This window comes from Paenibacillus wuxiensis, from assembly GCF_040195695.1.
Taxonomy (GTDB): Bacteria; Bacillota; Bacilli; order Paenibacillales; family Paenibacillaceae; genus Paenibacillus_B; species Paenibacillus_B suaedae.
In genome coordinates this window covers 334,281-449,623 of record NZ_JBEFZI010000001.1, presented here as the reverse complement: position 1 = coordinate 449,623, position 115,343 = coordinate 334,281, and the positions used below count along the sequence as shown (strand labels likewise).

121 protein-coding genes, 1 riboswitch and 1 other annotated feature (1 of these 123 only partly in view) are annotated in these 115,343 nt (G+C 47.3%); of the genes, 13 read left to right on the top strand and 108 right to left on the bottom strand.

Annotated elements, in window-relative coordinates:
* The 6 genes from ABN764_RS02090 to leuC form a co-directional block, all read right to left on the bottom strand.
* On the bottom strand, positions 1–424 hold the beginning of the coding sequence (locus tag ABN764_RS02090) for an S-layer homology domain-containing protein (RefSeq protein ID WP_446670764.1). 2,351 nt of this gene lie to the left of the window's left edge; the window shows 424 of its 2,775 coding nt (coding positions 1–424); it begins with the start codon at positions 422–424; its stop codon lies off the left edge, out of view.
* Between the two features lie 129 nt (positions 425–553).
* A complete protein-coding gene (locus ABN764_RS02085; RefSeq protein ID WP_028533077.1) occupies positions 554–1,180 on the bottom strand; it encodes a GerMN domain-containing protein in 627 nt (208 codons plus the stop codon).
* 66 nt (positions 1,181–1,246) lie between these two features.
* Complete coding sequence (locus ABN764_RS02080; protein WP_446670763.1) at positions 1,247–2,746, bottom strand: N-acetylmuramoyl-L-alanine amidase family protein; 1,500 nt, start codon at positions 2,744–2,746, stop codon at positions 1,247–1,249.
* Between the two features lie 305 nt (positions 2,747–3,051).
* Complete coding sequence (locus ABN764_RS02075) at positions 3,052–3,786, bottom strand: class I SAM-dependent methyltransferase (protein ID WP_446670762.1); 735 nt, start codon at positions 3,784–3,786, stop codon at positions 3,052–3,054.
* A 221-nt stretch (positions 3,787–4,007) separates the two neighbouring features.
* Positions 4,008–4,619 (bottom strand): 3-isopropylmalate dehydratase small subunit, encoded by a 612-nt coding sequence (leuD, locus tag ABN764_RS02070; RefSeq protein ID WP_065291634.1) that lies wholly within the window; start codon positions 4,617–4,619, stop codon positions 4,008–4,010.
* A 14-nt stretch (positions 4,620–4,633) separates the two neighbouring features.
* Positions 4,634–6,058, bottom strand: a complete 1,425-nt coding sequence (gene leuC / locus ABN764_RS02065) for a 3-isopropylmalate dehydratase large subunit (protein ID WP_446670761.1) — start codon at positions 6,056–6,058, stop codon at positions 4,634–4,636.
* Positions 6,059–6,205: 147 nt separating this feature from the next.
* Between leuC and ABN764_RS02060 the strand changes: the two genes are divergently transcribed.
* Complete coding sequence (locus tag ABN764_RS02060) at positions 6,206–7,171, top strand: LysR family transcriptional regulator (protein ID WP_021254629.1); 966 nt, start codon at positions 6,206–6,208, stop codon at positions 7,169–7,171.
* Between the two features lie 39 nt (positions 7,172–7,210).
* Here the strand turns inward: ABN764_RS02060 and ABN764_RS02055 are convergent, their stop codons facing one another.
* Both ABN764_RS02055 and ABN764_RS02050 read right to left on the bottom strand, forming a co-directional pair.
* A complete protein-coding gene (locus tag ABN764_RS02055) occupies positions 7,211–9,175 on the bottom strand; it encodes a glycoside hydrolase family 3 protein (RefSeq protein WP_446670760.1) in 1,965 nt (654 codons plus the stop codon).
* Positions 9,172–10,029, bottom strand: coding sequence for a carbon-nitrogen family hydrolase (locus tag ABN764_RS02050; protein WP_065291637.1), 858 nt, complete (start codon positions 10,027–10,029; stop codon positions 9,172–9,174). The genes ABN764_RS02055 and ABN764_RS02050 overlap by 4 nt, the downstream gene beginning before the upstream one ends.
* A gap of 176 nt (positions 10,030–10,205) precedes the next feature.
* Here ABN764_RS02050 and ABN764_RS02045 point away from each other — a divergent pair, with 176 nt between their 5' ends.
* From ABN764_RS02045 to mtnB, 8 genes are all read left to right on the top strand, one after another.
* Positions 10,206–10,709, top strand: coding sequence for a hypothetical protein (locus ABN764_RS02045; protein ID WP_021254632.1), 504 nt, complete (start codon positions 10,206–10,208; stop codon positions 10,707–10,709).
* Between the two features lie 139 nt (positions 10,710–10,848).
* Positions 10,849–12,042, top strand: coding sequence for a pyridoxal phosphate-dependent aminotransferase (locus tag ABN764_RS02040; protein ID WP_174807715.1), 1,194 nt, complete (start codon positions 10,849–10,851; stop codon positions 12,040–12,042).
* A gap of 635 nt (positions 12,043–12,677) precedes the next feature.
* Complete coding sequence (proB, locus tag ABN764_RS02035) at positions 12,678–13,787, top strand: glutamate 5-kinase (protein WP_446670897.1); 1,110 nt, start codon at positions 12,678–12,680, stop codon at positions 13,785–13,787.
* 15 nt (positions 13,788–13,802) lie between these two features.
* Positions 13,803–15,050, top strand: coding sequence for a glutamate-5-semialdehyde dehydrogenase (locus tag ABN764_RS02030; RefSeq protein WP_446670759.1), 1,248 nt, complete (start codon positions 13,803–13,805; stop codon positions 15,048–15,050).
* Between the two features lie 61 nt (positions 15,051–15,111).
* Positions 15,112–15,984: a pyrroline-5-carboxylate reductase gene (gene proC / locus ABN764_RS02025; protein WP_446670758.1), complete on the top strand. Its 873-nt coding sequence runs from the start codon at positions 15,112–15,114 to the stop codon at positions 15,982–15,984.
* Positions 15,981–17,210 carry a 2,3-diketo-5-methylthiopentyl-1-phosphate enolase gene (locus ABN764_RS02020; RefSeq protein ID WP_446670757.1) on the top strand — a complete coding sequence of 410 codons (1,230 nt, stop codon included), beginning with the start codon at positions 15,981–15,983 and terminating at the stop codon, positions 17,208–17,210. Before proC ends, ABN764_RS02020 begins: the two co-directional genes overlap by 4 nt.
* A complete protein-coding gene (locus ABN764_RS02015; protein WP_174807711.1) occupies positions 17,207–17,890 on the top strand; it encodes a 2-hydroxy-3-keto-5-methylthiopentenyl-1-phosphate phosphatase in 684 nt (227 codons plus the stop codon). Before ABN764_RS02020 ends, ABN764_RS02015 begins: the two co-directional genes overlap by 4 nt.
* A 44-nt stretch (positions 17,891–17,934) precedes the next feature.
* On the top strand, positions 17,935–18,579 hold the full coding sequence (gene mtnB / locus ABN764_RS02010) for a methylthioribulose 1-phosphate dehydratase (protein ID WP_174807710.1): 645 nt from the start codon (positions 17,935–17,937) through the stop codon (positions 18,577–18,579).
* Between the two features lie 87 nt (positions 18,580–18,666).
* Here the strand turns inward: mtnB and ABN764_RS02005 are convergent, their stop codons facing one another.
* The 22 genes from ABN764_RS02005 to ABN764_RS01900 form a co-directional block, all read right to left on the bottom strand.
* A complete protein-coding gene (locus ABN764_RS02005) occupies positions 18,667–19,578 on the bottom strand; it encodes an O-fucosyltransferase family protein (RefSeq protein WP_268623350.1) in 912 nt (303 codons plus the stop codon).
* Between the two features lie 353 nt (positions 19,579–19,931).
* Entirely contained in the window at positions 19,932–20,612 is a 681-nt protein-coding gene (locus tag ABN764_RS02000) for a DnaD domain-containing protein (RefSeq protein ID WP_072727994.1), read from the bottom strand.
* Positions 20,613–20,797: 185 nt separating this feature from the next.
* Positions 20,798–22,093, bottom strand: coding sequence for an asparagine--tRNA ligase (asnS, locus tag ABN764_RS01995; protein ID WP_174807708.1), 1,296 nt, complete (start codon positions 22,091–22,093; stop codon positions 20,798–20,800).
* 26 nt (positions 22,094–22,119) lie between these two features.
* Positions 22,120–23,325 (bottom strand): acetate kinase, encoded by a 1,206-nt coding sequence (locus tag ABN764_RS01990; protein WP_072727991.1) that lies wholly within the window; start codon positions 23,323–23,325, stop codon positions 22,120–22,122.
* Complete coding sequence (locus tag ABN764_RS01985; RefSeq protein ID WP_021254644.1) at positions 23,322–24,194, bottom strand: 3-hydroxyacyl-CoA dehydrogenase family protein; 873 nt, start codon at positions 24,192–24,194, stop codon at positions 23,322–23,324. The genes ABN764_RS01990 and ABN764_RS01985 overlap by 4 nt, the downstream gene beginning before the upstream one ends.
* 131 nt (positions 24,195–24,325) lie before the next feature.
* A complete protein-coding gene (locus tag ABN764_RS01980) occupies positions 24,326–25,846 on the bottom strand; it encodes an AAA family ATPase (RefSeq protein ID WP_021254645.1) in 1,521 nt (506 codons plus the stop codon).
* Entirely contained in the window at positions 25,818–26,381 is a 564-nt protein-coding gene (locus ABN764_RS01975) for a quinolinate synthase (RefSeq protein ID WP_446670756.1), read from the bottom strand. Before ABN764_RS01975 ends, ABN764_RS01980 begins: the two co-directional genes overlap by 29 nt.
* Before the next feature lie 243 nt (positions 26,382–26,624).
* Positions 26,625–27,143 carry a hypothetical protein gene (locus ABN764_RS01970; protein WP_446670755.1) on the bottom strand — a complete coding sequence of 173 codons (519 nt, stop codon included), beginning with the start codon at positions 27,141–27,143 and terminating at the stop codon, positions 26,625–26,627.
* Between the two features lie 15 nt (positions 27,144–27,158).
* Positions 27,159–28,469, bottom strand: coding sequence for an amidohydrolase (locus ABN764_RS01965; protein WP_446670754.1), 1,311 nt, complete (start codon positions 28,467–28,469; stop codon positions 27,159–27,161).
* On the bottom strand, positions 28,466–29,113 hold the full coding sequence (locus tag ABN764_RS01960) for a redox-sensing transcriptional repressor Rex (protein WP_021254649.1): 648 nt from the start codon (positions 29,111–29,113) through the stop codon (positions 28,466–28,468). The genes ABN764_RS01965 and ABN764_RS01960 overlap by 4 nt, the downstream gene beginning before the upstream one ends.
* A gap of 16 nt (positions 29,114–29,129) precedes the next feature.
* The gene (locus tag ABN764_RS01955; protein ID WP_174807706.1) at positions 29,130–32,000 is read right to left on the bottom strand and encodes an ATP-dependent DNA helicase DinG, 3'-5' exoribonuclease type; all 2,871 of its coding nucleotides are present in this window, start codon (positions 31,998–32,000) and stop codon (positions 29,130–29,132) included.
* Between the two features lie 145 nt (positions 32,001–32,145).
* Entirely contained in the window at positions 32,146–32,802 is a 657-nt protein-coding gene (locus ABN764_RS01950) for a tetratricopeptide repeat protein (RefSeq protein ID WP_021254651.1), read from the bottom strand.
* Between the two features lie 204 nt (positions 32,803–33,006).
* On the bottom strand, positions 33,007–33,393 hold the full coding sequence (panD, locus tag ABN764_RS01945; RefSeq protein WP_021254652.1) for an aspartate 1-decarboxylase: 387 nt from the start codon (positions 33,391–33,393) through the stop codon (positions 33,007–33,009).
* 10 nt (positions 33,394–33,403) lie between these two features.
* Positions 33,404–34,294: a pantoate--beta-alanine ligase gene (gene panC / locus ABN764_RS01940; RefSeq protein WP_446670753.1), complete on the bottom strand. Its 891-nt coding sequence runs from the start codon at positions 34,292–34,294 to the stop codon at positions 33,404–33,406.
* Positions 34,291–35,160, bottom strand: coding sequence for a 3-methyl-2-oxobutanoate hydroxymethyltransferase (gene panB / locus ABN764_RS01935; protein ID WP_268623346.1), 870 nt, complete (start codon positions 35,158–35,160; stop codon positions 34,291–34,293). Before panB ends, panC begins: the two co-directional genes overlap by 4 nt.
* 335 nt (positions 35,161–35,495) lie before the next feature.
* Entirely contained in the window at positions 35,496–36,464 is a 969-nt protein-coding gene (locus tag ABN764_RS01930) for a biotin--[acetyl-CoA-carboxylase] ligase (RefSeq protein ID WP_174807704.1), read from the bottom strand.
* A complete protein-coding gene (locus ABN764_RS01925; protein WP_446670752.1) occupies positions 36,461–37,798 on the bottom strand; it encodes a CCA tRNA nucleotidyltransferase in 1,338 nt (445 codons plus the stop codon). The genes ABN764_RS01930 and ABN764_RS01925 overlap by 4 nt, the downstream gene beginning before the upstream one ends.
* A gap of 102 nt (positions 37,799–37,900) precedes the next feature.
* Positions 37,901–39,061 carry an N-acetyl-alpha-D-glucosaminyl L-malate synthase BshA gene (gene bshA, locus ABN764_RS01920; RefSeq protein WP_044355307.1) on the bottom strand — a complete coding sequence of 387 codons (1,161 nt, stop codon included), beginning with the start codon at positions 39,059–39,061 and terminating at the stop codon, positions 37,901–37,903.
* A 38-nt stretch (positions 39,062–39,099) separates the two neighbouring features.
* Complete coding sequence (gene bshB1, locus ABN764_RS01915; protein WP_419149734.1) at positions 39,100–39,801, bottom strand: bacillithiol biosynthesis deacetylase BshB1; 702 nt, start codon at positions 39,799–39,801, stop codon at positions 39,100–39,102.
* Positions 39,798–40,220, bottom strand: coding sequence for a methylglyoxal synthase (locus tag ABN764_RS01910; RefSeq protein ID WP_021254659.1), 423 nt, complete (start codon positions 40,218–40,220; stop codon positions 39,798–39,800). Before ABN764_RS01910 ends, bshB1 begins: the two co-directional genes overlap by 4 nt.
* A gap of 97 nt (positions 40,221–40,317) precedes the next feature.
* Positions 40,318–41,121 carry a 4-hydroxy-tetrahydrodipicolinate reductase gene (gene dapB, locus ABN764_RS01905; protein ID WP_174810851.1) on the bottom strand — a complete coding sequence of 268 codons (804 nt, stop codon included), beginning with the start codon at positions 41,119–41,121 and terminating at the stop codon, positions 40,318–40,320.
* 44 nt (positions 41,122–41,165) lie between these two features.
* Positions 41,166–41,549: a MazG nucleotide pyrophosphohydrolase domain-containing protein gene (locus tag ABN764_RS01900; RefSeq protein ID WP_021254661.1), complete on the bottom strand. Its 384-nt coding sequence runs from the start codon at positions 41,547–41,549 to the stop codon at positions 41,166–41,168.
* 200 nt (positions 41,550–41,749) lie between these two features.
* On the opposite strand from ABN764_RS01900, the gene ABN764_RS01895 reads away from it, so the two are divergent.
* Positions 41,750–42,619, top strand: a complete 870-nt coding sequence (locus tag ABN764_RS01895) for a YitT family protein (RefSeq protein ID WP_268623343.1) — start codon at positions 41,750–41,752, stop codon at positions 42,617–42,619.
* Between the two features lie 243 nt (positions 42,620–42,862).
* On the opposite strand, the gene ABN764_RS01890 is transcribed toward ABN764_RS01895, so the two are convergent.
* The 33 genes from ABN764_RS01890 to mtrB all read right to left on the bottom strand — a co-directional run bounded on the left by ABN764_RS01890 (position 42,863) and on the right by mtrB (position 71,798).
* Positions 42,863–43,699: a sporulation protein YpjB gene (locus ABN764_RS01890; RefSeq protein WP_446670751.1), complete on the bottom strand. Its 837-nt coding sequence runs from the start codon at positions 43,697–43,699 to the stop codon at positions 42,863–42,865.
* A 53-nt stretch (positions 43,700–43,752) separates the two neighbouring features.
* Positions 43,753–44,400, bottom strand: a complete 648-nt coding sequence (locus ABN764_RS01885) for a DUF1405 domain-containing protein (RefSeq protein WP_446670750.1) — start codon at positions 44,398–44,400, stop codon at positions 43,753–43,755.
* 133 nt (positions 44,401–44,533) lie between these two features.
* Positions 44,534–45,412 (bottom strand): menaquinol-cytochrome c reductase cytochrome b/c subunit, encoded by an 879-nt coding sequence (locus ABN764_RS01880; RefSeq protein ID WP_021254665.1) that lies wholly within the window; start codon positions 45,410–45,412, stop codon positions 44,534–44,536.
* Between the two features lie 16 nt (positions 45,413–45,428).
* A complete protein-coding gene (qcrB, locus tag ABN764_RS01875; RefSeq protein ID WP_005546984.1) occupies positions 45,429–46,100 on the bottom strand; it encodes a menaquinol-cytochrome c reductase cytochrome b subunit in 672 nt (223 codons plus the stop codon).
* 20 nt (positions 46,101–46,120) lie between these two features.
* Positions 46,121–46,657 carry a Rieske (2Fe-2S) protein gene (locus ABN764_RS01870; protein WP_021254666.1) on the bottom strand — a complete coding sequence of 179 codons (537 nt, stop codon included), beginning with the start codon at positions 46,655–46,657 and terminating at the stop codon, positions 46,121–46,123.
* Between the two features lie 173 nt (positions 46,658–46,830).
* Complete coding sequence (locus ABN764_RS01865; protein ID WP_446670749.1) at positions 46,831–47,277, bottom strand: DUF2487 family protein; 447 nt, start codon at positions 47,275–47,277, stop codon at positions 46,831–46,833.
* Between the two features lie 133 nt (positions 47,278–47,410).
* Positions 47,411–47,590: an IDEAL domain-containing protein gene (locus tag ABN764_RS01860; RefSeq protein WP_021254668.1), complete on the bottom strand. Its 180-nt coding sequence runs from the start codon at positions 47,588–47,590 to the stop codon at positions 47,411–47,413.
* Positions 47,591–47,614: 24 nt separating this feature from the next.
* Positions 47,615–48,121 (bottom strand): gamma carbonic anhydrase family protein, encoded by a 507-nt coding sequence (locus tag ABN764_RS01855; protein WP_021254669.1) that lies wholly within the window; start codon positions 48,119–48,121, stop codon positions 47,615–47,617.
* Between the two features lie 84 nt (positions 48,122–48,205).
* Entirely contained in the window at positions 48,206–49,363 is a 1,158-nt protein-coding gene (locus ABN764_RS01850; protein ID WP_268623339.1) for a hypothetical protein, read from the bottom strand.
* 222 nt (positions 49,364–49,585) lie between these two features.
* The gene (locus ABN764_RS01845) at positions 49,586–50,194 is read right to left on the bottom strand and encodes a histidine phosphatase family protein (RefSeq protein WP_446670748.1); all 609 of its coding nucleotides are present in this window, start codon (positions 50,192–50,194) and stop codon (positions 49,586–49,588) included.
* 23 nt (positions 50,195–50,217) lie between these two features.
* Positions 50,218–50,814, bottom strand: a complete 597-nt coding sequence (locus ABN764_RS01840) for an anti-sigma factor family protein (protein WP_021254672.1) — start codon at positions 50,812–50,814, stop codon at positions 50,218–50,220.
* A 1-nt stretch (position 50,815) separates the two neighbouring features.
* On the bottom strand, positions 50,816–51,397 hold the full coding sequence (locus ABN764_RS01835; RefSeq protein WP_021254673.1) for an RNA polymerase sigma factor: 582 nt from the start codon (positions 51,395–51,397) through the stop codon (positions 50,816–50,818).
* A 284-nt stretch (positions 51,398–51,681) separates the two neighbouring features.
* Entirely contained in the window at positions 51,682–52,455 is a 774-nt protein-coding gene (locus tag ABN764_RS01830) for a prolipoprotein diacylglyceryl transferase (RefSeq protein ID WP_446670747.1), read from the bottom strand.
* A 382-nt stretch (positions 52,456–52,837) separates the two neighbouring features.
* On the bottom strand, positions 52,838–53,932 hold the full coding sequence (locus ABN764_RS01825; RefSeq protein WP_028533095.1) for a prephenate dehydrogenase: 1,095 nt from the start codon (positions 53,930–53,932) through the stop codon (positions 52,838–52,840).
* The gene (gene hisC / locus ABN764_RS01820; RefSeq protein ID WP_446670746.1) at positions 53,929–55,026 is read right to left on the bottom strand and encodes a histidinol-phosphate transaminase; all 1,098 of its coding nucleotides are present in this window, start codon (positions 55,024–55,026) and stop codon (positions 53,929–53,931) included. Before hisC ends, ABN764_RS01825 begins: the two co-directional genes overlap by 4 nt.
* 43 nt (positions 55,027–55,069) lie before the next feature.
* Entirely contained in the window at positions 55,070–55,897 is an 828-nt protein-coding gene (trpA, locus tag ABN764_RS01815) for a tryptophan synthase subunit alpha (protein ID WP_174809746.1), read from the bottom strand.
* Entirely contained in the window at positions 55,894–57,126 is a 1,233-nt protein-coding gene (trpB, locus tag ABN764_RS01810; protein ID WP_174809745.1) for a tryptophan synthase subunit beta, read from the bottom strand. Before trpB ends, trpA begins: the two co-directional genes overlap by 4 nt.
* A complete protein-coding gene (locus ABN764_RS01805; RefSeq protein WP_446670745.1) occupies positions 57,113–57,874 on the bottom strand; it encodes a phosphoribosylanthranilate isomerase in 762 nt (253 codons plus the stop codon). Before ABN764_RS01805 ends, trpB begins: the two co-directional genes overlap by 14 nt.
* Positions 57,875–57,899: 25 nt before the next feature.
* Complete coding sequence (gene trpC / locus ABN764_RS01800; protein ID WP_446670744.1) at positions 57,900–58,709, bottom strand: indole-3-glycerol phosphate synthase TrpC; 810 nt, start codon at positions 58,707–58,709, stop codon at positions 57,900–57,902.
* Positions 58,699–59,721, bottom strand: a complete 1,023-nt coding sequence (gene trpD, locus ABN764_RS01795) for an anthranilate phosphoribosyltransferase (RefSeq protein ID WP_446670896.1) — start codon at positions 59,719–59,721, stop codon at positions 58,699–58,701. Before trpD ends, trpC begins: the two co-directional genes overlap by 11 nt.
* A 29-nt stretch (positions 59,722–59,750) precedes the next feature.
* Positions 59,751–61,442 (bottom strand): anthranilate synthase component I, encoded by a 1,692-nt coding sequence (gene trpE, locus ABN764_RS01790; RefSeq protein ID WP_446670743.1) that lies wholly within the window; start codon positions 61,440–61,442, stop codon positions 59,751–59,753.
* Positions 61,443–61,942: 500 nt separating this feature from the next.
* Entirely contained in the window at positions 61,943–62,311 is a 369-nt protein-coding gene (gene aroH / locus ABN764_RS01785; RefSeq protein ID WP_021254683.1) for a chorismate mutase, read from the bottom strand.
* Positions 62,312–62,313: 2 nt separating this feature from the next.
* Positions 62,314–63,435 carry a 3-dehydroquinate synthase gene (gene aroB, locus ABN764_RS01780; RefSeq protein WP_315744371.1) on the bottom strand — a complete coding sequence of 374 codons (1,122 nt, stop codon included), beginning with the start codon at positions 63,433–63,435 and terminating at the stop codon, positions 62,314–62,316.
* 14 nt (positions 63,436–63,449) lie between these two features.
* Positions 63,450–64,619 (bottom strand): chorismate synthase, encoded by a 1,170-nt coding sequence (aroC, locus tag ABN764_RS01775; protein ID WP_142543005.1) that lies wholly within the window; start codon positions 64,617–64,619, stop codon positions 63,450–63,452.
* Between the two features lie 241 nt (positions 64,620–64,860).
* Complete coding sequence (locus ABN764_RS01770; protein WP_446670895.1) at positions 64,861–65,685, bottom strand: CheR family methyltransferase; 825 nt, start codon at positions 65,683–65,685, stop codon at positions 64,861–64,863.
* Between the two features lie 265 nt (positions 65,686–65,950).
* Positions 65,951–66,394: a nucleoside-diphosphate kinase gene (ndk, locus tag ABN764_RS01765; RefSeq protein ID WP_021254687.1), complete on the bottom strand. Its 444-nt coding sequence runs from the start codon at positions 66,392–66,394 to the stop codon at positions 65,951–65,953.
* Positions 66,395–66,488: 94 nt separating this feature from the next.
* On the bottom strand, positions 66,489–67,463 hold the full coding sequence (hepT, locus tag ABN764_RS01760; RefSeq protein WP_021254688.1) for a heptaprenyl diphosphate synthase component II: 975 nt from the start codon (positions 67,461–67,463) through the stop codon (positions 66,489–66,491).
* 127 nt (positions 67,464–67,590) lie between these two features.
* The gene (locus ABN764_RS01755) at positions 67,591–68,235 is read right to left on the bottom strand and encodes a UbiX family flavin prenyltransferase (RefSeq protein WP_446670742.1); all 645 of its coding nucleotides are present in this window, start codon (positions 68,233–68,235) and stop codon (positions 67,591–67,593) included.
* Complete coding sequence (locus tag ABN764_RS01750) at positions 68,235–69,104, bottom strand: UbiA-like polyprenyltransferase (RefSeq protein ID WP_021254690.1); 870 nt, start codon at positions 69,102–69,104, stop codon at positions 68,235–68,237. The genes ABN764_RS01755 and ABN764_RS01750 overlap by 1 nt, the downstream gene beginning before the upstream one ends.
* Positions 69,097–69,834, bottom strand: a complete 738-nt coding sequence (locus tag ABN764_RS01745) for a demethylmenaquinone methyltransferase (RefSeq protein ID WP_446670741.1) — start codon at positions 69,832–69,834, stop codon at positions 69,097–69,099. The genes ABN764_RS01750 and ABN764_RS01745 overlap by 8 nt, the downstream gene beginning before the upstream one ends.
* Before the next feature lie 70 nt (positions 69,835–69,904).
* Complete coding sequence (locus tag ABN764_RS01740) at positions 69,905–70,738, bottom strand: heptaprenyl diphosphate synthase component 1 (RefSeq protein ID WP_446670740.1); 834 nt, start codon at positions 70,736–70,738, stop codon at positions 69,905–69,907.
* A gap of 129 nt (positions 70,739–70,867) precedes the next feature.
* Entirely contained in the window at positions 70,868–71,422 is a 555-nt protein-coding gene (locus ABN764_RS01735) for a hypothetical protein (RefSeq protein WP_446670739.1), read from the bottom strand.
* 151 nt (positions 71,423–71,573) lie between these two features.
* Positions 71,574–71,798: a trp RNA-binding attenuation protein MtrB gene (gene mtrB / locus ABN764_RS01730; protein ID WP_446670738.1), complete on the bottom strand. Its 225-nt coding sequence runs from the start codon at positions 71,796–71,798 to the stop codon at positions 71,574–71,576.
* A 113-nt stretch (positions 71,799–71,911) separates the two neighbouring features.
* Between mtrB and ABN764_RS01725 the strand changes: the two genes are divergently transcribed.
* A complete protein-coding gene (locus tag ABN764_RS01725) occupies positions 71,912–72,085 on the top strand; it encodes a hypothetical protein (RefSeq protein ID WP_446670737.1) in 174 nt (57 codons plus the stop codon).
* Positions 72,086–72,167: 82 nt separating this feature from the next.
* On the opposite strand, the gene hbs is transcribed toward ABN764_RS01725, so the two are convergent.
* From hbs to ABN764_RS01600, 25 genes are all read right to left on the bottom strand, one after another.
* Positions 72,168–72,440: a non-specific DNA-binding protein Hbs gene (gene hbs / locus ABN764_RS01720; RefSeq protein ID WP_021254695.1), complete on the bottom strand. Its 273-nt coding sequence runs from the start codon at positions 72,438–72,440 to the stop codon at positions 72,168–72,170.
* Positions 72,441–72,644: 204 nt separating this feature from the next.
* Entirely contained in the window at positions 72,645–74,279 is a 1,635-nt protein-coding gene (locus ABN764_RS01715) for a sugar ABC transporter ATP-binding protein (protein WP_446670736.1), read from the bottom strand.
* A gap of 220 nt (positions 74,280–74,499) precedes the next feature.
* Positions 74,500–75,978: a stage IV sporulation protein A gene (gene spoIVA, locus ABN764_RS01710; RefSeq protein WP_021252893.1), complete on the bottom strand. Its 1,479-nt coding sequence runs from the start codon at positions 75,976–75,978 to the stop codon at positions 74,500–74,502.
* A 485-nt stretch (positions 75,979–76,463) separates the two neighbouring features.
* The gene (locus ABN764_RS01705) at positions 76,464–77,198 is read right to left on the bottom strand and encodes a YphF family lipoprotein (protein ID WP_315744353.1); all 735 of its coding nucleotides are present in this window, start codon (positions 77,196–77,198) and stop codon (positions 76,464–76,466) included.
* Positions 77,199–77,267: 69 nt separating this feature from the next.
* Positions 77,268–77,624, bottom strand: coding sequence for a 2Fe-2S iron-sulfur cluster-binding protein (locus tag ABN764_RS01700; RefSeq protein ID WP_446670735.1), 357 nt, complete (start codon positions 77,622–77,624; stop codon positions 77,268–77,270).
* 71 nt (positions 77,625–77,695) lie between these two features.
* Positions 77,696–78,298, bottom strand: a complete 603-nt coding sequence (locus tag ABN764_RS01695; protein ID WP_446670734.1) for a nucleotidyltransferase family protein — start codon at positions 78,296–78,298, stop codon at positions 77,696–77,698.
* Positions 78,299–78,369: 71 nt separating this feature from the next.
* Entirely contained in the window at positions 78,370–78,669 is a 300-nt protein-coding gene (locus ABN764_RS01690; RefSeq protein WP_446670733.1) for a 2Fe-2S iron-sulfur cluster-binding protein, read from the bottom strand.
* A 69-nt stretch (positions 78,670–78,738) separates the two neighbouring features.
* Positions 78,739–78,918: a DUF2768 family protein gene (locus ABN764_RS01685; protein ID WP_065290844.1), complete on the bottom strand. Its 180-nt coding sequence runs from the start codon at positions 78,916–78,918 to the stop codon at positions 78,739–78,741.
* 152 nt (positions 78,919–79,070) lie between these two features.
* Entirely contained in the window at positions 79,071–79,343 is a 273-nt protein-coding gene (locus ABN764_RS01680) for a stage VI sporulation protein F (protein WP_021252899.1), read from the bottom strand.
* 104 nt (positions 79,344–79,447) lie between these two features.
* The gene (locus tag ABN764_RS01675; protein WP_446670732.1) at positions 79,448–80,482 is read right to left on the bottom strand and encodes an NAD(P)H-dependent glycerol-3-phosphate dehydrogenase; all 1,035 of its coding nucleotides are present in this window, start codon (positions 80,480–80,482) and stop codon (positions 79,448–79,450) included.
* Positions 80,472–81,086 carry a glycerol-3-phosphate 1-O-acyltransferase PlsY gene (gene plsY / locus ABN764_RS01670; RefSeq protein ID WP_072727937.1) on the bottom strand — a complete coding sequence of 205 codons (615 nt, stop codon included), beginning with the start codon at positions 81,084–81,086 and terminating at the stop codon, positions 80,472–80,474. The genes ABN764_RS01675 and plsY overlap by 11 nt, the downstream gene beginning before the upstream one ends.
* Before the next feature lie 12 nt (positions 81,087–81,098).
* Positions 81,099–82,421, bottom strand: a complete 1,323-nt coding sequence (gene der, locus ABN764_RS01665) for a ribosome biogenesis GTPase Der (protein ID WP_021252902.1) — start codon at positions 82,419–82,421, stop codon at positions 81,099–81,101.
* A 110-nt stretch (positions 82,422–82,531) separates the two neighbouring features.
* The gene (locus ABN764_RS01660; RefSeq protein WP_174808430.1) at positions 82,532–83,137 is read right to left on the bottom strand and encodes a hypothetical protein; all 606 of its coding nucleotides are present in this window, start codon (positions 83,135–83,137) and stop codon (positions 82,532–82,534) included.
* A gap of 104 nt (positions 83,138–83,241) precedes the next feature.
* The gene (gene rpsA, locus ABN764_RS01655; protein WP_065290841.1) at positions 83,242–84,459 is read right to left on the bottom strand and encodes a 30S ribosomal protein S1; all 1,218 of its coding nucleotides are present in this window, start codon (positions 84,457–84,459) and stop codon (positions 83,242–83,244) included.
* A gap of 142 nt (positions 84,460–84,601) precedes the next feature.
* Positions 84,602–85,189, bottom strand: a complete 588-nt coding sequence (locus ABN764_RS01650; RefSeq protein WP_021252905.1) for a lysophospholipid acyltransferase family protein — start codon at positions 85,187–85,189, stop codon at positions 84,602–84,604.
* 12 nt (positions 85,190–85,201) lie between these two features.
* Positions 85,202–85,894, bottom strand: a complete 693-nt coding sequence (gene cmk, locus ABN764_RS01645; RefSeq protein ID WP_268623318.1) for a (d)CMP kinase — start codon at positions 85,892–85,894, stop codon at positions 85,202–85,204.
* Positions 85,895–86,013: 119 nt separating this feature from the next.
* Positions 86,014–86,289 (bottom strand): hypothetical protein, encoded by a 276-nt coding sequence (locus ABN764_RS01640; RefSeq protein ID WP_174808432.1) that lies wholly within the window; start codon positions 86,287–86,289, stop codon positions 86,014–86,016.
* A 78-nt stretch (positions 86,290–86,367) separates the two neighbouring features.
* The gene (locus ABN764_RS01635) at positions 86,368–87,012 is read right to left on the bottom strand and encodes a flagellar brake protein (protein WP_446670731.1); all 645 of its coding nucleotides are present in this window, start codon (positions 87,010–87,012) and stop codon (positions 86,368–86,370) included.
* Between the two features lie 100 nt (positions 87,013–87,112).
* Positions 87,113–88,453: a germination protein YpeB gene (gene ypeB, locus ABN764_RS01630; protein WP_174808433.1), complete on the bottom strand. Its 1,341-nt coding sequence runs from the start codon at positions 88,451–88,453 to the stop codon at positions 87,113–87,115.
* 521 nt (positions 88,454–88,974) lie between these two features.
* The gene (prsW, locus tag ABN764_RS01625; RefSeq protein ID WP_051249867.1) at positions 88,975–89,700 is read right to left on the bottom strand and encodes a glutamic-type intramembrane protease PrsW; all 726 of its coding nucleotides are present in this window, start codon (positions 89,698–89,700) and stop codon (positions 88,975–88,977) included.
* 328 nt (positions 89,701–90,028) lie between these two features.
* Positions 90,029–90,649, bottom strand: a complete 621-nt coding sequence (locus tag ABN764_RS01620; protein ID WP_021252911.1) for a genetic competence negative regulator — start codon at positions 90,647–90,649, stop codon at positions 90,029–90,031.
* Between the two features lie 205 nt (positions 90,650–90,854).
* Positions 90,855–91,307: a DNA-directed RNA polymerase gene (locus tag ABN764_RS01615; protein ID WP_072727932.1), complete on the bottom strand. Its 453-nt coding sequence runs from the start codon at positions 91,305–91,307 to the stop codon at positions 90,855–90,857.
* A gap of 74 nt (positions 91,308–91,381) precedes the next feature.
* The gene (locus ABN764_RS01610) at positions 91,382–92,212 is read right to left on the bottom strand and encodes a metallophosphoesterase (RefSeq protein ID WP_227774401.1); all 831 of its coding nucleotides are present in this window, start codon (positions 92,210–92,212) and stop codon (positions 91,382–91,384) included.
* A 3-nt stretch (positions 92,213–92,215) separates the two neighbouring features.
* The gene (locus tag ABN764_RS01605) at positions 92,216–92,581 is read right to left on the bottom strand and encodes a hypothetical protein (RefSeq protein WP_021252914.1); all 366 of its coding nucleotides are present in this window, start codon (positions 92,579–92,581) and stop codon (positions 92,216–92,218) included.
* Entirely contained in the window at positions 92,578–93,171 is a 594-nt protein-coding gene (locus ABN764_RS01600; RefSeq protein ID WP_065290875.1) for a type II CAAX endopeptidase family protein, read from the bottom strand. The genes ABN764_RS01605 and ABN764_RS01600 overlap by 4 nt, the downstream gene beginning before the upstream one ends.
* Positions 93,172–93,344: 173 nt before the next feature.
* Between ABN764_RS01600 and ABN764_RS01595 the strand changes: the two genes are divergently transcribed.
* Together ABN764_RS01595 and serA are read left to right on the top strand one after the other, a co-directional pair.
* On the top strand, positions 93,345–93,920 hold the full coding sequence (locus ABN764_RS01595) for a tetratricopeptide repeat protein (RefSeq protein ID WP_446670730.1): 576 nt from the start codon (positions 93,345–93,347) through the stop codon (positions 93,918–93,920).
* Positions 93,921–94,012: 92 nt separating this feature from the next.
* Positions 94,013–94,254: a binding site (T-box leader), on the top strand.
* Positions 94,255–94,386: 132 nt separating this feature from the next.
* Positions 94,387–95,973 (top strand): phosphoglycerate dehydrogenase, encoded by a 1,587-nt coding sequence (gene serA / locus ABN764_RS01590; RefSeq protein ID WP_268623315.1) that lies wholly within the window; start codon positions 94,387–94,389, stop codon positions 95,971–95,973.
* A gap of 159 nt (positions 95,974–96,132) precedes the next feature.
* Here serA and ABN764_RS01585 read toward each other — a convergent pair whose 3' ends face one another.
* The 20 genes from ABN764_RS01585 to lysA all read right to left on the bottom strand — a co-directional run.
* Positions 96,133–97,557, bottom strand: a complete 1,425-nt coding sequence (locus ABN764_RS01585; RefSeq protein ID WP_446670729.1) for a sensor histidine kinase — start codon at positions 97,555–97,557, stop codon at positions 96,133–96,135.
* A gap of 1 nt (position 97,558) precedes the next feature.
* Positions 97,559–98,275, bottom strand: coding sequence for a response regulator transcription factor (locus ABN764_RS01580; RefSeq protein WP_021259234.1), 717 nt, complete (start codon positions 98,273–98,275; stop codon positions 97,559–97,561).
* Positions 98,276–98,504: 229 nt separating this feature from the next.
* Positions 98,505–99,764, bottom strand: coding sequence for a cytochrome c biogenesis protein CcsA (ccsA, locus tag ABN764_RS01575; RefSeq protein ID WP_021252919.1), 1,260 nt, complete (start codon positions 99,762–99,764; stop codon positions 98,505–98,507).
* On the bottom strand, positions 99,761–101,443 hold the full coding sequence (resB, locus tag ABN764_RS01570; RefSeq protein WP_174810681.1) for a cytochrome c biogenesis protein ResB: 1,683 nt from the start codon (positions 101,441–101,443) through the stop codon (positions 99,761–99,763). The genes ccsA and resB overlap by 4 nt, the downstream gene beginning before the upstream one ends.
* A gap of 26 nt (positions 101,444–101,469) precedes the next feature.
* Positions 101,470–101,997, bottom strand: coding sequence for a redoxin domain-containing protein (locus ABN764_RS01565; protein ID WP_227774399.1), 528 nt, complete (start codon positions 101,995–101,997; stop codon positions 101,470–101,472).
* A 214-nt stretch (positions 101,998–102,211) separates the two neighbouring features.
* Positions 102,212–102,958: a pseudouridine synthase gene (locus ABN764_RS01560; protein ID WP_174810683.1), complete on the bottom strand. Its 747-nt coding sequence runs from the start codon at positions 102,956–102,958 to the stop codon at positions 102,212–102,214.
* A gap of 106 nt (positions 102,959–103,064) precedes the next feature.
* Positions 103,065–103,610: a spore maturation protein gene (locus ABN764_RS01555; RefSeq protein ID WP_021252923.1), complete on the bottom strand. Its 546-nt coding sequence runs from the start codon at positions 103,608–103,610 to the stop codon at positions 103,065–103,067.
* Between the two features lie 73 nt (positions 103,611–103,683).
* Complete coding sequence (locus tag ABN764_RS01550) at positions 103,684–104,346, bottom strand: nucleoside recognition domain-containing protein (protein WP_072728493.1); 663 nt, start codon at positions 104,344–104,346, stop codon at positions 103,684–103,686.
* A gap of 27 nt (positions 104,347–104,373) precedes the next feature.
* On the bottom strand, positions 104,374–105,675 hold the full coding sequence (locus tag ABN764_RS01545; protein WP_446670728.1) for a D-alanyl-D-alanine carboxypeptidase family protein: 1,302 nt from the start codon (positions 105,673–105,675) through the stop codon (positions 104,374–104,376).
* Between the two features lie 194 nt (positions 105,676–105,869).
* On the bottom strand, positions 105,870–106,355 hold the full coding sequence (ytfJ, locus tag ABN764_RS01540; RefSeq protein ID WP_446670727.1) for a GerW family sporulation protein: 486 nt from the start codon (positions 106,353–106,355) through the stop codon (positions 105,870–105,872).
* Positions 106,328–107,005: a DUF2953 domain-containing protein gene (locus ABN764_RS01535; protein WP_446670726.1), complete on the bottom strand. Its 678-nt coding sequence runs from the start codon at positions 107,003–107,005 to the stop codon at positions 106,328–106,330. The genes ytfJ and ABN764_RS01535 overlap by 28 nt, the downstream gene beginning before the upstream one ends.
* Before the next feature lie 206 nt (positions 107,006–107,211).
* A complete protein-coding gene (locus tag ABN764_RS01530) occupies positions 107,212–107,910 on the bottom strand; it encodes a metal-dependent hydrolase (protein ID WP_174809615.1) in 699 nt (232 codons plus the stop codon).
* Positions 107,911–107,961: 51 nt separating this feature from the next.
* Positions 107,962–108,618: an SMC-Scp complex subunit ScpB gene (gene scpB, locus ABN764_RS01525; protein ID WP_028533110.1), complete on the bottom strand. Its 657-nt coding sequence runs from the start codon at positions 108,616–108,618 to the stop codon at positions 107,962–107,964.
* Positions 108,587–109,381, bottom strand: a complete 795-nt coding sequence (locus ABN764_RS01520) for a segregation and condensation protein A (protein ID WP_028533111.1) — start codon at positions 109,379–109,381, stop codon at positions 108,587–108,589. The genes scpB and ABN764_RS01520 overlap by 32 nt, the downstream gene beginning before the upstream one ends.
* Before the next feature lie 71 nt (positions 109,382–109,452).
* Positions 109,453–109,920: a 6,7-dimethyl-8-ribityllumazine synthase gene (gene ribH / locus ABN764_RS01515; RefSeq protein ID WP_021252931.1), complete on the bottom strand. Its 468-nt coding sequence runs from the start codon at positions 109,918–109,920 to the stop codon at positions 109,453–109,455.
* Between the two features lie 84 nt (positions 109,921–110,004).
* Positions 110,005–111,246: a bifunctional 3,4-dihydroxy-2-butanone-4-phosphate synthase/GTP cyclohydrolase II gene (locus tag ABN764_RS01510; protein WP_072727923.1), complete on the bottom strand. Its 1,242-nt coding sequence runs from the start codon at positions 111,244–111,246 to the stop codon at positions 110,005–110,007.
* Between the two features lie 21 nt (positions 111,247–111,267).
* Positions 111,268–111,951: a riboflavin synthase gene (ribE, locus tag ABN764_RS01505; protein ID WP_072727922.1), complete on the bottom strand. Its 684-nt coding sequence runs from the start codon at positions 111,949–111,951 to the stop codon at positions 111,268–111,270.
* A 2-nt stretch (positions 111,952–111,953) separates the two neighbouring features.
* A complete protein-coding gene (gene ribD / locus ABN764_RS01500) occupies positions 111,954–113,102 on the bottom strand; it encodes a bifunctional diaminohydroxyphosphoribosylaminopyrimidine deaminase/5-amino-6-(5-phosphoribosylamino)uracil reductase RibD (RefSeq protein ID WP_446670725.1) in 1,149 nt (382 codons plus the stop codon).
* Positions 113,103–113,432: 330 nt separating this feature from the next.
* Positions 113,433–113,592: riboswitch (FMN riboswitch) on the bottom strand.
* Between the two features lie 169 nt (positions 113,593–113,761).
* Entirely contained in the window at positions 113,762–114,199 is a 438-nt protein-coding gene (locus ABN764_RS01495; RefSeq protein WP_021252935.1) for a peptidylprolyl isomerase, read from the bottom strand.
* Between the two features lie 211 nt (positions 114,200–114,410).
* The coding region (gene lysA / locus ABN764_RS01490; RefSeq protein WP_446670724.1) for a diaminopimelate decarboxylase at positions 114,411–115,343 on the bottom strand (933 nt) is incomplete at its 5' end.

Below are 115,343 nucleotides of genomic sequence, written 5' to 3'. Positions count from 1 at the left end.
CCAACAGCCCTTTTTGGAATGCCAGAACAATATACGGCTTGAAGAAATTTCCGACCTTAAAATCAGCAGGTAGTGCTACGGAATCTGCAGCATTCAATTCACCCTCTAGTCCCATATACCGAATTGCCATTGTAATGGCTTCCTGCTGCGTTACATCGTCACCAGGACGGAACTTGCCGTTATTCCCCTTTAAAATATCCAATGCTGCAAGCTTATGTATATGTTTCTCTGCCCAATAACCAAGCTTAACATCGCTGAATATCGGACTTGTACTCGAAGTTGATGTAACTTGATTTGTCTTTGTAGCGGTATTTGATTCAGCTGCCATCGCAAATTGCATAGATGTCAGCATCATGGATACGGCCAAGAGCGCACTTGTCAATGCACGCGCTTTGCGTGCACGCGGTTTAGAATTTATTTGCATGATGCATCCCCTTCCACATATATTTCTTCGTAAGATGTTCTTTTTCGACAAGAACAGGGGCAATTCCTGCCCCTGTTCTTGAATAATTGTTGGTATTATTTTGTTCAATTACATGATTCGTGCAGATCTCTATGGACGCTTGATTGGATGTTTCAACGTAACATGGCCCATCAAGCTTTCATCTGACTTTCCATCTACCAGAATATCAATTGCCTTTACTTCATCGAATTGGAACAGCGTTTTAGTAAGAGCATCCAATGCAAAAGCCTCTCCGCCCGCTCCAAGATGACCCTCTTCCGGAATATGAATGTCAATGACTAGCGTTCCCTTATCCATTTTCACAGATTTGAAGTCGATCTTTTCCCACAACGGAATATCTTTATCATTGTCAGATGTCTTCAACGCTGAAAGTGCAGCTTCATATTTCTCGTCATCATTAGAGAACTGGATCGTCTTCTTATACGACTTCAATTCCATCAGCTGATCATCAGAGACAAATACGTCAAGCGACTTTTCTTGCTTGTCAGACTTCGTTTCTTGACCTTTGTCAGTTGTTGGCTGCTCAGGCTTCGTTGTCTCGTCTGACGGCTTTTCCTCGTTCGGCTGCTCTGTTGTCGGCTGCTCCGTCGTAGGTTGTTCAGCTGTTGGCTGCTCAGGTTGAGCAGCTCCATTTGTTGTCGGCTTAGCACCGCATGCACTTATAATTGTAATGGATAGAACTGCGGCAGCAAGTGCCCACCATTTTCGTGTCTTCATGAAGCACGACCTCCTTTACATCGTTCATAACGCAACAGATCGTCAAAGGTTGCATTTTTTATGGAATCAGGATACGCCCAAATATTCTTTAATCCCTTTGACAATGTTCTCCGCAACGCGCCATTGGAACTGGTCGTCATACATTTTTGGTTCGTCATTCGTGCTCGTCAAGAAGCCTATTTCGAGCAGAGCCGACGGCATCTTCGTTTCTCGAACGACATGGAGATCTCCAAATTTGATACCCCGATCCTTCAGTTGCGTTCCATTCAATAAATTTTTGTGCAACGTCTTGGCAAATGCTTCGCTGCTCTTGTGATAATAGAACGTCTCCGTACCTGTTACGGAAGGGCTATTTTTCGCGCTGTTTCCATGTATCGATACGAATATATCCGCACCAATTTTGTTCGCAAGCGATGAACGATCCGATAATTCAGGGAATGAGTCGTCTTCGCGCGTCATAACAAGATTGATCTTATCTTCTTTACGAAGCAGTTCTCCGACTTTCAAGGAAAGTGACAAAGTAAAGTCCTTTTCCGTCTTCTTCGTTAAACTAAGCGCACCGGAGTCCTTGCCTCCATGGCCTGCATCAATCACAACGGTATAAGTACCATTTGGTTTGTTTGGCGTTACAGGTGGTTTCGTTGTTCCGCCATTGCCGTTCCCATCGTCATTTCCACTCTTTTGATTCAGCGAAATGGTCGTCAAACCTTGATCATTCAGTGTGACTTCACCATTCAACGGGTAGTTCAAATCAATAACGAAGCGCGCTGTATTCGGCTTATCGCTGAACATTGCAAAGCGAATGCGCTGAACATCTGGGTAATCTGATACTACATATTCCCCTTGCCCATCATTATTGAAACTATATTTTTCATAGAACTCGTCCGAGAACACTGCATTCGGCAAATCAATAACTACCCGGTTAGGGCTGTCCATCGTCATAATGCTCGGTCTTACATTACGATCTAAAGCAATATGTAATTGATTATTGTCAAAAGAAAAGTTCGTAACGACTGAAGTATTGTTATCTGGCTTTGCTTGGTCTCCACCATTACTGCCATTATCTCCATTGCCGTTGTCCGGCTTTGTCGGCTTGTCCTCATTGCCTTTATCAGGTGTTGGGGGCGTTACTTCGTCAGAAGTGAACATGTACACGGATTTGGTTGAGTTGTCCCAATCCACTTTCAACCCCATATTCTCCCCGATAAAACGAAGTGGGACTAGTGTAGTCTCGCCTTTAATAACCGGTGGTGCAACAAGTGTAACACTCTTGTTGTCAACTGTCGCCGTCTTCTGATTGACGGTGAGATTCATGCTTCTGCTATTATCATTTATAGCTACCGTCTTCGCCTTCTGATTCCAATCAACCTTATAACCCAACTCTTCAGAAACGACGCGAATCGGGACCATGACCGAATTGTTCAGCATCAAAATGTTCTCTGGCATCGCCAAAGAATTTCCATTCAAGTACAAGCTCGTATTAGGTGCAGCTTGTCCCAGCGTAGGAAACACTAAACACAACAGCATTAATAGCAATCCAACCGCAAATTTTTGTTTTTTCTGCATCTTCACCTCTACATCCTTTCGTCATGTTCCGCACTATTCTATTTGTCTATTAAGAACGGACGTATTATTAGACGTATAAAAAGTACAAAAGTTGCGTAGTTTCTACATTTTTTGGCTAAAATAAACCTGCTAAAATATCCCTTGTTTTCACTGTAAATCACCTACTCCCACATGGCAAGACAAAAATTGCACATTTGAACATAAATATTGACAGGATACGTAACAACAACAAAAAGACCGTTCTCTATTTCGTACCTGATCATACAAAAAGTGCAAATAGAAAATGGTTTACCCTCGTTAAAATATCAACTTCTAGTAGCAGAAATAATCAAGAACATGGGTCTGCGCAGTTCATCAGTCATCCCGGGTATTTCTCGCAGCATTTTCTTAGATGGAGTCGGCTCCTTCACTGCACGTATCGTAAATCCCGCATCAATCAAGTTACTCATATACGTAGCAAACGTTCGATGATACTTAACGACATCCTCCGTTAAGAAGGCCGTTTCACGCTTCCCTTCATCCTGATAGCCATCCACTGCCCAATGGAGGATATTCCCTTGCTCATCGTACACCCAGTCTTGTTCATTGCGCGAAGTGAAGATCGGATGCTCGACCGAGAACAGAAACACGCCCCCTGGTTTTAAGCTGTGATAGACTTTGTCACAAATCGTATCGAACGACTCAATATAATGAAAGGCTAACGAACTAATCACCACATCAAATTGCTCATCTGCAAACTGAATGTCTTCAATTGGTATTTGTAAATAGGAGATTGACGAATCATTTGTCAATTCACGTGCTTTCTCCAGCATTTTCTCTGAAATATCAACCCCTATTACAGAGTCGGCATGCTGTTCTCGGGCATATCTACAATGCCAGCCGAAGCCGCAGCCCAGATCTAGCACACTCTTGTAGCGCAAATCTGGAATTAGTGACTGTAATACATGCCATTCTCCCGCTCCTTCTAGCCCATGGATAGAACGGGGCATATTCTCATATGCGGCAAAGAAATTCGCATCATCGTATTTGTTTTGCTTCATTTATTATTCATCTCCCATATCCATGCGTTGTCATAGACGAAATCCGGAATCCATTTTCTTTTCTATTTTACAATATATATTTTTTCTCAAATAGGAAAAAGTCCGTTATGTGCCGCATGCTACTTACTAATCTTAATCTGCTACTCGACGCTTATACAACAAAATCCCTGGAACGCCGAAGCGAATCCAGGGATTGTAATACCTTCTATTGTCAACGGTGCTTATACGACTGGGTAAGCGACACGCCCCGCATTCGCAGCTTCGTATGCAGTAATTGCATCTTCATGCTTCAGCGTCAATCCGATATCATCGAGACCTTGCAGCAAAAATTGGCGACGGTGCTCATCCAGATCGAAAGTGTAGTTCAATCCGTACTCATCCGTAATTGTCTTCTCTTCCAAATTCACGTCCAGACGATAGCCGTCCTTCTCCGCTGCACGACGGAATAGTTCATCAACTTGCTCTTCTGACAGCTTAATAGGAAGAATACCATTCTTGAAGCAGTTATTGTAGAAAATATCTGCGAATGATGGAGCGATAACACAGCGGAAGCCATAATCAAGAATCGCCCATGGTGCATGCTCACGTGAAGAACCGCAACCGAAATTCGCACGGGACAGTAATACGGAAGCTCCTTCATATTGAGGCTGATTCAAGGTGAAGGAAGGAATAACGTTGCCCGCCTCGTCGAATCTCCACTCGTAGAACAAGAACTGGCCGAATCCACTCCGTTCAATACGCTTCAAAAATTGCTTGGGAATGATTGCATCTGTATCCACGTTGACCCGATCAACTGGGGCAACAAGACCGTTCAATGATGTAAATGGTTGCATGATTCGTTCCTCCCTTAGTTCAATACTTCCGCTTTGATTTCCCAGTTGCGCACATCAACGAAATGCCCCTTGATTGCCGCTGCTGCTGCCATTGCTGGCGATACCAAATGCGTACGTCCACCGCGGCCTTGACGTCCTTCGAAGTTACGGTTGGAAGTCGAAGCACATCGTTGTCCTGGCTGGAGCACATCCGGGTTCATGGCAAGGCACATACTGCATCCAGCATCACGCCATTCGAAGCCCGCTTCCACGAATACTTGATCCAATCCTTCTTTCTCCGCCTGAAGCTTAACCCGACCAGATCCTGGAACAACGATAGCCGTTACCTTATCGCTCACCTTGTAGCCTCTAGCTATCTCTGACGCTGCACGCAAATCCTCGATACGGCCATTTGTACATGAGCCGATAAATACATAGTCGACAGCAATTTCAGTCATCGGCGTACCAGGTGTCAGATCCATATATTCAAGTGCTTTCTCAGCAGCTTTACGTTCATTTTCGGTTGTAAAATCAGCAGGGTTCGGTACGTTCGACGTAATATCGGTACCCATACCTGGGCTCGTTCCCCAAGTCACCTGTGGAATAAGCTGATCCATATCCACTTCAACAACAACATCATAAGCAGCGCCCTCATCGGTTACATAGCTCTTCCACTCTGCAACAGCAGCATCGAAAGCTTCGCCTTGAGGCACATAATGACGATCACGCAAGTATTGGAATGTTGTCTCGTCTGGTGCGATTAGACCAGCACGTGCACCCGCTTCTATGGACATATTGCATACAGTCATTCTCTCTTCCATCGTCAATTCGCGGATGGATTCGCCTGTGTATTCAATGACATACCCAGTTGCAAAATCAGTACCGTTCTGCGCAATGAAGCCCAAGATCATATCCTTCGCAGTAACGCCTGGCTTGCGCTTGCCAACGAAGCGCACTTCCATCGTCTTCGACTTCGCTTGCTGCAAGCATTGTGTAGCCATGACATGCTCAACTTCGCTTGTGCCAATTCCGAACGCAAGGGCGCCGAATGCACCATGCGTCGACGTATGGCTGTCCCCACAGACAATCGTCTTCCCTGGATGAGTAAGACCAAGCTCAGGCCCCATAACGTGCACCACGCCTTGATCAATGCTGTCCAGGTCGAACAGCGTAACACCAAAGTCTGCACAGTTCTGTGACAATGTATCGATCTGCTGCTTCGAGATTGGATCTGTTATGTTGAACCGATCCTTCGTCGGTACATTATGATCCATTGTTGCAAATGTAAGATCCGGACGTCTTACCTTGCGGCCGCTCAAGCGCAATCCTTCAAAAGCTTGCGGGGATGTTACCTCGTGCACCAAATGCAAATCAATGTATAAAATGCTTGGTTTGCCTTCTTCTTGCACGATGACGTGCCGATCCCAAATCTTCTCGTACATGGTCTTCTTTATCGTCATTTCCTTCACCTCTCCGCGATTTTACGCTTCTCTCTCTATTTCTCTTGCCACCAAATATAGCATTTCTTTCTTCATTGATCCAAGATATAATATCTATAATTACAATAGGTTTAACCTATAAGCTATCCAGAGGAAGGATGAACGGACATGGAATTTAGACAACTGCTCTATGCCGTCCAAATTGCACAGGAGAGGAACTTCTCCCGGGCTGCTGAGAAGCTGCACATCGCACAGCCTTCATTAAGCCAGCAGTTGTCGAAGCTAGAGAAGGAAATTGGCGTCCTCTTATTTCAACGGACGACCAATTCAGTGGAACTCACACATGCAGGAGAGATATTCGTCGACCGCGCGCAGAAGATGCTCGATGCGATGGAACAGTTGAAGAACGAAATGGCCGATATCAGCCAAACGAAGAGGGGAAAGGTGGTTATCGGGACAATGCCGATTACGGGATCCCATATCCTCCCCCATGTCCTTCCTCAATTCCATGAACGCTATCCAGCCATCGATCTGGTACTCGTAGAGGATACTTCGACGTCCAACCTGGAGCGAATGACGGCCCAAGGCAAGAATGATCTATGCCTGCTATCTCTGCCCTTAACGGATGATTCTCTTACCTATCGACCTGTCGTGGAAGAGGAGATTCTGCTGGCAATCCCCCCTCAGCATTCTCTTGCCAAGCAGCATTGCGAATGTTCTGAGCCAAGTCCGGTGTCCTTATCAGACCTCCGAGACGAGCCCTTCATTCTCTTGAAGCGTGGTCAAGGATTCCGGCAAATTACCGTACAATTGTGCCAGGAAGCCGGTTTTACCCCGAATGTCGTATTCGAGAGCACGAACATTGAGACCGTCCAGTCTCTCGTTGCAGCTGGTATGGGGGTTGCCTTAGTTCCTTCATTTATTGCGACTGCTCCTCGAAGCGAATTTGTTCCGTTATATCTTCCGTTGACAGGAAGACCTTCCCGTACGCTTGTTATCGCGTATCGTGAAGGCCGCTATATGTCCCATGCGGCAGAAGCCTTCATGCAGACACTGCAAGATACGATCACAGCCCGCTTCGGCTCGCGAGTTCGCGCCGGAGGAATGATGAATCAACCTAAGAAGTCTGAATGAGTTCGTATCTCTATGTACGAATCAGCTCATCGATTCGCATTATGGCAATCCCGCAACCGAAACAGGGAATTGACCTAATGCCGCTGCGCGTCCAAGCAATACTCGTGCTGCAGCCCGCACATTGCTATCCGTCAGCCCATAAATCGCATAGCCGATTGGTATGTTAGCCAAAGCCTGAGCATCATAGGGAAGTCCTGCTGCAACGACTGCAACAGGCTTCTTTATTTGTTCAAGCTGAGCTACCAGCTTTTCAAGCAGTTTGATTCTACGAGGCTGTCGGTATACATCGTTCGTCACGATAACGACGGCATCTGCGGCTCTGATTGCATCGGTCAATCCTGTATCTTCAAGCTTACTCACTCGAACGTCTGTCTCAGTCGAACGCACCTTGTTGCGATTAGCTGCTGCATGAGCTTCCTTCTCCTCCGCCCCAACATCTCGTCTTCCCTTCACCTCAGCTACTAATGCACGCTGCATCGCTTCCAAGCTGGCGCTATCATGACCGACCAGAAGTACTTGGTTCATACTGGATGTAATTAGCTCACTGGGCTGATTAGCAATAGAATATGTCCCCCAACGTGTAACAGCCTGTTCCGCTATGCGCTTCATTAATCCCTGCGCCTGATTGGAAGCAATAAATGATTGGGCTTTCCCAATCGCTTGTTCCACATTTAATTGAGAAGCCTGCTTTGCATTCGTCACCTTATACTTCAACTTTAAGTGCAAGATGCGACGCACACTCTCATCAATGCGCTGCTCGGTCAATGTCCCCTCTTCTATCGCTTTATGAATCGCAGCTATTGCCTGATGCGGCTTAGGGGGCATCAAGAGCACATCTGCACCTGCTTGGATGGACATTACAGCAGCTTCATCCGAACCAAAATGATCCGCAATCGCCTTCATATTCAATGCATCCGTAATAATGGCCCCCTGAAAATGCAATTGTTCACGCAAAATATCTGTAAGGACACGGGAAGATAGTGTAGCTGGAATCGTGATGAGTGAGCCATCTTTTTGAGAGGAGGTTGTCTTCGGCTCAAGTTGAGGAACCTGAATGTGAGCGGACATAACCATATCCACTCCTTCTTCAATGGCTGCCTTGAAAGGCAACCATTCTACTTGCTCGAACCGCTTCAAGTCATGAGTCAACTGAGGTAGTCCCACATGCGAATCAGTACGTGTCGAGCCGTGCCCAGGGAAGTGTTTCACAATGGCGGGCATACCGCTATAATGTGCTCCCTGTACATAGGCGCGTACGTACGCAGACACCTGTTTAGGCTCAGAGCCAAATGAGCGAAGTCCGATGACGGGATTGTACGGATCATCATTTACATCAGCAACAGGGGCAAAATTTAGGTTGAAGGAGAGCAACTGCATGAGGCTGCCCGTTTCAATAGCCGTTTCCTTCGCAAGCTGGGGTTGTCCAGTCGCAGCAATCGCCATATTTCCATTCCAATCGCCAGTGAACAGGATACGATTTACTACTCCCCCCTCCTGATCTACGCCAATCCAGAGTGGGATACGGGATGAGCGGACCATTTGGACGTTGTCTTCAACCGTTTGCCCCACAGTCTTGATGTCATCTTTGAATAAAATAATGCCTCCAGGAGCCAGTTCATGAAGGATATTCGACAGCGCTTGGTTAGGCTTCTCAGCAGTAAGCGCAGATAAGTGAACCAAAAACATTTGGCCAATTTTCTCGTCTAAGGTGAGTGCTTGCAGCCATTTTTCCACTTGAATGTTGTCTTCTGCAGAGCCGTTTACAATTTTCTGGTCAAATGAAGAATCCGAACCCTTCGATTGGATCGCATCCGAACCGTTTTGATGAAGGACTCTACCATCACCATCTATACCCAGTACCCAATCTACCACATGAGCGCCATATCTAGACCAGACTAGAAGGAGCACACCTATTGTACATCCAATAATGAGAAAAAGAAGACGTGCTTGACGACGTTTACGAGATGTGCCTGCCCGCTTATGCCGCTCTTTTCTCGACATCATACACGATCAAGCAATGGAGCAGAAGCATAGGAAGCCGTGGCAGATTGATAAAGCGATTCTCTACGATCAGCGAACACAGGAATTCGCCCCCGCACCTCCTGTACGAGCGACAGAGAGATCGGTGCCTGCACAAATGCCTCCTGTTCCCCTGATGAAGCAAGTGTATCCCCCCATGGATCAATAATTGCCGAATGTCCGAAGAAAGCTGTCTCTTGTCCGGAAGCCCCCTTGCTCGTACCGACTCGATTGCAGGCTACCACATACATTTGATTTTCAATGGCTCTCGCAGTCAACAGCGTCTTCCAATGATGAAGCCGTGGATGCGGCCACTCAGCTGGAACAAATAGAACTTCTGTACCTTGGAGCGCCATTGTTCGGGTCCATTCCGGGAAACGGAGATCATAACAAATAATAACTCCACACTTCACACCATCTAGGGTAAACGTCCCGAGCGCATTTCCGGAAGATAAATAAACATGTTCATCCATCAACTGGAACAAATGAACCTTGTCATAGGCGCCAACAATGTCGCCGTTACGATTTGCTGCATACACCCGGTTGTAGATCTGGTCGCCTTCACGAACCGATACGGAACCACCTACAATGTTTACACCATATCGTGCAGCAAGCATCGTGAGCATTTGCTTCGTCTGCTGTCCATTTACATCTGCTATTTCGTGAATCCGCTCAAGTGCATAACCTGTATTCCACATTTCTGGAAGCACAATGACGTCCGGCTTCGAATCTCTCTCCATTGCTTTGCCGATCCATTGAATAACGTTCTCCATATTTTTGTCCGGTTCGCCGATTGCAACATCCATTTGAATCGCACACACATTCCATAATTGCTCCATCGTATACACTCCTTTTCTCGGCTTTCAGCATGCATTTGTTCTTCGGTAGCACTTTCTACCATCCATCATACCTTTTCATGGATTGGAGTCAAGATGGGTACGTTAAGGAAGCAAGCGGAATCAAAAATAAACAACGAATAATCACCCACCGCGGTCTCGAAAGGATGAAAAGTAGCATGCGCAATCGTTGTATGGTCAAATGGGTCGTAGCTATTGCTCTCTTACTTGTATGCAGCACAAGTACACTGATGACAAATTCAGTATCCGCATGGGCACCGAGTGAAGGCAGCGATTCGGCTGCAAGTCCTCCGATCCAACTGTTCGATATTAAGGCACAACGGATTGTGAAGACGTTCCCTAACAGCAAGGAGTTCCAAGCAGTCGCTGCTTCTTGGCTCAAGTCGATAACCGGACTGTCCCCTCAGCTCACGATTGGGCATCAATGTGGATATATCGTACGTATCCCATTAACATCAGTGGCTGATGTGGTTCTTCCAAGAGAGACGGTGCAGATAAAAGACGTATTTCTTATCTATTGCCCAGATAAAGATCCGCTGCTGCTCGTATTCTCGAAGGAACGCAAGCCCTATTTGCTGCGAATAAATTTAGATGTCAAACCATTTATGCAGCAGCTATTGACAACAGAACCGACAGGAAAGGCTGAAAAATCGAGCGGATAAGTTGTATTTAAAGAAAAACCATATGTAAGTTACGGAAATCGATGAAAAAAAAAGGGTATACACTTCAGTGGAAACATGCTAAATTATCGTTATTATTTTGATAACCGATAACGAATCCGGTTGCTGGAGTGGATAAGACATGTTAGAAGAAACATACCGTTCTATCTCGATCAAGCCGGCCGCACGCATGAACCGGCTTCCGAAGCAATTCTTTGCCCAGCTTGTGCAGCGGACGAACGCTCGCATCGCTGACGGTCATGATGTCATCAATCTTGGTCAGGGCAATCCTGACTTGCCAACTGCTCCTCATATTGTGACTGCGCTGCAGGAAGCAGCAACTGACCCAATCAATCATAAATATCCTCCATTCAGTGGACATCGCTACTTGAAGGAAGCGATAGCCAAGAGATATAAAGAAGACTATAATGTGGATCTCGATCCCGATACAGAAGTAGCCGTATTGTTCGGAGGCAAGACGGGACTCGTTGAAATCAGTCAAATTCTGCTTAACGCAGGCGACGTCTGCCTCGTTCCAGATCCAGGCTATCCTGATTATTGGTCTGGCGTTGCCCTTGCTGGTGCTGACATGGTCATGATGCCATTGTTAGAAGAAAATCAATTCCTTCCTGATTATGAACGGATTAAGAAGCAGCAGCTAGAACGGGCTAAGCTGATGTTCCTGAACTATCCGAACAATCCAACGGCAGCGACTGCAAGTTCTGATTTCTATGCGGACACCGTGCAATTTGCAGCGAAGCATGATATCGTCGTTGCCAGTGATTTCGCATATGGATCGATTGGATTTGACGGAAAACGGCCTGTGAGCTTCTTACAGACGCCTGGTGCGAAGGAAGTCGGTATCGAATTCTACACGATGTCCAAGACTTACAACATGGCCGGGTGGCGAGTTGCATTTGCTGTAGGTAATAAAGAGCTTATCCGCCTAATCAATCTGATGCAGGATCACATGTATGTTAGCCTGTTCGGTGCTGTTCAGGCTGCCGCTGCCGCCGCATTGACCGGTTCGCAGCAACCAGTTCATGAACTGTGTGCGACATATGAACAGCGCAGGAATGTATTCTTCAAGGAGCTTCATCGCATTGGCTGGGAGGCCGTTCCATCAGCAGGATCCTTCTTCGCTTGGCTCCCAGTTCCTAAAAATTACAACTCTGCCCAATTCGCAGATTTACTACTGGAGCGTGCCGATGTTGTCACCGCGCCAGGCATCGGATTTGGCGAGCATGGAGAGGGCTACGTCCGGGTCGGACTGCTCGCGCCAGAGGAGCGATTATGCGAAGCTGCCGAGCGAATTGGAAGACTATCGCTATTCTAAGCTAGATCAGTGCAATGATGCTGTCTCGGTTTATAATCGGGCTTATCAACAATTTCATTGTGTTTCTAACTAAAGGAATCTTCTGTCACCTGCCTTTATACAGGATTCGCCTTCTTTACTCCATTGGAATCACATGGTATTCTATTCGTAATACACTCATTGCTCTCATGGAGCAGCGGGTGCCAGAGTGAATACCCTTATCGTGATGACAGGACCAGTACGTAATGAAGGTCGCGTTCAGAGAGCGGAATGCCATAGGCTGCAAGCATCCGCCGCAGAGCCATTACAGAACCTATCCTTGAGCGGTCAGCATAAGCGTTACGCGTGAAGCTGAACGGCTGCCTCCGTTATAGGCGATCAAGTGGGATGGTTTCTGCATGATCATGAATCTGCGATCAACGCAGTTCAGGTATATGCTCTAGGAACCCTCAATGAAGGTGGTACCGCGGAAGTGTGACTTTCGTCCTTTAGAGGACGAGGGTCTTTTTTTATACCCATAATCCGTTTTCGCGACATCACTGTTCGGCATTCCTTTGATCCATTCACATCATCGTATTACAATCTGGCACCGGCAAATCGTGAGATGTATGATACTTATACTCATGAGAGTCAAAGAATCAGGAAGTGAATGAATGATGGAACAGTGTCAACGAATTGTAGTGAAAATTGGAAGCAGCTCGCTTACCTCTGAGCATGGCGGCTTAAATCGAGAACATATTGAATTCTACGTATGCGAGCTCGTCTCTCTTATGGAACGTGGTGCACATGTCGTGCTCGTCACCTCAGGTGCCGTTGCAGCCGGATTTCGACATATTGGATATATGACTCGTCCGAAGCTTCTCCACGAGAAGCAGGCTGCTGCTGCAGTCGGTCAGGCGCTGCTAATGCAGGCCTACCAAGAACAATTCCAGAAGTACAGCATTCCTTCAGCACAGCTGCTGTTAACTCGGCCAGACTTCGCCAATCGCAAGCGCGGCCATAATGCCCAGATGACAATGGAGGAACTGCTGAAGCAGCGTGTCGTCCCTATCATTAATGAGAATGACACCGTATCCGTTGAGGAACTCAAGTTTGGTGATAACGATACGCTCTCAGCACTGGTTGCGAATCTTGTTCATGCTGATAGGCTAGTGATTATTACGGATACGGACGGGTTGTATACGGCAGATCCCCGTTCCAATCCGAATGCGAAGCGGTTCGACAGAGTCGAGGAAATTAACGAGGAAATCTACGCATATGCTGGAGGAGCCGGCTCATCTGTCGGTACGGGCGGCATGCGTTCGAAGCTAGATGCAGCACGTATCGCCATGCGGGGTGGTGTGCCTGCCTTTGTTGGCCGAGTCAATGAGCCAGGTGATTTGCTCCTTGCTGTGGACGGTATTGGCAAGGGTACCTATTTCGATACTCACCTGCACGCATTGCCGATGAAGAAGCAATGGCTTGGCTTCCACTCTACCCCACATGGACAAATTATTGTCGATGAAGGCGCTGAACGGGCATTGATATCACGAGGATCAAGTCTGCTGCCTGCTGGTATTCGAGGAGTCGAAGGCGACTTCCACCCTGGAGATGTGGTTGAGGTGTCTGGTGAGGACGGACGTGTGATTGGCAGAGGCATCGTCAATTACGAAGCCGATCAATTAAAGATTGCAGCGGGCTGGTCTACGGATGAGGTTCTCAATCGCATCGAGGTTCCGCGCATTGAAGTGATACATCGAGATGAATGGGTCACACTACGATCATAGAGGGAGGCATGTACGATGAGTGAAGTACTTTCCAAGGCTACATTAGCGAAAGAAGCAGCCGCAGTCATGAACCGACTGACAACCGATCAGAAGAATGAAGCATTATTGAGAATGGCGGATCTGCTTGTCCAACATGCAGATTCGATTATTGAAGCAAACGCAAAAGATCTAGAACGAGGGAAGCAGCAGGGAACATCAGATTCTCTATTGGATCGCCTTGCACTAAATGAGACAAGAATTGAAGATATGGCAGAAGGGTTGCGCCAGATCGCCGAGCTAACAGATCCTGTTGGAGATGTTCTTGAGAAAATTGACCGTCCCAACGGCTTGCATATTGAGAAAATCCGCGTGCCACTAGGTGTAATTGGCATGATCTATGAAGCGCGTCCGAATGTCACCGTGGATGCGGCTGGCCTGTGTCTTAAGACAGGCAATGCGGTCGTACTGCGCGGAGGCTCTTCTGCGCTGGAATCTAACAAGCGCATTGTCGCTGTGCTACATGAAGCGCTGAAGCTCACTTCTGTTCCGGTTGAAGCCTTGCAGCTAATCGAAGACGCGGATCGTGCTTCTGTTGACGAGATGTTGAAATGTAACGGCATGCTGGATGTCGTTATTCCGCGCGGTGGCGCATCGCTCATTCAGAATGTCGTTCAAAATGCAACTGTACCCGTTATCGAGACCGGGGCAGGAATTTGTCACACCTATATTGACCAGTCCGCTGATCCGGAGATGGCCGAAGCAATTGCATTCAACGCGAAAGTGCAGCGCCCTTCCGTATGCAACTCTATGGAGACTCTGCTCGTACATGAGCAGTTTGCCGAGCGCCATCTGACAGGATTGCTTGAAGGATTTGACACACATCGTGTTGAACTGCGCGGCTGCGAGCGAACAATCGCCTATGCGCCATGGGCTAAGAAAGCATCCGAACAGGATTATGCAACAGAATATAACGACTATGTACTGAACGTGCGCGTCATTGACTCGCTTGATGAAGCACTTGAGCATATCGCTCGCTATGGCACGAAGCACTCCGAATGTATCGTGACCGAGAACAAAGACCGTGCCAGCCGTTTCTTAAGGGAAGTTGATGCTGCTGCTGTCTACCATAATGCATCAACGCGGTTCACAGATGGGTTTGAATTCGGATTTGGTGCTGAGATCGGCATTAGCACACAGAAACTACACGCAAGAGGTCCAATGGGCCTACCTGCCCTAACGTCCACGAAGTATCGGATATATGGCAAAGGTCAAATTCGCGAGTAACATCGCACGCCAGTGCTATTTTCCATTTAAGTGTTGGCAAGAAGGGAGAGGAATGGACATCATGAATGAAATAAAAACACAAGAGAAGGACACATTCCGGTCTCTTCACTTTAGTATTTTCGGTGCAGGATCAATTGCCGAAGCGATTGTGAGAGGAGTACTTGCGAAGCAGCTGACTGAGCCTTCGCAAATCTCCATGATCAATCGCAGCAATAACGAACGGCTTCTGCAGTTGAAGCGGAAGTATGGCGTCACGATAGAGCTCTCATCAGAAGGCAAACAGCAGCTCTTGCAGGAAGCAGATGTCATTGTATTGTGCATGAAGCCGAAGGATGCCGCAGGAGCACTTCATGAGTTGAAGCCGCTTCTCCGTTCCGGAACGCTTATCATTTCTGTGATTGCTGGTCTATCGCTTCATGTCATTGAGCATATTCTTGGTCCAGTTGCCGCTGTTCGCACCATGCCGAACACATCGAGCACGATTGGTCTCGGTGCGACTGCAATCTGCTGTTCGGATGCGGTCAATGACACACAGCGCGCCATCGCGATGGCGATGTTCGAAGCAGTCGGCATCGCAGTTGAAGTTGAAGAGCAGCACATGAATATCGTGACCGGATTATCTGGCAGCGGCCCTGCTTATTTGTACTACGTCATGGAAGCGATGATACAAGCAGCTGTAGATGGAGGACTTACAAAAGAGGATGCGCGGGATTTAACTGTCCAGACTGTTCTAGGTGCGGCTGAAATGGTACGGCTAACACAGGAAGAACCTGCTGAGCTGCGCCGCAAGGTGACCTCCCCTGGCGGCACGACACAAGCTGCAATAGACGTCATGAATACCCATCATGTAGGCAGAACCATCGTTTCTGCTGTGCACCGCGCTGCAGAACGATCTCAGGAAATGGAACACCAAATTGGGAGGGAAATCGAATGAAAGATCACTGCGTCGCCACCTATCGGCTGTTCGATGATCGTGCAGACTTTCATAAGAAGGCCGAAGGAATTGCCGTTGGATTGACGGTCGGGAGCTGGACCGAGCTCCCTGAGGCGAGAAAGGCCGAGATGTCGAAGCATCTCGGCAAGGTAATCTCGATTGAGGAACATCCATCAGATGTCCTTGGGGAACGCTACGCGGATATTGCAATTGCTTATCCGGACATTAACTTTAGCCCTGACATTCCTGCCCTGCTCGTTACGGCCTTCGGCAAGCTGTCCATGGATGGTCGGATTAAACTTCTGGATATTGATTTTTCCGATGCATTTACAGCTTCATTTCAAGGACCTAAGTATGGAATCGATGGAGTTCGCGAACTGCTAGGCGTCCATGACCGCCCACTGTTAATGAGCATTTTCAAGTCTGTCATCGGTCATGATCTAGCAGCTTTGAAGGAGCAGTTCTACCAGCAAGCACTTGGCGGAGTTGATTTGATCAAGGATGACGAGATTTTATTTGAAAATCCCCTCACACCGATCGACATGCGTGTCCGCGCATGTATGGAAGCTGCCGCTCGTGCCGAACAAGTGACAGGCAAGAAATTGTTATATGCCGTAAACTTGACAGGGTCTACATTCTCTCTTCGTGATCAAGCACTCCGTGCAATCGAAGCTGGAGCCAATGCCCTGCTCTTCAACGTATTAAGCTACGGGTACGACGTCCTGCATGGATTGAGCCAAGATCCTGATATTACAGTTCCAATCGCCGCTCATCCTGCACTTGCCGGTGCCTACTACCCAGCGAGGGAGCATGGAATTGCCGCCCCACTTCTACTTGGTAAACTCATGCGATTAGCTGGTGCTGATCTCGTTCTCTTCCCTTCCCCATATGGTTCGGTCACAATGCCGAAGGAAGAGACACAAGGGATCCGCCACGCTCTGACCAGTGTAAATGATTCATTTGGAGCGATACATAAGAGAAGCTTCCCTGTGCCATCCGCAGGTATACATCCTGGCTTGGTTCCGCTCATTCTTCAAGATTTCGGCAACGATGTTGTCGTCAATGCAGGAGGCGGTATTCACGGCCATCCAATGGGAACAGCTGCAGGCGGACACGCATTTGTCGATGCCATTGATGCCGTCTTGAAGGGTGACACCTTAGAAGCAAGAGCCGCAATATCTGAACCATTGGCTGCCGCAATTGAATTGTGGGGTGTGAAGAATTGAGCGCCGAGAAGAAGCTCCGAGTTGTCTTCTGTGATTTCGACGGAACGATAACTGAAAATGATAACATCGTGTCGATTATTAGACATTTCGAACCGCCTGGATGGGACAAAATCGTGCAGGACGTCATCCATGAACGCAAGTCGATTCGTCAAGGGGTCGGTGAAATGTTCGCCCTGCTCCCTTCTTCATTGCAAGAAGAGGTTATTCAATACGCCGTAACACAGGCACGTATTCGCCCTGGTTTCGAGCAATTTGTTCAGTTCTGCCAAGCGGAAGGGATCGAATTATATATTACAAGCGGCGGCATCGATTTCTTCGTGTATCCGCTGCTGAAGCCTTATCAAATATCTATCGATCACATCTATTGCAATGGCAGTGACTTTCGTGGTGATAAGATTCAGATTACATGGCCGCATTATTGTCAGCCGCCATGTACAAATGATTGCGGGATGTGCAAAACAACTATCGTGCGCCGCTTCCCTAAGGATCAGTATGAGCGTATTGTCATTGGCGACAGCGTCACTGATTTTACTGCAGCCAAGCTAGCTGATTTCGTGTTTGCCAGAGCGCAATTAATCGAACGATGCGATGAGCTTCAGCTCTCATATGCGCCGTTCCAGACGTTTTATGATATTATTGAACATTTGAGTCATTCCAATACACATATAACGCATCCGTAGATCGGATGATGAAGTGGATGAAGTGAAGGGAGCCAACCTATAGAATGAATACACACACGCTCACTTTAGAGCAGAAGCAGCGAGCACTTACCGAGCTGCGCATAATCAAAGAGCAATTTGCCAGCCGCCACTGGTTCCCAGGAACAAGCGGTAACCTCTCCGTTCGTGTTGGTGACATCCAGGAAGAACACTTCCAATTTGCCATCACAGCCAGCGGCAAAGACAAATCGGTTCATACTCCCGAAGATTTCCTGTTCGTCGATGAGAATGGCCGTGCAACGGAAGCCACTCATCTCAAGCCTAGTGCCGAGACCTTAATTCATTGTGAAATCTATCGACTCACTGGATGTGGTGCCATCTTCCACGTACATACGGTATTCAACACGATCGTATCTGATTTATATGGAGATCGTGGTGCTGTACCCGTCGAAGGCGTGGAATTAATTAAAGCGTTTAATATTTGGGAGGAAGACGCAAAAATTCACATCCCTGTTGTACCTAACTACGCTGATATCCCCCGTATCGTACCCTGTGTTACAGCGTCTCTTGACCCCCGTATTCCGGGTATTCTGCTGCGGAAGCACGGTATATATGCTTGGGGTGCCAATGCCTTTGAGGCCAAACGTCATTTGGAGGCATTCGAATTTTTGTTCGAATATGTATACCGCAAACAAGCACTTCATCAATAAATTCTAGCTATTGTTCCATAAAACTGATAAGGCCCTCAGTCACAATAGACAGAGGGCTTTATAATTCATGTGTAGGAATGACATCATTTATACGCAAGGAAACCACATATCCCAATAAGGTTGATACGTTGGAAATAAATCCAGCGTATCTGGTTGATAACCACGATAATGACGCATGTAGCCCGCTAAATAAGAAAAGGATGAGGAATGTGGTCCAATAAAATAAGGAGCATGAATACATACAAGCCAATCGACCAGCGCTTGTTCCTCTAGACATAAGGAATCAAATTTCTGCTTCAGTTTTGGGCTTCCTTCTAACACTATTTTTTTATTATAAATCATAATATCCCCGTTTTTTTCCTGTATCCCTTTTGCTATCGCTGCATACTCTTCATCCAATAAACCGGATGCTAAATATATGGCTGATACCTTTTGCTTAGCCTCCATACAAGCATAAATACAGTGAAGCTGACTTTCCGCATAATGTTCTAGACCCATACTTTTTATATCGGAAATTAGCAATAAATCTTTTTCAATTCTTAGATGAGCCGCTATCCACTGATGCTTCTCGGACATGGAAGCGATAATGAAATTAGATAATTCTACGATGTGCTTAGCGAAAGGAAAGGCATTGGCAATGAACAATCCGCTATTTTTATTTTCGATTGCTGACATCTGCCGGATCGGATACCTTTTACAGATAACCGCTTGATTACGTACTTCTGCTTGTACTTCTTCAGCGCGTTTCACATCAATCTGTCGACTTGACAGTAATTGCCGCAACGCATGTACATCAACGAAGCAATCGATTGCTATGCTTCGAAAATACGGAGTAACATTAAAATCAACCGAGGTTCTCGTTTGAACATTTTGTAAAAGGATTCCTGCAGGAGAGCCCTCGCTCGCATGATATAACGCTTCACCAACAGCACGAAAAACGGACATTAACTGATTGCAAAGTCCTTCTGATCCTTCTGCACTATTTTGAAAATAAATCATGCGTTGTTCCTCCATAGCGATCTAACAAAACTCATATATAAGCTGAATGAGAGCTCCAGATTGAATATATCGTCGTTTCGAATAACTAAAGGAAAGTCAACAAATAAAGGTAAAGATCCAGATAAGAACAATATATGTAGAGGCTATATCAAATGAGAAGTAAAAGGCGGAGATTTTTTAAACATTTCCATATCAAGGTCAATATCAAGCTATCAGTGTTCGTCCATTGATACATGATCGTAGAGCCAGAACCGAATAAGATTATTATCTGAGATTGCCGCCGAAACACCATTACAGCCTCTCTGCAGCAACCTCAAAATTATTTCCCATGCAAACTTATAGGAGCTCATACCTCATCTTCCACTGGAACGGAATTTCTGTGTATAAGCCTTCGCATCTTCAATCGAACGAACGCGGTTGCGGCTCCATTCCAGCAGGATGCGATCCACATAGCGGAAGTGCACCTTGCCTGCAAAGACGGCTTCCTTCAACGCCAATAAGATCAGTTCCTCTGGATAGTGATCCTGATCAATCCACCCAGCTATCGTCTCACATTCCATTGGTGAAAGAGGACGACCGAATTCCTTCTCGAATATATTGAACAGATTCGGCTGATCCGAATCCGTTAAGGCAGATGATTGTCTGAGTCGCTGACGTTCCGTTCGTATCTCTTCCGTCACGATCACAGCCATTTTCTCCCATAATCCAGTCAGATTATAACGCTCATATTGAATATCCGTAGCCGCATCGATCTCCTCATCAATGCTGATAAAGCCATCTTTCAACAGGCGCTGAAGTGATTTGATCACAAGTTCTGGAGCTGTTCCCATTCGTTCCTGCAGCTCATCAATCGTCGGAAAGTCCTTCATTTCCTGCTGCTTAAAGCCTATAAGCTGAATGAGCAGCATAGCCTCCGTATCGTTCAGCTTCAACTGTCGATAACAGCGCAGCAGATGGTACGGCACACTGATGCTGCCTGATTGCATGCCTAGCGCCATCCCTTTAGCAAAGGTGCGAAAAGCGTCTCCACTCATACAATAAATCCCCTCTCCGCTTCACTACCCCTCTATTGTCTCATACGAACGGCTATTTGATAAGCACTAAATTGGCAACGTTTTCAAACAGTAGAAATAGGGCTTTGTCACTAGTGAAAAAAACGCCCCGCATCGCTGTTGCGATACGGGACGATCTTCATAAACTGTAAATCCAAGCAATATGCTTATGGGTACAAGCGATACAGCAAGCGAGGGAACGGAATTGTCTCACGGACATGATCCAACCCACAGATCCAAGCTACTGTACGTTCCAACCCGAGTCCAAATCCGGAATGTGGAACTGTACCGTATTTGCGCAAGTCCATATACCATTGGTACGCTTCTGGAGACAGTTCATGCTCCTTGAAGCGCTCTTCCATTAAGGCAGGATCATCAATACGCTGAGATCCACCAATGATCTCTCCGTAACCTTCTGGAGCAATCATATCCGCACACAGAACAACTTCTGGACGGTTCGGATCCGGTTTCATGTAGAACGCCTTGATGTTCGTTGGATAATGCGTGATGAATACAGGCGTCTCATATTTCTCAGCGATTGCCGTTTCATGCGGTGCACCGAAGTCCTCACCCCAAGGAATATCGTATCCTTGCTCTTGCAAGAATTTGATTGCTTCATCATACGTAATGCGTGGGAATGGCGCTACACATTTCTCCAGCTTGGAAGTGTCGCGGCCAAGCGTATCCAGCTCTGGACGGCAGTTCTTCAGCACAGATTGTACGATATGCGATACGAATTGCTCCTGTACCTTCAGGTTCTGTTCATGATCGACGAACGCCATTTCCGGCTCGATCATCCAGAACTCGATCAGGTGACGGCGCGTCTTCGACTTCTCAGCACGGAACGTCGGTCCGAACGAGTATACCTTACCTAGTGCCATAGCAGCAGCTTCCATGTACAACTGACCACTCTGTGTCAAGAATGCATCTTCTTCGAAGTATTTGGTATGGAACAACTCTGTCGTCCCTTCACAAGAAGAAGGCGTCAGGATCGGAGGATCCACCAGTGTGAAGCCCTTTTCATCGAAGAATTGCTGTACCGCGCGAATGATTTCTCCACGGATCGTCAAGATGGCATGCTGCTTCGGTGCACGCAGCCACAAATGACGGTGATCCATCAAGAAATCAACACCGTGTTCCTTCGGTGTAATTGGATAATTCTCTGTAATCTGAATGATTTCCACATTCGTTACAGTCATTTCAAAACCGGACTTGGAACGTGGCTCTTCACGAACTGTCCCGGTTACATACAAGGAACTTTCTTGTGTTAAGCTCTTCGCCGCTTCCCAGACTTCCTCCGGCACTTCACTTTTCACTACAACACCCTGGATAAATCCAGTACCGTCACGCAGCTGCAGGAATTGAATCTTGCCACTGGAACGCTTGTTGTGCAGCCAGCACCCCATGCGGACTTCTTCGCCCACATGACGGCTAACTTCGCGGATGACACAAGTCGTCGTCATCGATCGCTCTCTCCCTTACGCATTAATTATTTCGATTCTTGTACAAGGCGGTAAGTATCCCGTGCAATCATAAGCTCCTCGTTCGTAGGAACGACAAGAACTTGAACCTTGGAATTCGGTGTCGAAATGAGACGCGGTTCTTTCGAACGAATCTTATTCAGCTCCGGATCAATTTCAACGCCCAAGAACGTCAGCTTCTCGCATGTTGCTTCACGGATTACGATGGAGTTCTCACCCACACCTGCCGTAAATACGATCACATCTACGCCGTCCATCGCTGCAGCATATGAACCGATGTACTTGCGCAGGCGATATACATACATTTCGAATGCCAAAGTAGCATTTGGTTCGCCCTCAGCCATTGCATCCGTAATTTCACGCATGTCGCTGGACAAGCCAGAGATTGCAAGCAAGCCGCTATGCTTGTTCAACATGGAGTTGACTTCGTTGACCGTCAAGTCTTCCTTCATCATTGTGAATGGTACGACAGCTGGATCCAAGTCACCACTGCGCGTACCCATCATCAAGCCTTCAAGCGGAGTCATCCCCATCGAAGTATCGATCGATTTGCCGCCTTCAACCGCTGTCAAGCTGCCGCCATTACCGATATGGCAAGTAATGATCTTCAAGTCTTCGAGCGGGCGTCCAACAACTTCAGCCGCACGCTGGCTTACATAGTTGTGGGAAGTCCCGTGGAAGCCGTAGCGACGAACTTTGTGCTTCTTATAGAGCACCTTCGGGATCGCGTACATGTATGCCTTCTTAGGCATCGTTTGATGGAAAGCAGTATCGAATACAACTGCTTGCGGTACGTCCGGCAAGTTCGTTTCTACTGCCTTAATTCCCATCATGTGAGCAGGGTTATGCAGTGGAGCCAAATCGAACAGACGACGGATTTCCGCTTTGACTTCGGAGTCAACCAATACGGAATTGCTGAACGATTCACCGCCGTGAACGACACGGTGTCCAACAGCTTCAATCTCATTGATCGTCTTAACTACGCCAACCTTAGCATCTGTCAGCTTGTCCAATACTTTACGAATCGCAATCGTATGGTCAAGAATTTCGCTTACTTCTGTAATTTCATCCGTGTGATGCGGTTCGTGAATGAGAATGGAGGAGTCCATTCCGATACGTTCTACACGGCCTGCCGCCAGTACCGATTCGTCCTGCATATCATACAGCTGATATTTAAGTGAGGAGCTGCCTGCATTGATTACGAGTATTTTCATAGTCTATCCCCATCCTTATCATACTTGAAAAATCCGACGCCCGATTTCACGCCGAGGTGGCCTGCGCGCACCATTTTTTTCAACAATACGGACGGACGATATTTAATATCGCCGAACTCGCGGAACATGCGCTCCAACGCTGCAAGTATGGAATCCAAGCCGAAACGGTCAGCCATTTCAAGCGGCCCGTATTGGAAATTATATCCGATTCTCATCGCACTGTCGATATCTTCTGCAGAAGCGACGCCTTCTTGCAATTCATGCAATGCCTCATTGATGAGAAGGCAGATCATGCGTGAAGTCACAAAGCCTGGCGACTCATATACCATGATGCCTTTCTTTTGCACAACTTCTTCAACGAAACGTTTTGTTTCATTGAAAGTAGTGTCAGAAGTTTTCAACCCGCGGATAATTTCCACGAGATCGACTTTGGAGACCGGATGAATAAAGTGCATGCCAATAACACGCTCAGGATACTTCGTTGAGCTTGCCATTTCTGTCAAGGACAGTGTTGATGTGTTGCTCGCCAAGATAATGCTGCTTGGACATACGCGATCCAGTTCAGCGAAGACCAATTTCTTCGCTTCCAGATCTTCAGATATTGTTTCAATTACCATATCGCATGCACTTAGTTCCGCCAGATGCGTCACTTTATGTATGCGCGAAAGAATTAATTTTTTTTCGGCCTGTGTGATTGCCCATTTTTCAAGCTGCTTATCCAGGCTCGTTTCAATCATTTCATACGCGTGGTCCAGCTTCTCCGGCGATTGCTCCACCAACAGCACGTCCAAGCCTTTGACAGCAAGCATTTCTGCAATGCCTTGGCCCATTGTACCGCCGCCGATGACGCCGATCTTTTTGAAAAACATGGTTTCTTCCACCTTTCCTGTTGCTATGCTCTGCATAGTGTACCCGAGATGATGGTTTCGTTATCAGTGCATAGGTACCTCACCTTATCTTACCATGAATATGAGAGCAAAAAAGAAAAACCAGCGTGAAATCACGCTGGTAATTGTTTCTTGTCACATAACAGACACCGGAACGTATCTCCGTTCACCAATTCCTCTTCCAACAGACGCTGCAAACATCGCTCAAAAGCATCTCGGTGCTGTTCCAACAATTCACGCGTTCGATAGGTCAAATCTACCATAATCGTCTGCGTTTCTTTTGTCAAGACATCTGGTGAGAGATGTTTCAAACGTACAATGCCGAGATCCGTCAATCCTGCATTCACCATCGTCTCTACAATGTTGAGTGCTTGATCGAAGTCCCCCTGTGAGCCCGTACTACGGTTGCCGTAGAACAACTCCTCTGCTACCGATCCGCCCAGCGCAATGATGATTTGCTCCTCAAGAAATGGCTTTGTATACAGGTAGCGATCTCCCTGTGGTTGATGTCGAACATAGCCTAATGCTTGGCCGCGAGGGCTTAACGCAACTTGAGATACGCTTCCCGGTCGGACAAGCTCTGCGGCTATCGCATGTCCAAGTTCATGAATCGCCACCCGGCGTCGTTCTTCCTCATTCGTCTCTCGATCACTCTTCTCTCCCATTAACGTCTTATCAATCGCAAGCGAGAGATGCTCCATCGTAATCGCCTCTTGCTCCTGACGCATTGCATAAATAGCCGCCTCATTCAGGACGCTCTCTAATTGAGCGCCTGAGAAGCCGAACGTTTCTTCTGCGATTTGCTCCAGACTTACTTCTTCCGCCAGTGGCTTATTCGTAGCATGCAGCTCCAAAATATGCTTGCGTCCCTTCTTATCCGGCATATCTACTTGGATATGACGATCAAAACGGCCTGGGCGCAGCAATGCACTGTCCAGCATCTCTTTACGGTTCGTGGCCGCCATTACCAGAATACGCGGTGACTCATCTGCGTACAGTCCATCCATCTCCGTCAACAGCTGGTTGAGCGTTTGATCATACTCTTTTTGTTGCCCACCTTCACGCTTGCCGCCGATCACATCAATTTCATCAATGAAGATAACTGCATTTTGTTTTTTCTCTTTCTCAGCACGCTGTCTTGCTTCCTTGAACAGCTCTCGTACACGTCCCGCTCCGACACCGACATACATCTCAACAAACTCACTGCCTGACACACCAATAAATATCGCGTCTGCATAATGAGCAGATGCTTTCGCCATTAATGTTTTCCCCGTCCCTGGGGGGCCTGTTAACAATATCCCTTTCATAGGACGAATACCGAATTTACGAATGTCATCTGGTCGTACCAGAAAATCAAGAGCTTCAATCAATTCATTCTTGGCTCTATCCTGCCCGCCAATACGCTCGAAGCTCATTTCACTAATCTGATTATTGCCTGACTTCGCACGCCCTGACGAACGCGCCAAGCCTGCTTGTCCTCTGCGATTTACAAACAGCAGAAGAGCACTGATCGCGGCAACTGCCGCGATGACCGGCCATATATTAACTCCAAGATAACTGACAAATAATATCGCTGGGATTACGATCCCTAATGCCAATTCCCAACTACGAACGGATTGCCGTTGCTTTTTCATTAGGCCATACCCCCACAGGCGATGCTTGCAAAGGAAGCAATACGGTCTTGCTTCCTTTCTCATCCTTGAGTTGAATATACACATATCGTGAATCCATTTCCGTTTGGATCTGAATACCTGGATTTTGCTGCTGCAGTTCCTTCAACCTAACAGGAATATCGCTGTATTTCTGATGTACCATTGCATCTGCAATGTCGAACATTGCACGTGACCATAACTTATCCATAAGCGGCGTGCTCTCATCATTCAAGTATTCCAATTGTACTTTTTTCCCGCTCGAATTCTGTTGCAGCTCGTCCGACACTCTTTCAATCAGGCTGCTAATATTGGTGCCATCCTTGCTCTTCAGCTTCACTTGCAGCGCATCAGGATACCATTGAACATCATACTGCGTAATTTCAGCATGCTGCTTCAATACTCGTTCCACAGGCTGCTTCACGAAATTACGTTCATACAGTGTCCAACCTCCAAATAGTGCAACAGCTGTCGTGACCATAATGAGCAAAGTAGGCATGATTCGAATCTTTTTCGCCATGCTGAAACCTCCTGTTGCAAATATATATCAATACCCCTAGTAATCTCTTTCTGATATATCAAGAGTATATCACATATGTTACTTCAACTATGGATGTAATGTGTACCATGATTGCCATCGAAATGGAGTTACTCCAATACAAAAAGCGCTGCTGCTTCGCATAGCGTACAATATGTACGTCATATGCAAAGCAGCAGCGCTGCAAAATCGCCAATAACTCGTTATTGGCTAACATTGAATATGTTATTTATTAGGCAGCGTATAGACATCCCCTATTGAGGAACCATTCGCAAATGAATAGAAATGATAGAAGTAATGAACAACCCCTTGTTCATCCTTGCGTTTGACCAATGCCTGCCATACATATTGATCATCCTTAAATGCTGGCGTAATGCGGATTACATCCGCATCCGGATATTGGGCTTCTATCTGGGCTTGAATCGTCTCTTTAGAGGTTGATTCCGCCATAGGAGTTACCTTATCAGGGAGTACCCACACGGTCTGCTCCTTACCATGTTCGTCAGTTCCCCGCACCATGTATACGACTTGATCCCATACACCCTTCTCCACTTCTGTCACATTTACGAGCTTCACTGCTTCATTCGCCCGCTTTATTATTTCCGCTTCCTTGACCCATTCGTCCTTATTGATGTATTGCACATACTGATAAGTGGCGAAGAACAATCCGACTAGAAATAAGAGAACGAGTACCGGAATCAACCACTTCCAATGCGACCTCCGGCGTACGCGTCTTCTCTGCATGAACTCTCCTCCTGCCTACCTTGCCAGCAAGCCATCAAAGCATTGCTGCGCCTCGCGAAGGATTCGTTCTTCATCCATCGTCAAGCATTCCCCATTCTTCACAACCTGCTTGCCGTCAACCCATACATGCTTGACATCTTTCGCAGACGCTGAATATACCATGTGGGATACCAAGTCGGTATGCGGCAGGAAATGAGGCTGATCAATATCTACCGCAACGAAGTCCGCCTTCATGCCTACTTCAAGGGCTCCAATATCGTCAAGGCGAATGGTCTGCGCGCCATAGATCGTACCCATGCGCAGCGCCTCTGCAGCAGGAACCGCAGTTGGATCGCCGGACACCCCTTTATGAATCAAGGCCGTAAGGCGAATTTCTTCGAACATATCCAGATTGTTGTTGCTAGCTGCACCGTCCGTACCCAAGGATACAACAACACCCGCACGCAGCATCTCAGGAACACGAGCGACACCGCTCGCAAGCTTAAGGTTGCTTCCTGGATTATGGGACACCGCAACTTGATACTTCGCAAGCGTCTCAATCTCTTCGTCCGTCAAATGAACAGCATGCGCAACGAAGGAAGGACGGGAGAAGAATCCGAGCTTCTCCAAATGCGCAACCGGACGCAGTCCATAATCCTTCACATTCTGTTCAACTTCTGCCTTTGTCTCTGACATATGCGTGTGCAATGGCAAATCCAGATCATGAGCAGCCTGTACGAAGCTCTCAATAAAGGCTGGAGGACAAGTATACGGAGCATGCGGCGCCATAATCGTACGAATGCGGCCATCTCCCTTCCCATTCCAATCCTTCGCGAATTGAATCGCCTCGTTCAGCTTCTCGCGCTGTACATCCTCTGGGCATAAGCCAATCGCACCGCGCATAAGCGATGCACGGATACCGGATTGCTCACATACCTTCGCTACTTCGTCCATGTAGTCATACATATCTACGAAGGTTGTTGTACCGCCCTTCAGCATTTCGATCACAGACAGAGCTGTTCCCCAATAGACATCTTTGGCCGTGAACTTGCCTTCCATTGGCCACATTTTCTCCTGCAGCCATGTCTGAAGCGCCAAGTCATCCCCATACCCACGAAGCAGAGACATTGCAGCATGCCCGTGTGTATTAACAAGGCCTGGAATGAAAAATAGACCTTTGCCATCGATGATTTCAGCATCAGCTGCTGTATATTGCTCTGGCAGCTCCGATCCAATATGAACGATGCGATCATTCTCAACAACCATGAACCCATGGAATGAGGACTGCTTCGCAGTTGGAGACAAATCGGCGAACATGCCGTTTTTAATAATGATTCGGTGTGTCATTCGGCGGGTACTTCCTTTCCATTATCAGATAAATAATAGGCCAAACTGAACAAATCCGTTGTAAAATCGGCAGTATGCACACGGATATTCGAAGGAACCCTCAAAATGACAGGCGCAAAGTTCAAGATCGCTTCTACTCCCGCCTCTACAAATTGATCAGCTACATACTGAGCTTCTGTAGCAGGAACCGTGATAATCCCGATACGGATTTGCTTCTCGCGTACCGTCGTAATTAGGTCAGACATCGGCTGAACTTTCAGGTTATTTATCTCGGTATTGATTTTGGATTCCTGTGCATCGAACACTGCAACGATCTTCATATTATCTTTCAAGTATACGGTGTAGTTACAGAGTGCGTGACCTAATTTACCTGCACCGACCAATCCAACATGGATAACTTGATCCAGTTTCAAAATATGTCTGATTTGTTGAATCAAATACGATACATCATACCCAATGCCCTTGCGGCCGAAGTCGCCGAAATACGCTAGATCCTTCCGAATTTGCGCAGGATTCAAGTTCAGCTTCTGTCCCAAATCTTGAGAAGAAACTGTGAGCACTTCTCGCTGCTTCAATTCCAATAGATGACGTAAATACACGGGTAATCGCCGAACGACAGCTTCTGATATCTTTAGTGCTTTCATTCTGAACAAGCCCCTCTCATCGCTCTCCAATGCCTCTTTGATTATGGTCTAGCCACGTATCAATACGTGGTACAAGTTGTTCTGTTGCCATATGCTCCATTTTTGGGCCAGGCAGCGAGTAAAGAAAATGTTTGCCGTAGCTTGTCTCTATTACACGAGTGTCATATATGATGACAATACCCTTATCCTGCGTCGTGCGCACAAGGCGGCCAAATCCTTGCTTGAAGCGAATTACAGCCTGTGGGACGGAATATTTGCGGAATGGATTCTGATTCATCCGCTTCAGCCGATCGCACTTCGCTTCCACGAGTGGATGATTCGGTGGCTGGAATGGCAGCCGTACAATCGCAAGACATGTCAACGCATCTCCTGGAATATCAACGCCTTCCCAGAAGCTGCTCGTTCCTAGCAGGACTGAATTCGGCTGATCTCGGAATCGACGTGTCAGCTTGCTTCGGTTGCCGCTGTCAATCCCTTGTCCCAGCACTTGAATGCCATGCAGGCTAAGCGCCTCCTTCAGCGGTTCATACACATCCCGCAGCATGCGGTATGACGTGAATAAGACAAGCATACGTCCTTCTGTTACCTTTGCTACATCAGCCAAGGACTGCATCAGCGTCGAGTTAAACTTGGCATCTGATGCTCCCTTCACACTAGGGAAGTCACGCGGGATGACAACAAGTGCTTGTTCCCGGTAGTTGAACGGCGACGGAAGTATGACCGTATTTAGACGACCATCCCGCTGCGCATCCTTCAAGCCAAGCTGTTCAGCTACGAATTGGAATGATTTATCAACGGACAATGTAGCCGAAGTTAAGATTACGCTCTTCTTCGGCTCGAAGAAGTATCGCTTCAGCGCTTCGCTTACATCGACAGGGACCGCATACATTTGCATTGATTTATGCTTGTATTGGAGATTGCCTTCCATCCAGTACACGGTATCCGCATCCTTGCCTTGCATAAATTCACGGAATTCATCGCGAAGCTGCCCTATGTCCTTGAATAAACCTGTCACATCAGCCGTGACGCCCTGCACTTCATCATCATCATAATCCTTCCATTCATTAACGAGCTTCTCCCCCGAACGAACAATATCACTTAAACGCGTGTGAATATCGCCTTCGAGCTCCGATACGGAGCTCCATCCATCAGGACGATTGCCAGATGGCAGCCGGAGAACAGCTTGCCCGCCTTCCGCCTGCCCCGCTTCATTCATGGAAGGAAGCATTTGATAGAGCAGCTCATGCAGCCGATCCCATTGATCCTTAACATCGACAAGCTGTGTTAACAGCTTCTCGATCCCTTCAGCCCATACGAGCGCTTTTTCATTGCCTGACAAGCGAAGACGCTGCTGTAGCAATACAAGCGCACCATTCTTGCTGTCTTTGAACAATTGGGTCAGCGGATGAATGAGTGAAAAATATTGCAAGTGAATCCCTAAATGTTTGCCTGCCGTTTCTTCGAAGTGATGTGCTTCGTCTACGACAAGCTGTTCGTATGCGGGGAGCAAACGATGCTCCGCAATCACGTCCGTAAACAATAGGGAATGATTCGTTATAATAATGTCCGATAAATTCGCATCATTCTTCGCCCGGTGGTAGAAGCACCGACGGAACCAAGGACATGCGCGATTCAGACAGGAATCACTATCACTGGCAACGGTATCCCAGAAGTCTGCACCCTTATGAACGAAATGCAGTTCTTCGTCATCTCCATGCTCCGTCTGACTGAGCCACACCAGCATTTGGGCAGCTGTCAAACTATCATCGCGTGCATGTACATACTCTCTATTACTTATTTTATGTTCAAATTTTCTCAAACACAAATAGTGACTGCGGCCTTTTAATACGGATGCCTTAAACGGAACCGGCACAATCTTCTCCAAGAGCGGCAAATCACGCTGTCTCAGCTGTTCTTGCAGATTAATTGTGTGTGTGCTAACAATCACTTTGCTCTCTTGAGAAACACTCTGATATATGGATGGCAGCAAGTACCCAAGCGACTTGCCGGTACCAGTACCTGCTTCGATTAGCAGGTGATGCTCTTGTTCGAAGCACTCCATCACTTCATTGAACATCTGCTCCTGCGATTCGCGCGGCTCATAATTATCCAAACGGCTTGCCAGATTCGTCTTAACCTGATCTAGGAACTGAGCGAAGGTCACTCCCTTAAGTGGGTTCTCTGCTGAAGAATCACGCGGCGCCTCCGTCTCTGTCCAATCCGTTTGCTTCAACGTCAATTGGCGGAACGGATAATACCCTTCTTCTTCTGTCCAATCAGACACCTCACGCTCCTGAAGCTTCTCTGCAAGCAGCCATTTCAAATCCCGCTCCTCTTGATCGCCAAACACATCAACGACGCGCTGTAGCGTCAATAATGGAAGCTGGTCAATCGCTTCTAAGCAGCGAATAAATATATCTGCTGTCGCCCTCGCATCACTGTCTGCTTGGTGCGGGCGATCATGAACAATCCCCATCTCATGTGACACAGATCCAAGCTGGAAGGAAGGCAGCGATGGAAAGAGGATGCGAAGCAGCTCAATTGTATCTAATATACGACCTGTGAACGGCAAATATCCTGTCTGTTCCAGTGCCCTGCATAGGAATTGATAATCGAAGGCCACATTATGGCCGACCAGTACGACATCCCCTAGCAAAGGGACAAGCCCCGTCATGGCATCATCAATATCCGGAGCATCCTTCACATCTTCCCCGGTAATGCCAGTGAGCTGCGATATAAATTCCGGTATGGGAACGTTTGGCCGCACAAGCGTATGATATTCGCGTTCTATCTTCAAATCATGGCCAAGAATAACCAAACCAATTTGAATTATTTCATCGTTCGGCTGACTGCCGGTCGTCTCAAAATCCAAAACAGCAAATCTCATCTTAATAGCTTTCCTCTCACAATTTCTGTTCTTAGCATAACAGATGTTCAGGCGTTTGGAAATGACTAGAGGGAAACATCTGTGCGTATTTTTTCCACACAGTCGTTCCCCTCCGATGTCATGAATCATTGATATTACATGCATGTTATTGGATATGCATCATGTGCTCGCCGCCGAGTTCAAAATGACCGCTTTTGGACTGGCATACCTTCAAATTCATAATCGGTTCCGGCAGAGCCGGATCCCATTCATGCGCCTTCAGGAAGCATGCTTCTGCCTGTGCAAACTGATGCTGCTTCGCATGAATGCAGCCAAGCGCATTGCAGGCAATGGCCTTCATGCTGTTGTTGTCAGTCAAAGGTATGATAAGTTGAAAATGATGTCCTGCTTCCTGACAATTCCCTAAATGCAAGTGCGACATCGCCAAATACGCGCGCACCTCGATATTCTCTGGCTGAATCTTAGCCGCCTGTTCCAAAAACATAACTGCTTCCTTATACATCATGAGCAAATAATACCCCTGACCCCGCTGATAGGGATCCCCATAGTCCGGAATAGCTATTTTGCTCTCCTTCACTGGGCATGGCTGTACGGGTACTGAGCTTCCCTTGCCTGCTTTGGGCCTTAACAATGACAGACGCTCTTCGAAGCGCAGCCATTCCTCCACAATATGGTCACTCATGGAGCGAAGCAGCGACACTTGATGATCGAGTTCCTGTTTTTGCTTTCCCTTCGCATGCGGGTATTGAGCAATCACTTCATCCAACAGTTCATTCATGGTCTCGAATACATGTTGCAGCACGATTCCATCCCACCTTCACAAGTGTTGCGTATCGTTGTCTTATCGGCTCACGTTCATTGTGTGTCTCACAGCTAAGTTTCATTCGGTGCTCCAACGATTCCCGTGCGCTGGCTTCCGTTGTCAGCGAAGCAGAGCAGCAATACGTCCTGCATGGTAGCGCAAGCAAGCAATTCGGCCATAAATCATGCCCCTAATCGAAATGCATTAACGAATGGTTGAATGCTCTTCTGTTAGATTCATTACTTCAACAGGCTTGTTATCTCCATCAACAAAAACAATATTCGGCTTGTATTGACGTGCCTCTTCATTCGTCATGGATGCGTAAGAAATAATAATGACATTGTCCCCTGGTTGTACCAATCGAGCTGCCGCACCATTCAAGCAAATCACCCCTGAATGCTTAGGCCCTGGAATCACGTAAGTTTCTAAGCGAGCTCCATTATAATTGTTTACGATCTGAACTTTTTCATTCGCCCAAATATCAGCCAGTTCCATTAAATGCTCATCGATCGTAATACTGCCAACATAGTTCAGATTTGCTTCTGTCACCGTAGCACGGTGAATTTTGGATTTCATCATTTCGCGCATCATTTAGTTCACCCTACTCTCCAAGAGTTAACATACGATTATCAATTAATCTTGTCCGACCGAATTTGACTGCAAGTGCAATCAAAATATTGGTACTTCGCTGATCTAGCGACATCTCCGGCGCCAGTGGCTCCAAATCTGGGAAGCTCAATACTTCAACATAGTCGATGTCTGCCAGCGGCTGCTGTGCTATCATATCCTTCATCTTCTGCTGAAGCATTGGGGCTGTCAGCTGCGGATTCTCTTCAAGCCAGACGTCAACTTGACGCAGTGAGCGGGATAGTACGAGCGCTTGCGCCCGTTCTTCCTCAGACAAATACACATTGCGCGAGCTCATTGCCAGACCATCTGCTTCGCGTACAATCGGACATGGAACAATCTCAACTGGGAAATTCAAGTCCTCCACCATGCGCTGAATGACAGCAACCTGCTGTGCATCCTTCATACCGAAGAAGGCTTGATCTGGCTGCACGAGGTGGAACAGCTTCGTAACAACGGTTGTCACACCGTCAAAGTGAACCGGACGCGTAGCCCCACACAGCGGACTTGTAATGTCATCCACATGCACTTTGGTTTTGGTAGGTGTAGGATACATCATGTCCGGTGTTGGCATGAATACGATATCCGCACCATGCTTCTTCGCTACCGCCAGATCCCGTTCTTCGTCACGAGGGTACTTCTCATAATCTTCGTTTGGCCCGAACTGTATCGGATTGACGAATATACTTAGGACCACAATATCGCATTGACTGCGAGCCTTGCTTAACAAGCTCGCATGCCCATCATGCAAATACCCCATCGTTGGAACGAAGCCAATGGTTGGGTCTCCGTCCGGACGTCTATGTTCAAGCTTCATGCGACGCAGCGCGTCTCTCAGCTCTTGTATGGAATGTACTGTGATCATGGTGTCTGCACCTTCCCACTTCCGTATAATTGTCCTGCCAATTCCTCATCTGCAGCGAATACATGCTCCTGGGCTGGGAATGTGCGCTGCTTCACTTCTTCTACATAAGAAGCAAACGCTTCACGAATGGTCGTTCCTACATCCGCATATGTTTTTACGAACCGCTTAGGACGATAGTCTGCATCATATCGTACGATATCATGGAATACGAGCACCTGCCCATCACATTTGACACCGGCTCCGATTCCGATTGTCGGAATCTCTAGCCGTTCTGAGATATAAGCAGCCACCTCATCCGTCACAAGTTCTAGTACAACACCGAAGGCTCCCGCCTCCTGCAGTGCTAGGGCATCTTCAAGCAATCGCTGTGCATCTTCCATCGTCTTGCCTTGGATTCGATATCCTCCAATTTGATGTACCGATTGCGGTGTCAAGCCGATATGTCCGAGTACCGGCACACCTGCCTGCACACAAGCCTTGACCATAGGTGCAATCTCCGCTCCGCCTTCCATTTTCACAGCTGTTGCATGTCCTTCTTGCATAATGCGGCGAACCCCATTCAGCGTCTCAGCCGCCGTGCTGTGGTAAGTCATGAATGGCATATCAGTCACAATAAACGTGTTCGGCGCTCCCCGGCGCACTGCGCGGGAGTGGTATACCATATCATCGATCGTAACCGGCAATGTAGAATCATAGCCAAGCACGACATTGCCCAAGGAATCACCGACGAGGATAATATCGACGCCCGCTTCCTCTGCCAATCGAGCAGTAGGATAATCATAGGCTGTCACCATGGCAATGGGTTCGTTTTGTTTCTTCATCGTTTTCATTTTAACAATACTTAGCGGCTGCTTCGGTTTGTTCATTCTTTCTTCATCTCCTTCAACGTCTCTTTGGCGCATTTCAACACAATCTTCCATCGTCTCTCTTACCTGATAGCTGTTGCTGTGCGCTTTTTTCTTAGTGTGTGCAAAACAAAAAACCTTTTAGCATTTCCACTAAAAGGGTCCATAAGAAAAAAAGAGGTCGCAAGCGGACGTCCTTCTGTCTCGGTCCCTTCGGCTCAGAGCAGAAACGTGCTACACGTTCGTCAAGGAATATGCACTTCACTTCAATCTTCCTTGCTGTGTGTGGCCGGTGCGGTTCCGCGAGGATACCGCCAAGCCGACACTTATTATACCAGAGTTTATTCCTACTTACATCACGTAAAGTGTACATCCCCGGAAAAAATTTTCCGGTAACAACCATCCTCGCCCAGCACGATAAGCGCTCCGGAGTCATCAAGTCCCTGTGCAACCCCAGATACAATTCCGTTCGGGGTCGTCACCGACAGACTGCGTCCAATGGTTACGCTTTGCGCTTCCCATAGCGTACGGATCGGTGCAAATCCTTGCTCAACATACAGCTTGTATAGCTGCTCTAATTCAAATAAGCACTCTGCAAGCAGTGAGGCACGATCAATTTCCTTACCCGAAGCAATTTTGAGCGATGTCACTTTAGACCTCAATTCATCTGGGTAGTCATGCTCTTCCAAATTTACACTGATGCCAATCCCCGCAATAACATGAACAAGTCGCTCATCCTCAGCTGAAGATTCTGTCAGTATTCCGCATACTTTTTTATCTTCATACAAAATATCATTGGGCCACTTTATTCCTAAATCCACGTCCGTCATACGCTTCATTGCGCGGCATAGCGCAACTGCGGAAAGAAGTGTCAACTGCGGCGTGAATTGTAGCGGAATTTGCGGGCGGAGGATCAAGCTCATCCATATCCCCTTACCTGCGGGTGAATGCCAGTTTTTCCCATGTCGACCTCGCCCCACTGTCTGCTCCTCTGCAATAATGACCGCACCATCTTCCGCTCCCTGCCGTGCCCACGCAGCTGCTTCGTTCTGCGTCGATTCCGTACGGGCAATGATACGAAGCTGGTGTCCTAGCTTGCTCGTCTTCAGTTTCGCAAGCAGCGACAATTCATCCAGCTGCGTTGGCATTTGAACGAGTCGATAGCCCATCTTCGGCACAGCTTCGAATTCGTAGCCCTTCGAACGAAGGCGATTGATCTGCTTCCATACGGCAGTTCGCGATATTTCAAGTCTCCGGCTAATCTCTTCACCGGATATAAACTCTCCTGGATGTTCCTTGAACCATGCTAGTAATTGATCACTCATTGTTCGTTCCACGCTTTCCTTACGTAGTCCAGCAGAACCTCGCGCTCATTAGCAAGTTCCCCTAATGCTACGGAGAGCCATACCTGCTCCAAGCATTGGCGTAGCCATGGCCCTGCTATCCGTTCTGTGGCTTGCAACACATCCGAGCCCGTCAGGGCAATATCTCGCAAGCCCCGGACGGGAATGTCCTCCAGCCAAGCCTCGCCGTGCTGGAGGAACGGCTGCATTGCAGCCGCATACTCGCGTGCCGCCCCAACGCCCAGTAGGGCGCGGCGGCACGCGAGTGCATCGCGGAGACCTTGTTCGCCGACAGCGAACAGGGTCTCCGCGAAGGTGCGGCGCCACGCGTCCAAGGCGCCGCTATCTTCCCCGGCCGCGGCCAAGGCGGCAGTGCCGCCAGCCGCGAGCCGGGCGTCCGCGCGCAGGACGGCCAGCATGGCGTCCTGCTGCGCGCCCGAGCAGCGCAGCGCCTGCACAATGCGCTGCGCCTCCGCTTCGTCTACCTCATGCCCAAGCAGCAGCAGCGCCATGCGCTTCTCGGCCGTATCCACCTGGCCGAGCGTGCACAGCAGCGGCTGCCACACGGCAGCATCAGTCGACGCAAGTGCTCCCAGCGGCTCCTTCGTATGACCCAGGAGACCGCTGCGTACGAGCAGCCCCCATCCGCGCGCCGGATTCGGGCCTGCTGTAAGCTTCCACAGCTCGTCCCGCACGCGTTCCATCGCAACGAACGCGAGCGTCTCCCTATTGACCCGCAGCGCCTTCCAAGTCGACTTGGCGAACACGCCGCCAAGCAAAGACGCAAAGCGCACACCCCGCATCATTCGCAGCGCATCCTCGCGGAAACGCTCCTCGGCTGTGCCGACACAACGGATGATGAGCCTTCTTAGATCGGCTTGTCCACCAAATGGATCATGAATGCACCCGTTCACATCCTTAGCCATCGCATTAATCGTGAAGTCCCGTCTTCTTAGATCCTCATCTAGATCATCAATAAATTCGACTTCCTCTGGCCGACGGTGCCACTCATACGCCGCTTCCTTGCGAAAGGTGGTCACCTCATAGGTATTCTGCGGCATCACAACAGTTACCGTCCCATGCTGCAGCCCTGTCGGAATCACCTTCGGGAACAAAGCCACTACCTGTTCTGGGTGGGCGGATGTCGCGATATCCACATCATAGATCGGCCGCCCGATCAGCGGATCGCGGACACAGCCCCCAACCATATAAGCACTGAACCCCGCTTCCAGGAGACAGTTCATCACTTGTTCCGCTTCCTGGAACAGCGAGTTATCGGTCAAGCCGCCCCTGCTTCCATATTCATCGCCCATCATCAGGTCTCCTCCCATCAATACATACAAGAGCGCGCAACGGAGATGGCCATTGCGCGCATTCGACGTGTGGTGGTAATGGGTACGGTATATAGCAGATCACCCTCAGCACACCGGCTTCGGATCCAACGCTTCCTTCCCAAGCACACGATAATAAATTTGTTCATATTGCCACGTAATGAGATCGTTGCAGAATACATGTCGTGCCCGATGCAGACATGCCTCATGCATCTTCTGCGACAATTGCGAATCAGACAGCAATCGAATCGCATAATTGGCCATCGCCGCTGTATCTCCTGTTGGCGCTAAAAACCCCGTCTCTCCATGGCTCACCAGCTCTGGTATGCCCCCTGCTTCGGAGCCGATCGTAGGTACACCGCAAGCCATCGCTTCCAGGGCCACTAACCCGAAGCTCTCCTTCTCGGATGGGAGCAGCAGCACATCTGCCAGCGAAATCACCTGTGCGATTTCATCCTGCTTGCCGAGGAAATGTACCCGATCTTCCAGTCCCAACTCTCGAATGCGGCACTGCACCTTCGGCATGTCAGGCCCTTCTCCGACGAAGACGAGGCGTGACGGAACTTGCTCCTGAACTTGATTGAAAATATCCACCACATCACTCACCCGCTTAACAGGGCGGAAGTTCGAGATATGCATCAATATTTTCTCATTCGGGTATGCGAAGTCGGCACGGAATTGAGCAACTTCCCTTGGATAGTACACACGTTTATCTACAAAATTGTACGTAAGATCAATCGGACGTGTAATATCAAGCAATTCTCTTGTTTCTTTAATTAAATCATTCGATACAGCCGTAACCGCATCACTCTCATTAATGGCGAAGCGAATCATATCCTTAAGCGATTCGTCCTGAGCCAATACCGTTATATCGGTTCCATGCAGGGTAGTGACTACTTTCAGCCCTGGGTGGGCCATTTGCTTCGCCAAATAAGCGCATACCGCATGCGGAACCGCATAATGAACATGCAGCAAGTCAAGCTGCTGCATGTTTGCCACTTGTGCCATCTTGCTTGCCAGAGATAAATCGTAAGGAGGATAACGAAAGACATAATAATCGTTAACATCGACCTCGTGATAATGAATATTCTTCTGAAAGCTTGCACCTAAGCGAAACGGAATATTATGTGTAATAAAATGAACCTGATGTCCCCGCTCAGCCAATAGCTTGCCTAGCTCCGTCGCCACAACACCAGACCCACCGAGCGACGGATAACACGTAATGCCGATTTTAAGACCTTCGTTCATAGCTGTCCCCCCTTTTCGCCATTCACTCATACGGATTACTACAAGAAAAGAGATACCGCAAACGGGCCTTTCACGACAAACCCTTCCGCATACTCAAATCCGCGAGTCTGACCAAGCAGCGAATCTCGTGCAGCAACCCGCTCCACATAATTCTGATTCAATGGAGTTGCGACAAAGTCATTGTCGCCATCTGGCTTCATAAACTGAGAGCGATATGCTTGAAGCGACTTCCGCTTCTGATCATATACATCAGACACATCAACCAGAACTTGAGAAGCAGCAACATCATTAATAAAGTAATAATAGACTTGCTCAACCGTATGCGCAGGCAGCTCTGGCATATAACGCCGTAGCTTCGCATTGAACACTGCTTCCTGAACAATGCGACTGCAGGCAATATGATCAGGATGGCGATCCTCCCAGTAAGGCATGAAGACAATACGAGGACGATGATTGCGAATAGCGGTTACCACCGTATCGATATGCTCCTTGCTTACTTGTAAACCGCGATCAGGAAGGCACAAATTACCGCGTGCCGAGAGCCGCAAGATTTCTCCTGCTTCCCTCGCTTCCTCTCTGCGCAGCTCTACCGTACCATTCGAGGACATCTCCGCTTCAGTCAAATCGCAAATGCCGACACGATACCCTTCCTTCGTATGCTTGGCAATCGTGCCCGCCATGCCGATCTCGACATCATCAGGATGCGCTCCGAATGCAAGAATGTCGAGAGTATTCATCATTCTTCCGTTCCCGGCTTATATTTATGTGTCAGTTCACGCCATGCGAAGTCGCCGCGTTCAAGCGCCTTAACAAGAATTTCTGCTGTCGCAATATTCGTTGCAACTGGAATGCCCTGCACGTCGCATAGGCGAAGAAGAGCAATAATATCCGGCTCGTGAGGCTGAGCCATTAACGGATCGCGCAAGAAGATAATGAAGTCCATTTCATTTTGCGCAACAAGTGCGCCGATCTGCTGATCGCCGCCGAGCGGGCCAGACTGGAAGCGATGAATATCCAGGCTTGTCTGCTCCATAATGCGCAGCCCTGTCGTACCCGTTGAATATAATTTATGACCTTGGAACACTTTTTCATATGCGATAACAAAATTAACGATTTCATCTTTTTTGCGATCATGTGCAATAAATGCGATATTTAGCATGTCTATCCCTCCGTTGTGTGTCCCCTGCTCACATTCATTTCGATGCTATCTAAACATACAAATGCCTACAGCATTAAGCGAAATCGAAGTCAATTGATCAGTCATCAAGCAGGTGCTCGAAGCCGTATATCAATTGCTCCAGATTCATTACCTTCTTGACTGCCATATTCACACCTGGCATATACCCTGCACGCTCATAGGAGTCGTGACGGATTTTAAGAGATTGCCCATAGCCCCCGAAGATAACTTCCTGCTGAGCAAAGACCCCTGGCAAGCGAACACTATGAATACGGAATCCGTTGTAATATCCGCCGCGGGAACCCTCGATCTTCTCTTCTTCATTCGGATTGCCTTGGCGATGCTCTGCTCTTACCTGAGAGATCAATTCTGCTGTCTTCACAGCAGTTCCGGAAGGAGCATCAAGCTTCTGATCTCCGTGATATTCAATGATCTCGAGATCCGGGAAATACTTGGCCGCTTGCTGTGCAAATTGCATCATAAGAATGGCCCCAATAGAGAAATTCGGCGCAATCAGACCACCAAGCTTCTTCTCTTGGCAAAGTTGCGACAATTGCTCAATCTCTTCCGGCTGGAAGCCCGTTGCCCCAATAACAGGGCGAACTCCATACTCAATTGCAAGCATCGTATTCTTCATTACGGCCTGCGGGATCGAGAAATCAACCATCACATCTGCTTCTACCTTCTGCAGTGTCTCTTCAACATCTGCTGTAGTTGTAACACCGCATGCAGGTAGACCTACTAGCGTGCCCGCATCGACAGCTCCCGCTGACGGTGCAATTGCTGCAACCAGTTCCAAGGACTCGTCCTGCAGTACCATTTTCACAACTTCTCTTCCCATGCGTCCGCTTGCACCCGAGACGGCAACGCGAATTCGTTCCATTTTATGTCCCCCCAACTGCTCCAATAACGATATGTTTTTTTCGATTATGATTCGTTTGATGTCTGTTCATCAATCCGTGTCCATCGATTCGCGTCACGTGTATTGAACTTGTGCATGCAGGCATCATGAGCCTTCGTCAAGTCGATACCGAGCGAGTTCGAGAAGCACAACAGAATGAACAATATATCTCCAAGCTCCATCTCAATGGAGTTGTCTTCTTCTGAAGCCTTCTTCGGCTTCTCCCCATAGCGATGATTCACTTCACGCGCCAATTCCCCTACTTCTTCAGACAATCGGGCAAGCATCGCAAGGGGGCTGAAGTAGCCTTCCTTAAACTGTGATATGTAGTCATCAACTTCCTGCTGCATTTGCGCGAGTGGCTTGCTGCGCAGGGAAGTGAGGAAAGACTTCATCTCTGGATTTGTCATACGATCCCCTTCTTTATTCATGCAAAAGTGGTTTGAAATGAATGAAATCTGCTGCCTATAATGAGGGTAACGACTTCGTTACTTTCTGCTACTATGTTATCGTATCACCGTCTGGAAAACAAATGCTTTTTATCTGCTTCGTAATCCGATATACTAATGAACGAATGAGCATCTTCCTGCCTAAAGGAGCCTGAATATTTGTGAAATCGACCATTGTTCAACGCATTTGGAATACGTTTCTCCCGATAACGATTGGAACAGCGATTTTTGCATTTGGATTAATTTACTTCATCATGCCCAATCAGTTGATGGAAGGCGGCGTTACTGGAATTACCGTCCTATTGAATTATGCAGCAGGAATTCATCCATCAATATCTACGCTAGTCTTGAATATCCCACTGTTCATCATCGGTTGGAGAGCACTTGGCATGAAGCAGCTGGCACTAAGTTTTTACGGTGTTCTTAACCTCACGTTCTTCCTATGGTTGTTCGAGCGTGCGGTCTCCATGCATTGGATTTTACCATTTCAAACTTCGAATGACTTCATTTTGGCCACCTTGTATGCCGGCGTTACCGTAGGAACTGGACTCGGTATTGTCTTTCGATTTGGCGGTACTACAGGTGGCGTCGACATCATCGCCCGGATTGCGAACCGTAAATTCGGTATCAGCATGGGGCAATTCATCCTTATCCTCGATATATTCATCATAGGGGCTGCTCTGTTCTATATTCCGAAGGAAAAAATTCTATATACGCTCGTTGCTGTATTCATTTCCTCTAAAGTCATCGATTTTATTCAAGAGGGTGCATATGCGGCCAAAGCATTCACCGTTATCTCTGATCATTCGCAGGAGATTGCGGATGCGATTACAAATGAAATGGAACGCGGGGTCACACTTATTCCAGCAGTAGGAGCATATTCCCGCTCTCAGAAGCAAATGGTGTACTGTGTCGTTAGCCGCACAGAAATTCGCCGTTTCAAAACAATCGTAAAAACAATCGATCCACGGGCATTTATTGTTGTGAACGATGTTCATGATGTGCTTGGTGAAGGCTTTCGAGAGGAGTAAGTAAAAGAAGCTCTGCCTTCGCGAACGCTGGGAATTCCCATCCCACTGCTTGCACAGCGTTCTACTGAAATCATATTTTAGCCCCAAATAAACAGACCTCGAAGCAAGCCTGCTGTCGCTGGCCTATATCGAGGTCTACTGTAAGATAGGCATGCATAAAAGAATGAAGAATTCGCCCATCCCATCCTTCATTCTATTTTTCAATCCTTGCCTGTCCGAACGAGATACTGATAAAACTGACTTCTACCTCTTACTATTGCGGAAGTTCCCTGGACGAATAGCATATTGTTCATAGCGATACTTCTGAAAACCTACATAAGCCAACATCATGCATACGATAAAGGCCAGCATAAAAATCCATTGAAACGGCATCGGTGTATAAGCAAGCGGCCCTAATGTCGGATTCGCCTTACTCGAACCAAATAACTGGATCAGCACCGAGTCTCCATATTTATTTAATGCCTGATTTGCTTCCTTAGGACTGTGTTTTCCCATTATTGACTCACGGATAAGCTGGCTTAACGACTCCATCATCTCAATCGTCTGCACATCTCGCTGGATGGTCGCAGCAGGACGAATCCGATCAATATGTTCCAACCAGCGGTTGGCATAGGGAATCCATTCTCTCTTATTATCCGTAGCAAGCAATCGTGCCATATCATCACGCAGCACCTGCTCGTATTGAAGCCACATCGGTTGCTTCGGATTGGTTAATGCATCCGTAGCAAGGCGCAATCTGGCCGATGCACTCATCAATTCCTCTTGCTTCAATTGAATGAAAGGCAATATCCGCTTCACTTGTACGATTGCATCGCTAAGTGCACGCACACCTTCAACACTTGTCGCATCATTAAATGTTGTCTCCGTGAACAGCTTCCCCATAGCCTGAACCGCTTGTTGTATCTTCTCGATCTCTCCTGCAACGCTCGCCCGATAAATCTGTTCTGCATACTGATCTAGCTGCTTCCACTTCTCGCTCGCCGTCTGACCCGGTTCAGCAGCAAGTCGAGATCCCGCATATGTAAAATCGGGCAGTCCTAGGAATACGAGCATACATATCACAACCATTACCGCACGCATGTACATCCCTCCCCCATCATCGTATGGGAGGATGTCCACATTTAGAACAAAGCTTACTTCGGTAAATTCGTTCGTTGGTCTCGATAGCGCATTGCTAGCCAAGTCATAACGACACTAATCCCTGTCCATGTAAAAGTAAAAATACACACTGCAGACAGTTCATTTGCCAGTGTATTCGGAAGCCAAGGGTATACCCCCGCACTGTAATCAACGGTATCATTAAGCCACGTCCAACACGTAGCCAGCGTTAGCGCTGCACTGCCAAATGCAAATAAGCGGACAAATAACAGCCCTTCAACCGCCATCGCCAAATGTGAACCGATTAGCATCCAATCCTGCCACACCATTGGGGAGCCCAAATAAGCTCCAGCTACTATCATGACGCATGCCCAAATCCCATATTTAATCGACGTAACAACGCCTAACGCTTCAATAATACGTTTTGCAATCGTGCCAAATATTGTTCGAGGCTGCGGGCGAAACAGCAAAAATCCAATACTGATCGTAAAGAACAGACTTGCCGTAGGACTATCTGGAACGAAAATCAATTGCCAAGCAGGGTTGTGCTCCAACGTGTAGATTAACTGATTTTTATACCAATAGTAACCATAAATCGTTCCAAGAAGATTGCTCCAAAATAATAACCATAATACCCATCGCTGCGAAAGAAAACGTGTGCTGATCAATGATAACAAGTTCATATTTGCTCCAGTTCCATTTCTTTAAGATTTCGTCTATTCACTATCATACAAAATGTAAAATTTCAAAACAAACCAAAATGAGAAAGAAGACCTGACTGCACTTTTGGCAATCAGGTCTGTCACACGTTTGAATCTATTGTTTTGCTGCCTTCTGCTTCGAGAGCCAGTCGGCAATATGTTCGATATCTTGGTCATTCAGGCCTTCCTTCTTGGCTGCTTCCACCATAGAAGGCATTCCGCCTTTACCATCCTTAATGACCGTTAAGATCTCATCCTTGCTGAGCTTGTCGCCAATACCAACAAGGGCAGGGCCCGCAGCACCCTTCATATCAACTGCGTGGCAGCTTAAGCAGCCAACCTTCTTCATATTCGCAAATGCTGGATCATCCTTTTCAACGATGGCGATGCCTTTGCTTGGTTTTGGCTGGTTAGAAGCCTCACCCTTCTCAGCAGCCTCACGTGCCTTTTCCTCACGCTCGACATGCTCTGGTATCATATTCTTCTCAGCCATCTCGGCCTCATAGTGAACCCAAGCGACTCTTGTCAAATATACACATGCGATCAATGTCAAAATCATCATTGAGGATGCGATTGGACGGCGATAGAATCTGCGTTCCTTCCCTGTATCGAGGAATGGAGCAAGCAGCAGGCCTCCGAATGCAAGACCAGGAACTAACACTGTACCAATAACAACATAACTTCCTGATGCATATGGATACTTCAAGAACTGATAGAGAAATAAGAAATACCAGTCTGGAATCGGTACGAACGCCGAGTTATTCGGGTTCGCCGGATAACCGAGCGGTGCAGCTTCCGAGATCGTTAATACTAGAAAAGCGACCAGTGCCACACAGCCAACCATCCACTCTTTCAACAAGAAGTTAGGAATGAAGGCTTCGGATTTCCCCGGAAATGAGGTGTAATCCGGTTGTTTGATTGTGGTTGTTCTCTTCTTAACACGAGAGTCGCCAACAAAGACGACTTTTTCTTCTTTGGAATTCCCATGTGCCATCTCGTTTCCTCCTCCCTTATAGCGGTCCCGAAATGCCTTGGCGTCTAATCATGAAGAAATGCGCTCCAAGCAAGGCAAGAAGTGCCCCTGGCAGGAAGAACACATGAATCGCGAAGAATCGCGTCAATGTCTGCGCCCCGACGACCGTTCCGCCCTGCAGCAATTCTTTCAAATACGGACCGATATATGGTACGGTATCCGCGATCTCCATGCCGACCTTAGTTGCAAAGTAAGCTTTGTTGTCCCAAGGCAGCAAATAGCCCGTGAAACCAAGTCCGAGCATGACGAAGAAGATAAGCATGCCGACTACCCAGTTCATCTCGCGTGGTGCCTTATAGGAACCAGTAAAGAATACACGAAGCGTATGTAATAACATCATAACGATAACTAAACTTGCTCCCCAGTGGTGCATACCGCGAACAATTTGTCCGAAGGCAACCTTCGTCTGCAAATATTCGACACTGTAGTATGCGTTCACAATATCAGGGACATAATACATGGTCAGGAACATGCCTGACAGAATTTGAATGACTGTAATAAAAAACGTCAAGCCACCGAAACAGTACACGAACGCAGAAAAATGGTGTGCAGGGTTAACATGCTCAGGCACCTCATGATCCGCCACATCGCGCCACATCGGCGTTATATCCAGACGTTCGTCAATCCAGTTATAAACACCTTTAAACATCTGTTATTTACGCCTCCTTCTTACTGCACGTGTTGGTTCGCAATGATATCGCCCAAGTATACAAAGCCATCCTTAACCTGCACTTTGTACTCGTCGAGCGGTGCACGAGCAACTGCTAACTGCTTGCCTTCTTTCGTATAGTGCGCACCATGGCACGGGCAGAAATATTGATCCTTGTATGCCGGATTCTTATTCCAGTCAACCGTACATCCCAAGTGCTTGCACACCGGAGACAATGCAAATATATTGCCTTCCTTATCCTTGCTTATCCATGCCGTGAGCGTTGGAGTACTCTCATACCAGCCATCGACTTGCTTGATTTCGAAGGTAAATTCAGTAGGTGATTCTGAAATCTTGCTCAATTCAGCAACCTTAATGTACTCGCCTTCTGACTTCTTCTGAAGCAACGGATCAACTGCAAACCGGACCATCGGCAGAGTAGGACCAACAAACATGAATGCACTTGCCCCACCCAGCGTGTATGTAAGAAATTGTCGACGGGACATTTCTTTTCGCGGCTTTTGAGGTGGATGCTCGTTATTCTGCGGTTTACTCATATACTGTCTAACCCCCCTTTACACAACCGTTCTGAGAGCTTGCTATGACGATAATCACATTCTAACTAGGACATCACTATAATATCCCAGCACTATGAAAGCGTCAAGAATTTACCAATATAATTACCAGAATGAACCTTTTTCTTATGTAAAATGTTTGAATATTGTCACATTTATCCTTGAGTTTGTGTGACGCTCCACATATTTTGCACACTTATCTTCATCGCAGAACGTACTTGTCCAGCCTCTTCTTCCATCAGCTCAGCAGGAGTAATGATTAGATCCGCGGCCGGAAGCTTGTCTGAAGTAAGCGGCAGTTGTGCCGATACGACGACAATATACGCAAATCCCTGGCGTCGGAGTCTGGTGCACAATCCATTCAATAGCCTCAGCTCATCATCATCAAGCTGCTCAGATACGAAATGGTATGCAGGATAGGTTACCGTTCTTCCTCGGAAAGGTATCTCAATGCCATCCAGCCAGTCGCGCAGCTTCTCCAGACGATACCCAGCTTCGATTGGGGATTCAGTCCCGTTCAGCCCTGTAACTGGCAATATGCACGTGTCCAGATACGGCTCCCATTCTTCCCATTGTTCTTCGGTCAGTTCACTAAATTTCACGACGTCTCCCCCATCTTTTTCCTTGTCATTACTCCCCATTATACTGAAATGAACAAAAAAATGAAGAACCGCAAAATTGCGCTCTTCATTCATAACGATTTGTAAGGCATCCTTTTGGACAAGTTCTTAGAAGCTACTGCAATGTTTTCAATTCGTCCGTCAAGGTTCGGAACGAGGATTCATCCCCTGTTGCGAGTGCTTTGTCGATTTGTTCATATATTTTTTCCGTACGGTATTTCCGTATGGCATCGTCCCATATCATCTCCGCTGTTAAACTTAACATCGCCTCATACGATACCTTCATTTTATCCATAGGATACACCTCCAACCAACACGATTAAGAGATCCTATATTCCTTTCCTTTCACCACATAGTTCTGAGTTGTCCGTTTCATTCGCTCTACATCTTCATCTGTCAGTTCGCGTATGACTTTTGCGGGTGAACCTAGAGAAAGAGTATAGGCCGGTACTTTTTTATTTTCTGTTACGACAGAACCTGCTCCTATTAAAGCATATTCACCAATGTCAGCGCCGTTCAGTACAATAGCCCCCATGCCAATCAATGTACCGTTGCCTATCCGGCAGCCATGTATAATTGCACCGTGGCCTACCGATACATCATCTTCAACGATTAGCGGCTGATTGGCATTCACATGTCCGATAACGCCATCCTGAATATTCGCTCGCTTGCCTATCCGTATGGGTGCCATGTCTCCACGAAGCACCGCATTGAACCACACACTGGATTCAGCGCCAATCGTCACGTCTCCAATCAGCTTAGCGCCTTCTGCCACATATACGGAAGCATCAACAACTGGCAATATGCCTTGATAAGGTATGTACATTCGATAACATCCTCCCGATCGACCATTCCCACATAGCTCTAGCTGCAAATTCACTAGGCATAGGAAATTTTTGGCCCCATCGTATCAATGAGAATGCCTCTTGTCAACATCTAGCTGAATTTTGTCCTCATGCGCGACATAAACACTATCAATAATAAGCTGCCCTCTGCGAGTCGTCTGTATGACCGAACCATACTGCTCATTTTCACCGAATCGAATGACGCCTAGATGAACCAGCATCATAATAATTCGCTGTCTGAATACGGCCTGTGACGTATCAAAGAAGAATGGCCGCACGAACGGGAGTAGAGCCCGCTCCAAGGAATCTAACGTTGTCCACTGCTTGGTACATAACTGAATCCAATGCACGATGGATAACAAATTCGGAATCGCATTCTTGTACAGCTTCAACCAAAATCGATACAACGAAGCAGACGACTCTATCCCCCCGTTAGCGATACGCTCAATCCCCTTCGGTGTACAGCTTAACCGTCCATCGCCTTCCTCCAGCCACCCTTGATAAAAGGCGTAGTCATATAAAAGCGACATACGGTTCGGATAATCATGGAATCTTCTCCCGTATCCAAATCTCCATTCACCACGGGCAATAGGGGCTTCTTGTACGCCAAAGTAATCGAGAAGCTGCTGCTGCGTTTTTTTGTACATAACACCTTCCGCATTCAGCAATACATTTCCGTCCACGATGAATTTCAGAAGCTGTAACACGTCCTCCGCCATTCTTCCATCTTCATCCCGATAAGAGGAAGGGGTATCCGTTTCTGTCAAATGCATCGCGAATGACTGTCTGAGTACATCAATTAATCTCATTTTCAAATCGCTCGGCACTTGGAACAAATACTTGGTTTGATGCGAGCATCCATTGAACAGCCATCCACTATGCTTAAATTTAGATATCGTTTCACGTGGATGCGGCATTGACGTCACCGCCTGCTGTTCAGCACCAGCATGTTCTAAATCGAACTTTGTCTGCTGCACTCGAGCGATCAATTCCTCCAAGCTAAATGAAGCACGCTTATCAAACAAAATGGAGTTAAGGAATCTAAGCTCTTCAAGCGTCATCTCGTTCACATGCTGTTCGAACACATCCCTTCTGCCTAACACTGACAGAATGGACTGAATCAGCTCGTGCTTGGAATGTTCATTGCAGACGCACCCATAACGCTGAGCAATTCGAGTTAGTTGATTAATATCCGCGTAACTGAGCATATCCGCTAAATTCATGCATGACCTCCGTTTCCGTCAGACGTAATGTGCCGAATCCTCGATGTCCATTACTCATTATTGGAATATTTATCACATTTATTCACATTGTCGTAGAAAACATCGAATATTATATAACGGGAAGATTCTCCTCATAGCCCTCAGGCATTTGATCATGCAAACACAAAAAAGCAGTTCGCTTCACTTCACGTGAAGTCGAACTGCTTTTTATGATAGCTTTCATTATCGCGGTTTCGCTGTCAGATCCAGATGGCGAATATGCTCCACGCAATTATAGAGCAGCGGATACCAGCCTTCCGAACGTTTTTCTAATATTGAGTAGGATAAGTTCCCAATGTGTCCTTGTCTGTCGCTTCCAAATAGAGCAATGTACAATTGAGCCAGCCAGCTCCCATGAGTGACTACTAAGAGATTAGATCCCATATGCTGATTCGCGATATGCTCTAGCGTTTGAACTGCGCGGTACTGAAGTTCTTCATCTTTTTCCTGGCCGAGATCCATCTTCCGCCACCCTGAACCCCAGCGTTGCTCTCGCTCTTCCGGCGTCGTGCCTTCTACGAGACCATAGGCTCGCTCACGCAGACCCTCTGCGGGTGACAGTAATGGAATTTGGAGTGCATCTGCCAGAATCGATGCAGTCTCTTCTGCTCGCTGTAATCCGCTGGATATGACATAATCGAATGGTGCAGTCTCTTGGACGAGGCGCTCTGCCAGCAGCCTTGCCTGTTCACGACCTGTTTCATTCAACGGTATATCCGTCTGTCCTTGTATTTTCCCCTGCGCATTCCAATCGGTTAACCCATGGCGTACCAAACCAATATGTTGTTTCATTGTTACTCCTTCTTAGTCATCCGTTATTGACGCACTCGTGTCAACCAGTTCAACAGCAGTAATGCAAACGTCACCCCAAACAATGACAATGCAATCCAATAATGAGGAATCGTTGGAACAACCCGCAATATTGTCGGTTCACTTACATTGCTTGCAACCGGCAATTCAATATCAAATGCATCAAGGCCAGAATGATCACTGCCTGCCAACGCAGTCGGCAGTATCCCACTAACTGCATGAATATTAGACTGTTCATTGCGAATAAGAAGGAAAACAAGAGCACAGAGGAACATGGCCATACAAAAAGCGATTATCCCCGCAATCACTTGACGTGAGCGCAGGGATAACGCATGAGAACGTCTATGTACAGGCATCAGCCAATCTTGTTCCTCATATATGCGATCCATAACGCGACTCGCTGCTGAGCTGCTCGCTTGTTCCGCATCAAGCTCTAACTCAACTTCATCTTCCATCCAATCCATGCTCGCAGACCATACTGCGAACTGCTCCGCACACGCTTCGCATCCTTCCAGATGTCGATCGATAGCTTCACGTTGCGGATCGTCAATAGGCATATCGACATAATCCGATATCCATTCGAGCGCTTCCGCACATTTCATGTTAGTTCATCCCTTCAAGACCAGGCTCCCTTATGTATGGTTCTAACTGGATTTTTACACTAGCTCGAGCCCGGAACAACAACGATTTAACCGAACTTACGGTTTGCCCTAATACTTGGGCAATTTCTTGATAGTCCAGTTGGTCGTATTCTCGAAGAATGAGAGCGGAGCGTTGTTTGTCAGGCAACTTGCTGATTGCCTCACGCACCAATTCTACCTTCTCATGCCGCAGCAATGCATATTCAGGCGCCGCTTCCTTCGGCGCTTCCGGAACGATTCCTTGCTCTTCATCAAGTGATACTTGAATGCTTCTCTGCTTACGAAGTTCGCTTAACACGGTGTTGCGCGCAATCGTATACAGCCAAGTCGAGAAAGAGGCATCTGATTCCCTGAACGTATGCAGGCTTCGATATGCCTTGTAAAATGTCTCTGCACACAAATCTTCTGCCAATAGCTCCAACTGGGAATTTTTCAACATATGATAAATAAATGATAGCAATTTGCGTTGATAACGATTCATCAATTCCGCGAAACAGTCTGTGTTGCCGTCCTTGATCTCACGGATGATTTGGGAATCGGTCATGGATTCAAGTCCTCCTTGCTTTCCATATCCATCCCGATGCGCTACCTGAATGGTTATACTCTCGAAGTTAAAAAAAGTTGCGAATCGGAGAAAAATGTTATAAAAGCCACTATAGGTCTAATGATACGTACTATGGGTATGATCCGTGTCATGAAAACATGCCACTCGAGCTTTATCATTTCAAGTCGTATTTTAGCATAATAAAGTCGAAAATTGCTTAAAAATTTTTTAAGATTCAGATTTCATAAAAAAAATCACCCCCTCAGGAGTGATTTACGCCAGCCTTACAACGCCGTATTCCGCTGTTTCATCGATTGATAAGTCATACTAACAAAAATGATACAAGCCATTGCAATCACGAGTAATGAAATAAATTGAGAAGTCGAGAGCATGCCGACACTTCCACGAATAATATCACCACGGTAGAATTCGATGAAAAATCGGCCAAGACTGTAGAGCAGCAGATACAGACTCGCAATGACACCAGCCGTCTTACTGCGCTTCGCTGCATAAAGTAAAAGGAAAAAGAGCGCAAAACTAAATCCACTTTCCATGAGCTGCGTAGGAATCAGTTTCACACCATTAGGCGCGATTTCGGATTCGTGAAACGTAATGCCGAACCATCCATTTGTCTCCTCTCCATAGCAGCACCCTGCCAAAAAGCATCCGATTCTGCCAAAGCCCTGTGCCAAGGCAATGGAAGGAACAAACAGATCAAGATGCTCCATGAAGGACAGACCCTTCACCTTACAATACACATAGCCTGCAAGCACGCCTCCAATAATCCCGCCATAGACGACGAACCCCGATGACAAATCCCATATCATCTCGGGATGATCAATGAGATTATTGCCTTGGGTTATCCAAAATAAGAGCTTAGCTCCCATAAACCCGCCAAGCAGCCCCCAGAGCGTAATCGAAGATATATGGGAGCGCTCTATGCGCTTCTTCTCTGCTCGCCTAACCAATACTTGATATGCAGTAAAAATTCCAATTGCAATCATTAGTCCATATCCATATATGGTGATTGGGCCAATATGGAGCAGTTCATTCTTCATCGCAACCCTCATCCTTTCCCCTTCATTCAAGCATATTTGTTGAGGCAGACTTACATGTTATATCAGTGATGCTGCTCCCCCCTGCATTACTGGTACTTTTACACAATTATAGAGAGCCGAACACCTACCTGTCAAAAACCTAAACGAAGCTGTTTTTCAGCTGTTTATCCTTAGTTCATACCTTACTGCTCGCAGGACGCTTAGCGCCAATTCCATTTCAAGACAAAAAAAATACCACTCCGATTGGAGTGGCTGCACACTTGTGCAATTCTATTGGATAGGAGTGGAGAGAAACCATACTGTACTGCTATTATAATGTATACGTTTTCATGACGTCAATAGGTTTTCGTAAAAAATTTTCTTCAATTCACAAATTTTTCCGTTAGATGAATATTTCATAACCTTTCGATTTTAACAGCTCCCTCGCACGATCCCAGTCATCCTGCTGCCGGAACGATAATCGGAGAACACCTGGCACATCTTCACGACTTTCAATAATTTGAACATTGCTCAAGTTAATGTGATGATTTCCCAACTCTGTCGCAATGCTGCCAATAATACCCGGATGGTCAGGAACATTCACGTACAGTTCATAAAGCGATTGAATAACACCTTTGCGGCGTTCCGGCATGCGACTGCGGAACTCGCCAGCCACAGTGAACTGCTGGATAATCCCTTCACCATCCTGACGTTGTAACATATCAATAAATCGTTCCGTAGACGCTTTCCAGTCCTGAAGTAAATGGAGAACAACATCCCTATTGTTAATCAAAATATCTCTCCAGATGACCGGATCGCTTGATGCAATGCGGGTAATATCCCGGAAGCCACCGGCAGCGAGCAGTTCGTACAGCTCATTGCTCTCATTATAGGATCGTACTTGATTAACCAATGCTACAGCCACTACATGCGGCAAATGGCTGATTGCGCCAACCACTTCATCATGTTCCTCTGGATTCATCCGAATAATGTGCGCTTTCGTATAGCGGAGCAGAGATACAAGTCTGCTGTAAGCTTCCTCATCGGCCGAATCGTCAGGAGTGAGCACGTAGTAAGCATTTTCGAACAACAATGTCGTTGCCGCTTCAACGCCTGAACGCTCCGAGCCTGCCATTGGATGCCCGCCTATAAAATGCACATCGTCCCATGAAAGAGAACGTGCGCAGCGTGCGACCGAAGCCTTGGTACTCCCCACATCAGTTACGATACAGCCTGCCTTAAGCGGTAAATTCCGCAAATCACTCAGCATCGATTCCAGCATTCCAACCGGACAGCATACGAATATGTAGTCCGCATCCTCTACCGCTTCGTGCAAGGAAGTCGTCGCTTCGTCTACAACGCCGCGCTGCACATACTTCTCTGTTGAAGACGGGCTCGGAGAGTAACCAACTACATGCATGCCAGGTCTATTTTTGAAACAGAGGGCGAGGGATCCTCCGATTAGTCCCACGCCCAATATAGCTATCTTAGTTCTCATGAAGTCACCTTAATCTCGACCAGCGCTTCTTCCAAGGCTTGAATCATTGCCTCATTTTCTTCTTGGCTGCCAATTGTAATACGTAAATGATTTGGGTATTTATGATGCCCCGCACGCGCTATAACGCCACGACGCAGGAGCGCGTTAAAGACTTCAATTGCAGAAAAGCCTACGTCAACCATAATGAAGTTGCCGTGAGCCGGGAAGCTCTCCAAATTCATACGCGCAAATTGCTGCTCTACATATTGAATGCCCGCTGCATTCTTCTGTCTGCAATCTTCAATGAACCCTTGGTCTTGAACGGCAGCCAATGCTGCTGCTTGTGCGAAGCGAGTCGTATTGAACGGTTCACGCACTTGATTAATCGTACGGATCACGTCAGCATGTCCAACCCCGTAGCCGATACGTAGGGACGCAAGTCCATAAATTTTCGAGAACGTGCGCAAGGACACGACATTGGGATAACGACGAACCAGGTCTAATCCATCACGGAAGGAAGGATCTGTCACGTACTCACAGTAAGCTTCATCCAATACAACCATGACATTTGCAGGCACTTGTGCAACAAACTGCTCCAATTCTTCCGCACTTACAATTGTGCCTGTCGGATTGTTCGGATTGCAGATCCATACGATCTTCGTCCGCTCGTTTACGGCAGCAAGCATTGCTTCCAGATCATGCGCTCCTTCTTTCAAAGGAATCTCTACTGTGACAGCCCCTTCAATCTCTGCATTATGCTTGTATTGAGGAAACGTCTGATCTGCGATGACAATCTCATCACCTGGAATCAGGTACGCACGGCATATCATTAATATAACTTCATCGGAACCTGCGCCGAAAATCAATTGATTGTGCTCAACGCTCAAGTGTGCCGCAACAGCATCTGTCAGTGCTCTAGCCGCTCCATCGGGATAAATGCTCGTATTGTTCACTTCATTCAATATTGCTTGCTTCGCATGCTCAGAGGATCCGAACGGATTCTCGTTGGAAGCCAGCTTGATAATACGATCCAAGCCAAGCTCCCGCTTCACTTCATCAACAGATTTGCCTGGCTGGTATACAGGCAGGTGTACAACACTGTTCTTCGGCTGCATATGGGTACCACCTTTCTCATCTACATAGATCATTGCAAAAAAATTAATGTTTTAATTGTCGCACAAAATCACAAATTTGCAAGATCCCTTCTTCAGATGAATCAGGATGCTCCAGAAGCGGCAGAGCTTCTTCAATGCGCCTTACAATGGCACTACCTACAATCACACCGTCGCAGCGTTTCGCAAAATGCTTCACATGCTCTGCTGTAGAAATGCCGAATCCGATCGCAATAGGAAGCTCTGTACTGCGTCGCACCAGTTCAATAAACGCATCTACTTGTGAGTCGAAAGTGTCTCTTACACCCGTAACGCCAAGCGAGGATACACAATAGATAAAGCCTCTTCCTTCTGCCACAATCGAGCTAACCCGAGATTCCGAAGTCGGCGCAACGAGTGGAATGAGATGAATGCCGATTCGGTCAGCAGCTTCACGGACTTCATGACTCTCTTCATAGGGCAGATCAGGAATGATTATGCCGCTAATTCCGGCATCCCTAGCCTGGTGTAAGAAGCTGTGCAGTCCAAATTGCAGCACTGGATTATAATAAGTAAACAATACATAAGGAATTTGTGCACCTTGTTTCCTAGCCTGAGCAGCAATGCGCAGTCCATCAGCGATCGATACATGATTGCGCAACGCGCGTGCCGATGCTCGCTCGATAACCGGACCGTCAGCCAGCGGATCGGAATACGGTATGCCAAGTTCAATAATGTCTGCACCGGCTTGCTCCATCTTCAGAAGAAGCCGAAGAGTGATTTCACAGGTTGGATCACCTAGCGTTATAAATGGCATCAATGCGGACTTGCCCTGTGCTTGTAAAGTACGGAATGTATCATCCAGTAAATTGCGGCTCGCTAGTGTCTGACTCATAGCAGTTCCTCCCCCAATCTCTCCATAATGGTGGCAACGTCTTTGTCCCCACGGCCTGACAAGCAAATCACAATTAGATCATCCTTATTCATGCTAGGTGCTGATTTGATCGCCTGCGCAATCGCGTGTGACGATTCCAATGCGGGTATAATGCCTTCTGTACGGGTAAGAAGCTGCAGCGCATCCATGGCTTCATCATCTGTAATAGGCACATACGATGCTCGTTCCGAATATTTCAAATAGGCATGTTCTGGCCCTACTCCCGGATAATCCAATCCAGCGGAGATGGAATGTGCCGGCTGAACTTGACCAAACTGATCTTGAAGCAGATAGCTCATCGATCCTTGGAAAACCCCTGGTGTCCCAAGTGTCATCGTAGCCGCATGATAAGGGGTATCAATTCCTTTGCCTGCTGCCTCAACCCCAAGAAGTTGAACCGACTCATCCTGCAAAAACGGATAGAACATCCCCATGGAGTTGCTCCCTCCGCCAACAGCAGCGATCAGCAGATTCGGCAAACGCCCTTCCAGTTCAAGGATTTGCTTACGTGTCTCATCTCCGATAATTCGCTGGAAATCCCGCACAATCATCGGATACGGATGCGGCCCCACTACGGAACCAAGAATGTAGAACGTGTCCTGCACATTGCTAACCCAGTAGCGCAGCGTTTCATTCCCTGCATCCTTCAACGTTCTTGTACCTGACATCACAGGCACAACCTCTGCACCGAGCAGCTTCATACGGAACACATTCAGGCTTTGACGCTTCATGTCCTCTTCACCCATAAATACTTTGCACTCCATGCCCAGCAGCGCTGCGACTGTTGCAGTAGCAACACCATGCTGTCCCGCCCCTGTTTCAGCAATCACCTTCGTCTTGCCCATACGCTTGGCTAACAAGGCTTGACCGATGGTGTTGTTGATTTTATGGGCACCGGTGTGGTTCAAATCCTCACGCTTCAAATAAATCTTGGCTCCGCCCAGCTTCGCAGTAAGCCGCTCTGCATAATAGAGTGAAGTAGGTCGCCCTGAGTACTGAGTCAGCAGCTTGATCAATTCTGCTTGAAATTCTGGATCTTTCACATGTGTACGATAAGCCTCTTCCAGTTCCAAAAGCGCACTCATCAATGTCTCGGGCACAAAACGGCCTCCAAATGGTCCAAATCTGCCTTTTTCGTCCGGTAGAACCGTTGTCGCTGCTGCTGTTGCTGTCGCACTACTCTTTTCCATGCTCATTTCCCCTCACCCTTTCGATAAACTCCTCAACCTTGGATATATCTTTTACTCCATTTGTTTCAACACCACTCGATACATCAACGCCATCTATATCGTACTCTCTCACAACTAGACCGACATTATCAGCAGACAATCCGCCAGCAATATAGAGAGGGAGCCTTAATGAAGCCAATTGGTCTGCATAAGATGGTATTACTGTCCAGTCGAACACTTTGCCAGAACCACCGCCCTGAATCGGACAATGTGTATCTAGCAGGACAACATCTGCATATTGGACATCCAACTCATATGCCGCCGCAGCTGCTGCTATAGACTGGCGAGGTTGGCGCTCGTCATCACGAATGATAGGAACCGTCCTCCATATTTGAACATCATAGTGATCCTTTATCCATTTCAACAATGCCGTATCGCCCTTCCCATGGAGCTGAACACTTGTTAGCGGCACTTCATCCAGCACTTGCTTCAGCTCTTCACGAGTTGGATTCGCGAACACACCTACAAGGTCTGGAAGTGCTTCTCCTTCCTCCCTCAGCTTCAACAGCCACTGCTTAACGTGAGACGGCTGCACCTGTCTTCGACTCGGTGCGAAGACGAATCCAATATGATCTGGTCTTAGTTGGACAACTCGACGCGTCATCTCGAAATTCATCAGGCCGCATATTTTCACTTTCGTTGCACGAGCAGCACATGAACGTGGACTCGCTGTAGATGACGCTTGTTCCCTTGATGCTTCAACTTCCATAATCTTCTTCACTCCTTACGTCTGTCTACGAAGCAGTGTTCGAATTTAGAAGACCGCTCATCAAGTGCTCTACTGCATCCTTTACATTATCTTGTCTCATGAAATGTTCCCCTACCAGCACCGCATCGACATGCAGCTCATCCATGCGACGAAGATGCTCCGGAAGATGGATACCGCTCTCGCTGACTAAGATACAACCTGACGGAGCCAAATGGCGAATACGATGGGTCTGCTCGATATCGGTCTCGAATGTGTGCAAGTTCCGATTGTTGATGCCGACTAATTTGATTCCTTCAATTCTGCCTACACGCTCCATTTCAACTTCATCATGGACTTCCACGAGAACGTCCATACCAAGTTGTCTAGCTGTTCCGTGCAGATGCTGTAATTGGTCGTCACTCAAAATCGCTGCGATCAGCAGGATTGCATCCGCACCTATCAATCTTGCTTCAAGCACTTGAAGCTCATCGATAATAAATTCCTTCCGCAAAATCGGCAGTTCTGTCAGCGCTCGCACCTGCTGCAGAATGTCATTGCCGCCTTGAAAATATGCGCGATCTGTAAGTACAGACAATGCATCCGCACCTGCCGCCTCATATCCAGCTGTAATCTCAGCGGGATTGAAATGCTCGCGAATCAGCCCTTTGGATGGCGATGCCTTCTTTACTTCAGCAATCAAGGCAACCGAACGGTTCTTATTTACAGTAAGTGCCCCAATGAAGGAGCGGCAAGGTGAAAGCGCTGCTGCCTCCAGAATTGCTTCGTTCCGATTCATCACTCGACTAAGCGCTTGTATCTCTTCTTCCTTCGTTCGTACAATCCGTTCAAGAAACATGACTTAGCCCTCCTGTTGCTGCGATCCATTGCTCCAGCTTCTGATTCGCCAGCCCATTATCGATTGCTTCAGCTGCAATCCGCACGCCTTCTGCAATGGAGCTCGATCGTCCCGCAACGTAAATACATGCGCCCGCATTTGCAAGAACAATATCGCGATGAGCGCCTTGCTCTCCGCGAAGCAGACCTCTTATTATTTGCGCGTTCGTTGCGGCGTCTCCACCCAGCACACTAGTCAACGGCTGCGTGTGTAGACCAAGTGTTTCCGGTGTAATGGTATATGTGAATACTTCTCCATTTTTCAGTTCACTAACTTGAGTTGGTGCCGACAGGCTGATCTCATCCAATCCATCTTCGCTCGCAACAACGAGCGCACGCTTCAACCCCAATTCACGCAATACGGAAGCGATCGTCCCCGTCTTCGTGCGATCATAGATCCCAAGGACTTGCCGATCAGCTCCCGCTGGATTCGTCAACGGGCCAAGCATGTTGAATACGGTGCGTATCCCTAGTTCCTTGCGTGGTGCAGCCGCATGTTTCATTGCAGGATGATAGACTTGCGCGAACATAAAGCAGATGCCGATTCGTTCCAAACACTGTGCAGCTTCCTCACTCGTCAGCTGAATATTTACACCCAGCGCCTCCAGTACATCCGCACTCCCCGAGCGACTGGAAGCCGATCGGTTGCCATGCTTCGCAACCCGCACGGATGCGGATGAGGCGATGATGGCAGCAACTGTGGAAACATTCAACTTATGAATGCCCGATCCGCCTGTTCCACATGTATCAAGCAGGCTCTCATGCGAAGTGACCACTTGATGGGCGCGGCTGCGCATCGCTTCAGCAAAACCCGCAATCTCATCAACTGTCTCCCCCTTCAAACGTAGACCTGCAAGCAGTGCTCCAATCTGAGCCGAAGTCGCATGGCCATCCATAACATCTGCCATTACATCCCTCGCTTCTGAGCGGCTTAAGTGATGCCCTGATAGCACTTGACCAAGCGCCTCCTTCATGAGTGCACTTCCGATTACAAGCTGGCTCGTCATCCTAATTTCCTCCCTTCGGCGACGGGAATCGAAGCAGCCCGTTCTTCCGTTCCGATATAATAGTCCCAGTTCGCCGGCATCATCGAAGTATAAGGTGCCGCGTATCCAACCGCACTTCCCTCAGCTGCGTTCGTTAGCTCGCTCTCATTAGCACAGCCCTCTTGCCCTTCAGCGCCACCTTCGCTGCCGAACATCTCTTCTGTCATCCGAATTGCCAGCAGCAATGCTTTCGCCTTGTTAATCGTTTCTTCGTATTCCATCTCCGGAACCGAATCCCATACAACACCAGCACCAGCCTGCACATAAGCACGGCCTTCTCGGAAAATAATCGTACGTATCGTAATACAGGAATCCATATTCCCATTGAATCCTAAATATCCGATAGCGCCACCATATATCCCACGTGACTCCTCTTCCAACTCTGCAATAATCTCCATTGCACGAAGCTTCGGCGCTCCGGACAATGTACCTGCTGGCAAGCAGGAGAGGAAGGCATCGAAGAAATCCTTGTTCTTGCGAAGCTTGCCAGAAACGTTAGATACAATATGCATGACATGGGAATAACGCTCAACATTCATGTACGTATCACAGCGCACGCTGCCGAACTCGCATACGCGGCCGAGATCATTCCGCCCGAGATCAACAAGCATCACATGCTCGGCTCGCTCCTTCTCATCCTGCATCAGATCTTCTTCCAGCGCTGCATCAACTTCAGCTGTGGCGCCACGTGGTCTTGTTCCTGCAATCGGCCTCGTCTCTACCCGCTCGTCTTTAATGCGCACAAGCATCTCTGGAGAAGTGCCGACAATCATGTCGTCCTCTGTCTTGAGCACATACATATACGGGGAAGGATTCGTCATTCTCAGCACCCGGTACACATCAAGCGGATCCGCTTGTGTCTGCCGTTCGAAGCGCTGTGACAGCACCACTTGAAAGATATCTCCTGACCGAATATATTCCTTGGCTCGATTCACCTTCGCAACAAATGATTCCTTCGTCTCCGAGGATCGAACCCCCTGCAGTACCTCTACAGCCGCAGATGCTGCCGTTGCTTGCTGTACCGGTCGGGTGTTGCTCACTAGAGGTGCTGTCAGCTTCATTTGCAGGCTGCGCAGTTTCTTTCTCGCTTTCTCGTAGCGATGCCGTATCACATCTGCCGAACTCCCTGGTTCCACATGAATATTCACAATAAACTGCATTTGCTGCTTCATATGATCGAAGGCAACAAGCTGATCACAGAACATAAATCGGATGTCGTCCATTTGCAGCGTGTCGTACTTATGACGCGGCAGGCGTTCATACTGCTGAACCAAATCGTAGCCGAAGCAGCCAATTGCCCCTCCTGTCATTGGAGGAAGTCCATCTAGTGCAGGGCTTCTATATTTATGCATCAATTGCTTCATCATCTCGATTGGGCGCTCTCGCACCTCGGTGATATGGCCATGCTCTATCTTCCGCAATCGTCCACTCTTCCCTTGAAGGAGCAAGAACGGATCCGTTCCGATAAAGGAATAGCGGGCCCATTGGACGCCACCCTCCACACTCTCCAACAAAAAAGCATATGGTTCATTGCGCAATCTTTGAAATAATCGAATTGGGGTTTCGGTATCAGCCATCATCGTCTCGGCAACAGGTATGACATTATACTGCCGGGCGAGATGGATTACTTCGTCCAATTGGGGATACATCGCTTTCCACTCCTTTCAACTTCGTTATGCAGCCGTTAAGACGATTACATACCGCGTGATGAACGAGAGCGTCTACCAACCATTTCTTATTCACTTGTTTACGCTTGTTGCAGTGCCTTATCGGAATCAGGCGAATCACGAATGAAAGGCACTGCTGAAAAATAACGTGTACGAATAAAAAAAGCCTCTGCGCAAGGCAGAGGCTTGTTGGTATACGATGAAATTGTGGATGAGTAATTCAATTCATGAGGATATGGATCGCCTTATATAAGGCCTCCCATTGTGCCGCTGCAATAAATCAATGTACAGCAAATACAATAGGCGCTAGCCTATATAGACATGATGTCCATATTCTATCTCGTCTCAGCTCAACTCATCTCAATCTCAAACTCAACTCTGCTCAACTATGCTGATATCAATATAACCGGAAATGTCGGCTTCGTCAATCCAGCAAACTAAATTTCAGACATAACGATCTTCAGATTGGGTTTCCCACATCTCTATTTACTAGACAAATCAGGTCTCAGAGCTATCGCCTCATTCAAGTAGACATGGCGAATCTCGTGCTGCTCCTTGTCCGTGTTGATCGTTACCATTAGGCGGATGCACAATGGCAGACTGCCCTTCACTGGAATTTCAATAGCACACATGAGTGGCACTAGATCCCAGCCTTCCATGGCACGTATCGCACGTGCTGGAAAAGTAGCATTCAAATCCTCTGTCATCGTGATCCAAATATTTGCGATCTGTTCAGGTTGAACCGTATTTTGCGCAACTATCTCCTGGAGCAGCTTCGTAGTCGCATGCAGAATCTCTTCTGCATCATTGCGGGTTACCGTAGTCGCTCCGCGAATTCCTCTTGCATACATGGTCACGCCTTCTCTCCTTTCAACTCCTCGATGATATCTCGTACTAGGCTGACCGGTACATCCTTGCGAATTTCTACATGACCGATTGCAGTAGGCACAATAAATACGGTGTGCCCTTCCTTAAATTTCTTGTCATGCATCATGGCTTGAATAATATCATCCGAATTCATATGCTGTGGCACTGCCACCGGCAGGCCGTATTTCGTCAATATCGCTTCTGTTCGAACAGCAATCTGCTTATCTTCACCCAATCGCTCTGCAAGACGCGCAGAACCAACCATTCCAATTGAGATGGCTTCGCCATGCAGCAATTCTCCGTAGCCGGCAACCGCCTCTAGAGCATGGCCAATCGTATGTCCCAAATTCAATATCGCTCTTAGATCATGCTCACGTTCATCCTGAGAGACGACCTGCGCTTTAATCGCGCAGCCCTTAAGCAGTCCATACGTGAGTGCTTCCTCATCCTTAGCCAGCAAGCGTTCAGCTTGTGCTTCGCACCATGCTGTAAACTCTTCATCCCAGATAAGGCCATGCTTAATCATTTCAGCCAGTCCTGCGCGGACTTCCCGATCAGGAAGCGTAAGCAAGGTCGCTGTATCGTACAGCACCATTTCTGGTTGATGGAAAGCCCCGATAATATTCTTGGCGAACGGATGGTTAACCGCAACCTTGCCACCGACACTGCTGTCATGAGCCAATATCGTCGTAGGCACCTGAATGAAGCGAATTCCTCGCATGTAAGTTGCCGCCACATAACCTGCCAAATCCCCGACTACGCCACCGCCGAGGGCGACGATGGAAGAATGGCGATCACAGCCCGCATCAAGTGCTGCAGTGATGCACTGTTCGTACACCTGCAGCGACTTGGAGGATTCACCAGCTGCTACTACAAAGGAAGAAACCTGATAGCCAGCCTCACGCAGTGCTGCTTCCGTGCGCTCTAAATATAGCGGAGCCACATGATCATCCGTGATGATCACAATTGGACTGCGAGTGGGAATGCTGCGCATTTGAAATGCCTCACCGATTCGCCCGAGAAGACCACTGCCAATCCAAATTGGATAAGAGCGTTCTCCTAGTTCAACAGTAAGCTCTGCTGCATCTAAAGTGAGATTCTTGCTCATGACGTTCCCCCCTTTTAATATCGGGACACTTGTTCCAAATAGTGCTCATAGTTGGCGCGAATTTCTTCCATCGAATCGCCGCCGAACTTCTCCAGGAACGCCTTCGCAACTTCCCAAGCGACTACATGCTCCATGACAACACTCGCAGCCGGCACTGCACACGCATCTGAGCGTTCCACTTGTGCAGTGAACGGCTCCTTCGTATCGATATCAACACTGCGCAATGGCTTATAAAGGGTCGGAATAGGTTTCATAACCCCACGCACGACGATTGGCATTCCGTTCGTCATACCGCCTTCGAAACCGCCAAGTCGGTTGCTAGCTCGTGTATATCCCGTTTCCTCGCTATATAGAATTTCATCATGAACTTGTGATCCGCGCAGTTGACCTGCCTCGAAGCCAATACCGATCTCAACACCTTTGAAAGCATTGATCGACATCACTGCTTGCGCAATGCGTCCATCCAGCTTGCGATCATATTGCACATGGCTCCCAAGTCCAACCGGCAGTCCCTCCACGATACACTCGACAATACCGCCGATCGAGTCGCCTTCGCCTTTGATTTGATCGATGTACGCTTCCATCTTCTTCTCCGTATCGGTATCGACCACACGAACAGAAGAAGCCTCCGTACGTTCAATAATCTCGTCAACTGACAAATTATGAGCAGGAGCTTCGATTTCACCAATGCGAATAACTTGTCCTGCAATCTTGACGCCGAATGCTGCAAGGAACTGGCGCGCTACTGCACCCACAGCTACGCGAGCAGCTGTCTCCCTAGCGCTTGAACGTTCCAGTACATTGCGCAGATCTTTCAATTGATATTTCAAGCCTCCGTTCAGATCTGCATGACCTGGACGCGGGCGATGAACACGACGCTTCTCTTCATCTGTCCCTTCAATCGGCTCCACATTCATAATATTCGTCCAATGCTTCCAATCGTTGTTCTCCACTACAATAGCAATTGGAGCACCTGTCGTACGTCCATGACGCACACCGCCGACGATCGTTGCTGTATCTTTCTCAATTTGCATACGTCTGCCGCGGCCATACCCCTTCTGGCGACGATGAAGTTGGAAATTGAGTTGCTCGAAATCAATAACCATGTTGCTAGGCATCCCTTCAACAATGGCAGTTAGCTGCGGTCCGTGTGTTTCTCCTGCAGTCAAATAACGTAGACTCACAAGTTGCTCCCCCTTTAACTGTGATGCTGTAAATGGCTAAAACCCTTAACTTTTTTCTCATTATAGTATAGGAGGCAACGTTTGACAAGAAAACAAAACGCGCCCTTGCCGCTTTGTTTCAAGCATTAGGGCGCATCTTTCGTTATCGACGTGTAGTCTGTCTATGTTCAATTTAGCCAATCGATGGTATGTAATTCCAGTATGACTGAAATAGTCGAATACACTCTTTAAGTTCGAACAGCTATAATTTTCGATAAAAGAACGTCTCCATCGTTTCAAGCTGATACTGTTGTGGATTGAATATTTGCTCTGTGCTTCCGACGAACAATACCCCACCCGGCTTAAGCGCATTGGCAAACTTTCGATACAACTCATGCTTCGCTTCTTCCGTAAAGTAAATCATCACATTACGGCAAATAATCAAATCATGCTGAGTAGCAAAAGTATCGGTTAATAAGTTCTGCTTGCGGAATCGAATCGATTTCTTCAAGCGATCAATGATATGAAAACTGTTCGACTGCTGCATAAAGTACTTTGACTTGAATGATGGGGGAACGTCTTTCAAAGAGCGCTCAATATAGGAAGCTTGCTGTGCTCTTGCAAGTGCATTCTCGTCAATATCCGTAGCAGAGAGTTCTGTCCGATCAAGCAAGCTCATATCATCGAGAATCATCGCTAGTGTGTAAGGCTCCTCACCTGTCGAGCAAGCGGCACTCCAGCACTTCAGCTGGCGCGTTCGCTGCGACAGCTCTGGAAGCACACGAGTGCGTAGGGTATCCCAACGCAGCGGATTACGCCAAAATTCAGATACATTGATCGTCATACGATCCAGCATTTCATCAAATAACGAAGAATTAGCACTCATCGCCTTGGCATAGGAGGCAAATGTCGAGTAGCCATTCTTCATTCGTAACGTAGACAAGCGTCTACGCATCTGGGTCTCCTTATACTGTGATAAATCGATGCCTGTAGTTGATCGGAAATATTGGACAAATTCCGCATAATCTTGATCATCTCCATGATCCACGGCTGTCCCTTGGCCGAATCCATTAGCAGCAGGGAAAATGGTGGCTGCATCCCATAAGGTCGTCTTGCGCTCTGACAATTGTGCTCACACCTTCTAAGTTCGTATATATGCTGCAACTGAGTTCCTGATCGACAACAAGCATAGCCCAAGATCGCTCAGCAACACCGCAACATAAAAAAACACGGTCGAATATTACTATTCGCCGCGTTCTTCCATAGTCCTGCCCTATGTAAGCTCTTACATCAGAAATCAAAAAAATAATTATTATGTTTCTGCGTGTGTGAGCCGCGCTCATGGCTGCCGATTAAATCCATGGCTCCAATGCCCGCTCGTAACGAAATGAATCCACTTCTGAGAATAAGTTTGCGATTTCACGTTCAGCACTCTCTGGTGAATCCGATCCGTGAACCACATTGAAGTTCGTATGACTTGCATAATCTCCGCGTATCGTCCCTGGTGCAGCTTCAGTCACTTTCGTCTTGCCGATCATCAAGCGTGACAAGCTGATAACATCGTCACCTTCCCATATCATAGCGAATACTGGACCTGAGGTAATAAAATCGACCAGTTCGCCAAAGAAAGGCTTTTGTGCATGTTCTGCATAATGATGTTCAGCTTGTTCACGCGAGACTTGCATCAATTTTCCAGCTACAAGTTTAAAGCCCTTCCGCTCAAAGCGACCTACTATATCTCCTATGAGGCCTCTTTGTACTCCGTCAGGTTTGACCATGATGAATGTGCGTTCCATACGATCACTCCTACTCAAATGTGAAGTCGTCCAACACACGCATTATACCAGATTTTTCTTCAAATGGCACTCGATTTTTTCACCATAGTTCAAATCAATGATTGCGATTTGCAATAAAGTAAGCAATATCGCGCAAGTTGCGGCGAGCACGGATGTTAGGCAGATGCTCTAATACCGCAAGTGCCTTCTCGATATACCGATTTGCTATCTCTTCAGCCCGCTTAATACCATCACTTTGGCGAATCATATCGAGCGCAGCAGATACATCCGTATCTCCATTTCGCTCACGGATACGTTCAATTTCACGAAGAAGAGACTCGCGAAGCTTCGTGTCCTGCAGCGCAAATATTACTGGAAGCGTCAAATTCCCTTGACGAATATCATTCCCTGGCGGCTTGCCTATTTGCTCTTCAGTACCGGTTAAGTCAAGCACATCATCTCGAATTTGAAATGCCATGCCCACATTGTAGCCAAAGCGATACAGCGCATAGCCAATCTTCGGCTCTGCATGTGCGGCAATTGCCCCCAACTGACAGCTAATCGCAATCAGCAACGCTGTCTTTCGACGGATCCGAAGCATATATTGACGGATCGTCTGCTTTGTATTGAAGAAGTCACGAATTTGCTCCATTTCACCGATGCACATTTCAACCATTGCTTTGGAAAATATGCGATGAATCTCTGGCTGCTTCAATTCTGTAGCTACAACCAGCGCTTGGCCATACATATAATCGCCGGCATACATGGCAACGCGATTATCCCATTTGGCCTTAACTGTCAGTTGCCCTCTCCGAGTTTCAGCGTCATCAATGACATCATCATGCACGAGTGAGGCCATATGAATTAATTCCAGGGGAACAGCAACGCGCTTCAACTGTTCTATATCGTATGTACCGAATTTCCCTGCAAGCAGAACGAATACCGGACGTATTCGCTTCCCGCCCGCCTTCAGCAGATGCAGCGACGCTTCCGTAAGGAGCTCGTGATCGGAGCGGATGTTCCGCTCCAATTCACGTTCAATATACGCTACATCTTGTTTCATTGTCGCATAAATGTCCCACAGTTTCATGCCTTCACCTAACCAACTGTATTTTCCGACCCAAGTTCCAAGTGAACCTCAAGATCAATAAGTCCCAACTCAAATGCAATTTAAAAATACAGACACGAAAAGATAAAAGATCGGCCACACGTTTGTGTTATCCATTCGGCAGATCCGAATCTTCGGCAGTCTGTACTTCCGAATTCCCCCACCTTGTAAACAACTGGTGATCGATATCCATGCAGTCCAACACCTTGCCGACAAGGAAATTAATGATGTCATCCAGAGTCTGAGGATGATAATAAAATGCAGGCATCGCCGGCACAATACGTACACCCATATTCGCAAGCTTCAGCATATTCTCCAAATGAATCGCATGCATCGGCGTCTCGCGCGGAACGATTAGAAGCGGACGGCCTTCCTTCATCATAACGTCAGCAGCTCGCCCCATCAAATTATCGGAAGCGCCGTGTGCAATCGATGATAAGGTTCCCATGGAGCACGGCATGATCACCATGCCGTGCACCCGAAATGAACCGCTTGCTATGCTTGCCCCAATATCCTGGTTCGGATGATACGTAACCCGATGCGCCAAATCGCCGAATGCCAGCTCAATCGCTTGCTGACGCTTCGTAACATTCCATCCGAGTTCTTCCTTTAGTACGCGCCATCCAGCATCTGATACGATGAGATGAACCTCATAATCGGCTTCCAACAGACATTGAATCAATCGGACACCGTATATAGCACCACTTGCCCCTGTAATACCAACTACGTAATGCTTGCGAGATGCAGCACTCATTACTTCATCACCACCATGTCAATAAGCGTGAAGCAAAATACAACGATGCTGAGCACACCGTTCATCGTGAAGAAGGCTGTGTTCAGCTTGCTCAAATCGTACGGCTTCACAAGCATATGCTCATAAATAAGCAGGGCACTTGCAATAACCGTACCTATGATATACCACCAGCTTAATTGAGTTAAAAATAATAGCAGTATAAATCCAAACGCTGTAGCAATATGGAAGCCTCTTGCAATCCAGAGTGACTTCGCAATTCCGAAACGTACCGGGATCGACTTCAAGCCTTCCTTCTTATCGAACTCATAATCCTGGCACGCATAAATAATATCGAACCCGGTAGTCCAAAACGCAACGGTTAAATAAAAGGTGAGAGCTGCCCAATCGATTCCATTCGTTACAGCCACCCATCCTCCGAGCGGTGCCAATGCAATCGTAAGTCCCAGCACAACGTGGCATAGCCATGTGAAGCGCTTGGTAAACGAATAAAATACTAACATAAAGACGGCAACCGGAAGCAAGTATACAGATAATGGCTCCAGATTAGCCGCTGCCCAAAATAAAAGACCGAACGACACGGCCGTAAATAACAGTACTTCTCCTGCCTTCAGCAATCCTGCGGGTATTGCTCGATTTGCAGTTCTTGGGTTCTTCGCGTCGATGGCAGCGTCAATTAACCGATTGAGCGCCATTGCCGCGCTTCGAGCTCCGAACATCGCCATGAGGATCCATCCCCATTCAGGGAGCGTTGGGAAGCGTTGATGAACAACCATTCCTCCCAGCAGTGCGCCCATAAACGCAAATGGAAGAGCAAATATCGTATGCTCGAACTTAATCATTTCTAAGAATATACGTACTTTTTTAAGCATGACCATTCCCCTTCGTCCCGATGTGAAGAGCGGCAATGCCACCGAAGAACGAATACGCTTGTACGCGATCAAGTCCATTAACTCTAAACATCTGTTCTAGCTCCTTGCGGCCCGGGAACGTAACAAGCGACTCTGGTAGCCACTTATACTGCTCATACCGCTTCGCAATCAGCTTGCCAAGCAATGGCAGCACATTGCGGAAGTAGAAATAATAAATGCCCTTGAACGGCTGCCATGTTGGCTTGCTCAGTTCAAGACACACAACTTGTCCACCCGGCTTGACCACTCTGCGCATTTCACGAATGACTTGCTCAAAATCCGGAACATTGCGCAAACCGAAACCAATCGTCACATAGTCAAAGCTGTTGTCGGGGAATGGAAGCTCCATTGCATTTCCTTCAACAAGCTCAATTTGGCTGTGCAGGCCTGTTTGATCCACCTTCTTCTGACCTACCGCCAGCATATTCGAACTGAAGTCCAGCCCTGTAATCTTGCCTGTGCCGCTCGCTTGCGCCAACTGAATCGTCCAGTCACAAGTTCCACAGCACAGATCAAGCGCTGTCTCCCCCTGCTTCATGTCCATCTTGCGCATCGTGAAGTTGCGCCAAGCCTTGTGACGTCTGAAGCTCAGTATATCATTCATAATATCGTACTTCGGAGCTATGCTCTGAAATACTTCTTGAACATAATGTTCCTTGGTCTTGCCAGTCTTAGGCGAATGTGTCTCCACGATCTGTCACCTATTCCTTTCTTCGCCGAACGTATCGTCGATCTATTCGAGGTTGAACGCTCACTATCATTTACAGACGAGGTAAGGCAAGAAATGTGTCAAGACGTTGTCTGGTGCTCTCGTCAAACGGCAATGTCACCGCTAGCGTATGCAATTTATCCCGTGATACACGAACTTGATAAGCCAGCTGCTCCCTTACCTCATACTTGGACATGAGCGCATTCCAGAGCATCTCGTCAACCAATTTCTGCTTCAATTTTCTTCTTTCCTCATCCGTGCCTTGCTGCCATACATGCCAGTAAGACCAGCTGCCTTCGAATCGTTCGAAATGATCCGCTCGCTCTTGTTCTCTTTCTAGTACTTCGAGCTCTGTCAACGAATCAAGCAGTTCCTCCCATGTGGAGATGTCTTCTTGATTCATCTGAGCGTTGAAGGACTGGAACAACGATTTCTTCAGCGTAACGCTCGCCCGTAAATATTCCTCTGCGGTCATTGTCCAATGCTTCATCTTGTCCACCATCGTCATCTTCAGACGATTAATATCGCATACGGATTGGCTCAAAGCCCTTACCGTATCAATCTGACCTTGCTGCGCAAGCAGGTTATAGAAGCGACTGCTGAAATAGTCTCCAGCCAATACTTTCAGCTGCCTTGAACGCAAGTTGCGGTCGTTATGCTGCACCGCTGCCAGTTCAATCGTATCATGCGTGTCTAATCCAACCTGCACGAGCGATGTAACTAGCGCAAATAATTCACTATGTTCCGCTATTGGCTTACTGCGGTTTAAAAAGGCGAACATCAGCTCCACTCTTGCGTTAGGAAACGCAGGCAGTTCCGTGTGCGCCTGGATCATGTCATGTTCAACATACCGCTTAGCCAATTGCGAGATATGATAACCATTCATCTGCTGCCTCCGACTGTACCGGTTAGTCATCCTTACGGATGTCGCAATCTAAATCATTATAGCATATGTTTAAAGTGATAGGACAACATTTCTTCGTTCTCCTATTTCTTATGACCAAGACCCTTACTCTCATCTGACTGCCGGAAACTGACGCTCCCAGTGCGGTGTATAAATAATCCGCCATGCCTCTTCAAGCTCCTTCGGCATTGTTCCTTTCGATTTCTGGAGAAGCTTCAAACTTTCCACATCTACTTGAGAACGCTGCGCATCCATACCAAGCAATACATATCTCTTTTTAGCCATGTCATCCTGTATAACGACACGAAACTGCAGACGTTCGACATTGCTTGTTTGTATGAAGGCGAAGCGAAGAAGCTCATGGATATCATGATAAATAATTTCTGGATGGACAATTGTTGCAGCCACTTTTACATCAATCACCAGTTTATCTGACTCCCAAGTAACCCGACTAAACTTCAACTGAAGTGGAAGCTCTGATAAATAATCCACGATCTCCTCGGAACTGAGCTTGACCATACGTGGTGAAGGGGTAAATACAGCTACATCTTTATTGGCGTCCGGCATCCGCTCAACCAGTGAATACAATAGCCCTAATCCTAGCGGAAGCATAATCGTAACGCAAAGCACGATGACCAGAGTTCTATAGCGATGCATATTCTTCATTCTGAACCTTGCACCTCCACATATTGTAGATCAAGTCAACACTCCAGATAACAGACAGTGTCGACGTTCCAGAGTATGTCCATACCTCATGTCTATAATGAAAAAAAGCAGGCTATGCCTGCTTCCCTCATGAAAACAAAAAATTTCATTCCTATTCGTCTTTATCGGTATGAATTACACCGTGTTTTGTCATAACAACTGCTTTGCCGCGAATTTTAATTGCGGACGTATGATCCGTGAACTGGGCGACAAGCACTTCATTCTTGTCCAGCTTCTCCGTATGATGAAACTTCGTATCTGTTCCGCGTGTCAGACCGATCACCTGAACTCCCTGATCTTTGGCCTTTATTACGATAAAGTCATTTTGTGTTTCCAACTGCTTGACCTCCTTGCATATGTATTGGCTTCCTTGCAGCGTCAACCATGTGAATCATCATTCTTCGGGCATACTACTAGTGTAGCACGTTTCATCTAAAAGGAGCTAATGCGATGCACCCAGCACATTTACAATCTAACCAGCTACAGCTGCTTCAGCAGTGGGAAGAGCAATTAAGTCAAGTAAGTGGTCAGCGTATTGTACTGGTCGCCTACAGCGGCAGTGCACAGAGCACTAGAGCAGCTAAGAGTAATCTAGAGCATCCTACTCCACCACTTCCCCTCTGAAAAGGAGCAGAAGCCGCGACATTCATGTCGCGGCTTCTACCTCACTTGCGTTCCCCTATTAGACAAAAGTATGTAAGTTCACTTATTTGATGCCATCTTTAAGTGCTTTGCCTGGTTTGAACGCAGGGATTTTGCTTGCAGGAATTTCAATCTCCTCGCCCGTTTGTGGGTTACGGCCTTTGCGTGCGGAACGTTCGCGCACTTCAAAGTTACCGAAGCCTACCAATTGGACTTTGTCGCCGTTCTGAAGTGCAGTCGAAATCGCTTCGAATACAGCATCAACTACTTTCGTCACATCTTTCTTCGACAATTCCGTAGCCTCTGCCACTTCAGTTACCAATTCAGATTTATTCATTCTGTTCACCTCCTGATTCAAGTATGCATCGTTATCCATTTTCTTTACTGTTTCTCTAGAATTTATACCTTATCATCAGCAAAACAGTTCAATACGATATCCAATCTGCTGCCAAATCGGTTCACAGAACAAATTTATAGTAATATACCGTTGTTACAAATGCAAGTAGGGACTGAAGAACAACGATAAGCTTATGTGTTTCCCCTACTGTTTATCTGATATTCCCTTCACTCTATCTTCAACATCTCGCAGCCTGCCACCAGCTGAAGCATAGAACAATAACTGCTCTTCCGAAGCCTCTCCTCGCTCAAATAGCCGCACCATTTCCCCGTCATACATAACAACAATGCGGTCGCCAACCATTGACGCTTCATACATGTCGCTAGTGAAGTAAATGATTCCTCTTCCTTCCTCTGACAATTGTCCAATGATGCGGAAAATCTCATTTTTCGCACCGACATCGATCCCATTCATAGGTTCATCTAAGACAAATACATGCGCATCAGTGCCAAGCCATTTCCCTATGGCAACCTTCTGCTGGTTGCCTCCACTTAAATGTCTCACTTTCTGCTTCACAGAAGCGGTCTTGATATTAAGCTGCTCGATCACGCGCTCTGCTGACAGCCGCTCTCGCGCGGTTGATACGAAACCCGCTGTGCAGTACTTTGGCAATGTAGAGATACATAAATTGCTCTGTAACGACTCATCCATAAATAAGCTATATTTGCGTCGCTCCTCGGGAACAAGCACGATGCCCGCACGAATCGCATCACGAATAGAACGCGGCTGAAGCACTTCTCCATTCAACGTTATCTCTCCGCCATCGCACAGCTCGGCCCCACCAAGAATCCGTGCCAGCTTCGTCTTCCCTGCTCCTATCAGTCCCACAAATACAAGAATTTCCCCGCGTCTCAATTCGAAGTTTACATTTTTGAGCTTCTGTCCGCAAGAGATTCCCTTCACAGTAAGCAGAACCTCTTCACGAACAGAGGAATGTACACCGGGTTCTTCTTCTATGGTTTTATCCAGCATATATTGAATTGCTTCCTTGGGGCAAATATCAGAGATTAGCGAACTGTGAACCAATTCACCGTCACGCAAGATAGAGATACGATCACAATGATGAAACACTTCAGCCAGGCGATGAGTAATAAATAGAACGATAACTCCTTGATCTCGAAGTGTATGCATAATTGTAAATAACCGCTCTGACTCCTCAAAGCTAAGGGATGCAGTTGGTTCGTCAAATATGACAATCTTCGCTTCATTCAATAATATTCGCGATATAAGCACCATCTGCTTCTCTGCTAATGTGCACTCCTCCATACGCAGCGAAGGCGAGATCGACAGGCCGATAGCATCCATGATGCTCTCAGCCCTCTTCTTCAGATGTGCAGGGCGAATCCAGCAAGAACTTCTCCCCATGCTAAAGTCATCCATCATAATATTCTCTGCTACTGTAAGCTTGGGAACAAGTGCGACATCTACCTCTTGATATACACAATGAATTCCCTGTTTCTTCGCATCAGCAGGTGAATGAATTGATAATTGCTCGCTTCCTAACTGGATGACTCCGACATCGGATCGGCATGCGCCTGACAATATATTCATCAACGTACTCTTCCCCGCTCCATTAGAGCCAACAAGAGCGTGAATTTCTCCGCTAGATGCAGTAAAGTTGACTTGCTTCAGAACAGATAGCCCATTATACGATTTTGTAATTCCAAGCATGTACAAATTTGAATCCGCTTCAAATTGACAATTGCCTGCCGCTTCCGTATCGGAGACATGCGCGGAACGTAAGTTTGATACTCCTTGCGTTTTCCATACGCTGCTCATCTCTATCCCGCCTCTTAACTTTACTGATCCATTCGATTTTTGCATGACGAATAAATCCCACTTTTTACCGTTAACGGCATTATTCTTAAATATACCCGCTTCCTTCGAGTCTGTAAATTGATTTAGCAATAAAAGATCGATGAATTTTTACAGGAACATACAAAAAGCCTAAGTGGCTAATCCAATCTGGAATAGCGACTTAGGCTTCCTTGCAATCCGATTACAATATGATGGCGATTAATCCACCTGAGCCTTCGTTGATGATCCGGCCCAATGTCTCTTGAAGCTTGTAGCGAGCGTTGTCTGGCATCATGGCGATTTTGCCTTGTATGCCTTCGCGAACGATGGAATGCAGGGATCTACCGAAAATATCAGATTCCCAAATCTTCGTTGGATCGTTTTCAAAGTCCTGCATCAAGTAGCGCATCAGCTCTTCGCTCTGCTTCTCCGTTCCGATAATCGGAGCGAATTCCGATTCAACATCGACGCGAATCATATGAATGGAAGGAGCAGTTGCTTTGAGCCGCACCCCGAAGCGTGAGCCTTGTCTAATCAGCTCAGGCTCATCGAGAGCCATTTCGTTCAAGGTAGGCGCTGCAATGCCATAGCCAGTTGTCTTCACCATTTCAAGCGCATCCGCGAATCGGTCATATTCCCGCTTCGCATGTGCGAATTCCTGCATCAACTGAAGCAAGTGATCCTTGCCTCGTATTTCTACCCCGACCACTTCCATCAGAATTTGGTCGTACAATTCGTCCGGCGCGTACAAATCAATCTCAGCAACACCTTGACCCATGTCCATGCCGCTCAAACCAGCTCGGGCAATAAAGTCATACTCCATAAATTGCTGCACAACACGATCAACATCCCGCAGGCGTCTAATATCTTTGACTGTATCCCGTACCGACGACTCATAGCTGGAGCGCAGCCAATGAGTATCGTTCAGAACCATAACCCAGCTCGGAAGATTCACGTTGACTTCATGTACTGGGAATTCATACAGAACTTCACGAAGAACGCCCATTACATCTTCTTCGCCCATCGTCGCCGCACTGAGCGCCATTACTGGGATGTCATATTTAATCTGCAGCTCATTGCGGAGTGCAATCGTCTCATCACTGCGAGGCTTCGTCGAGTTAATAATCAGTACGAATGGCTTGCCAACTTCCTTTAACTCTTGAATGACGCGCTCCTCGGATTCGATATACGAGCTTCGAGGAATCTCAGCAATCGTACCATCAGTCGTCACAACAACGCCCAATGTGGAGTGCTCTTGAATGACTTTGCGTGTCCCGATTTCGGCCGCTTCCTGGAATGGAATCGGCTCCTCGAACCACGGCGTATTAATCATGCGCGGGCCATTCTCATCTTCGTAGCCTTTGGCTCCGGTTACTGCATAGCCAACACAATCCACTAGACGAACGTTAACATCCAAGCCTTCCGCTACTTTAATTTGAACTGCATTATTCGGAACGAATTTGGGTTCGGTCGTCATAATGGTCTTACCTGCTGCGCTTTGCGGCAATTCGTCAACTGCGCGAATGCGGTCGGATTCATTCGTGATATTAGGCAATACGACCGTTTCCATAAATCGTTTGATGAACGTCGATTTCCCTGTGCGGACCGCACCGACGACCCCGAGGTAAATATCCCCGCCGGTACGCTCGGCTATGTCCTTAAAAATGTCCACTTTCTCCAATTGATATCCCCTCCTCAAATTTTTCCGACGGACTACGAGACAACGTTCGCCTCTCGCCCTTCAGAAACGATTGGCACCGTTGCTAGGATTGAGCTGTTGCCGTTGTCGCCAGTGTTCGCCGCCGAGATTTCACGTCGTACAAGGGCATTTCGACGCAACTCGTACATGCTTTTGGACTAGTAACATCTTATTTGCTAGATGGCATAAATATGCCCCTCACACAAAACATTTTTCGTAAATGATTCAGTTCTAGTAGATAGTGATGCTCATCCGTGAGTGACCCCCCACTTGGGCACGAACACAAAAGGTCGTATCAACAAACGCCTTCCAAATCAGATATATGAAGTTAGAAATGAAGTATGACATTATCTTGCATATCGATGAGTAAATCGTCTTTTCTATTTCTGTACCAACCTGTCATCCATGTTCGCATGCAAAAAAGACCAGTCGAACATATCGACCGGCCTTCCTTTCATTCCATTTGTCTATTTGGAAGTCTCTTCTTGAGGTACAGGCGCACCGTTGCTCCATTTGTACGCGACTGACTTCACTGGCACAAAGAAGGAGGCATCCGCAAGCATGGGCCTCAGATCCTTCTCTTGACCTGTAGGCTGCTTCCCAGAGGTTTCCACAAGCTGCATAATATCCTGCGCATAATCTGCGTATACCCTTCCTTGCTCATCCATCATGAACGACAGTACACTTCGGCTGAACGGACTTCGAACTTCTACAGGCTGTATCCCTATCAGCTTCTCATCAATTCGATAGAATCCAGGATATACTTCCTCCTGCTTCGGCAACGCACCCTTAGCCCGTATATGCGCATCAACAGCACGAGCAAGATCATTGACCCGCTGTGAAGTAAGTAAATCCATCACCTTCACTTTCGGAATCGTCTCTTCATCAATAATCAGATACACACCCGAGCCACCTGATTCAAATGCACTCCCGGGAATTGCGCTAAGCAGATCTTTTCGCTTGAGCAATTCAAAGTTCACACGGAACTTCTCATATCGTGGAACACTCTCATCGCTGCTTACTAGCGGAAGCAGACCTGTATCCTTCTGATACTGATCCACAGCATTTTGGACAAGAAGTACGCCCTCACGAACCGATTGTTGGCTTTCCTTGCGCATCTCCTTCGGATATAAGCATCCTTGAAGTGTCATGCTCATGATAACGAATAGCACGATACAACAGATTTGTCTCCCCGACCTCAACTACTTCTCCTCCTAAGTCACAATCACAATTCCACACTTGAAGATAGAGCTGTTCATTTTATTCTGGCATTACCACAAGCTGTCATCTTCCTGTTCCGCTAGCTTGCGGCGAATAATGGCTTTCAGAGGATCTTCTGGGACTTCCACCGTAATCGTACCTGGATTCCCTGTCAGCAGTGTCTGGCACGATAAACGAAGCCCAGTTGCTGAATGGATACCTAGCTTGCTGCTCTCTGCTAACGTGGGCTCTCCAATTAGTCCTTCTTTATCCGCTGATACCTGTACTTTACACATCAAGCAGCCCGCCTTCCCGCTGCATCTTGTGCGTATCGGAACACCTGCGCGTTGCGCGGCATCCAATAACGACATCGAGCGCTTAGCCCCCCATACCTTGCCAGAAGGCTCGAACCGCACGTTTGTCCCCATACTAGCCAGCCCCTTTCCTCAACGTTGGTAGGGCTACATGCGACTCCACCTTTATTTACAAATCATTTACATTAGACTAATAAAAAAGACATCAGATTCGGACACCTTTCATTCACGATGGAACGTATATACGCAGGTTCCGAGCAATTTGCCAATACCGTATTCATAGCAGCAATATGCTGCTCAGGAGCAGCATTGATTACCTGTGCGATCGAAGCTGTACGATCTTCCCGCTGACGCAATATATTGAAAACCAATTCATGAGCTAGCGGCATTAACGCGATGCGAAATCTGTCAATATTATAGATGACGCGATGATTCCATAAGGCATCACGAATGATTGTATTGTATTGGCATTGCGGTGTAGTCACAATGAATTGACCAACCAATTCAATGGGAACTCCGCATATTTGATAATGACTTAATAAGGAATGATAAGTACTCGTTGCATTCCATTCGGGCGCATCGGTTGCATATGGATTCCATTGCTCCTGTAGATGCTTTGCATCGGACTCATCCGCATAGATATCCACATCACGAGGCTCCCGGCCAAGCGGTACCCCTTGTAGAACTAATCCACAGCTCCCACCTAGCATCCAGTGCTTCATATCGTTGTTCGCTGATGCTACTAATTGTTCAATTGTCCCCATTATTGGTTCGGATAATGATATCATGCCATTTGCTCCATTCACATTTGAATCCATACTGCATTATTCAGGCTGCCAGTCACCAGTCAGGCCTATGATCAAAAATACGGCTTGTGAACTGCACGAATGAAGCCATCCGCTTCTACAACGACCTGACAAGAGAGCCGATAACCCTGCTCGAATTCTTCTTCCTCCATACGGTTCCACTCTGCATCAGTCACTTCGGATACATATTCTCGTCCATCTTCGATTAAGCAGCGACATCTCGCACATGTTCCGCGCGTGCAAGCATAATTCCAATCTACTCCAGATTCCTTTGCGGCATCCAGCAGAGTAGTACCTACAGGTACAGATATACTCGCTTGCTTCGTCTTGCCTATGAATAGGATGTCCACCATCCTCAATCACACTCCTTCGACCGTCTTATCGTCAATGACGATATGTATTGAGTAAAGTGTTAATTACGCCTACAAGATGGAGAAAAATCCATATACCATACCTGCAAGCAGCATAATGAACGCAATAAGCGAAAGAATACCTCGTACCCAGCCTCTCGTCTTACTTCTGGCAAAAGCAATGAGCAGTGCAGAAAAGGCCATTAGGCCTATTCCTATAAAGGATACCCACATTTTTGTCATACTGTCCATTTTCCCGATTCTCCCATTCGTTCAAACTGCTCTCATTATACCATTCGATGAATTAGAAGAGAAACGTTTTGCACGAACATGCACAAAAAAACGACACAATCAGCTACTCGCTGTCGTGTCGTCTTCTTTTTACATCATATCGATTGTGCCTGCTACTTCTTCATCAACTTCATCAATGCTTCCAGGTTGTTTGCGTTAACTCCGCTCTTCTTCACGGTGCTGACAATGTCATTTATTGTCGACTCTGAGACAGGTAGTTTGGCCATTGAAGCAACTTGCTTAATCAACTGCCGCAACTGCGCCTCATTCTGCATCGTCGAAGGCTTCACCGTACCTGCAAGCTTCTTGATTTGATTCTCCGTTATGTTCTTGCCAGACTTCTTATTGATTGCATTCAATGCATCCTTCGGAAATTTATTCGACATATCGCCCCTCCTCGGGTCTGTACTCTATACAGTGTATGTCGACGAATAAATGAAGGTGATAAGGATACTAGCCAATAATAGAGTCCATGCAAGCCCATCAATATCTAGGATGACCAATCCGATGTGGCCACTTCTTCAATTTCGTTCTTACGAACTCGACCCATTAAGCATTCAACTGCTGTCTTTGGATCACGAGATTCGAATAATACTCGATATAACTGCTCTGTAATCGGCATTTGGACGTCATATCGATCAGCCAAGAAATGAGCCGCCTTCGTTGTACGGATACCTTCAACGACCATCCCCATATGAGCCAACACCTCAACAACCGCCATACCTTGACCTATCAGCGAGCCAGCTCTCCAGTTTCGGCTATGTCTGCTCGTACAAGTTACAACTAGATCGCCAACGCCCGCAAGGCCGGCAAATGTCATCGCATTCGCTCCCATCACAACTCCGAGCCGAGCAATCTCAGCCAAGCCGCGTGTTAACAAAGCTGCCTTGCCATTATCCCCGAACTCCAGTCCATCGGATAAGCCTGCGCCTAATGCAATTATATTTTTGAGCGCTCCTGCAAGTTCCACACCAATCACATCTGGATTGGTATAGACACGAAAGAAGGATTCGTTCATAAATAAATCCTGTGCTTGTTCAGCAGCCTTCGTACTGGTTGATGCAACGACTACCGTTGTTGGACATTGCTTCACAACCTCTTCGGCATGGCTCGGACCTGACAGCACAGCTATTCGATCTGAGCTGCATCCAAGCTCCTCTACAAGCACCTCTGACATGCGCTTTAACGTTTCGGTTTCAAATCCCTTCGTCGCATGTACGACAACCATCTCGTCCGTCAAATACGGCTTCATCATTCCCGCAACTTGGCGCATCGCAGCAGATGGTGCTACAACAACGCAAGCCTTCGCACCGCTCATAGCCTCTTCGACGGAATTGGTTGCCCGAATGCCGGGATGCAAGGTAACGTTCGGCAGATATTTCCCGTTCGTATGCACCGTATTGATCTCTTCTGCCTGCTGTTCATTTCTCGTCCATAGATACACATCGTGTCCATTATGGGCGAGAACCTCGCTTAGGGCAGTCCCCCAGCTTCCGGCTACGAATACAGCAACTTTAACGGACACGGGACACGCCCCCTTTGCTCGCGCCAAGTCGATTCTCAGTCCCTTGAACCAGCTTAACGATATTGCTCCGATGACGATAGAATGCAAATAGGCATAACAGCAAACTGCCCCAGAAAATGCTCCAATCATATTGGAATACCAAAATAAATATCGGAGTCAGTCCAGCAAAAAGCAATGATCCTAACGAAACATAACGTTTCCAAGCAATTGAAGCAATCGCGATAATGCCAGCACATAGGGCTGGCCAAAAAGCTAGAACGGCCAGCACCCCAATTGTGGTAGCGATCCCCTTCCCCCCGCGGAAGCGAAAATAAACGGGCCAGTTATGACCAACGATGGCTGCAATCCCGCTTAGCACCATGACCCATGTGTAATCCGATAGCAAATACCCCATAAGAACGGCTACCATTCCTTTGGCCGCATCAAGCAGGAGAACCCCAGCCGCTGGCCCTTTGCCTAATACGCGCAACGTATTGGTCGCGCCCGCATTACCGCTCCCGTGTTGACGGATATCAATACCACGAAGCCACTTTCCAATCAGAAGACTAAAGCTGACTGAACCAAGAAGGTAACTCGCTACAATTGCGATAATAGATAGCGTCAATTCCGCTCGCTCCTAACTTTCGTCGGATTTCCGGCGTGTGAATATCCGGATCGGTGTCCCTTCAAAGTCGAACGCTGCACGGATACGATTATCTAAATATCGCTCATAGGAGAAGTGCATCAGTTCAGGATCATTAACGAATACGACAATCGTTGGCGGTTTAACCGCAACTTGAGTCGCATAATTGATTCTGAGACGTCTTCCCTTATCCGTTGGCGGCGGATTATAGGCGACTGCATCAGTTACAACGTCATTTAACAAATGTGTTGGAATGCGTTTGGCATGCTGCTGAGCAACATGCTGTACGACAGGAAGCAGTTTATGTAAACGCTGCTTAGTCTTCGCAGACAAGAACACAATCGGTGCGTACGTCATAAATAAGAAATGGTCGCGAATCTTGGTTTCGAATTGCTGCATAGTCTTATCATCTTTATTAACGATATCCCATTTATTGACGACGAACAGCACCGCCTTGCCTGCCTCATGCGCATAGCCTGCAATATGCTTGTCTTGTTCAATAATGCCTTCTTCACCATTAATGACGACGAGTACGACATCTGCTCGCTCGATTGCCTTCATCGAACGCATGACACTGTACTTTTCAGTCGTCTCATATACTTTGCCACGCTTGCGCATACCCGCCGTATCGATGAGCACGAACCTCTGATCGTCCTTCTCGAACGGTGTATCGATTGCATCGCGTGTTGTTCCCGCTACATCACTGACGATAACGCGCTCTTCGCCGAGTATTGCGTTAACCAGAGAAGACTTACCTACGTTCGGTCGGCCGATCAAGGCTACCTTAATGACATCTTCATCATATTCTTCATCCGATAAATCCGGGAGATTATTTACGACTTCATCCAGCAAATCACCAATCCCTGTACCGTGAGATCCTGAAATCGGAACTGGATCCCCAAAGCCAAGGCTGTAGAATTCATAAATGTCATCCATACGACTCATGTTGTCGACTTTATTTACCGCTAGAACAATCGGCTTGCCTGAGCGGAATAACATCTGTGCCACTTCTTCATCCGCTTGCGTTACGCCGGACTTCGCTTCGCACATAAATACAATTACATCTGCTTCCTCTATCGCAAGCTCCGCTTGCACGCGGATGGAACGCAGCATTTCATCTTCACCATAAACTTCGATTCCGCCTGTGTCGATAATATTGAACGGCTTGCCAATCCACTCTCCCGTTCCGTATATACGGTCACGAGTTACACCAGGCTTGTCCTCCACTATAGCCAATCGGTCGCCGATGATTCGGTTGAAAATGGTGGACTTGCCGACATTCGGCCGCCCGACAATGGCAACAATGGGTTTTGCCATGCAGTTCACTCCTTCATATTTTGCAACTATACACGTACATCATCATATCAAAAAAAGCGGGTCTTGGCTAACGTAAATGGTTGAAATACTCGAAGAAAGCGCATTTCCCACTATTGTTCGGAGCCAAGAAGCCCTTTCAAAAACCGTTCTTTCATCCACACCATCATAATTGACATCAAACGTACAAGCAGAAACGACAGCCACCATACATCCTGAACTTGCCCTTCTCCAGCAGTAATTAACGTATGCAGACGCAGATGGATGAGAACTTCTCCTAAGGTTAACCCAAGTGTCAAGATGATCCATTGCAGCTGCCAATTCGTTGTAAACAACAGAATATAACACGAGAAGATGCCTGCTATTAGCCAGATGTTTGTTTGAGAATTCGACATTTGCATGGAAAATCGGCTTAATAGCTCAAGCCACATCCAAATTGCAGCTAGCATGGCGACATGGCCGCATACGGTAATGAGCTTTCCACCTGACTGTTGCCCAAGGAAAAATACAGCCAACACCATCCATAGCACCCATGCACCATTTATTTGATTGCCGTAAGACAGCGCTATCGTCCAATTATGAAGAAGCAGCCAGCTAAGTCCGACAATAATCACCTGTGTCCGCGTAACAGCCGCGAATAGGGACGTACGCCAACCGCTTGCTATCAAGATTGCAAAGCAAACCCACACCGCTACTGACAACACACCTGATGAAGTCATCGAGACCGCGCCCCCTTCCTTGTCTGATGCTATTATTTGATGCACAGTACAAAAATAAACGGCAGACTCTAAAGAGTCCGCCGTTATTTGCATTTATGAATAGATTAGTTTTTGAACTTATTCAACATATCGCCAAAACGCTCAGCAAGCGTAACGCTCATTGCTTGGTTCGTAAGAGATACATTTGGGTTGTTCAATTCTTCTTTTACTTTTTTCTCAGCCTTCGGTGCTGGTGCTGCAGGAGCTTCTTCTGTTTCCTTGATGCTGAGGCTTACTCTCTTATCAGCAGGGTTGAAATCAAGCACTTTTACTTGTACAGATTGACCTTGCTTCAATACTTCGTAAGGTGTAGCAACGTGACGATGAGCGATTTGGGAAACGTGAACCAAACCTTCTACGCCAGGAGCCACTTCAACGAATGCACCAAAATCAACCAAACGCTTCACTTCACCCGTTAGGATATCGCCTGTCTTGATGTTGTTGCCCGCTTGTTCCCAAGGGCCTGGTTGAGTTGCTTTCATGCTTAGGCTGATTTTGCCGTTAGCAGGATCAACCTTCAGTACTTTTACTTTTACCTTTTGACCTTCGGATACAACATCAGAAGGCTTCTCAACATGGCTCCATGCCAATTCAGACACGTGAACAAGTCCATCAACACCGCCAACATCAACGAATGCACCAAATTGAGTCAAGCGTTGAACTGTTCCTTCGAGCTCTTGGCCTTCAGTCAAGCCTTCCATAACGCGAATTTTATTAGCTTCAAATTCCGCTTCCAATACATCCTTTTGAGAGAGGATAAGCTTGTTGTTCTCGCGGTCAATTTCTTTTACTTTCACGCGGAGCGTACGACCTTTGTATTCGCTGAAATCTTCAACGAAATGACGTTCAACCATGGATGCAGGGATGAATGCACGAACGCCAACATCAGCTACAACGCCGCCTTTTACAACATCAGCGACTGTTACTTCGAACACATCCTGTGCTTCAAAGTGCTTCTGCATGTCGTCCCAAGCCTGTTCGCTGTCAACTTGACGCTTGGACAGAACAAGACGTTCCTTCTCATCGTCAATGCTAACAACCTTGCATTCAACTTCCTGGCCCACTTCAACCACATCTGCAGCATTGTCAACCGATACCGCAGTTAGCTCGCGTACAGGAATGATGCCATCGTATTTATAGCCAATGCTTACTACTGCTTGATTGTCATCAATTTTGACGATTGTGCCTTTTACGGTGTCACCTTTCTTCAAGGAAACGATGTTCTCCAACGCTTCTTGGCTTGCCGTTTCGGCAGTTTCGTTAACTTTTGTTTCTTCAGACATGTGAAATACCTCCTCGATTGAACCCCATTTATTCAAAACCCGCTCCACGAATGAAGCAGAGTTCCTTACCAACTATTGGTCACTGCATACCAGAAAAATAATACCTGTAGTATCATACCATCGAAGCAAAAACATGCATGAATTACGAAGCAGCCGTTTCCTCGAGTATAATGCGATGGATATGCTCCATAATGCGTTCAGTCGCCAGCTCGAGTGCACCGCTTCCATGCTCCAATAAGTCAGACATGTCAATCGGCGGGCCATATACGACCTTCGTCTTGCGGAACAGCTTATATTCCCCAATTACGGCAACAGGAACAACGGCAGCCCCGCTCTTCAAGGCAATCATCGCTGCACCTTTCTTCGCTGCGACAGCACCATCTGTATTGCGTGTGCCTTCCGGGAAGATCCCCATGATGTCTCCGTCGCGAAGCAGGTTAAAAGCAGTTCGAATGGTTTCTTTGCCCACTCCGCCGCGCTTAACCGGAAAGGCTCCGAGACCGTTTATAATCTTACCCAGCACTGGGACGTCGAATAGTTCAGCCTTCGCCATAAAACGAACCTTACGATCCAACATAATCCCGATTGCTGGAGGGTCTAATAAGCTTATATGATTGGAGCAGAGGACTACACCGCCCTCTTTAGGAACGTAATCCTTCCTCTTCGCTTCAAGTCGAAACAAGAACCGGTATAATACTCGAAGCAATGCTCTTGCAAACGTATAGAACATAATTGTTACAGCTCACCAACTCTTTTGTAAATTAGCACGCTCAACGATCGTCGAAACAACATCAGCAATCGCCATTCCTGTCGTATCAAGCAGAACGGCATCTTCAGCTTGACGAAGTGGTGACACCTCACGTGTCTCGTCCTGACGATCCCGATCCGCAATCTCTTGGATAAACGTCTCAAGAGAAGCGTTCTCCTTGTCCTTCCATTCTGCATAACGTCTGCGGGCTCGTTCCTCCACAGAGGCTGTGATGAACCACTTCAATTCTGCATCAGGAAGTACATGTGTACCGATGTCTCGTCCATCCATAACGACACCTTTGCGTGTTGCCATTTGACGCTGCATATGTACTAACTGCTCACGAACGACTTGGGATTTGGCATAATCAGATGCCAAACGGCTGATCTCAGACGTACGAATTGCATCCGTAACATCTTCGCCATTCAAAATAACGAATTGCCGCTCGCCTTCTGGCTTCAGTTCCAAGGTGACTCGTTTCAGCTCTTCAGAGAGTGCTGCTGCCTCATCGGGTTGAATGCCGACTCGTGACATGTGAAGAGATATCGCCCGGTACATCGCACCGGTATCTATGTATACATACCCAAGCTCTTGCGCAACTAGGCGTGCAACCGTACTCTTACCAGCTCCCGCAGGCCCGTCGATGGCAATATTTATGTGATGTCTGCTGTGATCTGACTGTGTCAACGGGGCTGACTCCCTTCGTAGAAAAACATTTCATGCACCATTCAAGAAAAAAGCAGGCGTTGCCTGCGACGTGAAAATTATACCACACATAGAATAGGGATGCAAAAAGGGAATCGCAGTCACCTCTTCTGCAAGCCTCTATCGAATGATAGATTCTCTTCCTCAAAAGGAGGATGAAAAGGAACCCCTTCCAGCCTATCCACAGGCGACACCCACGGTCGAAACGTATCAACAAGCAGTAAGGATTGGGCGGCTACAACACAGAGTACGAACCATAATAACGAGCGAACTAGCCATTTCGATAATAAGCCGCATAGCTCAGGATGTGTGATATGTTTTGAATAAGTGCGCCATGCTATTTTACGGTTTGGTTTCTTCTTCAATCGTCTGTGCATAAGAAGTCACCCCTTCGTTTTGGAAGTAGTATGGCAACCCTGCAATCAAGCTATGCACAGTTTCAACCCATATGTATGTTATTTCCGTAAATCCAACTGCCGTTCAAAACAATAACGAATCAGTTTCTGCTGTTCTACATTTGCAATCTGGTCAAACTTAAGCATGATTAACTGGCGCTCATCATTGAGAGGCTGAACACGAACAATCTGCCCAGTAAAGAAAACATGCTCGATAGCACCGTTGCGGAACGGTACTGCAACCCAGCTTTGGATGATTTGTGATTCGCGCAGCCCCCATTTGGACTCGGTAACAAAGGAGAGGCCACCACCGCTAATATCCTCTGTCAATGCTAGAAATTTCACACCATCCAACGTACTGATCGCCATCTCCAACGACGCTTGTACACGCAAATAGTTGCGTCTCTGCATTCGTGATACCCAATGGGGCTCAGGCTTCCGAATTGACATCATCGGAATGGTTTCATTGCGCCTGCCCATTACCTGTGTACGAAAATGCCACTTTACCCCATCTGATTGCGAGAAGTAGACATTCAGCTCCTCTCCATTGGAGAACAAGCCGTATTTACCCGTCTGTTCCGATAGCGGGATTTCCATCCAGATCAGCTGTTCATTTATCTCCGTTACTCTCGCCTTATAGGCAAACCCGTCCACTTCTTCCCGAACTGGCTGCACGTACAAGGTGTCACTGACATTCGGTAACATATGCTTCCCCTCCATGAAGATTATACCATGATACCAATATGCCAAAAAGGAAAAGGTTCCAATTCCCTTGCTAGGAATTGGAACCTTTATTAGCCTTCATTTATGATTTGAGAAGCTTCATTTCTTCAATCTGTTCTTCAGTTCCATTGTCGGCATTAATGTACACACGGTAAGCACCGCCATTAATTTTGCCTCCGAACTCATAACAGAGCACTTCTTCAGACAGATCATTTTTAATAAGCGACATGCGGTCATACATAACGTCCATGTCAGGATTCAGCATTGCTTGCGCCTCTTTTTTGCCCAACTTCGGCTTGCCAACCTTGCGCTCCTTGCCTTCATAGACGAAATCAGCTGCCTGCAGCCCGGTAACTTCGCCATTGTCCAATGCTACGCGAGCTGTCACCTGCTGCGGATATAGATATACGCCATCAGCAACCGGAACTAGTGTAAGACTGCCTGTATTATTGTACTCATCATAACGAACTGCAGCCATGTCAGGATAGTCATTCTTCTTCAGGAATCGCTTCGCTGAGTCTTCGGCTTGCGCCATCGTCAACTTTTTCTTGCCAACGGGACGCGTGTCCATATATGACATCAGAAAGCCTTGTTTCGTGTAGTCCATCGTGAGGGCACTGCCATCGTTCTTATATTTCGTGAAGACGGTATACGACTCATATTCGGTACCTTTGCCGTTCTTTCTAACTTGAACGGGTTCATTTGGCTTCTTAATTAGGAATTTCTCTGCTTTTTCTTTAATTTGCTGCTCTGATAGTGGATTTCCCTTCAGCATCTTCACGGAGCGCTTCGTATACACGCTTGATATAGAAGGTCCCCAGTTCAGCTCTGGGTACTCGCTAACCTTTTTATCCACCGTTTTGAAGCCGTCGATAATTGTATTATCCATCGTCTTCTTCTCGGAGGCCATTGCCGTCTCAACATCCATCCAGCGCAAACTTTGACTGATGACTTTATTCTGAACCTGCTGCAAGTCTTGTGAGATTTGAGCAGCATTCTGGTGCAGTGTCTTCAGAATTTTCACCTCATCATCACTAAGAGGCTGCTTCGTCATATCTCTTACAGCAGCTCGATATGAGAAGTTTGAGATCCGTGATAAGAAGTCTTCTGTCTTGTTAAATGGCAGCAGCGTCAACGGCAGCTGATTAATTTCATTTTGCGCCTGGCTTGTAATTCTCCATACATTCACAAGGCCTTTGCGGTGCATCGCTTGCGATTTGGAGTTAACTGCAAGTGTTTGTCCCAGTTCAGAATGCAGTTTATCAACATGATACGTCAAATCATGAAAGGCACGCTGATATTGGTTCTCTGCCTTAATCAATATAGAGTTCTTCTCTTGATGCTCTTGATATCCCCATACAATCGCCCCAATAAATAAGAGCGCAAAAATCGGAAACATCACTGCACTTAATCGTTTATACATGGTACAAACGTCTCCCTTCACAGCTACTTATACATCATAGTGATGTTAGTTTGCTGGATATCAGGGAGGTTTATGCATCGATTCCCATTATTGCACTCTTATTACGATACTTATATTGGCTCTTCATCAATATGAAACGCATCTCGATTATCACAGATGCATTGTTTGAAGCCCGTTTCAATTCGACCCTTTTCCCGTTTGCCACGTAGAATGAATTTTTCGCCGCAGCATTGGCAGCGAATGGTTACCTTCACCCTCACATGAGCCCTCCTTGCTACCATGTACTGCCCCCGTTCGTGCCGTGCACAACTTGAGCATGTAATAGAGGTTGTTCAAAAATTCCGCTTTTGATCACGAAGTAAATCATGGAGTGGACTCGGCATCGAATCTTGAATTCAGCCGGACCTTCCGGTGCTCATGTACCCAAAACGTACACTCCGCTCCTCAGGCCCTAGCTTCATCCAATCTTCTCGGTGCTGAAAACCGGCCTTTTTGAACTCGCACTAATAGTAGCATTCCCATTATTGCTCCATATTAACCTCATCTTCCGGATTCATTAATCGGAGCGGAGATCGGGCATTGGCACGACGTACTTTCCCCATGCCGTAATACCAGAGAAACAGCATCAGCGGCACGATGAACCACAGCCAGTAACGGGTGGACATCATTAGGATAAGATCATACACTCCATGCCAGAACAACGGTAATCCAATCGAGTACATTAAATATTTACGTGATCGACCGCCAAGGAATTTTGCCTTTCCCATGTAATAGCCCATGATGACACCAAATAAGGCATGTCCGGATACAGGCAGCAAGGCACGCATGAGCATTTGAGAGAATGACGTCTGATTAAGCCATGCGTACATGACATTCTCTATGGTCGCAAATCCGAGCGACACCGCAACTGCATACAGAATCCCATCATAGTGTTCATCGAACTCTACATGATTGTAGATCATGTGGTACAGCACGAACCATTTGACAAATTCCTCTACACCGGACGAGATTAGAAAAGAATACACATACGGATTGTTTCCCCACCACAACACAAGGCCATGTTGAATAATCATGATTGGGAATACAATAAGAAACCCGAGTAGAAAGACACGAATGACCATATGAATCGGTTCATAGTCATATCGATCCTTCAAGTAGAAATACGCCAGCAATGCAATTCCTGGAGCGATTGCTGCTGTAAGCAAAGGCAATATAGGCGTCGAAGCTTCACCAGATTGTGCCGCCATCTGAGAAGTGTCTGCGACTAGCATGCCGATAGCAGTTAGCAAAGTCACCTTCACATCCTCCTTTGGCGGCTATACATAAAAATTATGATCATTTGGATAACAGTAAGTATACCATACGTTTGCAATGTACGCTTACCCTGTCGAATGCTAGGGAATAATGATGGTTTCAAATGAAGATATCGAAACGGGCAGTGTCCAAATCATTGGAAAATGCATATATTGGTTGACGTAGCCATCTGCTGGAAAAACACGAAACAGGGAGCCCGAATTTTTCACTTGCCATGAAAAATCTCAAGCCCCCCTGTTCACGGACGCATATTAAACTGTCCTACGCGCGACGCGGACTGAAATGTGTACAAGTAACGTCGATGGCATCCTCTGCAATGATACACTTCCCATACTCCTCCAGAACAGCTGTCGTCACTGACGCCGCTTCTCCATACTCAGCCATGATTGCAATGAAGGCTTGCAATCGCTGAGGATCCGTATTTGCCGGCTCCGCATGGAAAATCCACTGTCCATTATATTGGTAGAGCGCACCTGGTACGGTAAAATTGCCATGAACCGTATGTGCCGCCTCGATGAAGTCTTCAAAATCTCGAAATGCGAATACGATCGTATCGCTCTCCTCAAGCGTTACTTCCATTTCATATACATCATCCAACTCGTCATCCTCAATGCCGTCACCATGACCTGAAGCATGGTTCCACTGCGTTCGCGTTACGATAACTACCATACCTTGTGCAGGCATTGCGAATACTTCTACGGCTAATGGTCCCGTCGCATCAAATCCGAGTTCGGTATACGCCTGATCCATCATTTCCGCGAACAGTTCCTGCAGCTTAGACATTTCCCGCCACAGATCGTCGCGTTTGATCCCGCGCTCAGACAAATCGTCGAACGTAAGGAAAATTCGAATCTTGTCTTGACTGATACGTTCGATCTTCATGACAGGACCCTCCTTTGCAACTTCGGTTATAACAGATTATGAAGCAACATATAATATGTGCTGAAAATGGTTCTATGTAATTCATGTTATCATTTCTTGTATGGATTTGCACTACATAAAATAGTTGTCAGAGAGTAAATGTACCAAACATTGAAGAAGCTGCCGAAGAAATTCGGCAGCTTTTAAGATAAAATTTCCTCAGCTATCAGTGAGTGGACTGTTGTTCTTCGAACGGCTTGCTGCGTGGAGCAGCTTGCGTTTTGGAAACGCTAGATACTGTTGTAGTAGACGTTTCTGTTTTCACAGCTGACAAATCGGATGGCGTCGGAGCCAGCCCATTTTCACGCAAAATCGCATCCACCTTGCGCTTCACTTCTGGATCGCGCTCAATCAGTTCCTTGACACGATCCAAGCTGAATGAGTCCGACTTAGATGCCTCTTTGGACAACTTCTTCATGTCAAGCAAGGAAGCAATATCCGGCATATTGGACGTCGTCACATCCATAACCTTATCCTTCGCTTTGCCAACCACATCCTGGACGACATTGCCTGCAACATGCAATTTGGATTGCAAATTAGCCAGCGAACGTCTGTCAGCCAAGTACATACCAGCCAGAACGCCAATGGCTGCACCAGAAATGAACGATGTCACTTTCACTGTTGTTCCCTCCTTCAATTCGTTAGGATCAATTGTAGTGTGAGCGCAACTGTATCGAACCATCCGGTAAAAAATCAGGAAATCTGGCCATCAATGCCCGAACGAAGCGTAATAAAATGTGCCTCAGGCTTACATAATAAACGAAAAGGAACATGCGAGGTGCCGAACCCCTTCGTGATAAACAATGTTGTAGAACCTTGTCCAAGAAAATTATGCCATCCACATAGATATTTGCGGTAAAACTTAGAGGTGCGAAGCGGCCCGTATCCAGGCAGGTAAATTTGCCCTCCGTGCGTATGTCCTGACAATACGAGATCAATCCCTTGCAGCTCAGCCTTGCGCAAGGACAGCGGATCATGTGTTAGAACAATGGTACAGCTAGGCTCTTGTTCTGGCTCACTCATAGCAAGCTTCACATTCGTTCGCTTCGAGCTATAGTCATCCCAACCAACAAGCCATATAAATTGACCATTCTGCTCCAACCGCATTGCTTCATTGTCCAGCACCTTAACACCTAGCTGATTCAGCTTATCATCTAACTCCCGAACATCGGCCTTATAATCATGATTGCCATGTACAGCCGTCACAGGCCCTAATTGGCGCAGCTTCGCTATATTCTCCACACTGGATTCCAGATGAGCACCTTGATCAGTCATATCCCCACCGACAAGAAACAAAGAAGCCTGTTGATGACCCAAAATCTGCTCAATATGTCTGACAGTCAATTGCCTTCGATGAAAGTCACTTATAAAAAACAAGCGGACCCCGTCGAATGTCGACGGCAACCGCTTCAGCACCACTTCTTCTTCTGTAATTGTAAACCCCCGTGCTTCCCATAACATATAAACAACAAGCATTCCGGCTGCTGCCAGCAAGCCTGCAATGACAGTAAAAGCAACCATCATCGATTACCCCTCCAGCCCCAGCTTATGACGACCCCAAAATAGTAGTCCAATTAACAATCCTACAAATAATAAAAATAGAAAATTATAAAACCATTTTGTCAGTCTAACATAACTCGACGGAAATAACTTCTTGCGTGACGGCAATGAACGATCATCCATATCTTCATCTGATGCGGAGATATTCTCTGCAAGATGAAGCAGCTGTTCTTCCGATATCGCATGGTTGCTGTCTTGTTGCTCCGTATGTGTGTCTTTCTTCGATGAATTTTCTCTCAATGAACGTAAAGCATCTAGTGCCGGGCTATGTAGGTCTGGCTCTTGCTTGCGAGAGAACCCTCGAAATAAAGGGTGTGGGTGATTCTCGCTCATACTTCCCTCCGAAATCGTATAATGAGTCCCATAATGAGATCAATGATAAAATGTGCTAGTATAGGAGCCCACAGGGTTCCTGTCCACTCATAAATAGTACCCAAAGCAAAGCTAATTAGAAACACCATTCCAGTTGGTAACCAATGGCGCAAATAACGTACATGGATAGCTGCGAAAATAATACTCGTCCAATATGCTCCAAATGCGTGCTGTATTGCCCCGCGAAAGAGCATTTCCTCACATACGCCAACGATAAAAGAGATAGCAATTATATGCCATATTGGACGATTGCGGAAGAGCTTTTCATTCACCCCACCGTCGTCCGTCATATCATCAGGAACAAATCTAGAAACCGCGATGTCAACAACAATAACTAGAGCAGCCAATCCCGCTCCAAGCCATAGCCATGACAGATTCGATGTCTGTGTAGTTAGCAATAAGAAAGGATTTCTGCCTTGAAGCCAAATCCACACCAAACCAAGAATCAGTGTGATTCCCTGTGTTACATACAAATTAAGAAGAAGCACCTTATCATCTAACTGTTGTATGTCTACTTGTCGAGATTTGAAATCATTCCATTTCTGTTTCATTACATCCCTGCCTAACGAGTTAGCAATCCATATTATATCCCTCAATAGATGCATCATATCAGATTGAAGATGGTTCATTCAAGTTGAGGAATCTGCAAAATCTGCGATTGTATTGCCTAATGCGACACTGCCTTGTAAAATAAATGCACTTCACACGAGAGGAGACCGATTTTTTGCCTGTATCTATGCATTTCAATTGCACCTTCTATATCGATGATGATCTGAGAGAGGTTCCGCACTCCCTCTCTGATATGTGTAATGCCATTGCTTATATAAAAGAACAGACCCAATCTGATCAGCAGAATCAAGAGGAATTAGGAAGACAATACGGAATGCTGGGTGTTTACAGCCGAATTGTCGGCAATTACGCGGACAGCATTACGTGCTTAACTTCCGCAATCTCTATTCATTCTGCAATGAACAATGCTAAGCAGGTGTGGATCAATAAGCTCCGTCTCGCTCATACCTATCAATGGATGCGTGACTTCCACACATCGAACCGCATGTTCGACGATCTATTGGAACATGCGATTTCGAACGATCAACATTTCAATTTGCTTGACTTTCTCTATCAACATTATGGTAAAAATCTATATGACCAATACAAGTACGAATCAGCTCTCCCTTGGTTTGAAAAAGGATTAAAAATCCGAACAAAGTCCGAAAACGAAGAACTGATCCATTCTTCCCAAATCGCAATAGACGCCTGTATAAAACATATTCTTAAAGAAACCGGCAAATCATCATAATCCGTACAATTTACAAATATTCTACAGTTATGTTCGTATAAAAATCTATTGACACCCTAACATTTGCATGGTACATTAAGTAAAATTTCATGAGTCAAACGGTGAAGGAAACGAACATTCAGTGAAGCCTGCAGAGAGCCGATGGTCGGTGTGAATCGGTGGCGGATTGACTTGTTCCAGCGTTCCGGAGTTGTTGCGTCGAACCCTGATGGCAGTAGGCGTAACCGAATCGAACCCGTTAACGTTCGGCGTCTAGCATAGACGCGTAAGGCTGCTTGTGCGAATAAGCAGCGAATTAGGGTGGCACCACGAAGATGGAACTCTCGTCCCTTACTACGGTCGTAGTTTGTGGACGGGAGTTTTTTGCTATATTCTGGATACATAACCAAGGCCTCATTTCAACAGCAAGATAACGGCATTGCCGTTTCTAATACAATATATAGCTATGCTCAGGAGGGAGAATTCCATGTTCAAAGTATTAGTATCAGACCCGATTAGCGATTTCGGGATTCAGAAGCTTGTTGACGCAGAGGATATTACAGTCGTGAAGCAAACAGGGTTGTCGGAGGACGAGCTGGTTGGCATTATCGCAGATTATGATGCTCTGCTCGTTCGCAGTCAGACTCGCGTTACAGCACGCGTCATGGAAGCAGGTAAGAATCTTAAAGTTGTGGGCCGTGCGGGAGTCGGTGTAGACAACATTGATCTGCAAGCAGCCACACAGAACGGAATTATCGTAATCAATGCTCCTGATGGGAATACGATTACAACTTGTGAGCATGCTTTTGCCATGATGATGGCATTATCTCGTCATATCCCTCAGGCTTATGCAAAGACAATCAATGGAGTATGGGATCGCAAGACTTTCCTAGGTGTCGAGCTGATGAACAAGACTCTTGGTGTTCTTGGTATGGGTCGTATCGGCAGCGAGGTTGCCAAGAGAGCGAAGGCATTTGGCATGGACATCATCGGATATGATCCATTCATGACAGAAGAGCGTGCTGAAAAATTAGGGGTTAAGCTTGGCACAGTTGATGAGATTATTCGCGCAGCCGATTTCCTGACGGTTCATACACCATTGACGCCTGAGACGAAGCATATGATTGCTCGTCCACAATTCGAGGTCATGAAACGCGGTATGCGCATTATTAACTGCGCACGCGGTGGAATTATCGATGAAATGGCACTTGTCGAAGCAATCGATGAAGGCATTGTGGCAGGAGCCGCATTCGATGTATTCGAGGTTGAACCTCCACAACCGGATCACCCATTCTTGAGTCATCCGAAAATTATCGTCACACCTCACCTTGGCGCATCCACTGTTGAGGCGCAAGAGAACGTGGCTGTCGATGTTTCGGAGCAGGTGCTGCATATTCTACGCAATGAACCGTTCAAGAATGCAGTTAACATGCCGCCGGTTGCGCCGGCTGTATTGAATAAAATCCAACCTTACTTCACACTTGCGGAGAAGCTGGGGCAATTCGCTTCACAAATGACAAAGAGCCCAATTCTTGAAATCCTTGTTAACTACTCTGGTGATCTGGCTGAGGTCGATACGCAAACTATTACGAGACATATCGTGAAAGGCGTTCTCACCCAGCATTTTGGCTCAGATGTGAACATCGTCAACTCTGTTCACCTTGCCAAAACGCGCGATATTCATATTATCGTTCAGCAATCCCACGTTGCCAAAGGGTTTACAAATCTGTTGTCCGTAACTTTGAAGACGAACACAGAAGAACGACTCGTAGCTGGTACATTGTTGAACGGATATGGGGAACGTATCGTACAAATTGACAAGTACCCTGTAGACCTCTCGCCAGAAGGGCATCTGCTATTAATTTCGCATGATGATAAGCCTGGCGTAATTGGAATTGTCGGTACACTACTTGGATCAAATGGTGTTAACATCGCAACCATGCAAGTTGGTCGGAAAATTGTCGGAGGGTCTGCCATCATGGTGCTTTCCGTCGACAAAGCCATTCCAGAAGAGGTAATCGCAAAACTGAAAGAAACTACAGACATTAAAAAAGCCAAAGAAATTGTGCTGTAAACCGAACTTATCCTTCATCAGCTCGTGGAGTAGTGGAAACTGTTCCACGAGCATCAAGATTAATCGGAAAATTGTGCCCTCGTCTGACACATATTCCAATCGTCATTCAACAAAAAAAACACCCTATTGCCGATGAACTGCGCAATAGGGTGTTTTGTGTCATATACTGGTTTGTGTTGGCTGTACGGGTAGAGCAATGGAGAATGTAGTTCCCTTCCCTAATATGCTGTCGACTCGGATATGACCCTGATGTGCTTCGATAATATTTTTGACAATCGCTAGACCTAGTCCTGTGCCGCCTGAAGGGCCGCGTTTGCGTGCCTTATCAGCCTTATAGAATCGTTCGAACACATACGGGACATCCTCTGACGGAATACCCTGACCATGATCCTCAATGTGAATCCACAACCACTCATTGTCCGTACGTTCCGTCCGAATATGAATCGGTTGTCCTTCAGAGGAGTGGCGTAGTGCATTGTCCAGCAAATTCGTCAACACTTGCTCTAACCGATCTTCATCCGCTTCAGGAAGAATTGGATCCATCGCATGAAGTTCCATTTCAATCGGTATATTACGTTCCTTCGCAAGTACTGTGAATTTACGATAGACTCGGGAAGCAAGTTCGTGAACATCAGTCTCTGCTTTGTGCATTGGCAGATGGCCCGCCTCCATGCGAGCTAGGTCGAGCAGATCCTTCACCAGCCTTCCCATACGCAAGGACTCGTCATGAATAACCTGAACAAGCTCTCTGCGTTCCTCTGGCGAAGCAGCTATATCATCCAATAATGCCTCACTATATCCTTGAAGCATGGACAGTGGCGTACGAATCTCGTGCGATACATTCGCGACGAAGTCTTTGCGCAGCTTCTCCAGCTGCACTTCTTCGGTCACATCCCGCAATACGGCTACGGCACCGCGTACGCGGCTGTCTGCATGCAGAGGCCCCATCACAACAGACCAAACCTGCTGCTTTACATGAACACGGGTCGTAACCTCCCGAGCTTCAGAAATAACGGTATGAAAAATGGGTCTTAACGGCTCTGGTACTCCGGATGCACCTGTCATATCTTCATCGATCGCCCAATCCATTCCATTCCAGCGGCTCATGACTGTTTCACCATGCGGGTTCGCGAGCAGCACCTGACCCGATGCATCAAAGGTAATAACAGCATCCGTCATACTGCGCAGAATACTCGCTAGATGCTCCTTCTCATGCTGCAAATCCAAAATGGTGGAGTTCAGTTCCTCCGCCATATGATTAAACGTCTGGGACAACTCCCCGATTTCATCAGAGGAGCGAAGTGTTACTCGTGTGGAGTAATCGCCTTGACGAATCGTATCGGCCGCTTGCTTCAGCTTACGAAGCGGTTGCGTAATCTTCGTAAATAAGAAGAACGCAAAGAAAGTTGTAAGTGAAAATCCAATAATTCCTGTATATACGAACAACTGCTTGATATCATTCGGATGCGCGAAATTGCTGTCAATGTAATGCAGCAAATACAGACCTAAAATGATAAGTACAAAAGCAACTAGACCAATAATGGTCATCCACAACTTGCCGACAATGCTTCGCCAAAATTTCACGTTATTTTGGCACCTCGAGCTTGTAGCCGACACCCCATACCGTAGTAATCATAGTAGCTGCTTCTGGCGAGACCTTATTCAACTTCTCACGCAGGCGCTTCACATGCGTATCTACAGTACGAAGGTCTCCAAAGAACTCGTAATTCCATACATCCTTCAGCAGCTCTTCTCTTGAGAACACCTTGTCCGGAGATACCGCCAAATAATGCAGCAGTTCATATTCCTTAGGCGTCAAGCTAATCTCTTGGCCCCCTGCTGTCACACGATGTGCATCATGTTCAATAATGAGATGCGGGAATACAATGTTGTTGCTCGCCTTCGGATCGCTTGTCAAAAAGGCTGTAGCCGAAGATCGTCTCAGGACTGCCTTCACCCGGTAGATGACCTCGCGCGGACTGAAGGGCTTGACGACATAGTCATCTGCACCAACTTCGAAGCCCTGCACTCGGTTAATCTCTTCCCCCTTGGCTGTCAGCATTATGACTGGCGTCGCCTTCACTTGTCTTAAGCGCGTGCATACTTCTACACCGTCGATGCCTGGCAGCATCAAGTCAAGAAGAATGAGATCATACTCTTCACTTACAGCCATTCGCAGCGCTGCTTCTCCATCTTCCGCCTCTTCAATTTCAAAACCTTCTTTTTCAAGGTACATTTTCAACAGTCGGCGTATCCGCTCTTCATCATCGACGATCAAGATTCGATTCACTTGCTCGGACATGTATGACTCCCCTTTCCACCATAAAAGAAAACCTCAAGCGAAGCCAAGTGCGGCTGCAATTGATGAGGTTGGTAGCTCTAGCTGTAATATAAGCAGGCAACTCGCAGGATGCTCCTCTCGTCGTCGCCTTGATACTTGGCTCTATTATAGCAAAAATGTGAACGACTGGGGTACTCCTTGTTCGTAATCCCAGTCGTTTCATCTTTTTGCCATTTGTTAACCTTTATTTTTATACCCCTGAGTAGGAATGCAGGCCTGATATCACCAAGTTCACCCCAACAAGTGTGAACATGACGATGATAAATCCAATTACCGACATCCAAGAAGACTTAGTTCCCTGCCAGCTGCGTGCTAGACGCAAGTGCAGGTAAGCGCTGTATGCAAGCCAAGTCACAAGCGCCCATACTTCCTTCGGATCCCAGCCCCAAAATCTTGACCATGCAACCTGGGCCCATATCATTGCAAAGATAAGTGCGCCTAACGTAAAGATCGGGAATCCTATCGCGATTGAGCGATAGCTAATCTCATCCACAGTATCTGGATCAATCCCATGGAATAAGGGTTGAAGGGCCTTCGCGATTGGCTTGCGCAGCAGCAAGCGAATTAATCCGTACAAGATCAGTCCCGCGATGACCGACCATACTACCGTATTCAGCTTCCGGCCCGCTTGAACTCCCTTCATCCAGCCCGGTGCTTCCATTAACGGCAGCTTCATGCCTAGGAAAGAGGGTAGTGATTGCAGGGTAGCTTCATCACTTAAATGCGGAGCCACAAGCGGCGGCATTGTATAGGTGACCATCTCCAAGCCTGTCTCAATTTCCCCTCCGGTCTTGACCGTTTCAACTTTCTGTCCTATAACCACCTCATAGCTTGCAGCACGAAAACTGTATACGACCACGATAAAGCCGATGAATACAACGATGCAGCCCATTGTGAACTCAAGCCAGCGCTGCGGCTTGCGCGAACTTCCAGCATCCCAACGGACGGTTCGCAATAAGTAGAGCAGTCCTGCAACAAAGGCTACCGCAAAGAAAGCATAGCTAAGTGCCGACATCGTCACATGAAGCTTCAGCCATACCGAGTTCAGCTGTGGAATAAGCGGCTGTACCTCGCTTGGAAAGACCGATGCATACGCCATCATCAAGAAGGCGAGCGGTACAGCAAGGAGCCCTAATACAGTACTTCGGTAAATAAGGTATACAACGATAAATGCACCGATAATCATCATCGACAAAAATGACATGAACTCATACATATTACTGACAGGGATATGCCCAGCGTATGCCCAGCGCAATCCGAAATAAACGATCTGGCTAATAAATCCAAGTATCGTTACACCAAATGAAATTGCTCCCCATCTGCGTTCAAAGCGAACGGGATCGCGAGTTTTCATCTTCCGGCCAGCAACAGTCACGACGTACAAAATAAAGGAAAGACAAAACAAGAAAAACGCGATAATATATGCGTCCTGACTCCATTGCAAAGTCACGCCTTATTCCCCCCACGATCGATCGATTTGGCATCTACTTCTACGTGAACAGCTCCGAGTGCACCCGCCACCTCATTCCGAATTCCATACCAGTTCTTATTCGTATGGGCACCGAGCAGCAAGCGATTGCCGTCGATTCGAAGCCATATGCGGCGATGCTGCCAATAGAAGCCCATGACTAGACCGATCATACTGATACCAGCCCCAATCCAGATGAGCGGCAGCGCTGTCTCCTTACGCACGGTCATATAACTGATTGAATTCGTATAGATGATATCTTTCATGGATTCTAATCCGATGCGAAGATTGGGCATCGAGTCAGACCCTAAACTCTCTCTCAGCTTGGCATTAATGTCATCCTGATGAAATTGATCTTTGTCCTTAGGCAGCGCAAAATACAAGTAAGGCAAGCCTTCACTTGGGAGATTTGGCCCCTTAATCAAGAAGCTGAATGCAGGTGCGTTCGGGTTTTGCGATTTTGTAGTCAGTTCTCCGTTTTTGCCAATTGCAAAATCCAAGTATTTCCCTGTCAGTTTCAGTGAATATGGACCTGCTTGAAACTCCGTAGCCGTATTCTGCACCCGAAGTTCAAACTTGCCGTATACCTCTCCTGTGTCCACATTGCTAAGTACAGGGCTTACCGCAACGAGACGCGATTCAAAGTCGCTCTGATAGACCATGAGCCCTTCATATTCAAGCGGTGAATTCAACTGTATATTGTGCCGAGCTACCTGTTCAAGCACAGGCTTCACACGCGCATCACCACACTTGTCCACACACTTGAACAGTGTCGCCTTCGTCTCGAACAGCTTCGGTATGACACGCCCTTCCTTCACGAACTGCTCAGGCATATCTTCCTTGCCGTAATATTCAACTGTAAATTTATCATTCTGCAAATAATAGGGAGTTCCGGGTATTTCACGGGCTTCTCCTTGCGGGAAGCCGTCATAATAATCGTAATGCCAACCTGGGATGCTGCGTGCAAGTATAGCAAGCAAGAAGAGAATAAGTCCGATATGGTTGATGTACGGCCCCCAGCGGCTGAACCGGTTCTTCTCAGCTAATAGCGCCTCATTATCCTTAATAACCCGGTAGCCTTTCTTCTTGAGTACGTTCGACATGTTATCCAGCCAAGCTTCAGCATCTTGGTTTATTGATCCTTCATAGACAATCCGCTGTCTCGAAATAAACTGGACATGCTTACGTATCTTCTGCCGATGTAATGCACGATATAACGGAAGTACACGATCAATGCTGCAAATGACCAGCGAGGCGCCGATCATGACAAGCAATGTAATGAACCACCAGGATTCGTATGTATGAGACAAGCCAAGCATATAATAGATTTGTCCCAATGTACCGTACGTGCTCTTATAATATTGTGTCGGGTCTATGCTGAGAAATGAGCTTTCCTGTGGGTAGATGGTGCCGAGTGACGCACCAATTAATGTAATGACGATAAGAATAACCGCCACTTTTACTGAGGAGAAGAAATTCCAAATGCGATCAATCCATGACGGACTTGCCTTCTGTGACTTACGCGCTACCCCGTCATAACGCATTTCCAGTACGGAATCCACCTCATCCCCTTCAAATAGCGGCTTGCCGCAGGCCTCGCACAATACAGTTCCTACTGCATTCTGATGGCCGCATTCGCACTTCGTATTCTCAAACCGCACAGCCTAGTCCTCCTCCCCTTCAAGCCCTATTCTTTCGCCATTTGTTCCAAATAGGACTCTAGCTGGCTTGTAGTGACTTCCCCAGTATGAATAGCATGGACTTTGCCATCAGGCTTGATGAAGAATGTAGTCGGCAATGGACGGACACCGAAGGCTTTGGTTACACTCTTATTTGAATCGAGCAGCATCGTGAAATGAACATTTACCGCTTTCATATAATTGTCCACAACGATCGCATCTTCTCCATAGTTGATGCCGACGACTTCCACGTTGCGATCCTTCCAATCATCTGCTGCCTTCTGCAAGGTAGGCATCTCCCGCTCACACGGTTCGCACCAGGAGCCCCAGAAATTAAGCACCAGGGACTTTCCCTTGTAATCACTCAGCTGCACAGTATCGCCCTTCAGCGTATGAAGCGACACATCTGGTATGCGGCTGCCAACCTCAGGGTATGTAGGCTTACTGTACGCATTGCTAATTGCAATCCCGCCAAGTATCGCAATGACAGCTAGTATGAGAATCTGGACTGTCTTGTTTCTCTTGCCCAATATCATCGCCCCTTCTTGATGTGGTTCAATTGATATAGATTGAACACTTGCTTTCTATGACATATTTCACATTCAGACGACATAATTGCAACAATTGCATTACACCATCCACGACTATTATAATTCATAGATTAGCGGACATATCTTCCTCAATATGAAAATTATGTGTCACCATATACTGGGCGGGGTGCAATAAAAGCGATTTACTGCTCTATCCGATTCACGTATGCATGGTACGGTTGGATTTCATCTCCATACGGAGTTCGTTGACTTCCGACTTCGTCAGCACACGGTGTTTGCCACGGGCAATTCCTTGCAGCGTAATATTGCCGAACTTCACACGCTTCAGCTTGGTGACAGGATGGCCAATCACCTCGAACATGCGGCGAACTTGACGATTGCGACCCTCATGGATCGTTATACTGATGGTTGCCGTATTGCTCTCCAAGTCAACATCATGGTATTCCACCGCAGCTGGCTGAGTCATACCATCCTCAAGTTTAACCCCTTTTCTCAGTTGCTCCAGCTTATCCCCATGAGGTACGCCTTTCACGGTTGCATGATAGGTCTTCTCCACATGATGGCGCGGATGCATGAGCATATTGGCTAACTCACCATCATTTGTAAACAGCAGCAGCCCCTCTGTTTCATAATCGAGGCGTCCTACCGGATATACTCGTGCCTTTACACCCTTCATGAAATCCATGACTGTCTTGCGGCCTTCTGGATCTGATGTACTTGTAATAACGCCTTTTGGCTTATGGAAGGCTAATACTATTTTGTCGGACTTAGCCGATATCGTTCTCCCACTAACAGTAATCACATCGCTTGACGGATCTGCCTTTACGCCTAGAGTTGTTACGACTTCTCCGTTAACTTCTACCTTACCTGCCTTAATAAGCTCTTCACACTTTCGACGCGATGCGACGCCCGCGTTCGCCAAAATCTTCTGTAAACGTTCTTCCATGAATGTCTGTCACCTCAAACTATTAGTATCCTCATTGAAGAGAAAAGCCCGCTACCAAGAGGGCGCGAGCTTGTCATTAACTTACATTATTCAAGCTATTATGATATTACCCTGTAATGAAACCAAATACAAGGAAACAGACGACAATTGCTGCAATAAATCCGACCAAATCAGAGAATAGGCCAACTTTTAGTGCATACCGGCCTTTCTTAATCCCAACAGCGCCGAAATATACGGTCAACACATAGATCGTTGTATCTGTGCTCCCCTGTATCGTTGAAGCAATTCGGCCAATCATGGAATCAGGCCCGTACATCTTAATCAGATCGGTAGTAAAGGCAAGAGAACCCGCTCCTGTAATGGGCCGCAAGAAAGCGAGCGGCATCACCTCACCAGGAATGCCTATCCAATCGAGTATCGGACGCAGTAGCCCCACCATCCAATCCATCGCTCCAGATGCACGAAATACACTGATCGCAACCATCATGCCTACTAAGGTTGGAATGATGTTGATTGAAGTTTGGAATCCATCCTTCGCCCCTTCAACGAAGGTCTCATATACGGGCACACGCCGAAAATAGGCAAACAGCGGAATAAAAACGATAATGGCCGGTATGGCCCATGCGGATATAGAGGAAACAAATGCATACATAACCGGACCATCCTTTCTACTTCATTTCGAGGCTGGAAGTAAGGTCATGATGCCATAATCACCAAATCATTGTTCAACTAGCCGGTGTATGATATCCCGCTCCCTGGGATTCCGTATACCGCCCTTTGTCAGACTTTAATTGTTGCGGGGGCGGACGCTTCGCATCCTTTCTTCGGTACCATCGATCCGCGAAGATCGCTGCAAATGTTGCTACAATGGTCGCAAGCAGCGTAGTACCTACAATCTCGGCAGGATTAGCAGAATTGAAATTCATTCTTATCGCAATCAATGTTGTTGGGATTAGGGTTATACTTGACGTATTGATTGCAAGCAGCGTGCACATGGCAGGCGTAGCCGTGTCTTTATTCGGATTTAATTTCTGGAGCTCCTGCATAGCTCTTATCCCCATCGGTGTAGCTGCATTACCTAGCCCAAGCAAATTCGCGCTCATATTCGACATAATGAAGCCGAGAGCAGGATGGTTGCGAGGTACATCGGGAAACAAATACCTAACGACTGGACCAAGAGCCTTGGCAAGCCGCTTCAGCAACCCTGCATCCTCTGCAATCCGCATGATCCCTAGCCAGAACACCATCACACTGATGAGTCCAAAGCTTACAGATACTCCTGTCTTCGCTCCCTCGAACACGGCTTCCGTCACTACGTCAATCTTTCCCTGAGCGGCAGCAGCGATGAATCCCACAAGCAGCATGAACATCCATATCGCATTTACAATGACAACCGTCTCCCTTCCCATGGGCGATCAAGCTGCGCCAAATAGTCTACCTGTTACACGTTTTAGTACCAGCATCCATTCACTGAGTACGTTGCCGCTCTTTCTTTCACTTGGAACTGCAGAAGTGTGCTTGGCTGAACCACCTCGAGTTGGCGCAGATTCATCTGGAGAAATTCTTCGAACATCTACACTGGCTATCGGTTCCTTGTCCACATACATCGTCAAGCGTCCCTGATGACCTAACCTTGCATCGAGACTACCGCTAGCCGGTACGAAGAGCTTGGCAGACAATTTCGATTGCTCCCCATATCCAAGCGGATACGTCAGCGATCTAGAAGCTTCGAATGGCTGACCCTCAATATGTTGGCCTTCCTCAACAATCTTCGCTTGCGGAAACGCTTGAAAGCCGTAATCGAGCATCCTTCTATGGTCTTCCCAATCTCTGGAGTCATTCAGCGTTACAGCAACAAGCTGCTGGCCATTCCGTGTGGCAGAACTGACTAGACACCGCAATGCACCTTTCGTGTAACCTGTCTTCACACCATCTGCTCCTTCATACAAGTGAAGCATTTTATTCTTATTGCCCCACACATAATCCCAATTGTCGATTGTATTAGGCGCCTTCTTCGTACGAGTGCGCACGATTTCACGGAAGGTTGCATTATGCAGTGCATATGCTGATATACGAGCTAGATCTTCTGCAGTCGTATAGTGACCCTTCTCATCCAAACCATGAGGATTGCGGAACTGGGTATGCTCCAACCCGAGCAGCTTCGCCTTCTCATTCATTAAGTGGACGAAGCCTTCTTCCGAGCCTCCAACGTGCTCAGCAATCGCCACCGCAGCATCGTTGCCTGAACGAAGCATAAGGCCATACAACAAATGGTTGAGACTCATCTCTTCTCCAAGTCTCAAGTAAATGGAGGAGCCTTCCTTGCCTACAGCACGAGAAGTCGCCTTTACTTTATCCTCCAGCCGGCCATGCTCAATTGCCACAATCGCGGTCATCACTTTCGTCGTACTCGCCATTGGAAGCTCCTGCTTCCCGTTATGGCTGTACAGCATTCTTCCAGATGCTACATCTATTAAGGCTGCTGCTCTTGCTGCAGTAGATGGAGGCGCGATTCGAGCCGAAGCAGTTGCGTTCGATGGCTCAACCTGCAGCGGGACAGACCATTCCTGTACAGCCTCACGCTGTGTGCGACTTGTGTCCACGGATGGATCAGCTGACGCGGCACGTCCATACAAATCATATGCCAGAACCGAGCCCAACAGTGCACACAACGCAATCATCTTTCCAACTTGTCCTACGTATGGATGCTTGCTCATACGTTCCTCCTTAATCTGTATACCGGTCAAGTTGTTCCATATGTATGCTTGTTCGAGACCGAGTATGTCCATCACTTACGATTACTTAAGCAAGCAGGAGTTGCTCTAATGAAAAATAGCGTCAAGCTCCCGTTGACTGCATCGCCATTTTACCGGCAATAACGGCAGCAACAATCAAGCCTGACGCCATATTCCTACCGATCCGATATAATAATATCCTCGGCCGTCGTTGATTCCTGCTTCTTGAACATCGAACTGATTTGATCCAGCACATTAGGTGCGGCATCAATAATTTTCTCCAGCAAATGCGTCTGATTGTCGAGCGACACGACATCAATGCCCCGCCTGCCAACGACGAGAAAGGCAATAGGTGTTATGTAGACGCCACCGCCGCTACCTCCTCCAAATGGCTTCGAACCATAGGCATAGGCTGCAGGAACTGTACGCGCCTCACCACGTTCTGAGGCTGGTTTGTCATGTCTGTCGTGCCTGTCGTGTCTCTCATCCAACCGGAAGTCGCTGCCTCCTGCCGCAAAGCCAAATGCAACACGGCTTATCGGCAAAATGACACTGCCGTCAGGTGTTTGGACAGGATCGCCAACGATTGCATTTACATCTACCATAGCCTTAATATTGTTAAAGGCTGCATGCATTAAGCCCTCGATAGGATGTTCCGCCATGTTCGTATTCCTCCTTCTGCGCGAACGATGCGAATAATCAACTTGATTACAGCAGTTATAGCGTGCACGATGCGAATTTTGGTTATACAAACGATCCTAGTGGAAAAAAAAGGGGTGTGAAATTGCGGTTTCACTTCCATCTGAGGATGTCTTCGAAATCGAATATGGTGAGACAATGCTCCTACCAGCATGCTCTTCACTGACCATGATGCCCCTGTCAATAGACAAGCTGTTGCTGGATTAAGCAGTCCAATCTCCGTATCCCAAGTAAACATGCTGCACTGTACCCGTTGGAGAGTTTCTTTCAGCCATAGAATGATGCAACGCGTATGACGTAGAAGTCGCCGCACGTTGTGCTTATATCTCTCTATCAATTTTTTATCGACCTGAGTTTCATCTCGACTTGCATGACCTGTTCCGACATTATCCTTAGCTTTTACATGCAGGTGAACCCCTGTTTCCATGTTAATAAATCGAATGGATCGCCATTCATATTTCCAACGAAGCAGTCCATTGCATGCCCGAATCAATAGAACAACTCGCTCATGTTTTCCTGATTTGTGAATGATGATTTTGCACTCAATGGACGAAAAGACAATGAGGGCAAGCAAGACAACTACTATCCCTCCAGCAATCGCCCATCCTATCATGTCATGCGCCTCCATTTCCTAAACTATCCGTATTATGGCCTTTTATCCAAACTAGCATGCACGAGGAGCATAATTCCGAGTGACCTTACCAAATAAAAAACCCGGCAGCTCGTATTATCGCATACGAAGCTGACGGGCAAGCATTAGAACATATTGATGCTCCTCGTTCAAGCAAGTCTCTTTGAATGTTAGGGACAAGCGCCTCATTACAGCATCAGCTTGGAATGATCAATAGATTGACCAGGCAAAAGTTCCAGTCCTTGAATTCCAAGCTCCTGTAACTTCGTCACAAATGCTGCCCCATCCTGTTGAATAGGAGGAAATGTATTGTAGTGCACGGGGATGACAACTTTAGCCTGTACCCACTGCGCAGCTAGCAATGCATCTTCCGGGTCCATCGTGAAGAAGCTGCCAATTGGCAAGAAGGCGATATCTGGCTTGTAGCGATCGCCAATGAGCTTCATATCGCTGTACAATGCAGTGTCTCCGGCATGATAAATCGTTAGCCCTTCTGTTTGCAGGACAATCCCTGCAGGGTTACCCATATAAATATCCTGACCATTGACTGTAACGGAGGAACTGTGCAGGGCAGGCACTAGCGCAACCGATCCAAATTCGAATGGAGCTGGTCCACCTAGGTTCATGCCTATAGCTTGCGCACCTTGCGATTCCATGTAGTTCGTAAGCTCTACCATGCCAATAATAGGCGCATTGCAGCGCTTGGAGATGGATACCGCATCACCAATATGATCGCCATGTCCATGTGTGAGCAGCACATAGTCCGCATGAATCTCTTCTGAGCGTGTGACTGCTACAGGGTTGCCAGTCAAGAAAGGATCAATGATAATACTATGCTGTTCGGTAACAAGCTGAATGCAGGAATGACCGTGGAAATGAATGTTCAAAGCAGTTCCTCCTCATATTTGCATATTCAACAGCTTCATACGCAGAAGTTCTTATCGTATCTCTTCCTCGTGCTCATGTTGAACTCCTGCTTCCAATTGTTCTTCAACTTCCTTCACGTCTTCAATCGTCAATTGGCGTCCATCTAACTTCTCGAACAAGAGCTGCGTTTCCTCTTCTAACCCATCCATTTGTTCAAAAGCAGAGGAATCCGGCAGTTCTTTAATTGTTGATAATCCGAAATAATCTAAGAATGATTTCGTTGTGCCATACAAAATCGGCCTTCCAATCGCTTCTGCTCGTCCAACCTCTTCGATCAAACCCTTGTTCGTCAGTGTCTGAATCGCACGATCCGATTTTACGCCGCGGATTTCTTCAATCTCAACACGGGTAATCGGCTGTCGATAGGCAACGATAGACAAGGTCTCTAGGGCTGCTTGCGACAGAGAAGAACGCGATGGCGAATATGCCATCTTCTCAAAATACGGGGCATGTTCTGGCAATGTAGCTAGCTCGTACATCCCTGCGATTGCAACAATTTGCAGACCACGTTTCGAGCGCTCGAAGTCCGCGCGCAGATCGTTCATCGCTTCCTCTATAACCTCTGGGCGCTGTTCTGTAATTTCTGAGATTTGCTTAATGTTCAAGCCTTCATCTCCAGCCATGAACAACAACCCCTCAATAATCGACTTCAGCATCTGAAAGTCCATCTTCCGTGTCCACCTCCCCACTCCATTGAATCACGATGTCCTCAAAGAGGCTATCCTGGTAGCAGCGAACTTGCTTCATCTTCATCAGCTCCAGCAGCGCGAGAAAGGAAACGACAATTTCCGAACGCGTGAGATGCTCGCTAAGCAAGTTAGAGAACATCATCTTACCTCCCTTGCCAAATGGACGCAGCGTGTCGATAATGCTCTTAATCCGATCCTTCACCGATATTTCATCCCGGTGGATTGTTGCGACCTGCGTTCTGCGCGACGCTTTGCTAAGTGCCTTGCGGAAAGCTGCGATCAAGTCTGTGACATGTAATCCATCCACTGGATTATCAGGAGCTGTTGGCATAAATGGCGTTAAGTCCTCTGGTTCCTTGGAAAAAATCATGCTTCGTTCTGTCTCGCGTTCCCGGAGATGCTCCGCAATTCCCTTGTACTTTCGGTATTCGATCAACTTGCGTATAAGCTCTGCCCGCGGATCAGGCTCATCATCCACATAATCTTCATAGTCGTCCCATTCCATGACCGGAGGCTTGGGAAGCAGCTGCTGTGATTTCATGGACAGCAACGTTGCCGCCATAACGAGAAACTCGCTCGTAATCTCCAGCTCCAATTCCTGCATGTTGTGCAAATATTCCATATATTGATCGGTAATCTCACTAATCGATATATCTTGAATATTAATTTCCGCTTGGTCGATTAAATGCAGGAGCAAATCGAGCGGTCCTTCAAACTGTTCCAGCTTATACGTTACGGTCACCCCGTGATAACCTCCTGAGCAATAAAACAAATGTAGCGCCCTTGCAAAAAGGGCACTACATTAAATAAGCACTATTTTAACTGATTCGTCAAGTTCGCCATTTCAATTGCAGTAGACGCAGCTTCCCAACCCTTGTTGCCTGCCTTCGTTCCTGCACGTTCAATTGCCTGCTCGATGGAGTCTGTTGTCAGCACTCCGAATATGGTCGGAACCCCTGTCTTCATATTCACTTGCGCAACGCCTTTAGCCGCTTCACTGCACACATAATCGAAATGCGGAGTGGAGCCGCGAATAACTGCGCCAAGTGTGATCACGGCATCATATTTCCCGCTCTCCGCCATTTTCTGCGCAATAAGTGGAATTTCAAATGCACCCGGAACCCAGGCAATATCTACCTCTTCATCTTTAACCCCGTGGCGCTTCAGCGCATCAAGTGCTCCCGAAACAAGCTTGCTGACAATAAATTCATTGAATCGACCAGCAACAATTCCATATTTTAATCCTTCGGAAACTAAGTGTCCTTCAAATACATGTGGCATAAGTAAAGTCCTCCTCTGTGATAAATAACTGAATCATAACGATAAGGTTATCGCACGCTTGCGGTACTTCATTTCCTTCAGGGCTTATCTGCGTGCTTGTTCATCCTGTTCAATATCGTCGAATACGAGCATATGCCCGAGCTTCGCAGCCTTCGTATGCAAATATTTTGTGTTGTCTTCATTCTCCTGCATTTGGATCGGGACGCGCTCAACGACCTCCAGACCATAGCCTTCCAACCCTTTAATTTTGCGAGGATTATTTGTAAGAAGGCGAATTTGACATATGCCGAGATCTTTCAAGATTTGAGCTCCAATGCCGTAATCCCGCAGATCCGCTGGGAATCCAAGCTCCAAGTTGGCATCCACCGTGTCTAGCCCTTGCTCCTGAAGCTTATAAGCTTTGAGCTTATTAATAAGTCCAATCCCGCGGCCTTCCTGGCGCATATAGAGCAGGACGCCATTGCCTTCCTTGTCTATTTGTGAAAGCGCAGCGGCGAATTGAGGGCCACAGTCACAGCGATGTGAATGAAATACATCCCCGGTTAAGCATTCCGAATGAACGCGAACAAGAACTGGCTGAGTTCCATCAATGTCGCCCTTCACTAAGGCAACATGTTCCTTATTGTCTACACCATTCGTATAGGCAATAGCTCGGAATATGCCGAAGTCAGTAGGCATGTTCACCTCGACCTCACGTTGAACCAGCTTCTCCTTCTCATTACGGTAATGAATGAGATCCTTGATGCTGATGAGCTTCAAGTCCCATTGCCCCTTCAGTTCCATCAAGTCGGGCAGTCTAGCCATCGTGCCATCTTCCTTAATCACTTCGCAGATGACACTAGCAGGTGCAGATCCGCTCAACCGGGCGAGATCAACCGCTGCTTCCGTATGCCCTGCACGGCGCAACACACCACCACTCTTCGCTATTAACGGGAAGATATGACCCGGGCGGCGGAAATCTTCTGCCTTGGCGTCCGCATCCAGCATCTTCTGGATCGTTAGTGAGCGTTCGTGCGCTGAAATGCCAGTAGTCGTATCTACGTGATCAATGGATACGGTAAATGCCGTACCGTGATTGTCCGTATTGTGTGCAACCATTGGGTGAAGCTCAAGCTCCTCGGCACGCTCCTGCGTAATAGGTACGCATACCAATCCTCGGCCTTCTGTAATCATGAAGTTAATAACTTCCGGTGTTGCCTTGTCGGCTAACGCGATAAAGTCGCCTTCATTTTCCCGATCTTCGTCATCAACCACAATGATGACCTTGCCCTGCTTCAAATCTGCAATTGCGTCTTCTATCGAATCAAAGTGAAATGCTTCCTTCATGTTGTTCCTCCCCTTTCACCATTACATAAAACCATGCTCTGCCAAAAACGCTGCATTAAGACCTCCAGAACCAGAACGATCCGAATCCTTTGTCTCGTTCTCCGGCCCTGATCTACCATACCGGAGCAAATGATCCACATACTTGCCAAGCACATCACATTCAATGTTGACGGTATCACCCGGCTGCTTGCGCTGAAGAGCGGTTTGCGCCAACGTATGTGGAATAATCGATACGGCAAACTCTCCATGCTCTGCTCGTGTTAGGGTTAAGCTGATGCCGTCAATGGTGACAGAACCTTGTGGAATCATATATTTCGCCATCTCAGGCCGACTCGCCCGACATTCGATGACAACAGCATTCGCATCTCTTGTTCGTCCCACAATCGTTGCAAGACCATCTACATGTCCTTGTACAATATGACCGCCGAATCGTCCGCCTGCTGTCATTGCACGCTCTAGATTGACCGGATCGCCCGGCCTTAAATCCTTCAAATTCGTATGGCGGAACGTCTGCGGCATCACATCCGCCATGAAGGAGCTGCCATCATAGGACGTTGAGGTCAGACAAACACCATTGACGGCGATGCTATCCCCCAGCTTCATGCCTTCTAGAACCTTAGATGCTCGGATATGAAGCACCATCGCCTCGCCCCGATTCATCACAGACTGCAGTGAGCCCACTTCTTCAATGAGTCCGGTGAACATTGCTATGCTCCTCCTTTAATGCTGGAATGAGTCAAATGCTCCACCTCACGCTTGCCGAACGGATATCCAGTGATGCAGATATTATCTCCGAGCTTCTCAACCTCCACATGCTGAAGCCGGTATGCATCCTGCATCCGCTCTACACCTTCAAACACAAAACTACCAGGCGCATGCTGACCGCCGACGACAATCGGAGCCATAAATATTGCAACTTTGTCGACCAGCTTCTTCTCTAGCATCGCCCCATTCAATCGACCTCCACCTTCAAGGAGTATGGATCCGATCTCATGTTGGCCGCACCATTCCATCATCTGCTGAAGGTCTACCTTCTCGCTTTCTCCGCACTCGAAGACCTCTACGCCTCGGGACACCAATTCACGCCGCTTCTCCCCGCTTGCCCGTGCAGTTGTGAAGATGCAGGTTCGTGCAGCTTGATCGATTACGACCTTGGCGTCCATAGGGATCCGAAGCTTCGAGTCTACAATCAAGCGCACTGGGTTTACCCCAGGGACCGACAGACGTGTTGTCAGCGATGGATCATCCGCAAGCACAGTGCCTATGCCTACCATAATCGCTTGATGACGGTGCCTCATCGAATGAACGAGTTCACGACTTCGCTCATTCGAGATCCACTTGCTGTCCCCAGTCGAAGTGGCGATCTTGCCGTCCAGCGTACTTGCTGTCTTGAGGGTAACGAACGGAATGCCGGTCGTAATATGCTTAGCGAACATTTCAATCAGTGCGAGACCTCTCTCCCGAAGCACATCCAACGTTATCCCAATTCCATGATCCTTCAGTAGAGCAATTCCTCTCCCTGCAACCGCTGGATTCGGATCGACGCAAGCGATCACGACACGGGCGATTCCCGCTTCAATCAATCGCAGGCTGCAAGGCGGTGTTCTCCCATAGTGGCTGCATGGCTCAAGGGTCACATACGCAGTCGCTCCTCTGGCCGCTTCACCAGCCATCTGTAAAGCATGGACTTCCGCATGGCCTTCACCACGCCGCAAATGAGCTCCAAGACCGACGATTCGTCCCTCGTTCACAATGACACAGCCAACTGCAGGGTTCACATCGGTCTGTCCAAGCACCTGCTCTGCCATGTTCACAGCGAGCTGCATGTACAGTTCATCATTGATAACAGCAGACATTGGGTATCCTCCTTTCCACAAACAGATCAAGGCTAACGCAAAAAAGCCCTTCGGATCCTCCGAAGGGCATGATTGATTGAGCTTACAGGTATGTACTTAATTTCACAATAGTCGCACATAAGCATAATTTCCATTTTTATATGACAAATAAAACCGACAACAAGGATGTTCTCAGCAAACTGCATCGATTTCGCATATGTCAAATACGACGATAGATGAATAGAAAACCTCGCGCTTACGCAGGTATTCGCCGTCCATTTCGCCTGGAATGCTCATGAAATTGTGAAAATAAGAACTTGAAAGAACTAATTATCGAGTTCTTCTCTCCTGACGCCCCTTCTCCCATCCAGACTATACTGTCGGCTCTGGAGTTGCACCAGATCCACCGTGTGGACGAATCCACCCGGGTCACGGACTAAGAACACCTTGCACACGCAAGAATAGGTTCATCACCGCCGGTCGGGAATTTCACCCTGCCCTGAAGGTCTGTCATTCGTATTGCTATAAAATTAGTTTCTAAGATGTTGCACTTAGAAGTGTACCACCTGACCTGGTAAAATGCAACTTGTGTCGCTTCACCGCATGGAACCATTCAGATGCGTTCAAATAAAAAAGACGTGCAGCAGCCAAGCTGCATACACGCCTTCCCTCAATTATTTCTATTCTTCCACGATGGTAACTTGCTTCATCTTGTCGCCTTGCTTAACAGCATCTACATGCTCCATGCCCTCTACAATTTTGCCAAATACCGTATGCACGCCATCCAAGTGAGGGAATGCATCGTAAGTGATGTAGAATTGGGAACCGCCTGTATCCTTGCCGGCATGCGCCATCGCAAGTACACCACGCTCATGCTTGTGCGGGTTGCCTTTTGTCTCACATTTGATTGTGTAGCCTGGGCCGCCTGTACCTGTTCCGTGCGGGCAACCGCCTTGCGCTACAAAGCCCGGAATAACACGGTGGAATGTCAAGCCGTTATAGAAACCTTCGTTGGACAGCTTCTCAAAGTTTGCAACGGTACCTGGTGCCTCTTGCTCATGGAGCTGGATTTTCACCGTGCCGCCTTTTTCCAATTCAATCAATGCATATTTGCTCATCATGTATCGTCTCCTTCCATATGTACAATGCTCACGCTTGCTCATCCGATTATACGTTATTTCTTAACAAAAAGAAAACACCCGATTTCTGCCTCATCGTTATGCCACGACAAGACAGAAGATTGGGTGTTGTAATAATTTCCATATATAGTGTAACTTCGGATGTGAAATTCAACTGCTGCCGTGGAGCTTGCAATCGTCACATCCCGTACTATTTCAGCGCTGGCTCGTTGCGCAGACGAGATGGAATGCAGTCATTGCGCACGATATCTTCATGCGACTCACGACGTACAACAATATCCGCTTCCCCGTTGTGCACGAACACGACAGCTGGTCTTGGAATACGGTTATAGTTGCTTGCCATCGAATAATTGTACGCACCTGTGCAGGACACAGCCAACAGATCGCCCTGCTGGACGGCAGGAAGCACAGCATCCCAAATCAGCATATCGCCGCTTTCGCAGCATTTTCCTGCTATCGACACTGTCTCCGTGGACTCATTAGTCGAACGGTTAGCAAGCAGTGCCTCATAACGAGACTCATACAGCGCTGGTCGAGGGTTGTCGGTCATCCCTCCATCAACAGCTACATATTTGCGCACGCCTGGAATATCCTTCACAGAGCCAACTGTATACAGTGTTGTTCCCGCTTCTCCAACAATACTGCGGCCTGGCTCTACCCAAATTTCAGGCAAACATTCTCCGATGTCAGCAAAATGCTGCTTTACAGCATCTGTAATGGCCTTTACATAATCGCGAACATGCAGAGGCGTATCCCCTTCTACATAGCGGATGCCGAAACCGCCGCCCAAGTTCACAACCCGGAATGCGATCCCTAGCTGTTCCTTCACCCCACGAGCAAATTGTGCAACGCGTTCAACCGCCATTTGGAATCCTTCAGTTTCGAAGATTTGAGATCCGATATGCGAGTGGATGCCCAGCAGCTCCAAATGAGTTGCATCCGCCGCATGACGCACAGCCTCAAGCGCCGTACCATTGCCGATGTCAAAGCCAAACTTCGAATCCGTCTGACCTGTCGAAATGTATTCATGCGTATGTGCCTCAACACCCGGTGTAACGCGGAGCAGCACAGGTACGGACTGATTGCGTTCTTGGCAAATCGCATTCAACAGCTTCAGCTCCGT

What these genes read in the sequence shown, in the direction of transcription:
- ABN764_RS02085 (WP_028533077.1), bottom strand. Translation starts at nt 1,180, where the DNA reads ATGAAGACACGAAAATGGTGGGCACTTGCTGCCGCAGTTCTATCCATT.
- ABN764_RS02080 (WP_446670763.1), bottom strand. Translation starts at nt 2,746, where the DNA reads ATGCAGAAAAAACAAAAATTTGCGGTTGGATTGCTATTAATGCTGTTG.
- ABN764_RS02075 (WP_446670762.1), bottom strand. Translation starts at nt 3,786, where the DNA reads ATGAAGCAAAACAAATACGATGATGCGAATTTCTTTGCCGCATATGAG.
- leuD (WP_065291634.1), bottom strand. Translation starts at nt 4,619, where the DNA reads ATGCAACCATTTACATCATTGAACGGTCTTGTTGCCCCAGTTGATCGG.
- leuC (WP_446670761.1), bottom strand. Translation starts at nt 6,058, where the DNA reads ATGACGATAAAGAAGACCATGTACGAGAAGATTTGGGATCGGCACGTC.
- ABN764_RS02060 (WP_021254629.1), top strand. Translation starts at nt 6,206, where the DNA reads ATGGAATTTAGACAACTGCTCTATGCCGTCCAAATTGCACAGGAGAGG.
- ABN764_RS02055 (WP_446670760.1), bottom strand. Translation starts at nt 9,175, where the DNA reads ATGATGTCGAGAAAAGAGCGGCATAAGCGGGCAGGCACATCTCGTAAA.
- ABN764_RS02050 (WP_065291637.1), bottom strand. Translation starts at nt 10,029, where the DNA reads ATGGAGCAATTATGGAATGTGTGTGCGATTCAAATGGATGTTGCAATC.
- ABN764_RS02045 (WP_021254632.1), top strand. Translation starts at nt 10,206, where the DNA reads ATGCGCAATCGTTGTATGGTCAAATGGGTCGTAGCTATTGCTCTCTTA.
- ABN764_RS02040 (WP_174807715.1), top strand. Translation starts at nt 10,849, where the DNA reads ATGTTAGAAGAAACATACCGTTCTATCTCGATCAAGCCGGCCGCACGC.
- proB (WP_446670897.1), top strand. Translation starts at nt 12,678, where the DNA reads ATGGAACAGTGTCAACGAATTGTAGTGAAAATTGGAAGCAGCTCGCTT.
- ABN764_RS02030 (WP_446670759.1), top strand. Translation starts at nt 13,803, where the DNA reads ATGAGTGAAGTACTTTCCAAGGCTACATTAGCGAAAGAAGCAGCCGCA.
- proC (WP_446670758.1), top strand. Translation starts at nt 15,112, where the DNA reads ATGAATGAAATAAAAACACAAGAGAAGGACACATTCCGGTCTCTTCAC.
- ABN764_RS02020 (WP_446670757.1), top strand. Translation starts at nt 15,981, where the DNA reads ATGAAAGATCACTGCGTCGCCACCTATCGGCTGTTCGATGATCGTGCA.
- mtnB (WP_174807710.1), top strand. Translation starts at nt 17,935, where the DNA reads ATGAATACACACACGCTCACTTTAGAGCAGAAGCAGCGAGCACTTACC.
- ABN764_RS02005 (WP_268623350.1), bottom strand. Translation starts at nt 19,578, where the DNA reads ATGATTTATTTTCAAAATAGTGCAGAAGGATCAGAAGGACTTTGCAAT.
- ABN764_RS02000 (WP_072727994.1), bottom strand. Translation starts at nt 20,612, where the DNA reads ATGAGTGGAGACGCTTTTCGCACCTTTGCTAAAGGGATGGCGCTAGGC.
- asnS (WP_174807708.1), bottom strand. Translation starts at nt 22,093, where the DNA reads ATGACGACGACTTGTGTCATCCGCGAAGTTAGCCGTCATGTGGGCGAA.
- ABN764_RS01990 (WP_072727991.1), bottom strand. Translation starts at nt 23,325, where the DNA reads ATGAAAATACTCGTAATCAATGCAGGCAGCTCCTCACTTAAATATCAG.
- ABN764_RS01985 (WP_021254644.1), bottom strand. Translation starts at nt 24,194, where the DNA reads ATGTTTTTCAAAAAGATCGGCGTCATCGGCGGCGGTACAATGGGCCAA.
- ABN764_RS01980 (WP_021254645.1), bottom strand. Translation starts at nt 25,846, where the DNA reads ATGAAAAAGCAACGGCAATCCGTTCGTAGTTGGGAATTGGCATTAGGG.
- ABN764_RS01975 (WP_446670756.1), bottom strand. Translation starts at nt 26,381, where the DNA reads ATGGCGAAAAAGATTCGAATCATGCCTACTTTGCTCATTATGGTCACG.
- ABN764_RS01970 (WP_446670755.1), bottom strand. Translation starts at nt 27,143, where the DNA reads ATGCAGAGAAGACGCGTACGCCGGAGGTCGCATTGGAAGTGGTTGATT.
- ABN764_RS01965 (WP_446670754.1), bottom strand. Translation starts at nt 28,469, where the DNA reads ATGACACACCGAATCATTATTAAAAACGGCATGTTCGCCGATTTGTCT.
- ABN764_RS01960 (WP_021254649.1), bottom strand. Translation starts at nt 29,113, where the DNA reads ATGAAAGCACTAAAGATATCAGAAGCTGTCGTTCGGCGATTACCCGTG.
- ABN764_RS01955 (WP_174807706.1), bottom strand. Translation starts at nt 32,000, where the DNA reads ATGAGATTTGCTGTTTTGGATTTTGAGACGACCGGCAGTCAGCCGAAC.
- panD (WP_021254652.1), bottom strand. Translation starts at nt 33,393, where the DNA reads ATGATGCGCGAAATGATGAAATCCAAAATTCACCGTGCTACGGTGACA.
- panC (WP_446670753.1), bottom strand. Translation starts at nt 34,294, where the DNA reads ATGATCACAGTACATTCCATACAAGAGCTGAGAGACGCGCTGCGTCGC.
- panB (WP_268623346.1), bottom strand. Translation starts at nt 35,160, where the DNA reads ATGAACAAACCGAAGCAGCCGCTAAGTATTGTTAAAATGAAAACGATG.
- ABN764_RS01930 (WP_174807704.1), bottom strand. Translation starts at nt 36,464, where the DNA reads ATGAGTGATCAATTACTAGCATGGTTCAAGGAACATCCAGGAGAGTTT.
- ABN764_RS01925 (WP_446670752.1), bottom strand. Translation starts at nt 37,798, where the DNA reads ATGATGGGCGATGAATATGGAAGCAGGGGCGGCTTGACCGATAACTCG.
- bshA (WP_044355307.1), bottom strand. Translation starts at nt 39,061, where the DNA reads ATGAACGAAGGTCTTAAAATCGGCATTACGTGTTATCCGTCGCTCGGT.
- bshB1 (WP_419149734.1), bottom strand. Translation starts at nt 39,801, where the DNA reads ATGATGAATACTCTCGACATTCTTGCATTCGGAGCGCATCCTGATGAT.
- ABN764_RS01910 (WP_021254659.1), bottom strand. Translation starts at nt 40,220, where the DNA reads ATGCTAAATATCGCATTTATTGCACATGATCGCAAAAAAGATGAAATC.
- dapB (WP_174810851.1), bottom strand. Translation starts at nt 41,121, where the DNA reads ATGGAACGAATTCGCGTTGCCGTCTCGGGTGCAAGCGGACGCATGGGA.
- ABN764_RS01900 (WP_021254661.1), bottom strand. Translation starts at nt 41,549, where the DNA reads ATGACAAATCCAGAGATGAAGTCTTTCCTCACTTCCCTGCGCAGCAAG.
- ABN764_RS01890 (WP_446670751.1), bottom strand. Translation starts at nt 43,699, where the DNA reads ATGCGTGCGGTAATGGTTGTGATATGTATGCTCGTATTCCTAGGACTG.
- ABN764_RS01885 (WP_446670750.1), bottom strand. Translation starts at nt 44,400, where the DNA reads ATGAACTTGTTATCATTGATCAGCACACGTTTTCTTTCGCAGCGATGG.
- ABN764_RS01880 (WP_021254665.1), bottom strand. Translation starts at nt 45,412, where the DNA reads ATGGCACATGGGAATTCCAAAGAAGAAAAAGTCGTCTTTGTTGGCGAC.
- qcrB (WP_005546984.1), bottom strand. Translation starts at nt 46,100, where the DNA reads ATGTTTAAAGGTGTTTATAACTGGATTGACGAACGTCTGGATATAACG.
- ABN764_RS01870 (WP_021254666.1), bottom strand. Translation starts at nt 46,657, where the DNA reads ATGAGTAAACCGCAGAATAACGAGCATCCACCTCAAAAGCCGCGAAAA.
- ABN764_RS01860 (WP_021254668.1), bottom strand. Translation starts at nt 47,590, where the DNA reads ATGGATAAAATGAAGGTATCGTATGAGGCGATGTTAAGTTTAACAGCG.
- ABN764_RS01855 (WP_021254669.1), bottom strand. Translation starts at nt 48,121, where the DNA reads ATGTACATACCTTATCAAGGCATATTGCCAGTTGTTGATGCTTCCGTA.
- ABN764_RS01850 (WP_268623339.1), bottom strand. Translation starts at nt 49,363, where the DNA reads ATGAATTTAGCGGATATGCTCAGTTACGCGGATATTAATCAACTAACT.
- ABN764_RS01845 (WP_446670748.1), bottom strand. Translation starts at nt 50,194, where the DNA reads ATGAAACAACATATTGGTTTGGTACGCCATGGGTTAACCGATTGGAAT.
- ABN764_RS01840 (WP_021254672.1), bottom strand. Translation starts at nt 50,814, where the DNA reads ATGAAATGTGCGGAAGCGCTCGAATGGATATCGGATTATGTCGATATG.
- ABN764_RS01835 (WP_021254673.1), bottom strand. Translation starts at nt 51,397, where the DNA reads ATGACCGATTCCCAAATCATCCGTGAGATCAAGGACGGCAACACAGAC.
- ABN764_RS01830 (WP_446670747.1), bottom strand. Translation starts at nt 52,455, where the DNA reads ATGAAGAATGAACTGCTCCATATTGGCCCAATCACCATATATGGATAT.
- ABN764_RS01825 (WP_028533095.1), bottom strand. Translation starts at nt 53,932, where the DNA reads ATGAGAACTAAGATAGCTATATTGGGCGTGGGACTAATCGGAGGATCC.
- hisC (WP_446670746.1), bottom strand. Translation starts at nt 55,026, where the DNA reads ATGCAGCCGAAGAACAGTGTTGTACACCTGCCTGTATACCAGCCAGGC.
- trpA (WP_174809746.1), bottom strand. Translation starts at nt 55,897, where the DNA reads ATGAGTCAGACACTAGCGAGCCGCAATTTACTGGATGATACATTCCGT.
- trpB (WP_174809745.1), bottom strand. Translation starts at nt 57,126, where the DNA reads ATGGAAAAGAGTAGTGCGACAGCAACAGCAGCAGCGACAACGGTTCTA.
- ABN764_RS01805 (WP_446670745.1), bottom strand. Translation starts at nt 57,874, where the DNA reads ATGGAAGTTGAAGCATCAAGGGAACAAGCGTCATCTACAGCGAGTCCA.
- trpC (WP_446670744.1), bottom strand. Translation starts at nt 58,709, where the DNA reads ATGTTTCTTGAACGGATTGTACGAACGAAGGAAGAAGAGATACAAGCG.
- trpD (WP_446670896.1), bottom strand. Translation starts at nt 59,721, where the DNA reads ATGAAGGAGGCGCTTGGTCAAGTGCTATCAGGGCATCACTTAAGCCGC.
- trpE (WP_446670743.1), bottom strand. Translation starts at nt 61,442, where the DNA reads ATGTATCCCCAATTGGACGAAGTAATCCATCTCGCCCGGCAGTATAAT.
- aroH (WP_021254683.1), bottom strand. Translation starts at nt 62,311, where the DNA reads ATGTATGCAAGAGGAATTCGCGGAGCGACTACGGTAACCCGCAATGAT.
- aroB (WP_315744371.1), bottom strand. Translation starts at nt 63,435, where the DNA reads ATGAGCAAGAATCTCACTTTAGATGCAGCAGAGCTTACTGTTGAACTA.
- ndk (WP_021254687.1), bottom strand. Translation starts at nt 66,394, where the DNA reads ATGGAACGCACATTCATCATGGTCAAACCTGACGGAGTACAAAGAGGC.
- hepT (WP_021254688.1), bottom strand. Translation starts at nt 67,463, where the DNA reads ATGAAACTGTGGGACATTTATGCGACAATGAAACAAGATGTAGCGTAT.
- ABN764_RS01755 (WP_446670742.1), bottom strand. Translation starts at nt 68,235, where the DNA reads ATGAGTGCTGCATCTCGCAAGCATTACGTAGTTGGTATTACAGGGGCA.
- ABN764_RS01750 (WP_021254690.1), bottom strand. Translation starts at nt 69,104, where the DNA reads ATGCTTAAAAAAGTACGTATATTCTTAGAAATGATTAAGTTCGAGCAT.
- ABN764_RS01740 (WP_446670740.1), bottom strand. Translation starts at nt 70,738, where the DNA reads ATGAATGGTTATCATATCTCGCAATTGGCTAAGCGGTATGTTGAACAT.
- ABN764_RS01735 (WP_446670739.1), bottom strand. Translation starts at nt 71,422, where the DNA reads ATGAAGAATATGCATCGCTATAGAACTCTGGTCATCGTGCTTTGCGTT.
- ABN764_RS01725 (WP_446670737.1), top strand. Translation starts at nt 71,912, where the DNA reads ATGCACCCAGCACATTTACAATCTAACCAGCTACAGCTGCTTCAGCAG.
- hbs (WP_021254695.1), bottom strand. Translation starts at nt 72,440, where the DNA reads ATGAATAAATCTGAATTGGTAACTGAAGTGGCAGAGGCTACGGAATTG.
- ABN764_RS01715 (WP_446670736.1), bottom strand. Translation starts at nt 74,279, where the DNA reads ATGAGCAGCGTATGGAAAACGCAAGGAGTATCAAACTTACGTTCCGCG.
- ABN764_RS01700 (WP_446670735.1), bottom strand. Translation starts at nt 77,624, where the DNA reads ATGGGGACAAACGTGCGGTTCGAGCCTTCTGGCAAGGTATGGGGGGCT.
- ABN764_RS01695 (WP_446670734.1), bottom strand. Translation starts at nt 78,298, where the DNA reads ATGATATCATTATCCGAACCAATAATGGGGACAATTGAACAATTAGTA.
- ABN764_RS01690 (WP_446670733.1), bottom strand. Translation starts at nt 78,669, where the DNA reads ATGGTGGACATCCTATTCATAGGCAAGACGAAGCAAGCGAGTATATCT.
- ABN764_RS01685 (WP_065290844.1), bottom strand. Translation starts at nt 78,918, where the DNA reads ATGGACAGTATGACAAAAATGTGGGTATCCTTTATAGGAATAGGCCTA.
- ABN764_RS01680 (WP_021252899.1), bottom strand. Translation starts at nt 79,343, where the DNA reads ATGTCGAATAAATTTCCGAAGGATGCATTGAATGCAATCAATAAGAAG.
- der (WP_021252902.1), bottom strand. Translation starts at nt 82,421, where the DNA reads ATGGCAAAACCCATTGTTGCCATTGTCGGGCGGCCGAATGTCGGCAAG.
- ABN764_RS01660 (WP_174808430.1), bottom strand. Translation starts at nt 83,137, where the DNA reads ATGACTTCATCAGGTGTGTTGTCAGTAGCGGTGTGGGTTTGCTTTGCA.
- rpsA (WP_065290841.1), bottom strand. Translation starts at nt 84,459, where the DNA reads ATGTCTGAAGAAACAAAAGTTAACGAAACTGCCGAAACGGCAAGCCAA.
- ABN764_RS01650 (WP_021252905.1), bottom strand. Translation starts at nt 85,189, where the DNA reads ATGTTCTATACGTTTGCAAGAGCATTGCTTCGAGTATTATACCGGTTC.
- ABN764_RS01640 (WP_174808432.1), bottom strand. Translation starts at nt 86,289, where the DNA reads ATGCACAGACGATTGAAGAAGAAACCAAACCGTAAAATAGCATGGCGC.
- ABN764_RS01635 (WP_446670731.1), bottom strand. Translation starts at nt 87,012, where the DNA reads ATGTTACCGAATGTCAGTGACACCTTGTACGTGCAGCCAGTTCGGGAA.
- ypeB (WP_174808433.1), bottom strand. Translation starts at nt 88,453, where the DNA reads ATGTATAAACGATTAAGTGCAGTGATGTTTCCGATTTTTGCGCTCTTA.
- prsW (WP_051249867.1), bottom strand. Translation starts at nt 89,700, where the DNA reads ATGGCGGCACAATCTGGTGAAGCTTCGACGCCTATATTGCCTTTGCTT.
- ABN764_RS01620 (WP_021252911.1), bottom strand. Translation starts at nt 90,649, where the DNA reads ATGAAGATCGAACGTATCAGTCAAGACAAGATTCGAATTTTCCTTACG.
- ABN764_RS01610 (WP_227774401.1), bottom strand. Translation starts at nt 92,212, where the DNA reads ATGATGGTTGCTTTTACTGTCATTGCAGGCTTGCTGGCAGCAGCCGGA.
- ABN764_RS01605 (WP_021252914.1), bottom strand. Translation starts at nt 92,581, where the DNA reads ATGAGCGAGAATCACCCACACCCTTTATTTCGAGGGTTCTCTCGCAAG.
- ABN764_RS01600 (WP_065290875.1), bottom strand. Translation starts at nt 93,171, where the DNA reads ATGAAACAGAAATGGAATGATTTCAAATCTCGACAAGTAGACATACAA.
- serA (WP_268623315.1), top strand. Translation starts at nt 94,387, where the DNA reads ATGTTCAAAGTATTAGTATCAGACCCGATTAGCGATTTCGGGATTCAG.
- ABN764_RS01580 (WP_021259234.1), bottom strand. Translation starts at nt 98,275, where the DNA reads ATGTCCGAGCAAGTGAATCGAATCTTGATCGTCGATGATGAAGAGCGG.
- ABN764_RS01565 (WP_227774399.1), bottom strand. Translation starts at nt 101,997, where the DNA reads ATGATATTGGGCAAGAGAAACAAGACAGTCCAGATTCTCATACTAGCT.
- ABN764_RS01560 (WP_174810683.1), bottom strand. Translation starts at nt 102,958, where the DNA reads ATGGAAGAACGTTTACAGAAGATTTTGGCGAACGCGGGCGTCGCATCG.
- ABN764_RS01555 (WP_021252923.1), bottom strand. Translation starts at nt 103,610, where the DNA reads ATGTATGCATTTGTTTCCTCTATATCCGCATGGGCCATACCGGCCATT.
- ABN764_RS01545 (WP_446670728.1), bottom strand. Translation starts at nt 105,675, where the DNA reads ATGAGCAAGCATCCATACGTAGGACAAGTTGGAAAGATGATTGCGTTG.
- ytfJ (WP_446670727.1), bottom strand. Translation starts at nt 106,355, where the DNA reads ATGGCGGAACATCCTATCGAGGGCTTAATGCATGCAGCCTTTAACAAT.
- ABN764_RS01535 (WP_446670726.1), bottom strand. Translation starts at nt 107,005, where the DNA reads ATGATAGGATGGGCGATTGCTGGAGGGATAGTAGTTGTCTTGCTTGCC.
- scpB (WP_028533110.1), bottom strand. Translation starts at nt 108,618, where the DNA reads ATGGACTTTCAGATGCTGAAGTCGATTATTGAGGGGTTGTTGTTCATG.
- ribH (WP_021252931.1), bottom strand. Translation starts at nt 109,920, where the DNA reads ATGCCACATGTATTTGAAGGACACTTAGTTTCCGAAGGATTAAAATAT.
- ABN764_RS01510 (WP_072727923.1), bottom strand. Translation starts at nt 111,246, where the DNA reads ATGAAGGAAGCATTTCACTTTGATTCGATAGAAGACGCAATTGCAGAT.
- ribE (WP_072727922.1), bottom strand. Translation starts at nt 111,951, where the DNA reads ATGTTCACCGGACTCATTGAAGAAGTGGGCTCACTGCAGTCTGTGATG.
- ribD (WP_446670725.1), bottom strand. Translation starts at nt 113,102, where the DNA reads ATGTCTGCTGTTATCAATGATGAACTGTACATGCAGCTCGCTGTGAAC.
- ABN764_RS01495 (WP_021252935.1), bottom strand. Translation starts at nt 114,199, where the DNA reads ATGAGCAAATATGCATTGATTGAATTGGAAAAAGGCGGCACGGTGAAA.